121 protein-coding genes, 2 pseudogenes and 1 riboswitch (1 of these 124 cut by a window edge) are annotated in these 109,161 nt (G+C 64.5%); of the genes and pseudogenes, 61 read left to right on the forward strand and 62 right to left on the reverse strand.

What is annotated here, in order from left to right:
• Positions 1 to 81: 81 nt before the first annotated feature.
• The gene (locus RX329_RS05800; RefSeq protein ID WP_007596925.1) at positions 82 to 417 is read left to right on the forward strand and encodes a GYD domain-containing protein; all 336 of its coding nucleotides are present in this window, start codon (positions 82 to 84) and stop codon (positions 415 to 417) included.
• A gap of 327 nt (positions 418 to 744) precedes the next feature.
• On the opposite strand, the gene RX329_RS05805 is transcribed toward RX329_RS05800, so the two are convergent.
• Positions 745 to 939, reverse strand: a complete 195-nt coding sequence (locus RX329_RS05805) for a hypothetical protein (RefSeq protein ID WP_083926320.1) — start codon at positions 937 to 939, stop codon at positions 745 to 747.
• A 492-nt stretch (positions 940 to 1,431) separates the two neighbouring features.
• Here RX329_RS05805 and RX329_RS05810 point away from each other — a divergent pair, with 492 nt between their 5' ends.
• Positions 1,432 to 1,737 carry a hypothetical protein gene (locus tag RX329_RS05810; RefSeq protein WP_085361280.1) on the forward strand — a complete coding sequence of 102 codons (306 nt, stop codon included), beginning with the start codon at positions 1,432 to 1,434 and terminating at the stop codon, positions 1,735 to 1,737.
• A gap of 16 nt (positions 1,738 to 1,753) precedes the next feature.
• Here RX329_RS05810 and RX329_RS05815 read toward each other — a convergent pair whose 3' ends face one another.
• Positions 1,754 to 1,981 carry a DUF2093 domain-containing protein gene (locus RX329_RS05815; RefSeq protein WP_007596922.1) on the reverse strand — a complete coding sequence of 76 codons (228 nt, stop codon included), beginning with the start codon at positions 1,979 to 1,981 and terminating at the stop codon, positions 1,754 to 1,756.
• A gap of 175 nt (positions 1,982 to 2,156) precedes the next feature.
• Here RX329_RS05815 and RX329_RS05820 point away from each other — a divergent pair, with 175 nt between their 5' ends.
• Both RX329_RS05820 and RX329_RS05825 read left to right on the forward strand, forming a co-directional pair.
• A complete protein-coding gene (locus RX329_RS05820) occupies positions 2,157 to 2,981 on the forward strand; it encodes a dienelactone hydrolase family protein (protein ID WP_085385430.1) in 825 nt (274 codons plus the stop codon).
• Between the two features lie 244 nt (positions 2,982 to 3,225).
• Positions 3,226 to 3,375, forward strand: a complete 150-nt coding sequence (locus RX329_RS05825; protein ID WP_143273908.1) for a hypothetical protein — start codon at positions 3,226 to 3,228, stop codon at positions 3,373 to 3,375.
• A 264-nt stretch (positions 3,376 to 3,639) separates the two neighbouring features.
• On the opposite strand, the gene xseA is transcribed toward RX329_RS05825, so the two are convergent.
• Positions 3,640 to 5,280, reverse strand: a complete 1,641-nt coding sequence (gene xseA / locus RX329_RS05830; RefSeq protein WP_085361282.1) for an exodeoxyribonuclease VII large subunit — start codon at positions 5,278 to 5,280, stop codon at positions 3,640 to 3,642.
• Positions 5,281 to 5,399: 119 nt separating this feature from the next.
• Here xseA and RX329_RS05835 point away from each other — a divergent pair, with 119 nt between their 5' ends.
• From RX329_RS05835 to RX329_RS05865, 7 genes are all read left to right on the forward strand, one after another.
• Positions 5,400 to 6,410, forward strand: coding sequence for an alpha/beta hydrolase (locus RX329_RS05835; RefSeq protein WP_085385429.1), 1,011 nt, complete (start codon positions 5,400 to 5,402; stop codon positions 6,408 to 6,410).
• A complete protein-coding gene (locus RX329_RS05840) occupies positions 6,407 to 6,961 on the forward strand; it encodes a hypothetical protein (protein ID WP_085361283.1) in 555 nt (184 codons plus the stop codon). The genes RX329_RS05835 and RX329_RS05840 overlap by 4 nt, the downstream gene beginning before the upstream one ends.
• Positions 6,961 to 7,260 carry a transcriptional regulator gene (locus tag RX329_RS05845; protein ID WP_085361284.1) on the forward strand — a complete coding sequence of 100 codons (300 nt, stop codon included), beginning with the start codon at positions 6,961 to 6,963 and terminating at the stop codon, positions 7,258 to 7,260. Before RX329_RS05840 ends, RX329_RS05845 begins: the two co-directional genes overlap by 1 nt.
• A gap of 323 nt (positions 7,261 to 7,583) precedes the next feature.
• Positions 7,584 to 7,763, forward strand: coding sequence for a hypothetical protein (locus tag RX329_RS05850; RefSeq protein ID WP_085357155.1), 180 nt, complete (start codon positions 7,584 to 7,586; stop codon positions 7,761 to 7,763).
• A 207-nt stretch (positions 7,764 to 7,970) separates the two neighbouring features.
• Positions 7,971 to 8,102: a hypothetical protein gene (locus RX329_RS05855; protein ID WP_274535499.1), complete on the forward strand. Its 132-nt coding sequence runs from the start codon at positions 7,971 to 7,973 to the stop codon at positions 8,100 to 8,102.
• 534 nt (positions 8,103 to 8,636) lie between these two features.
• Positions 8,637 to 10,817 (forward strand): PAS domain S-box protein, encoded by a 2,181-nt coding sequence (locus RX329_RS05860; RefSeq protein ID WP_317245540.1) that lies wholly within the window; start codon positions 8,637 to 8,639, stop codon positions 10,815 to 10,817.
• Positions 10,810 to 11,175 carry a response regulator gene (locus tag RX329_RS05865; RefSeq protein WP_018453464.1) on the forward strand — a complete coding sequence of 122 codons (366 nt, stop codon included), beginning with the start codon at positions 10,810 to 10,812 and terminating at the stop codon, positions 11,173 to 11,175. Before RX329_RS05860 ends, RX329_RS05865 begins: the two co-directional genes overlap by 8 nt.
• 168 nt (positions 11,176 to 11,343) lie before the next feature.
• On the opposite strand, the pseudogene RX329_RS05870 reads toward RX329_RS05865, so the two are convergent.
• Both RX329_RS05870 and RX329_RS05875 read right to left on the reverse strand, forming a co-directional pair.
• A pseudogene (locus tag RX329_RS05870) lies at positions 11,344 to 11,879 on the reverse strand (REP-associated tyrosine transposase).
• Positions 11,880 to 11,945: 66 nt separating this feature from the next.
• Entirely contained in the window at positions 11,946 to 12,575 is a 630-nt protein-coding gene (locus RX329_RS05875; protein WP_018453465.1) for a hypothetical protein, read from the reverse strand.
• Positions 12,576 to 12,727: 152 nt separating this feature from the next.
• Here RX329_RS05875 and purD point away from each other — a divergent pair, with 152 nt between their 5' ends.
• Both purD and RX329_RS05885 read left to right on the forward strand, forming a co-directional pair.
• The gene (gene purD, locus RX329_RS05880) at positions 12,728 to 14,011 is read left to right on the forward strand and encodes a phosphoribosylamine--glycine ligase (protein WP_018453466.1); all 1,284 of its coding nucleotides are present in this window, start codon (positions 12,728 to 12,730) and stop codon (positions 14,009 to 14,011) included.
• 171 nt (positions 14,012 to 14,182) lie between these two features.
• Positions 14,183 to 15,088 carry an alpha/beta fold hydrolase gene (locus RX329_RS05885; protein ID WP_085358106.1) on the forward strand — a complete coding sequence of 302 codons (906 nt, stop codon included), beginning with the start codon at positions 14,183 to 14,185 and terminating at the stop codon, positions 15,086 to 15,088.
• On the opposite strand, the gene RX329_RS05890 is transcribed toward RX329_RS05885, so the two are convergent.
• Positions 15,085 to 15,543, reverse strand: coding sequence for a nucleoside deaminase (locus tag RX329_RS05890; protein ID WP_039798664.1), 459 nt, complete (start codon positions 15,541 to 15,543; stop codon positions 15,085 to 15,087). The two genes, RX329_RS05885 and RX329_RS05890, sit on opposite strands and share 4 nt — an antisense overlap.
• Before the next feature lie 120 nt (positions 15,544 to 15,663).
• Here RX329_RS05890 and RX329_RS05895 point away from each other — a divergent pair, with 120 nt between their 5' ends.
• Together RX329_RS05895 and rsmD are read left to right on the forward strand one after the other, a co-directional pair.
• Complete coding sequence (locus tag RX329_RS05895; protein WP_085383814.1) at positions 15,664 to 17,763, forward strand: pseudouridine synthase; 2,100 nt, start codon at positions 15,664 to 15,666, stop codon at positions 17,761 to 17,763.
• A gap of 2 nt (positions 17,764 to 17,765) precedes the next feature.
• The gene (gene rsmD / locus RX329_RS05900) at positions 17,766 to 18,320 is read left to right on the forward strand and encodes a 16S rRNA (guanine(966)-N(2))-methyltransferase RsmD (RefSeq protein WP_018453470.1); all 555 of its coding nucleotides are present in this window, start codon (positions 17,766 to 17,768) and stop codon (positions 18,318 to 18,320) included.
• A gap of 9 nt (positions 18,321 to 18,329) precedes the next feature.
• Here rsmD and mutL read toward each other — a convergent pair whose 3' ends face one another.
• Positions 18,330 to 20,141: a DNA mismatch repair endonuclease MutL gene (gene mutL, locus RX329_RS05905; protein WP_085358063.1), complete on the reverse strand. Its 1,812-nt coding sequence runs from the start codon at positions 20,139 to 20,141 to the stop codon at positions 18,330 to 18,332.
• A 264-nt stretch (positions 20,142 to 20,405) separates the two neighbouring features.
• Here mutL and RX329_RS05910 point away from each other — a divergent pair, with 264 nt between their 5' ends.
• Positions 20,406 to 20,723 (forward strand): ribbon-helix-helix domain-containing protein, encoded by a 318-nt coding sequence (locus tag RX329_RS05910; protein ID WP_018453472.1) that lies wholly within the window; start codon positions 20,406 to 20,408, stop codon positions 20,721 to 20,723.
• A 147-nt stretch (positions 20,724 to 20,870) separates the two neighbouring features.
• Here RX329_RS05910 and RX329_RS05915 read toward each other — a convergent pair whose 3' ends face one another.
• From RX329_RS05915 to RX329_RS05930, 4 genes are read right to left on the reverse strand one after another with little or no spacing between them, the layout of a single operon-like run.
• Positions 20,871 to 22,439, reverse strand: coding sequence for a GMC family oxidoreductase (locus tag RX329_RS05915; protein WP_085350087.1), 1,569 nt, complete (start codon positions 22,437 to 22,439; stop codon positions 20,871 to 20,873).
• 29 nt (positions 22,440 to 22,468) lie between these two features.
• Positions 22,469 to 23,017: a Twin-arginine translocation pathway signal gene (locus RX329_RS05920; protein WP_085383813.1), complete on the reverse strand. Its 549-nt coding sequence runs from the start codon at positions 23,015 to 23,017 to the stop codon at positions 22,469 to 22,471.
• 38 nt (positions 23,018 to 23,055) lie between these two features.
• The gene (locus RX329_RS05925; protein WP_018453475.1) at positions 23,056 to 23,451 is read right to left on the reverse strand and encodes a VOC family protein; all 396 of its coding nucleotides are present in this window, start codon (positions 23,449 to 23,451) and stop codon (positions 23,056 to 23,058) included.
• Positions 23,452 to 23,838, reverse strand: a complete 387-nt coding sequence (locus tag RX329_RS05930; protein ID WP_085358067.1) for a c-type cytochrome — start codon at positions 23,836 to 23,838, stop codon at positions 23,452 to 23,454. It lies immediately after the preceding gene.
• A gap of 305 nt (positions 23,839 to 24,143) precedes the next feature.
• Between RX329_RS05930 and RX329_RS05935 the strand changes: the two genes are divergently transcribed.
• Positions 24,144 to 24,452 carry a hypothetical protein gene (locus RX329_RS05935; protein ID WP_085358069.1) on the forward strand — a complete coding sequence of 103 codons (309 nt, stop codon included), beginning with the start codon at positions 24,144 to 24,146 and terminating at the stop codon, positions 24,450 to 24,452.
• A 62-nt stretch (positions 24,453 to 24,514) separates the two neighbouring features.
• Here RX329_RS05935 and arfB read toward each other — a convergent pair whose 3' ends face one another.
• The 7 genes from arfB to RX329_RS05970 all read right to left on the reverse strand — a co-directional run bounded on the left by arfB (position 24,515) and on the right by RX329_RS05970 (position 33,658).
• Positions 24,515 to 24,931 carry an alternative ribosome rescue aminoacyl-tRNA hydrolase ArfB gene (arfB, locus tag RX329_RS05940; RefSeq protein WP_018453479.1) on the reverse strand — a complete coding sequence of 139 codons (417 nt, stop codon included), beginning with the start codon at positions 24,929 to 24,931 and terminating at the stop codon, positions 24,515 to 24,517.
• A gap of 113 nt (positions 24,932 to 25,044) precedes the next feature.
• Positions 25,045 to 26,412: a M16 family metallopeptidase gene (locus tag RX329_RS05945; protein WP_085383812.1), complete on the reverse strand. Its 1,368-nt coding sequence runs from the start codon at positions 26,410 to 26,412 to the stop codon at positions 25,045 to 25,047.
• Entirely contained in the window at positions 26,409 to 27,803 is a 1,395-nt protein-coding gene (locus RX329_RS05950; protein ID WP_198957602.1) for a M16 family metallopeptidase, read from the reverse strand. The genes RX329_RS05945 and RX329_RS05950 overlap by 4 nt, the downstream gene beginning before the upstream one ends.
• Positions 27,804 to 28,001: 198 nt before the next feature.
• Positions 28,002 to 28,727 (reverse strand): hypothetical protein, encoded by a 726-nt coding sequence (locus RX329_RS05955; protein ID WP_085383811.1) that lies wholly within the window; start codon positions 28,725 to 28,727, stop codon positions 28,002 to 28,004.
• Positions 28,728 to 28,824: 97 nt separating this feature from the next.
• Complete coding sequence (gene lspA, locus RX329_RS05960) at positions 28,825 to 29,319, reverse strand: signal peptidase II (protein ID WP_085383810.1); 495 nt, start codon at positions 29,317 to 29,319, stop codon at positions 28,825 to 28,827.
• A 156-nt stretch (positions 29,320 to 29,475) separates the two neighbouring features.
• Complete coding sequence (gene ileS, locus RX329_RS05965) at positions 29,476 to 32,484, reverse strand: isoleucine--tRNA ligase (RefSeq protein WP_085358075.1); 3,009 nt, start codon at positions 32,482 to 32,484, stop codon at positions 29,476 to 29,478.
• Between the two features lie 202 nt (positions 32,485 to 32,686).
• The gene (locus RX329_RS05970; RefSeq protein WP_085358077.1) at positions 32,687 to 33,658 is read right to left on the reverse strand and encodes a bifunctional riboflavin kinase/FAD synthetase; all 972 of its coding nucleotides are present in this window, start codon (positions 33,656 to 33,658) and stop codon (positions 32,687 to 32,689) included.
• A gap of 228 nt (positions 33,659 to 33,886) precedes the next feature.
• Here RX329_RS05970 and RX329_RS05975 point away from each other — a divergent pair, with 228 nt between their 5' ends.
• Complete coding sequence (locus RX329_RS05975; RefSeq protein ID WP_007596883.1) at positions 33,887 to 34,282, forward strand: response regulator; 396 nt, start codon at positions 33,887 to 33,889, stop codon at positions 34,280 to 34,282.
• Positions 34,283 to 34,402: 120 nt separating this feature from the next.
• Here RX329_RS05975 and RX329_RS05980 read toward each other — a convergent pair whose 3' ends face one another.
• The 9 genes from RX329_RS05980 to uvrC form a co-directional block, all read right to left on the reverse strand.
• Positions 34,403 to 35,257 (reverse strand): TIGR01459 family HAD-type hydrolase, encoded by an 855-nt coding sequence (locus tag RX329_RS05980; protein ID WP_085358079.1) that lies wholly within the window; start codon positions 35,255 to 35,257, stop codon positions 34,403 to 34,405.
• A gap of 15 nt (positions 35,258 to 35,272) precedes the next feature.
• On the reverse strand, positions 35,273 to 36,745 hold the full coding sequence (locus RX329_RS05985) for an EAL domain-containing protein (protein WP_085358081.1): 1,473 nt from the start codon (positions 36,743 to 36,745) through the stop codon (positions 35,273 to 35,275).
• Between the two features lie 144 nt (positions 36,746 to 36,889).
• Positions 36,890 to 38,020 carry a YihY/virulence factor BrkB family protein gene (locus tag RX329_RS05990; RefSeq protein WP_026232540.1) on the reverse strand — a complete coding sequence of 377 codons (1,131 nt, stop codon included), beginning with the start codon at positions 38,018 to 38,020 and terminating at the stop codon, positions 36,890 to 36,892.
• Positions 38,021 to 38,022: 2 nt separating this feature from the next.
• Positions 38,023 to 38,622: a hypothetical protein gene (locus RX329_RS05995; protein ID WP_085358082.1), complete on the reverse strand. Its 600-nt coding sequence runs from the start codon at positions 38,620 to 38,622 to the stop codon at positions 38,023 to 38,025.
• 90 nt (positions 38,623 to 38,712) lie between these two features.
• On the reverse strand, positions 38,713 to 39,672 hold the full coding sequence (gene prmB / locus RX329_RS06000) for a 50S ribosomal protein L3 N(5)-glutamine methyltransferase (RefSeq protein WP_085358084.1): 960 nt from the start codon (positions 39,670 to 39,672) through the stop codon (positions 38,713 to 38,715).
• The gene (locus RX329_RS06005) at positions 39,672 to 40,148 is read right to left on the reverse strand and encodes a molybdenum cofactor biosynthesis protein MoaE (RefSeq protein ID WP_085350078.1); all 477 of its coding nucleotides are present in this window, start codon (positions 40,146 to 40,148) and stop codon (positions 39,672 to 39,674) included. Before RX329_RS06005 ends, prmB begins: the two co-directional genes overlap by 1 nt.
• A 3-nt stretch (positions 40,149 to 40,151) precedes the next feature.
• Positions 40,152 to 40,403, reverse strand: coding sequence for a molybdopterin converting factor subunit 1 (gene moaD / locus RX329_RS06010; protein WP_018453492.1), 252 nt, complete (start codon positions 40,401 to 40,403; stop codon positions 40,152 to 40,154).
• Positions 40,400 to 41,017 (reverse strand): CDP-diacylglycerol--glycerol-3-phosphate 3-phosphatidyltransferase, encoded by a 618-nt coding sequence (pgsA, locus tag RX329_RS06015; protein ID WP_007596859.1) that lies wholly within the window; start codon positions 41,015 to 41,017, stop codon positions 40,400 to 40,402. The genes moaD and pgsA overlap by 4 nt, the downstream gene beginning before the upstream one ends.
• Before the next feature lie 99 nt (positions 41,018 to 41,116).
• A complete protein-coding gene (gene uvrC / locus RX329_RS06020) occupies positions 41,117 to 43,186 on the reverse strand; it encodes an excinuclease ABC subunit UvrC (protein WP_018453494.1) in 2,070 nt (689 codons plus the stop codon).
• Positions 43,187 to 43,435: 249 nt separating this feature from the next.
• Between uvrC and RX329_RS06025 the strand changes: the two genes are divergently transcribed.
• Positions 43,436 to 44,059 (forward strand): outer membrane protein, encoded by a 624-nt coding sequence (locus tag RX329_RS06025; protein WP_085383808.1) that lies wholly within the window; start codon positions 43,436 to 43,438, stop codon positions 44,057 to 44,059.
• Positions 44,060 to 44,130: 71 nt separating this feature from the next.
• On the opposite strand, the gene RX329_RS06030 is transcribed toward RX329_RS06025, so the two are convergent.
• The 4 genes from RX329_RS06030 to RX329_RS06045 form a co-directional block, all read right to left on the reverse strand.
• Complete coding sequence (locus RX329_RS06030; RefSeq protein ID WP_007614865.1) at positions 44,131 to 44,346, reverse strand: cold-shock protein; 216 nt, start codon at positions 44,344 to 44,346, stop codon at positions 44,131 to 44,133.
• 250 nt (positions 44,347 to 44,596) lie between these two features.
• The gene (locus RX329_RS06035) at positions 44,597 to 45,457 is read right to left on the reverse strand and encodes a 23S rRNA (adenine(2030)-N(6))-methyltransferase RlmJ (RefSeq protein WP_085358086.1); all 861 of its coding nucleotides are present in this window, start codon (positions 45,455 to 45,457) and stop codon (positions 44,597 to 44,599) included.
• 52 nt (positions 45,458 to 45,509) lie between these two features.
• Positions 45,510 to 46,202 carry a ribonuclease T2 family protein gene (locus RX329_RS06040; RefSeq protein ID WP_085358088.1) on the reverse strand — a complete coding sequence of 231 codons (693 nt, stop codon included), beginning with the start codon at positions 46,200 to 46,202 and terminating at the stop codon, positions 45,510 to 45,512.
• A gap of 119 nt (positions 46,203 to 46,321) precedes the next feature.
• Complete coding sequence (locus tag RX329_RS06045) at positions 46,322 to 46,786, reverse strand: hypothetical protein (protein WP_027565385.1); 465 nt, start codon at positions 46,784 to 46,786, stop codon at positions 46,322 to 46,324.
• Between the two features lie 182 nt (positions 46,787 to 46,968).
• Here RX329_RS06045 and RX329_RS06050 point away from each other — a divergent pair, with 182 nt between their 5' ends.
• Positions 46,969 to 47,262: a hypothetical protein gene (locus RX329_RS06050; RefSeq protein WP_085358090.1), complete on the forward strand. Its 294-nt coding sequence runs from the start codon at positions 46,969 to 46,971 to the stop codon at positions 47,260 to 47,262.
• Between the two features lie 45 nt (positions 47,263 to 47,307).
• Positions 47,308 to 47,838 (forward strand): DUF3617 domain-containing protein, encoded by a 531-nt coding sequence (locus RX329_RS06055; protein WP_085358092.1) that lies wholly within the window; start codon positions 47,308 to 47,310, stop codon positions 47,836 to 47,838.
• A 169-nt stretch (positions 47,839 to 48,007) separates the two neighbouring features.
• Here the strand turns inward: RX329_RS06055 and RX329_RS06060 are convergent, their stop codons facing one another.
• The 3 genes from RX329_RS06060 to RX329_RS06070 are packed head-to-tail and all read right to left on the reverse strand — an operon-like array spanning position 48,008 to position 50,681.
• Entirely contained in the window at positions 48,008 to 49,396 is a 1,389-nt protein-coding gene (locus RX329_RS06060; RefSeq protein WP_027520375.1) for an ATP-binding protein, read from the reverse strand.
• Positions 49,397 to 49,413: 17 nt separating this feature from the next.
• Entirely contained in the window at positions 49,414 to 50,145 is a 732-nt protein-coding gene (locus RX329_RS06065) for a response regulator (protein ID WP_018453502.1), read from the reverse strand.
• Positions 50,142 to 50,681, reverse strand: coding sequence for a MarR family winged helix-turn-helix transcriptional regulator (locus RX329_RS06070; protein ID WP_007596846.1), 540 nt, complete (start codon positions 50,679 to 50,681; stop codon positions 50,142 to 50,144). Before RX329_RS06070 ends, RX329_RS06065 begins: the two co-directional genes overlap by 4 nt.
• A 339-nt stretch (positions 50,682 to 51,020) precedes the next feature.
• On the opposite strand from RX329_RS06070, the gene RX329_RS06075 reads away from it, so the two are divergent.
• The 5 genes from RX329_RS06075 (at position 51,021) to RX329_RS06095 (ending at position 55,359) form a co-directional block, all read left to right on the forward strand.
• Positions 51,021 to 52,103 carry a branched-chain amino acid aminotransferase gene (locus RX329_RS06075; protein WP_026232543.1) on the forward strand — a complete coding sequence of 361 codons (1,083 nt, stop codon included), beginning with the start codon at positions 51,021 to 51,023 and terminating at the stop codon, positions 52,101 to 52,103.
• A 268-nt stretch (positions 52,104 to 52,371) separates the two neighbouring features.
• A complete protein-coding gene (locus RX329_RS06080) occupies positions 52,372 to 52,896 on the forward strand; it encodes a YegJ family protein (protein ID WP_018453504.1) in 525 nt (174 codons plus the stop codon).
• 50 nt (positions 52,897 to 52,946) lie between these two features.
• Entirely contained in the window at positions 52,947 to 54,467 is a 1,521-nt protein-coding gene (gene hisS, locus RX329_RS06085; RefSeq protein WP_085358094.1) for a histidine--tRNA ligase, read from the forward strand.
• 100 nt (positions 54,468 to 54,567) lie between these two features.
• On the forward strand, positions 54,568 to 54,771 hold the full coding sequence (locus RX329_RS06090) for a tautomerase family protein (protein ID WP_008144861.1): 204 nt from the start codon (positions 54,568 to 54,570) through the stop codon (positions 54,769 to 54,771).
• 183 nt (positions 54,772 to 54,954) lie between these two features.
• A complete protein-coding gene (locus RX329_RS06095; RefSeq protein ID WP_018453507.1) occupies positions 54,955 to 55,359 on the forward strand; it encodes a thioesterase family protein in 405 nt (134 codons plus the stop codon).
• Positions 55,360 to 55,458: 99 nt separating this feature from the next.
• Here RX329_RS06095 and proC read toward each other — a convergent pair whose 3' ends face one another.
• Together proC and RX329_RS06105 are read right to left on the reverse strand one after the other, a co-directional pair.
• Positions 55,459 to 56,283 (reverse strand): pyrroline-5-carboxylate reductase, encoded by an 825-nt coding sequence (gene proC, locus RX329_RS06100; protein WP_085358096.1) that lies wholly within the window; start codon positions 56,281 to 56,283, stop codon positions 55,459 to 55,461.
• A gap of 183 nt (positions 56,284 to 56,466) precedes the next feature.
• Positions 56,467 to 56,967: a YbjN domain-containing protein gene (locus RX329_RS06105; RefSeq protein WP_018453509.1), complete on the reverse strand. Its 501-nt coding sequence runs from the start codon at positions 56,965 to 56,967 to the stop codon at positions 56,467 to 56,469.
• 411 nt (positions 56,968 to 57,378) lie between these two features.
• A riboswitch (FMN riboswitch) is annotated at positions 57,379 to 57,536 on the forward strand.
• A gap of 76 nt (positions 57,537 to 57,612) precedes the next feature.
• Between RX329_RS06105 and RX329_RS06110 the strand changes: the two genes are divergently transcribed.
• On the forward strand, positions 57,613 to 58,176 hold the full coding sequence (locus tag RX329_RS06110; protein WP_026232546.1) for a 6,7-dimethyl-8-ribityllumazine synthase: 564 nt from the start codon (positions 57,613 to 57,615) through the stop codon (positions 58,174 to 58,176).
• 75 nt (positions 58,177 to 58,251) lie between these two features.
• On the opposite strand, the gene RX329_RS06115 is transcribed toward RX329_RS06110, so the two are convergent.
• The 8 genes from RX329_RS06115 to RX329_RS06150 form a co-directional block, all read right to left on the reverse strand.
• On the reverse strand, positions 58,252 to 59,286 hold the full coding sequence (locus tag RX329_RS06115; protein WP_085383806.1) for an ATP-grasp domain-containing protein: 1,035 nt from the start codon (positions 59,284 to 59,286) through the stop codon (positions 58,252 to 58,254).
• On the reverse strand, positions 59,283 to 60,311 hold the full coding sequence (locus RX329_RS06120; protein ID WP_085350066.1) for a putative zinc-binding metallopeptidase: 1,029 nt from the start codon (positions 60,309 to 60,311) through the stop codon (positions 59,283 to 59,285). The genes RX329_RS06115 and RX329_RS06120 overlap by 4 nt, the downstream gene beginning before the upstream one ends.
• Positions 60,312 to 60,551: 240 nt before the next feature.
• Positions 60,552 to 61,505, reverse strand: coding sequence for a ribose-phosphate pyrophosphokinase (locus RX329_RS06125; protein ID WP_007596822.1), 954 nt, complete (start codon positions 61,503 to 61,505; stop codon positions 60,552 to 60,554).
• A gap of 193 nt (positions 61,506 to 61,698) precedes the next feature.
• Entirely contained in the window at positions 61,699 to 62,313 is a 615-nt protein-coding gene (locus tag RX329_RS06130; protein WP_085358098.1) for a hypothetical protein, read from the reverse strand.
• A 113-nt stretch (positions 62,314 to 62,426) separates the two neighbouring features.
• Positions 62,427 to 63,194 (reverse strand): peptidoglycan editing factor PgeF, encoded by a 768-nt coding sequence (gene pgeF, locus RX329_RS06135; RefSeq protein ID WP_018453516.1) that lies wholly within the window; start codon positions 63,192 to 63,194, stop codon positions 62,427 to 62,429.
• A complete protein-coding gene (locus RX329_RS06140; RefSeq protein ID WP_018453517.1) occupies positions 63,191 to 64,309 on the reverse strand; it encodes a class I SAM-dependent methyltransferase in 1,119 nt (372 codons plus the stop codon). Before RX329_RS06140 ends, pgeF begins: the two co-directional genes overlap by 4 nt.
• Before the next feature lie 21 nt (positions 64,310 to 64,330).
• Complete coding sequence (lgt, locus tag RX329_RS06145; protein WP_085358100.1) at positions 64,331 to 65,176, reverse strand: prolipoprotein diacylglyceryl transferase; 846 nt, start codon at positions 65,174 to 65,176, stop codon at positions 64,331 to 64,333.
• An 8-nt stretch (positions 65,177 to 65,184) separates the two neighbouring features.
• Positions 65,185 to 65,922, reverse strand: a complete 738-nt coding sequence (locus RX329_RS06150) for a dienelactone hydrolase family protein (RefSeq protein WP_085350060.1) — start codon at positions 65,920 to 65,922, stop codon at positions 65,185 to 65,187.
• 169 nt (positions 65,923 to 66,091) lie between these two features.
• Between RX329_RS06150 and RX329_RS06155 the strand changes: the two genes are divergently transcribed.
• The 4 genes from RX329_RS06155 to ychF all read left to right on the forward strand — a co-directional run bounded on the left by RX329_RS06155 (position 66,092) and on the right by ychF (position 69,013).
• Positions 66,092 to 66,343, forward strand: coding sequence for an accessory factor UbiK family protein (locus RX329_RS06155; RefSeq protein WP_007596812.1), 252 nt, complete (start codon positions 66,092 to 66,094; stop codon positions 66,341 to 66,343).
• A gap of 183 nt (positions 66,344 to 66,526) precedes the next feature.
• Positions 66,527 to 67,246, forward strand: coding sequence for a 50S ribosomal protein L25/general stress protein Ctc (locus tag RX329_RS06160; RefSeq protein WP_085358102.1), 720 nt, complete (start codon positions 66,527 to 66,529; stop codon positions 67,244 to 67,246).
• Positions 67,247 to 67,304: 58 nt separating this feature from the next.
• On the forward strand, positions 67,305 to 67,910 hold the full coding sequence (gene pth, locus RX329_RS06165; RefSeq protein WP_085358104.1) for an aminoacyl-tRNA hydrolase: 606 nt from the start codon (positions 67,305 to 67,307) through the stop codon (positions 67,908 to 67,910).
• Positions 67,911 to 67,915: 5 nt separating this feature from the next.
• Entirely contained in the window at positions 67,916 to 69,013 is a 1,098-nt protein-coding gene (gene ychF / locus RX329_RS06170) for a redox-regulated ATPase YchF (protein ID WP_026232547.1), read from the forward strand.
• A gap of 29 nt (positions 69,014 to 69,042) precedes the next feature.
• Here the strand turns inward: ychF and RX329_RS06175 are convergent, their stop codons facing one another.
• The gene (locus RX329_RS06175; RefSeq protein ID WP_018453524.1) at positions 69,043 to 69,339 is read right to left on the reverse strand and encodes a DUF4282 domain-containing protein; all 297 of its coding nucleotides are present in this window, start codon (positions 69,337 to 69,339) and stop codon (positions 69,043 to 69,045) included.
• 178 nt (positions 69,340 to 69,517) lie between these two features.
• On the opposite strand from RX329_RS06175, the gene RX329_RS06180 reads away from it, so the two are divergent.
• The 3 genes from RX329_RS06180 to RX329_RS06190 all read left to right on the forward strand — a co-directional run bounded on the left by RX329_RS06180 (position 69,518) and on the right by RX329_RS06190 (position 70,797).
• Complete coding sequence (locus RX329_RS06180) at positions 69,518 to 69,970, forward strand: MaoC family dehydratase (protein WP_018453525.1); 453 nt, start codon at positions 69,518 to 69,520, stop codon at positions 69,968 to 69,970.
• Positions 69,970 to 70,452 (forward strand): MaoC family dehydratase, encoded by a 483-nt coding sequence (locus tag RX329_RS06185; protein ID WP_018453526.1) that lies wholly within the window; start codon positions 69,970 to 69,972, stop codon positions 70,450 to 70,452. Before RX329_RS06180 ends, RX329_RS06185 begins: the two co-directional genes overlap by 1 nt.
• 198 nt (positions 70,453 to 70,650) lie before the next feature.
• The gene (locus RX329_RS06190; protein ID WP_007596790.1) at positions 70,651 to 70,797 is read left to right on the forward strand and encodes a hypothetical protein; all 147 of its coding nucleotides are present in this window, start codon (positions 70,651 to 70,653) and stop codon (positions 70,795 to 70,797) included.
• 28 nt (positions 70,798 to 70,825) lie between these two features.
• Here the strand turns inward: RX329_RS06190 and RX329_RS06195 are convergent, their stop codons facing one another.
• The 5 genes from RX329_RS06195 to RX329_RS06215 form a co-directional block, all read right to left on the reverse strand.
• On the reverse strand, positions 70,826 to 70,963 hold the full coding sequence (locus tag RX329_RS06195; RefSeq protein WP_018453527.1) for a hypothetical protein: 138 nt from the start codon (positions 70,961 to 70,963) through the stop codon (positions 70,826 to 70,828).
• A gap of 280 nt (positions 70,964 to 71,243) precedes the next feature.
• Positions 71,244 to 71,666, reverse strand: coding sequence for a hypothetical protein (locus RX329_RS06200; RefSeq protein ID WP_018453528.1), 423 nt, complete (start codon positions 71,664 to 71,666; stop codon positions 71,244 to 71,246).
• A gap of 240 nt (positions 71,667 to 71,906) precedes the next feature.
• Positions 71,907 to 72,824: a hypothetical protein gene (locus RX329_RS06205; protein WP_198957603.1), complete on the reverse strand. Its 918-nt coding sequence runs from the start codon at positions 72,822 to 72,824 to the stop codon at positions 71,907 to 71,909.
• Positions 72,825 to 73,037: 213 nt separating this feature from the next.
• Positions 73,038 to 73,478: a nuclear transport factor 2 family protein gene (locus tag RX329_RS06210; protein ID WP_018453530.1), complete on the reverse strand. Its 441-nt coding sequence runs from the start codon at positions 73,476 to 73,478 to the stop codon at positions 73,038 to 73,040.
• Between the two features lie 216 nt (positions 73,479 to 73,694).
• Entirely contained in the window at positions 73,695 to 74,147 is a 453-nt protein-coding gene (locus RX329_RS06215) for a nuclear transport factor 2 family protein (RefSeq protein ID WP_085350057.1), read from the reverse strand.
• A 275-nt stretch (positions 74,148 to 74,422) separates the two neighbouring features.
• On the opposite strand from RX329_RS06215, the gene RX329_RS06220 reads away from it, so the two are divergent.
• From RX329_RS06220 to RX329_RS06230, 3 genes are all read left to right on the forward strand, one after another.
• The gene (locus RX329_RS06220; protein WP_018453532.1) at positions 74,423 to 74,662 is read left to right on the forward strand and encodes a hypothetical protein; all 240 of its coding nucleotides are present in this window, start codon (positions 74,423 to 74,425) and stop codon (positions 74,660 to 74,662) included.
• A 120-nt stretch (positions 74,663 to 74,782) separates the two neighbouring features.
• Positions 74,783 to 74,986, forward strand: coding sequence for a hypothetical protein (locus RX329_RS06225; protein WP_231190249.1), 204 nt, complete (start codon positions 74,783 to 74,785; stop codon positions 74,984 to 74,986).
• Complete coding sequence (locus RX329_RS06230) at positions 74,983 to 75,168, forward strand: hypothetical protein (RefSeq protein ID WP_240543162.1); 186 nt, start codon at positions 74,983 to 74,985, stop codon at positions 75,166 to 75,168. Before RX329_RS06225 ends, RX329_RS06230 begins: the two co-directional genes overlap by 4 nt.
• Positions 75,169 to 75,237: 69 nt before the next feature.
• Here the strand turns inward: RX329_RS06230 and uvrB are convergent, their stop codons facing one another.
• The 4 genes from uvrB to RX329_RS06250 all read right to left on the reverse strand — a co-directional run bounded on the left by uvrB (position 75,238) and on the right by RX329_RS06250 (position 79,872).
• On the reverse strand, positions 75,238 to 78,213 hold the full coding sequence (gene uvrB / locus RX329_RS06235; RefSeq protein ID WP_317245542.1) for an excinuclease ABC subunit UvrB: 2,976 nt from the start codon (positions 78,211 to 78,213) through the stop codon (positions 75,238 to 75,240).
• 101 nt (positions 78,214 to 78,314) lie between these two features.
• Positions 78,315 to 78,545, reverse strand: coding sequence for a hypothetical protein (locus tag RX329_RS06240; protein WP_018453534.1), 231 nt, complete (start codon positions 78,543 to 78,545; stop codon positions 78,315 to 78,317).
• Positions 78,546 to 78,603: 58 nt separating this feature from the next.
• A complete protein-coding gene (locus RX329_RS06245) occupies positions 78,604 to 78,831 on the reverse strand; it encodes a hypothetical protein (protein WP_007596778.1) in 228 nt (75 codons plus the stop codon).
• Between the two features lie 123 nt (positions 78,832 to 78,954).
• On the reverse strand, positions 78,955 to 79,872 hold the full coding sequence (locus RX329_RS06250) for a LysR substrate-binding domain-containing protein (RefSeq protein ID WP_018453535.1): 918 nt from the start codon (positions 79,870 to 79,872) through the stop codon (positions 78,955 to 78,957).
• 122 nt (positions 79,873 to 79,994) lie between these two features.
• Here RX329_RS06250 and RX329_RS06255 point away from each other — a divergent pair, with 122 nt between their 5' ends.
• From RX329_RS06255 to RX329_RS06265, 3 genes are all read left to right on the forward strand, one after another.
• A complete protein-coding gene (locus RX329_RS06255) occupies positions 79,995 to 80,774 on the forward strand; it encodes a sulfite exporter TauE/SafE family protein (RefSeq protein WP_085360580.1) in 780 nt (259 codons plus the stop codon).
• Positions 80,771 to 81,001 carry a hypothetical protein gene (locus RX329_RS06260; RefSeq protein ID WP_018453537.1) on the forward strand — a complete coding sequence of 77 codons (231 nt, stop codon included), beginning with the start codon at positions 80,771 to 80,773 and terminating at the stop codon, positions 80,999 to 81,001. The genes RX329_RS06255 and RX329_RS06260 overlap by 4 nt, the downstream gene beginning before the upstream one ends.
• 113 nt (positions 81,002 to 81,114) lie before the next feature.
• Positions 81,115 to 81,813 (forward strand): glutathione S-transferase family protein, encoded by a 699-nt coding sequence (locus RX329_RS06265; protein WP_085360578.1) that lies wholly within the window; start codon positions 81,115 to 81,117, stop codon positions 81,811 to 81,813.
• Between the two features lie 69 nt (positions 81,814 to 81,882).
• Here RX329_RS06265 and RX329_RS06270 read toward each other — a convergent pair whose 3' ends face one another.
• Entirely contained in the window at positions 81,883 to 82,074 is a 192-nt protein-coding gene (locus RX329_RS06270; RefSeq protein WP_083926324.1) for a cysteine-rich CWC family protein, read from the reverse strand.
• Positions 82,075 to 82,188: 114 nt separating this feature from the next.
• Between RX329_RS06270 and RX329_RS06275 the strand changes: the two genes are divergently transcribed.
• The 3 genes and pseudogenes from RX329_RS06275 to RX329_RS06285 all read left to right on the forward strand — a co-directional run bounded on the left by RX329_RS06275 (position 82,189) and on the right by RX329_RS06285 (position 85,416).
• Complete coding sequence (locus RX329_RS06275) at positions 82,189 to 83,793, forward strand: DUF1800 family protein (RefSeq protein ID WP_317245543.1); 1,605 nt, start codon at positions 82,189 to 82,191, stop codon at positions 83,791 to 83,793.
• A 2-nt stretch (positions 83,794 to 83,795) separates the two neighbouring features.
• Positions 83,796 to 85,012: pseudogene (locus RX329_RS06280) on the forward strand (DUF1501 domain-containing protein).
• An 80-nt stretch (positions 85,013 to 85,092) separates the two neighbouring features.
• Entirely contained in the window at positions 85,093 to 85,416 is a 324-nt protein-coding gene (locus RX329_RS06285; RefSeq protein WP_007596764.1) for an antibiotic biosynthesis monooxygenase family protein, read from the forward strand.
• A gap of 18 nt (positions 85,417 to 85,434) precedes the next feature.
• Here the strand turns inward: RX329_RS06285 and RX329_RS06290 are convergent, their stop codons facing one another.
• The 6 genes from RX329_RS06290 to RX329_RS06315 all read right to left on the reverse strand — a co-directional run bounded on the left by RX329_RS06290 (position 85,435) and on the right by RX329_RS06315 (position 89,329).
• The gene (locus tag RX329_RS06290) at positions 85,435 to 86,376 is read right to left on the reverse strand and encodes an aldo/keto reductase (protein WP_018453541.1); all 942 of its coding nucleotides are present in this window, start codon (positions 86,374 to 86,376) and stop codon (positions 85,435 to 85,437) included.
• A 274-nt stretch (positions 86,377 to 86,650) separates the two neighbouring features.
• Complete coding sequence (locus RX329_RS06295) at positions 86,651 to 87,106, reverse strand: GNAT family N-acetyltransferase (RefSeq protein WP_085348803.1); 456 nt, start codon at positions 87,104 to 87,106, stop codon at positions 86,651 to 86,653.
• 66 nt (positions 87,107 to 87,172) lie between these two features.
• Positions 87,173 to 87,985, reverse strand: a complete 813-nt coding sequence (locus tag RX329_RS06300) for a PAS-domain containing protein (RefSeq protein WP_085360574.1) — start codon at positions 87,983 to 87,985, stop codon at positions 87,173 to 87,175.
• A 129-nt stretch (positions 87,986 to 88,114) separates the two neighbouring features.
• Entirely contained in the window at positions 88,115 to 88,309 is a 195-nt protein-coding gene (locus tag RX329_RS06305; protein ID WP_018453544.1) for a hypothetical protein, read from the reverse strand.
• A 37-nt stretch (positions 88,310 to 88,346) separates the two neighbouring features.
• A complete protein-coding gene (locus RX329_RS06310; RefSeq protein WP_007614766.1) occupies positions 88,347 to 88,523 on the reverse strand; it encodes a hypothetical protein in 177 nt (58 codons plus the stop codon).
• A 155-nt stretch (positions 88,524 to 88,678) separates the two neighbouring features.
• Positions 88,679 to 89,329, reverse strand: coding sequence for a glutathione S-transferase family protein (locus tag RX329_RS06315; protein WP_018453545.1), 651 nt, complete (start codon positions 89,327 to 89,329; stop codon positions 88,679 to 88,681).
• Between the two features lie 634 nt (positions 89,330 to 89,963).
• Between RX329_RS06315 and RX329_RS06320 the strand changes: the two genes are divergently transcribed.
• From RX329_RS06320 to RX329_RS06355, 8 genes are all read left to right on the forward strand, one after another.
• Positions 89,964 to 91,166, forward strand: a complete 1,203-nt coding sequence (locus tag RX329_RS06320) for a pyridoxal phosphate-dependent aminotransferase (protein ID WP_007596745.1) — start codon at positions 89,964 to 89,966, stop codon at positions 91,164 to 91,166.
• 160 nt (positions 91,167 to 91,326) lie between these two features.
• Entirely contained in the window at positions 91,327 to 91,806 is a 480-nt protein-coding gene (locus RX329_RS06325) for a DUF992 domain-containing protein (protein ID WP_085360572.1), read from the forward strand.
• 168 nt (positions 91,807 to 91,974) lie between these two features.
• Positions 91,975 to 94,023, forward strand: a complete 2,049-nt coding sequence (locus RX329_RS06330; RefSeq protein ID WP_085360570.1) for an elongation factor G — start codon at positions 91,975 to 91,977, stop codon at positions 94,021 to 94,023.
• A 358-nt stretch (positions 94,024 to 94,381) separates the two neighbouring features.
• Entirely contained in the window at positions 94,382 to 94,654 is a 273-nt protein-coding gene (locus RX329_RS06335) for a helix-turn-helix domain-containing protein (protein WP_007614761.1), read from the forward strand.
• Positions 94,655 to 94,763: 109 nt separating this feature from the next.
• On the forward strand, positions 94,764 to 96,518 hold the full coding sequence (locus RX329_RS06340) for a SulP family inorganic anion transporter (protein WP_085360568.1): 1,755 nt from the start codon (positions 94,764 to 94,766) through the stop codon (positions 96,516 to 96,518).
• Positions 96,519 to 96,612: 94 nt separating this feature from the next.
• Positions 96,613 to 97,446: a shikimate dehydrogenase gene (locus RX329_RS06345; RefSeq protein WP_085383817.1), complete on the forward strand. Its 834-nt coding sequence runs from the start codon at positions 96,613 to 96,615 to the stop codon at positions 97,444 to 97,446.
• A 66-nt stretch (positions 97,447 to 97,512) separates the two neighbouring features.
• Positions 97,513 to 98,139, forward strand: a complete 627-nt coding sequence (locus RX329_RS06350) for a hypothetical protein (RefSeq protein WP_085360564.1) — start codon at positions 97,513 to 97,515, stop codon at positions 98,137 to 98,139.
• Positions 98,140 to 98,154: 15 nt separating this feature from the next.
• Positions 98,155 to 98,778, forward strand: a complete 624-nt coding sequence (locus tag RX329_RS06355; protein WP_026232553.1) for a hypothetical protein — start codon at positions 98,155 to 98,157, stop codon at positions 98,776 to 98,778.
• A 116-nt stretch (positions 98,779 to 98,894) separates the two neighbouring features.
• Here the strand turns inward: RX329_RS06355 and RX329_RS06360 are convergent, their stop codons facing one another.
• Positions 98,895 to 100,031, reverse strand: a complete 1,137-nt coding sequence (locus RX329_RS06360) for an alpha-hydroxy acid oxidase (protein WP_018453552.1) — start codon at positions 100,029 to 100,031, stop codon at positions 98,895 to 98,897.
• A gap of 134 nt (positions 100,032 to 100,165) precedes the next feature.
• Here RX329_RS06360 and RX329_RS06365 point away from each other — a divergent pair, with 134 nt between their 5' ends.
• The 10 genes from RX329_RS06365 to serA form a co-directional block, all read left to right on the forward strand.
• Positions 100,166 to 100,333 (forward strand): hypothetical protein, encoded by a 168-nt coding sequence (locus RX329_RS06365; protein WP_162847257.1) that lies wholly within the window; start codon positions 100,166 to 100,168, stop codon positions 100,331 to 100,333.
• Positions 100,334 to 100,553: 220 nt separating this feature from the next.
• Positions 100,554 to 101,897 carry a phosphoglucosamine mutase gene (gene glmM / locus RX329_RS06370; protein WP_085348797.1) on the forward strand — a complete coding sequence of 448 codons (1,344 nt, stop codon included), beginning with the start codon at positions 100,554 to 100,556 and terminating at the stop codon, positions 101,895 to 101,897.
• 251 nt (positions 101,898 to 102,148) lie between these two features.
• Entirely contained in the window at positions 102,149 to 103,399 is a 1,251-nt protein-coding gene (locus RX329_RS06375; RefSeq protein WP_085383819.1) for an MFS transporter, read from the forward strand.
• A 235-nt stretch (positions 103,400 to 103,634) separates the two neighbouring features.
• Positions 103,635 to 104,480: an outer membrane protein gene (locus RX329_RS06380; RefSeq protein WP_240543166.1), complete on the forward strand. Its 846-nt coding sequence runs from the start codon at positions 103,635 to 103,637 to the stop codon at positions 104,478 to 104,480.
• A gap of 128 nt (positions 104,481 to 104,608) precedes the next feature.
• Positions 104,609 to 105,526 (forward strand): outer membrane protein, encoded by a 918-nt coding sequence (locus tag RX329_RS06385; RefSeq protein WP_085348794.1) that lies wholly within the window; start codon positions 104,609 to 104,611, stop codon positions 105,524 to 105,526.
• Positions 105,527 to 105,594: 68 nt separating this feature from the next.
• Positions 105,595 to 106,185, forward strand: coding sequence for a glutathione S-transferase family protein (locus tag RX329_RS06390; RefSeq protein ID WP_018453558.1), 591 nt, complete (start codon positions 105,595 to 105,597; stop codon positions 106,183 to 106,185).
• Positions 106,186 to 106,210: 25 nt separating this feature from the next.
• Positions 106,211 to 106,675: a GNAT family N-acetyltransferase gene (locus RX329_RS06395; RefSeq protein WP_018453559.1), complete on the forward strand. Its 465-nt coding sequence runs from the start codon at positions 106,211 to 106,213 to the stop codon at positions 106,673 to 106,675.
• Positions 106,676 to 106,846: 171 nt separating this feature from the next.
• Positions 106,847 to 107,038 (forward strand): hypothetical protein, encoded by a 192-nt coding sequence (locus tag RX329_RS06400; protein WP_240543165.1) that lies wholly within the window; start codon positions 106,847 to 106,849, stop codon positions 107,036 to 107,038.
• Positions 107,039 to 107,117: 79 nt separating this feature from the next.
• Positions 107,118 to 108,290: a phosphoserine transaminase gene (locus RX329_RS06405; protein ID WP_085360559.1), complete on the forward strand. Its 1,173-nt coding sequence runs from the start codon at positions 107,118 to 107,120 to the stop codon at positions 108,288 to 108,290.
• A 229-nt stretch (positions 108,291 to 108,519) separates the two neighbouring features.
• Positions 108,520 to 109,161, forward strand: partial view of a phosphoglycerate dehydrogenase gene (serA, locus tag RX329_RS06410; protein WP_018453562.1) — the beginning only. Its footprint extends 948 nt past the window's final position; 642 of the gene's 1,590 nt are visible here — the first part of the coding sequence; the start codon lies at positions 108,520 to 108,522; its stop codon lies beyond the right edge, outside the window.

The following is a 109,161-nucleotide window of genomic DNA, read 5'->3' on the forward strand; positions in this document are numbered from 1 at the left end:
TCATTTCAGATGCAGCGGCCGTAACGACGAGTTCGGAACGGCAGGGAAAGTCATTGCCAAAAACCCAGAGGAGAACATGCCATGCATTTTTGCCTCACCGGACAATACACACCCCGCGCTCTCAATGCCATTTTGGAGAACCCCAAGACCGATCGTCAGGAGGCGGCAAGAAAACTCATCGAAGCGGCCGGCGGAAAGCTGATTTCGATGTTCAGCGTTGCGGCCGACGGCCCAGGCGTGTTGGTGATTTTCGATGTGCCTGATCCGGGTGCGGCTCCGGCCATCTCCGGCCTGACCGTCACGGCGGGCACCCTGCAGAACGTGAAACTGACGCGGCTGTTCACGCAGGACGAGATCAAGCAGGTTCGCCAGAACGCGGCGAAGCTGCGTTCTTCGTATACTCCGCCCGGAAGCTGACATCCGGATCTAAAGCGAAGCCGCCGCAGTCGAAGGAAGCGGCGGCAACGCTCACCTCACAGCAAGAATCACGTCTGCAACCGAGGCAAGGCGAAGGCCTTCCAGCCTGCGTTGACGAACCATGCTGTCCGGTGCGTGCTGCGTCCGCGGCGTTCAGCAGTCAATCATGCTCACCACGCCCCAACGGCCATCAATCCGATAATGGTCAGGCATGAGACGCAGGCCACCATGGCGGTATAGTACTCGGGTGTATTCATTGCTGCCTCCCAAACTGTTGCCAACTGCTTGGTCACTGGTACGGGGAGAGATCGCCGGTCTCGGGCCGCTTCAATTCGGCGCGCGGCGACCGGTCTTGCGTTGTGCGTCCGTCCTCTCATCGTCACCCTGATCCGGATGATGATGCGCGTCGAGAGCTTCAAAGCGTTCAGCTGCGATCAGAAGCTGTTTCCGCATTTCAGCGAGGCGGGCGCGGCAATATTCACGATAGAGCAGGTCTAATATGGTGGGCATGATCACCCCCATCGTTGATTTTCGATTACAGATATTCCACCGCAAATTTTCGAGGTGATCGTAGCCCGACAGATGGCTCTTCGATATGAGCCCGTTCACAGACTGCGCCAATTCCAGAGCTCAGTGGCCGCTTGGCTGACTTGATTGTCTGTGCGATAAAAAGAGCAGGGCCAGTTACCTAAGATGAAGCATAGCGGCGCTTTGTTTCACCAAGACTTCGTCAAACAACCTAAGAGCGCCAATCGCAACAAAGAATCCAACCACAACGCGAAATAACTAACCATGGAGTGCAAGCACTCTTCGATGCAACGCGGATTGGCATAACGGAAATCATCTCGGCTGTGAGAGCAGCATTTCCGATGCGTCCGAACATGCCTCGTGAAAAAGCTGCACCGCTCGTGCTATGCCGGCAGGGCAGCTGCGCTTTGCCCATCGACAGCAGCCTGCCATTCAGGCGCCATTCATCGCAAGCTCCTATCGTTTTCAGACGCTCAGGAGAATGCGATGAAGTTGCCGTCCGCCGCCGTTGCCGCCAGTCTTGTGGGTCTGATCGTGGCGCCGGTGTTTGCACAGACGGCACCGCCGGCGGCGTCCACCGCCACAGTGCCGGTCCCCGCGACCAAGCGCGCGACGTGTCTTTCCGCGACGGCGAGCCTGAAGGGACAGGACAAGCGCGACCAGATGCAGCTCTGCATGGCGCAGGCGCGGCTCGATTGCCTGAAGCAGGCGATCGATCAGAAGATCGTCGGCGAGACCAGGAAGAGTTTCATCAAGACCTGCGTGGGCGCGGATGGCGCGGAGCAGCGATAGACGCGCGGCTGCGGCCTCACGCCTGCGGCTTGGGCGCGCCCGGGTAATGCCGCTCGAGCACGGCGGCGGGCGTGGCGTAGGCTTCCTGCAGGTCCACGCTCCAGTATTTCAACTCGTCGAGCGGGATGCGCGTATCGGTGATCGCGCAACGCACGAAGGTCCCCGGCGAGATCACGCGGAAATCGCCGTCGAGATATTGCACCTGCGCTTCGCCATGGCCCGAGGGGCCGAACTTGTTCAGCACGGTCGAAAGTCTCCGTGGAAGGCCGCTCCGGGATCACCTGGGAGGGCACGATGTGTTGGACGGGATGTAGCATAGATAGGGTGGCTTGTCCGCCCGGTAAACCCACCGGTTTGTGATGTTTTGGCGCCGTTTCCGCGTGATAGTGCTTGAGCGAAGGATCCAACGGCAAAGTTCGATGCGCCTTCCGTTCACCGCCCTGTTCCTGACCTTCCTGATCTCGGCCGCGCACGGCTCGCCGGCGCCGCAGCCGGTCGAGATTCCGCTGGCGTCCGGCGTGCTGCATGCGCAGCTCTACAAGCCCGAGGGCACCGGGCCGTTTCCGACCGTGATCGCGCTCCACGGCTGCGGCGGCCTCGGTGGCCATTCCGATTCCGTCCTGCCGCGCTACCGCGACTGGGCCGAGCGGCTGCTCAAATCCGGCAACGCCGTGCTGCTCCCTGACAGCTACGGCTCGCGCGAGCTCGGGCCGCAATGCCGCGTCAAGGAGATCCACGTCAAGGCGCGGCGCGAACGCGTCACCGATATCGCGGCGTCGCGCGCCTGGTTGATGAAACAGAGTTGGGTTGCGCGCGACCGTGTCAGCCTGATGGGCTGGGCCAACGGCGCCAGCGCGCTGCTCTGGGCCGTGCGTCCGCAAAACCTTGCGCGCGAGACGGGCCCGGATTTCCGCGCCGCGATCGCGTTCTATCCGGACTGCAGGATTTCCGCCGGCCTCGGGTGGAGCACACGGGTGCCGACGCTGGTGCTGATCGGTGGCAATGACGACGTCTCGTCGCCGCCGGCCTGCCGCCAGATGGTCGATGGTGCGCATGGCCGCAGCGCGCTCGCGCGCATCGTGGTCTATCCCGGCGCCTATCACGATTTCGACCGCGCCAACACCCCGCTGCATGCAGCGAGCGGCAGCACCGACGCCGCCGCGCCCGAGCACGGCCATCTCGGCACCGATGCGGCAGCGCGCGCGGAGTCGCAGAAGGAAGTCGTGGAGTGGCTGGCGCGATGATGGCAGTGCCGTAGCCCGGATGAGCGTAGCGATATCCGGGTAGGCCTGTCCCGCATGTCGCTGCGCTCATGCGGGCTACATGTGGCGAGCGGGGCCGCCCAAGGGAACAACAGCGGACAGCCCCACATCGACCACCGCCCTGCACGGATCATGGCCGACCGTGACTCTCCGGATCGCGCGCCGTGATGGTTTCATTTCGTAACGACGCCATCATTCGACCACGATGTCGATTAAACGCAATCCCATGCGCAACCGCTTCGTCCTGTTCTCCTCCGCCCTGATCGTCTTCACCGTCGCGGTCTTCCTGTTTGAAGCCCATGCCGGCGCGCCAATGCGTGCGCCGGAACATTGCGGCTTCTGGACCACGATCGACGCGGGCTTGTCCTGCCGCTGAGACGCGCAGTCTTGTAGCCCGGATGAGCGTAGCGATATCCGGGGCCGCCGGTCCCGCATGTCGCTACGCTCATGTGGGCTACGACAGCGAGTTCGTGACACGCGTCCCACACACTCGCTGTCATCGCCCGGCTTGACCGGGCGATCCAGTAGGCCGAGGCGGCTGTGATGGATCGAGACGCCGCGGCGTACTGGATTCCCCGCTCCTGTGCGCAATTGCGCACAAGGCGGGGAATGACACCGAGGGTGGAACGCCGCCCTCCGCCTAAAACAAATTCCCCTGATCCACCGGCTTGCCCACGCGCTTCGGCGCAGGCTTGGCGTCCTGCGCGGCTGGCTTCGCTTGCGCCGGCGCGCGCTTCGCTGCAGCCGCGGGCCGATCCGCATCCGCGGTCGCACCGACACGGCCATCCGCAAACTCGATCTCGACCCGTGCGCCGGGACCGATCTCATTCGCCGAATGCAGCGGATGGCCGGCCTCGTCCCGCACCAGGGCAAAGCCGCGCGCGAGCACGCCGCGATAGGACAAGGCGGAGAGCAGCTTGCCGCTGTTCTCGACGCGGGCATCGAGCCGCTGGAGCAGCGTCACCAGCGCACGGCCTGCGCGCTCGGCCAGGCGATGCGTGCGCTCGCGCTGGCGGTGAATCGCGTTGCGCTGCGCCTGCGCATTGGAGAGTTTCGAGGCGCGCAAGCGCACCTCGAGCCCGGCAAAGTGGTCGCGCCGCCGCCGCAGCAGCGAGCGTGCGGATAGGCCGAGCCGCTCGCCGCACACGGTGAGGCGATGATCAGCCTGCGCGATCTGGCCGTGCAGCACCCGCAATGTCAGCTTGGCGCCTGCGGCGGTGAACCTGCGGAAATGTGCATGCGTGTTGGCCTTGAGGCAGCGGGGCAGGGACGCGCCCGCCGAATCCAGCCGCTGCCGCGGGATCGCCAGCAGATCGCCAGCGGCCGGCAGCGCGCGCGCGGCGGCACGCAGCTCGCTGCGGCGGCTCTCATGGCCGCGTTGCCAGCAGGACCGGGTGCGTCGCCCGAGATCGCCGACCTCGACGAAGAGATCGCTGCGCACCGGCACCGCCATCTCGGCCGCCGCCGTCGGCGTCGGTGCGCGCTTGTCGGCGACGAAATCGATCAGCGTGATGTCGGTCTCATGCCCCACCGCCGAGATCAGCGGGATCATGCTCTCGGCCGCGGCGCGGACCACGATCTCCTCGTTGAACGACCACAGGTCCTCCAGCGAGCCGCCGCCGCGCGCGACGATCAGCACGTCGGGGCGCGGAATCTTGCCGCCCTCCGGCAGCGCATTGAAGCCGCGGATCGCGGCCGCGACCTGCTCGGCCGAGCCTTCGCCCTGCACCTTGACCGGCCATACCAGCACGTGGCGAGGAAAGCGGTCCTCCAGGCGATGCAGGATGTCGCGGATCACGGCGCCGGTCGGCGAGGTCACCACGCCGATCACCTCCGGCAGCCACGGCAAAAGCTGCTTGCGCGCCTCGTCGAACAGGCCTTCGGCGGCGAGCTTCCTCTTGCGCTCCTCCATCAGCGCCATCAGCGCGCCGATGCCGGCCGGCTCCAGCGCCTCGATCACGATCTGGTATTTCGAGGACCCCGGATAGGTCGTGAGCTTGCCGGTGGCGATGACCTCGAGCCCCTCCTGGGGCTTGAAGCGCATGCGGCCGTGCACGCCCTTCCAGATCACCGCCTCGATCTTGGCGCTCTCGTCCTTGAGCGCGAAATAGCAATGGCCCGACGAATGCGCGCCGCGGAAGCCGGAGATCTCGCCGCGGACCCGGACATGGCCATAGGTGTCCTCGACCGTCCGTTTCAGGGACTGGGAGAGCTCCGAGACGGTGAATTCGGGAGTGTTGAGCAGGGGTTCCGCTGACGGCATCGGCAAACGATTCGGCATGTGGGGATCAGACCCGACGTTAAGGATTTTTGCAGCGCCGCGCCAATCCGCGTATTGACCAAAAGAGTACTCTGCAGTATAGAGTCCTCTATAGTTGATCGGTTTAAGGGGAGTGGATCATGGCAATTCGAGTGCTGCGCGGCGTTTTGAACGGACTGAAATGGGCTCTGTGTGCGGTCGGCGGTGTGGCGCTGATCCTGGCCGTGATGATCGCAACGCCGCTGGAGCGGCCGCCGGAGATGCGATCGGTCTCCGACTCCGCCAAGGGCATCGATTGGTCCACACTGCCTCCGCTCGAGCGTTTCCAGGCCCGCGACGGCACCTGGATCGGCTTCCGCCACTACGCTGCCAATGGTCTTGCAACGGGCCGCGGCGCGATCTTTATCCACGGCTCGTCCGGCTCCAGCGGCACCGTCAATCATGCCCTGACCCATGCCATCGCCGCGCGCGGGGTGGAGACCTGGGCGCTCGACATCCGCGGCCATGGCGGCTCCGGCACGCGCGGCGACATCGGCTATGTCGGCCAGCTCGAGGACGACCTCGTCGACTTCGTCGCTCAAATCCGCAAGACCGCGCCGGAGCTGCCGCTCACCTTGATCGGCCATTCCGCCGGCGCCGGCTTCTCGCTGCGCGTCGCCGCGACGCCGATCATGCAGGACATGTTCGTGCGCACCGTGCTGCTCGCACCCTATCTCGGCTATGACGCGCCGACCAACAAGCCGCATGCCGGCGGCTGGGCCAATGTCGACCTGCCGCGCTTCTTCGCGCTGGCCACGCTGCGCAAGATCGGCATCGACTGCTGTTCGCAGCTTCCGGTGCTCGCTCTCGCCGTGCCGGCGAGTTCGGCAAAATATCTCGTCTCGACCTATTCGGACCGCCTGACGCGCAATTTCGCAACGCGCGGCTATCGCACCGATTTTCCGGCGACGACCCGCCCGATCACGATCTTCGGCGGCGCCGAGGACGAGATGATGATCTCGGACAAGTACGCGGAGACCGTGCAGGCGGTGAAGCCGTCGGTCGACGTCAAGATCATCGACGGCATCAACCATATGGGCATCGTCACCAACCCGAAGGCGATCTCGGTCATCGCCGACGATGTGGCGACGCGCGGGACAGGGCAGTCATGATCGACAGCAAGGAAGCCTCGGCGGCGCTGGCCGATATCGACGACATCGTCCAGCGCGTGAAGCAATCGCAGCTCTACGAGCTGGCGAGCTTTGCTGCCGTCTGGTGGGGCGCATTGGTGTTCGCGGGCAATCTCGTGACCTGGCTTTGGCCGGTCTATGCGGGCTACGCCTGGGTTGCCGTGGACGTTTTGGGCGCCGGCGGTCTGGTGGCGCTGCGCATTCTCAATCCGCCACATTATTCCCATGGCGTCGCCTTCAACATCAGACTGCTTCTGGTGTTCGCGCTCTTCTTCGCCTTCGGTTATCTCTGCACCAGCGTGATCGGTCATTTCGGTCCGCGCCAGCTCGGCACGTTCTGGCCGCTCTACTTCATGCTGTTCTATTCGCTGGCGGGTCTCTGGTTCGGCTATGCCTTCATGGCGATCGGTCTCGGTATCTCCGCGCTGACGCTGATCGGCTATTTCTACATCGGCGAGGCGTTCCCGCTCTGGATGGCCTTCGTCAATGGCGGAGGCCTGATCCTCGGCGGCCTCTGGATGCGGCGGATCTGATGGCCGAGCTCGACGACATCATCCACCAGCCGTTGCGGCTCAAGATCATGGCGGCACTGAACGCGCTGCCGGCCACCGCAGGATTGGAATTTTCCCGGCTGAAAAAGCTCACCGGCGCCACCGACGGCAATCTCGGCGCGCATATCGAGACGCTGGCGAAAGCAGGCTACGTGTCGGTGGAGAAGGCGTTCGTCGGCAAGAAGCCGCAGACCACGGTGACTGCCACAGCCGCCGGCCGCGCCGCGTTTGCGCGGCATGTCGCGACGTTGCAGGAGATTATTGCGGGGAAGCAGGGGTAGGACGTACTCATAAATGTCGGCTTACCAACGCAAAGCGGAAGTCTCCCACCTCGGGCATGATCGATGGCTTGTGACCCGAAGCTGACCTGCGAGGCTCGCCCGTACAACGATAGTCCATATCAATTTGGGGATTGCCGGCATTGCGATGCCCGATTGCTGCGGGTCCAAAGCTATCTCGATACACGCTTCTTCAAAACCGTCCGCATCTTCAAGTGCCAGGAGCTCATTGCGACGATTGAGGCACCCACGACATCGATTAATCTATGTTAAAGCCGCGCCCCGTAACTGGGAGGTAAAACGTTCCCAACGGGGAAACGCGTGCGATGGACTACCGCGCTTATATCATGGGCGAGGACGGGCGGATCAGCGGCGTTCATGAGATGGATTGCGCCGACGACGAGGAGGCCACAGCCAAAGCGAGACAGCTGCTCGACGGCCACGATTTAGAAGTGTGGCACAGAGATCGGCGCGTCACTGTTCTCAAGCACCACACAAGACAGTAAGGCCGCTCAGTGGCGGTCGCGGCCATGCAATGTCCCCGGTCAGGCGGCCCTTAGCGGACATGCTCATCAGCTTGTCCTGACGCCGATAACCGCCACAGGACTAAACCGCTCGCGCGGTAGAACGCCGCGGCTGGCGACACGGCAAAGCAATAGGCGACAGCTCATCGTGACGAGCGGGGCAATTGGTGCGTAGCTGGCGACGATCCGATGATCGAGGACGTGCTGATCTGGAAGTTCGTGGCGGAGCACCAACCATTGCACAAGAGCCAACTCGAATCCTCGATCGCGATTGTGTTCAACGTCGCGCTAGTTGGACCCCGTCCAGGCATCTCGACGTAAGCAGACTTACAAATGCGGTGATGCTCTTGACGAGCAGCTCGAAACAGTTTCGGCTCTGATAGCTCCGGGGGCTTTCCAGCCGCCAGAGATCAGTTTGCCTCATGGCCTTCAAATATCGAGGAGCTCACGTTTAGATTGTGTGGTGTGGTATTTTTGCTATAGCCAAGCCATTGAAAGTATAGGTGCCGCCAAACATTAAATCCCCATAGGCGATCGTCCTGATCGTCTGAAGGTTGTTTGACGCGACTAGCTCGATCACGCGGCATCGTCCTACGTCCCCCCAGCGCGGTTTCCTCCTTTGGAGGCTTTCGGACGCCGGCCCCCGTGTGCGCGGCAACACCGTCATGGGGCCGGCATCCGAAACCCTTCACATTAGCGGACCCTCGCGAACCCGTACCTACGGGGGGAACCAAGGGGCCCGTGATGCGTTAAGAGCAGTTCGGCGGGCCGGAGGGGCGTCCGCCCATGTTTATTGCACGAACGACGCTCGTATCGGGTCGTCGTTCCTCTCGCCCCCGAGAGCCGGGCACCCGCATGTCGAACGTAGAAGAATTCCCACTCTCCGCCCGGCACCGCCCCACGGAGTTCGAGGCCCTGGTTGCGGCCGGCGCTGCCGCGCTCGATGCCATTCCGGGCGCAGTCTATCTCTGTGACGCGGAGGGGCTGCTGGTCGCCTATAACGCGGAGGCTGTGGTGCTGTGGGGGCGCACACCTGATGTTGGGAGGGAGCGCTTCTGCGGTTCACACCAGCTCTACCTGCTGGATGGAACTCCCCTCGCGCATGCCGACTGCCCCATGGCCACCGCCGTTCGCGCGGGAACGCCGACGCGCAATGCCGAAGTGATAATGGCGCGGCCGGATGGCTCTCGCTTCACGGCCATGGTCAACATCCGGGCGTTGCGCGACTTTTCTGGTCGCATCCAGGGCGCCATCAATTGCTTCCAGGACATCACCGGACGCAAGCAGGTCGAGGAGGAAGTCCGCCGCACGACGCAGGATCTGCAGGACTTTTTCGACAACGGCGCGGTGGGCCTTCACATCGTCAGTGGCGAGGGAATTATCATTCGCGCCAATAAGGCCGAATTGGATCTGCTTGGGTACCGGCCCGAGGAGTATATCGGGCGTCATGTCGCCGAGTTCCACGCCGACGCTCCCGTGATTGGCGATATTCTCCAGCGTCTTTCGTGCGGTGAGCCGCTGCAGCGCTACCCTGCCCGGCTGCGCGCCCGCGACGGCACGATCAAGCATGTCCTGATTACCTCGAACAGCCGCATTGTGGACGGCAAGTTTGTCAACACGCGCTGCTTCACGACCGACGTCACCGAACTGCATGCTGCCGAAGAGGCACGGCAAGCAAGTGAGGCGCGGCTTGCGGCGACTTATGAGGCCGCCAGCGTCGGCATTTCGGAGACCGACGAGAACGGTCGCTTCTTGCGGGTGAATGATTCCCTCTGCCGCATCACCGCGCGCAAACGCGACGAACTGTTGGGGATGACCTTCCTCGACTACACCGATTCCAACGATCAGACCGAAGATGCCGAATTGTACGCGCGGCAAGTCCGCGGCGACATCGAGAACTACACGGTTCGCAAGCGTGTACTACGGCCTGACGGGTCCGTTCGCCATCTGGATATCTTCAGTTCGTCGGTGCGGGATTCGGAAGGCTGCTTCCTTTATGGCGTGCGGGTCGCTCAGGATGTCACCACCACCAAGCAACTGGAGGATCGCTTGCGTGAAGGCGAGCAGCGCATGCGCGATCTCCTCGAGGCGTTGCCAGCAGCCATCTACACGACGGACGCCAAGGGGCGCATTAATTTCTTCAATCGGGCTGCCGTCGAGATGGCGGGCAGAACGCCGCAGCCAGGCGACGAATGGTGTGTGACCTGGAAGCTCTATTGGCCCGACGGCTCGCCGCTGCCGCACAATGAATGCCCGATGGCTGTTGCGCTGCGCGAAAACCGGCCGGTTCGCGGTGCCGAAGCGGTGGCCGAACGTCCAGACGGCAGACGCGTGCCGTTTATTCCTTTTCCAACGCCGCTGCGCGACGCGGACGGCAATCTTGTCGGCGCCATCAACATGCTCGTCGAGATTAGCGAGCGGAAGAACGCCGAGAACGCTCAAAAGGCTCTCATCGACGAACTAAACCACCGTGTGAAAAACACCCTGGCCACGGTGCAATCTCTGGCGAACCAGACCGCCCGTCACGCCGCCGATCTGCAGGAATTTCTGCCGACCTTCACGGGACGGCTGCTTGCGCTCGCCCGCGGACATGACCTGCTGACGAAGCGAAACTGGCAGGATACGCCTTTCGAAAAGCTCGTCCACGATATCGTCGCTCCGATGTCGGGCGGACGGGTGCTGACTAGCGGGCCGCACGTTGAACTAGACGCCCGCATGGCACTTAGCATCACCATGGTGCTCAACGAGCTTCTGACCAATGCGGCGAAGTACGGCGCACTCTCAGTGCCGAATGGATCAGTTTCGCTCACTTGGCGGATCAGCGCCGGCGAGCGCTCGCAAGCCGTGCTGGATTGCGAATGGCACGAACGTGGCGGACCACCTGTTACGCCTCCAAAGCGGCGCGGCTTCGGCACGCGGTTGATGGAACGTTGCGTCGAGCATGATCTCGCAGGTGAGTTCGATCTGGTATTCGAGCCGGAGGGCACTCGCTGCCGCATGGTGTTTCCCATTATGCCTGCAGCGTCCAATGGTTGAGCTGTCCGGCGCCAAGGTTCTCCTGGTCGAAGATGAGGGCCTTGTGGCCCTCATGCTCGAAGATATGCTTGAGGAACTGGGCTTGAAGGTCGTTGCCTCAGCAGCCCACGTACAAAAGGCGTGCGAACTCGCGACGACGGCATCGTTCGATTTGGCGCTCCTTGATGTGAACCTGGCTGGCGAACTTGTTTTTCCGGTAGCTCGCATCTTGCGGGAGCGAAGGATTCCCTTCCTGTTCAGCACGGGTTACGGCGGACCTCCGCTCGAGGAGGAGTTCAACAGTTCGCCCGCGATAGGCAAGCCGTTTTCTATCGATCAGTTGAACGAGAAATTGCGGGCGATTCTGGCGCTCCCATAGCAGGACGGCTTCGCGCGTTTCCTTGCGTCGGATGCCGATCCGGGCGCCGTGTGCAGGTGCCGAAAGCGAGTACGATTCTCCGGGGTCCGAGGCATCAAGGGGCCAACGCTGCTTTACTGGTACAAAGCTCGTAGGATGGGTTGAGCCCTTGCGAAACCCATCGCTTCTCTATCCCCGTTCTCCGAAATCGCGGCCGTCATCCGACTGATCGCCGGCCCAATCGGCCGGGTAATTGCCGAACTTTATGTGGCGATGAAACGAGGAGGGCGCCCAGTCACGGACTCTGTCGACGAGCCCGTGCTTGACCGGATTGATATGAACATAGTCTACATGCCGCGCGAAATCAGCTTCGTCGCGAATGGTATGCTCCCAATATCTGCTTGCCAGATGCCCCGTTCACCTTTGGCCGCGCGGCTTGGGGATATCCTCTCGTTGCGCGCCAAGCCGCGCGAAAAGGTGGATTTGATCAACTGCCAGCGCATTGCAAAATCGGCACCACCTTCTGGCAACGTCCACACCGTGTGAAGGTGATCAGGCAGCACCACGATGGCATCGATCGTGAATGGATGGCGTCGGTGCGTTTCACGAAACGCCGTGCGCAACAACCCGATATGATCCGTCAGCAACGCTAGCTTCCGCTCCGCCAGGTTGACCGTGAAGAAGAAGCACCCACCCGGAAGAAAGTTGCGGCGGTACGCGGTCATGACGGGACGTTACCACGAAACAAGTGCGATGGGTTTCGCAAGGGCTCAACCCATCCTACGGGCTGCTTACGGTACAAGGTGAGCGTAAAATGGGTCCGTTAGAGCGACTGCGTGGATGGTTTTCAACTGGGTTACTGCCACCGGCGCAATGCCCGCGTTCCGAAGGAGCGAGAGGAGCATCAAAAACTTTGCGTGCGAAATGCGATTTGGAAGTGAAGTGTTGTGAGCAACGATGAACTTTCTGATGGCTGTGAAGCCAGCAACGGTATTAGCAAGCTCGCGGTGAAGCTGCGTTACACTTGAGGTAGCAAAGCCCCCTGCCTTGCGAAGTATTGCCTCAAACTTTGATTGAAGCGGAGAGCCAACAAATCTGGAAAACATTCCTGCGACTAATCGAGTGAGATGCTCGTTGCTTCCCCACATGGAGGCCTTCGTGTCAATTATTGCCATGAGTTCATCGTTCGATGAGTACTTCGAAGCAAGCCAGATTTGGGCATACAAGCTCCATATAGACGAAGAACCGAGACCACTTAGCGTTTGTTTGATGTGTCCACGTACCCAACTATTGTCCGGCAAACGTGCCGCCACAATGGCACTGGCGATTTCGACAAGGGACGCGTCATCTACGAGATGGCCATCTTGAAGGATTTGGGTAAGCAAGTTGAGCTTGAGAGCAGGAGAGCCGGTCAATCCCATCGCTGGTCGTCTGCGTATGGTCCCGATGAATTCGGGCTCGCGCCTCAGCGGCGAGCGCTGGAATGACGGGGAGTTCGGGCGCCGCCCCCTTGAGCCCGGCCCCGATTCGTGCGACCTCCGCCCCCAGCAAATCCCTCATTTCTGAGCCCTCGATGCACATTCTCCTGCTTGGTTCCGGCGGTCGCGAACATGCCCTGGCGTGGAAGATCGCGGCCTCTCCCCTGGTGACCAAATTCTGGTGCGCGCCGGGCAATGCCGGGATCGCGCGCGAGGCGGAATGCGTGGCGCTCGATGTCGCCGACCATGCCGCCGTGATCGACTTCTGCAAGACGAATGCGGTCGAGCTCGTGGTGGTCGGCCCGGAGACGCCGCTGGCGGCCGGTATCGTCGATGACCTCACCGCCGCCGGCATCAAGGCGTTCGGGCCGGACAGGATCCCCGCCCAGCTCGAAAGCTCGAAGGGCTTCACCAAGGCGCTGTGCACCGAGTTCGGCATTCCGACCGGCGCCTACAAGCGATTCACCAACGCCGCCGATGCGCGTGCCTACGTCCAGAGCCAGGGCGCGCCGATCGTGGTCAAGGCCGACGGTCTTGCCGCCGGCAAGGGCGTCGTCGTCGCCAAGTCGGTGCGCGAGGCGGAGGACGCCATCGCCATGATGTTCGACGGCACCTTTGGCGAGGCCGGCGCCGAGGTCGTGATCGAGGAGTTCTTGCCGGGCCGCGAGATCAGCTTCTTCGCGCTGTGCGACGGCGAGACCGCCATTCCGCTGGCCTCCGCGCAGGACCACAAGCGCGTGTTCGACCATGACGTCGGCCCGAACACCGGCGGCATGGGCGCCTATTCGCCGACGCCGCTGGTCACGCCGGCGATCCATGACGCGATCATGGCCAAGATCATTCTGCCGACGGTATCAGGCATGAAGCAGCGCGGCACGCCGTTTCGCGGCATTCTCTACGCCGGGATCATGCTGACGACGCAAGGGCCAAAACTGTTCGAGTTCAACGTCCGCTTCGGCGATCCCGAGTGCCAGGTGCTGATGCTCAGGATGATGTCGGACATCGTGCCGGCCTTCCTCGCCGCCTGCGACGGGCAGCTGAAGAACTTTGACCTGCGCTGGCATCCGGAGGCCGCGCTCACGGTGGTGATGGCGGCAAAGGGATATCCCGGCGATTACCAGAAAGGCACGCGGATCGAGGGGCTCGATGACGCCGCCAAGGTCGAGACCGCCGAGATCTTCCACGCCGGCACGGTCGAGAAGGACGGCGCCATCCTCGCCAATGGCGGCCGCGTCCTCAATGTCTGCGCGCTCGGCAAGACCGTGACGGAAGCGCAGGTGCGCGCCTACCAGGCCGTCGACCGCATCAATTGGCCGGAAGGCTTCTGCCGCCGCGACATCGGCTGGCAGGCCGTGGACGCCGAGAAGTCCAAGGGCTGACACGCTTTTTTCGCACGCGCGCGCAATTTCCGCCGTGCCCGTCGGCACTCCGAATTTGTGTAGGCGGCTGTTGGACTTAGCTACTGTGCATGGGGTTGTTTTTCGACTTTTTTGTTTTGGGGCATTCTCAAGACCGAGCAGATCCCACGCTGACAGATAAGGATGCAGAAGATGTCCGATCTCGCCGACCTCTATCCCGGCTTCGCCTCCGAATGGATCAACACCTCCTTCGGCCGCATCTTCGCCCGCGTCGGCGGCAAGGGACCGCCGCTGTTGCTGCTGCACGGCTTCTCCGAGACCAACGTGATGTGGCACCGCGTGGCGCCGCAGCTGGCCGACCGGTTCACGCTGATCATCGCCGATCTGCCCGGCTATGGCTGGTCCGACATGCCCGAGAGCGACGCGCTGCACATGCCCTACAGCAAGCGCGCGATGGCCAAGGCCATGGTCGCGGCGATGGAGCGCCTCGGCCACGTGCACTTCGCGCTCGCCGGCCATGATCGCGGCGGCCGCGTCTCGTATCGGCTGGCGCTCGATCATCCCGGCCGGCTGTCGAAGCTTGCGGTGCTCGATATCCTGCCGACCTACAATTACTGGGAGCGGATGAACCGCGCCTATGCGCTGAAGATCTATCACTGGACTTTTCTGGCGCAGCCCTATCCGCTGCCGGAGACGCTGGTCGCGAGCAATGGCGAGTTCTTCCTGCGCTTCAAGATGGCGAGCCAGACCAAATCGAAGACGCTCGATGCGATCGACAAGCGTGCGCTCGAACACTACATCGCCCCGTTCCGCGATCCCGCCCGCGTCCACGCGATGTGCGAGGATTATCGCGCCGGCGCCTATTTCGACTACGATCTCGACAAGGCCGATTTCGAGGCCGGCAAGAAGATCACCATTCCGATGCTGGCGCTGTGGGGCAATGCCGGCGTGGCGCAAGCCGCCGCCACCCCGCTCGACATCTGGAAGCAATGGGCGACGAACGTGGACGGCATGCCGGTGGATTCCGGCCACTTCCTCACCGAGGAAAATCCCGGCGTCACCGCGAAGGCGCTGCGCGAGTTCTTTGCCGCGCCTTAGCGCCGCTCGCGAAAGAAGTCCTTCAGCATCCGCGCCGACTCGCTTTCGCCGACCCCGGAATAGACATCCGGGACGTGATGGCAGGTCGGCGAGGTGAAGAACCGCACACCTGATTCAACCGCGCCGCCCTTGGGGTCGGCGGCGCCGTAATACAGGCGCCTCACCCTTGCAAACGAGATCGCGCCCGCACACATGGTGCACGGCTCCAGCGTCACGTAGAGGTCGCAGTCGACCAGACGCTCGCTGCCGATCTTTTTGGCCGCCTCGCGCAGCGCAACGATCTCGGCATGGGCCGTGGGGTCGTAGTCGGTCAGCGTCCGGTTCGCCGCGGTGGCGATGACCTCGTAATTGCGGACCACGACGCATCCGATCGGAACTTCGCCCGCCTTTCCGGCGTTTTCGGCCGTTTTGAGCGCCAAATCCATGAAAGAGGGGGCTTTCAAGCCTCGTATCATCGCGAGAAACCTGCTAGTAGCTGCGCCTTCAGCAGAAGTGCTTGACCGAATTTGCCTGAGCATGCGGCTCGAGACGAGCGCGCACAATGCTTTCTGGCCATCCCCTGAGTGAGATTATTCATGCCTCGCGACAGCGACAAAGACAACGATTCCCGCGGCCGGCGTGATCGCGGCCCGGCCAAGGGCGGCCCCGCCAAGGGCCGCTCCGGCAAGCCACGCGGACCCGACAAGAAGTTCGCCAAGCGCGGCCCTCCCGGGGACAAAGGCGACGCCCGCCCGCCCCGCGGCGACCGCGACAGCCGTCCATCATTCCGCCGCCGCGAGGAGGGCGATGCCCCGCGCCGCGACTTCAGCGACCGCCCGAAATTCAATCGCCAAGACCGGCCACGTGAAGACCGGCCGCGCGGCGAGGATCGTGGCGAGCGCAGCTTCAAGCCGCGCGGCGATCGTCCCTTCAAGCCGCGTGAAGACCGTCCGTTTTCCGATCGTCCGTCGCGCGACGGCGAGAAGCGCCCGTTCAAGCCCCGTGGTGACCGCCCATTTTCTGATCGCCCCTCGCGCGATGGCGACAAGCGGCCGTTCAAGCCGCGCGGTGATCGCCCGTCCTATGGGCGTGATGACCGTCCGCCGCGCAGGGATCGCGACGATTCCCGTCCGGCCGGCCGAACCGGTGACGCGAAGTTTGGCGACAAGCGACCTTATGCGCCGCGTGGCGACCGTCCGGAACGCAAGTTCGACGGCGAGCGGAAGTTTTCGCGCGGCGCACCGGACCGCAATCGCAGCGAGCGCAGCGATTCGAAACCCTGGCAGAAGCGCGATGCGGCGCCTCGCGGCGACCGGCCGCCGCGCAAGGACTTCAGCAAGGGTCCGCGCAAGGATTTTGGCGGCAGCGACCGCGGTGGGGACAAGCCCTGGCAGAAGCGCGACGATCGGCATGGCGGTGGCGAAGACCGTCCGCGCTTTTCCCGTTCGCGCGACGATCGTCCTCGCGATGATCGTCCGAGGTTCGATCGCGGCGGCGATCGCCCGAAATTCGATCGTCCGCGCGAGCGTTCCGAGGGCCGTTCCGACTGGCACGAGCATCCCCGCAGCGAAGCGCGTTCCGGCGATCGTCCACGCCGCGAAAACGAGGACGAGAGCAGGATCTTCGAGAAGCGTCCGGCCTTCGGCGGTCGCGGCGCCTATCGCGAGCGCGATCGTGATTCCGAGCGGCGGCCGCGCCGCGAGGAAGAGACCAAGCCGAAGAAGGCCGGCGAGCGTATCGCCAAGGTGCTGTCGCGCGCGGGCCTCGCCTCGCGCCGCGATGCCGAGGAGATGGTCACGCAGGGCCGCGTCAGCGTCAACGGCCGTGTCATCAATTCGCCGGCGCTCGACATCACCTCGAACGATGTCGTCACTGTCGACGGCAAGCCGTTGCCGGAGCGCGAGCGCACGCGGCTGTTCCTCTATCACAAGCCCCGCGGCCTCATGACGACGCATGACGATCCCGAGGGCCGTCCGACCGTGTTCGACAATCTGCCCGAAGGTCTGCCGCGGCTGATCAGCGTCGGCCGGCTCGACTTCAACACCGAGGGCCTGCTGCTGCTCACCAATGATGGCGGGCTCGCGCGCACGCTCGAGCTGCCGGACACCGGCTGGCTGCGCCGCTACCGTGTCCGCGCCCATGGCGACGTCACGCAGGCGCAGCTCGACGAGCTGAAGAACGGCATCGAGATCGAGGGCATCAAATACGGTCCGATCGACGCCACGCTGGAGCGTGACCAGGGCGCGAATGTCTGGCTGGTTTTCGCGATCCGCGAGGGCAAGAACCGCGAAGTGCGCAACGTCTGCGCTCATCTCGGGCTCGAGGTGAACCGGCTGATCCGGGTCTCCTACGGCCCGTTCCAGCTCGGCGAGGTCCCCGAGGGCCAGGTCGACGAGATCAAGTCCCGCGTGCTGCGCGACCAGCTCGGCGAAAAGATCATCGAGAAATCGGGTGCGCAGTTCGACGTGCCGCAGAAATCTGCCTCGCATGAGGGCGACGACGTGCCGCGCGAGAAGAAGCCGGCGACCAAGCGCGGCGTGATCAACGACCGCAAGGGCCGCCGCGTGCTGGTGCAACGCACCGGCAGCGAGGAAGCGCGCGAGCGCAACGAGGCTGAGGCGAGCGGCTACGGCCCGCCGCGCCGTCCCAAGCGCGGCTATCACGGCAAGCGCGATCTGGCGCCGAAGGAGGACTGACGTTGCGCGTCGTCGGCGGTCGATTGAAGGGGCGCAATCTGGCCTCACCGTCCTCGCGCGACATCCGCCCCACGGCGGACCGCCTGCGTGAGTCCGTGTTCAACATCCTCGTGCACGCCTATGACGATCCGATTGCGGATGCGCGCGTGCTCGATCTCTTCGCCGGCACCGGTGCGCTGGGAATCGAAGCGTCTTCACGCGGCGCGAAGTTCACGCTGTTCGTCGACAACGGCGCGGAAGCGCGCGCCCTGCTGCGGAATAATGTCGAGACGCTGGGCCTGGGTGGCGTGACAAAAGTCTATCGCCGTGATGCCACCGATCTCGGGCCTGCGCATCCGGTCGAGCCGTTCTCGCTGGTGTTCCTCGATCCGCCCTATGGCAAAGGGTTTGCGGAGAAGGCGCTTGCGAGCTTGCGCGACGGGGGCTGGCTCACGCCGGGCGCGCTGCTCGTGGTGGAAGAGGCGAAGGCTGCGCAGTTCGTCACGCCGGAAGGCTTCGAGGAATTGGAGCGGCGCGCTTATGACGACACGGAGTTCGTGTTTTTGAAGCGGCCGTAATTTCGAACGTTACCGTCGCCCGAACAGCTTCTCGACATCCGACAGCTTCAGCTCGACATAGGTCGGCCGGCCGTGATTGCACTGGCCGGAGTTCGGGGTGTCCTCCATCTCGCGGAGCAGGGCATTCATCTCCTCCGGTCGCAGCCTGCGGCCGGCGCGCACCGAGCCGTGGCAGGCCATGGTGGCGGCGACGTGCATCAGGCGGCGCTCCAGAGGCAGCGCCTCGTCCCACTCGGCCATGTGCTCGGAAAGATCGCGCAACAGGCCGCCGGCGTTGGTCTTGCCGAGCAGCGACGGCGTCTCGCGCACCGCAACCGCGCCGGGGCCGAAGGATTCGATCGCAAGGCCGAACGACGCCAGCTCCTCGCTGCGCTCGAGCAGGCGCTCCACCGTGGCCTCGTCCATCTCGACGATCTCGGGGATCAGCAGGATCTGCCGCTGCACGCCGTTGGCCGCCAGCGAGGCCTTCAGCCGTTCATAGACGATGCGTTCATGCGCGGCGTGCTGGTCGACGATGATCAGGCCGTCGCGGGTCTGCGAGACGATATAGGTCTCGTGGATCTGGGTGCGCGCCGCCCCGAGCGGGCGGTCGACGAGATCGCCGACGGGCTGGCTCTCGATCCGCACGTCTGCACTGGGCGCGCCGACATCGAACGCAGCCTGCGCGCGCTCGGCGAAGGCGGGCGCGGCCGCACCGTCGAATGACGGCATCGGCGCGACCGGGGCGGATGGCGACTGGCGCCAGTCCCAGCTTGCCGGGCGCGGCGTGAATGCGGGGCGGAACGAAGACAGCGCGCTTTCGCCGCTGTTGGCGGCCGTACGCCGGCCCTCCCGTGCAAGCCCGTCCTTCAATCCGTGCACGATCAGCGCGCGGACGAGGCCGGCGTTGCGAAACCGCACCTCGGTCTTGGCCGGATGCACGTTGGCGTCGACCTCGCGCGGATCGAGCGTGACGAACAGCGCCAGCACCGGATGACGGTCGCGCGGCAGATAGTCGGCATAGGCCCCGCGTACCGCCCCTAGGATCAGCTTGTCGCGCACCGGGCGGCCGTTGACGAACAGATATTGCCCGAGGGCGTTGGCCTTGGTCAGCGCGGGCGCTGCGGCATAGCCGGCGACGACCACGCCCTCGCGCTCGGCATGGACCTCGATGGCATGGCTGCGGAACTCCGCCCCCAGGATGTCGCCGAGGCGCGTCAGGCGACCGGCGACGCCGGGCAGCGCCGCAGCCCAGGTCACCGGGGCGCGCTCTTCGCCCGCCAGTGTGAAGGCGATTTCGGGCCGCGCCATCGCGAGGCGCCGCACCACCTCACGGATCGCTTCCGCCTCGGTCCGGTCGGTCTTCAAGAACTTCAGCCGCGCCGGCGTCGCGTAGAAGAGGTCGTTGACCTCGACCCGCGTGCCATGCGCGAGCGCGGCCGGCATGATCTCGGATTTCTCGCCGCCCTCGACATTGAGCGCCCAGGCGTGCGGCTCGCTGGCATGCCGCGTGGTGATGGCAAGCCGCGCCACGGAGCCGATCGAGGGCAGCGCCTCGCCGCGGAATCCGAGCGTGCGGATCTGCAGCAAGTCCTCGTCGTCGAGCTTGGAGGTGGCGTGACGCTCGACCGCCAGCGACAGGTCCCTGGCGGTCATGCCGCCGCCGTCGTCGGTGATGCCGATCCGCCGGCGTCCGCCGCCATCGGTAAAGACGTCGATCCGGCTCGCGCCGGCGTCGATGGCGTTCTCGACCAGTTCCTTGACCACGCTCGCGGGACGCTCGACCACTTCGCCGGCGGCGATGCGGTTGACGACCTGTTCGGGTAATTGGCGGACGGGCATGAAACTCGATTTTCGGCTTTGATCTTGGGCTTCGATCTGGATTCGCGGAGAACGCCATTCTAGGCCGTGTTGCGTCAAAAGCATGTGTTGGGCAACAGGAACGTGGCGGGCTGGGGAAAAGGGCTATCTATCGCATTGATGGGATTGGACGTTCGAGAAAATCGCGCAACCGGGATGGATCGATCTCCGGCTGCCGTCCCGATTGTGGGGTACCGGGCTGCGGTGTAGCATCGCGAAAAAATGGCAACAGGACGGGAGGACGCCATGTGCCATCTCTTCGCGCATCAGCCCCAAGGCGACTACGAATCCCAGACCCGCTCGTTGCGGATCGGTGGGCATTGCACCTCGATCCGGCTGGAAATGGCATTCTGGGACACGCTGGAGGAGATCGCGGCCAAGGAGAACATGAGCGTCGGCAAGTTCCTGACGACGCTCTACACCGAGGTGCTCGACCATCACGGCGAGGTCAACAATTTCGCTTCGTTGCTGCGCTGCTCCTGCCTGATCTACCGCTCCAAGACGGCAGCGCCGGTGCAGGCGTTCAAGACGACGGTTGCGCCCATCCTCGATGCAGCGGAATAGCCCTGATGTCGTCCTGGCGAAGGCCAGGACCCATACCGCGGAATCCATCAGCGATGGGCGGTATGAGTCCCGAACAACAAGCCTTCGCCGAACTCCTTCCCGGGGCAATGGGTCCTGGCTTTCGCCAGGACGACGAACGAGATTGGATCAAATTTCCTTCTTCTGCATCGCACCCGCAATGTAATCCGCCTGCCGGATCGCCAGCGAGACGATGGTCAGCGTCGGATTGCAGGCTGCGCCGCTGGTGAACTGGCTGCCGTCGGAGACGAACAGGTTCTTGACGTCGTGGCTTTGCCCGAACTTGTTGACCACACCATCCCTGGGCTTCTCGCTCATCCGGTTGGTGCCGAGATTGTGCGTGCTCGGATAGGGCGGTGTCGGATAGCTCACGGTGGCGCCGACGGCGTCGTAGACCGCAGCGCCCTGCTTGTAGGCGTGCGCGCGCATCGCGAGATCGTTGGGATGATCGTCGAAGTGCACGCTTGCGACCGGCTGGCCGAACTTGTCCTTCACGACAGGATCGAGCGTGATGCGGTTGGTTTCCTGCGCCATGTCCTCGCCGACCAGCCACATCCCGGCCATCCTGGGATAACCGTCGAGCGCGGCGGTGAACGGACGTCCCCAGGCGCCGGGGTTGAGGAACGCCGCCATGAAGGGCAGTCCGAGCGACAGCGTCTCCATCTCGTAGCCGCCGACGAAGCCGCGCTTCGGATTGTTGGCGGCCTCGTCGCGGATGATGCCGGCCATGGTGGTGCCGCGATACATGTGCACCGACTTCTCGAACACGGCATAGACGCTACCGGTCATGTGGCGCATGTAATTGCGGCCGACCTGACCGCTTGAGTTGCCGAGGCCGTCGGGGAACATCGTGGATGCGCTGTTCAACAGCAGCCGTGGGCTTTCAATCGAATTGCCGGCGACCGCAACGATGCGTGCCTTCTGGCGCTGCATTGCACCGCTCTCGTCGGCGTAAACCACGCCGGTGACTTTGCCGGCGGCATCGTGCTCGATCTTGACCGCCATGCTGGCGGGGCGAACCTCGAGATTGCCGGTCGCCTCGCCCTTGGGTATCTCGGTGTAGAGCGTCGACCATTTCGCGCCGGACTTGCAGCCCTGGAAGCAGAAGCCGATCTGCTGACAGGCGCCGCGTCCGTCGCGCGGCTGGCTGTTGATCGCCATGTTGCCGGTGTGCACCGTCTTGTAGCCGAGCTTCTTTGCGCCGGCCTCCATCACTCTGAAGTTATTGTTGCCGGGAAGTCCGGGAATGCCGTTGGTGCGGGTCACGCCCATCTTGTTCTCGGCCTTGGCGTACCACGGCTCCATCTCCGCGAGCGTGACCGGCCAGTCCAGCAGGTTGGCGCCGGGAATGTTGCCGTAGGTGCTCTTCACCTTGAACTCGTGCTCGTCGAACCGCAGCGACGCGCCAGCCCAGTGTGTGGTCGAGCCGCCGACCGCCTTGACGATCCAGGCGGGAAGACCCGAGAAGTCTTTTGCGACGCGCCATGATCCCGATGTGGTGCGCGCATCGGTCCAGGCGAGCTGCGAGAAACTCTCCCACTCGTCATTGACGAAGTCCTGATTCTCGATGCGGGGACCTGCTTCGAGAATCACGACCTTGACGCCCTTCTGTGCGAGCTCGTTGCCCAGCGTGCCGCCGCCGGCACCGGAGCCGACGATCACCACAACGCTGGAGTCGTTCAGATCGAATTTTGCCATATGCGTTCTCCTGAACCGTTGGGTGAGCCTTAAGCCTTCGGCAGCCAGTCGATGTCGGCGAAGCCGCGGTTGATGTAGCCGCCGTGTTCGGCGGAGGAGCCCTCGTAGCCGAACCGCGGCCAGACCTCTTTCTGGTTGTAGAGAGAGACGACGAGGTCGCCGCGCACCTTCTGGAAGAAGTCGCTCTGCTCGATCTCCTTCAAAAGCACCACGCGGTCGGCTTCCCAGGGCACTTCGACATAGGGCGCCTTGTGGCGATCACGCGCGTTCTGATCGAGCCTGGTGATGCCGTCGCTGATTAGCGCCTTGACGGCGGGGTCCTTGGCGGCCTTTCCGTCCCACGGCTTGATCGCGGTGATGTAGTAGCTGTCGCCGAGGACGTCGTGTGGATAGATATCGCGCGCGACTTTCAGCAGCGTCTTCATCGTCGCGGGCGAAAGCGCGCTTGCCTCGTCGGCCCAGGCGCCCTCGATGCTGACGGCGATGCTGGTCGCGACTGCCGCGACCGGCACGGCGGCCGCGGCGCCCTTGAGAAAGATGCGGCGGCTGTGCCTGCTTCGACGATCGACTTCTCTCATGGCATTCCTCCTTTTATGATTTTGATTTTGTGGTTCGATCAGTTGAAACGTCCGCCGCGCTGGATCACCTCGATCTTGTAGCCGTCGGGATCGCTGACGAAGAAGAAGCGCGCCAGCGTTTTGCCGTCGTGCTTGAAGTCGCGCAGCGGACCCGGTGCGAGCTTCTCACGCTCGAAGCGGGCATGTTCGGCATCGAGATCCTCGACCACCACGGCGAGATGTCCGTAGCCGTCGCCGAGCGCATACGACTCCTTGCGATCGAAATTGACCGTCAGCTCCAACTCGAAGGGTGAGGAGGGGTGACGCAGATAGATCAGGGCAAAGTCTGCGAACTTCAGACGGTCGGTGACTTCCAGGCCAAAGGCCCGTCTGTAGAAGTCGAGCGAGCGCGCCTCGTCGAGTGCGCGGATCATGGAATGGACCGGCTTTGCCACTCAGTTCTGCTCCTTAAGAAAGGCGATGATGGCGGCGCGCGTCTCCGGATTCGCCTGCCGGTAGACCATGACCACGCCGGGAATCACGGCTTGCGGATTGGTCAGCCATGCGTCGAGCTTCGTCTCGTCCCAGGCGAAGGCTGCTTTTGCGAGGGGCTCTGAATAGTGAAAGCCTTCGACCTTGCCGGCGGGCCGCCCGACGATCCCGACCAGCGGCGGACCCTGCCGCACCGGTTCTGACAGGTTCGTGGTGTGGCACACCGCGCATTGCTGCTTGAACAGTGTTGCGCCATCCGGCGGCTTTGCAGCCGGCAAGGGCATCTGCGCCTCGGCCACCCGCACCACCAGCACCACCGCGGTGCACAATCCCAGCACGATCGCGCGCATCGTCAAAAGTCCGCCCGTCGACGTCAATTCAGCGTGCGCAAACTCTAGGCGCGGCAAAACATGCGGTGGTAGTAGCGGGCTGTTTCGCTGCGTGCGGAGGTGCACGCGGGTGCGTTGTTCCGCGCTGCCGTATATGCGGAGGACAATTCCGCGAAACCGCCGTCAAATCCCTAAACGATCACCACACGAGACAGGTTGCATTGCGGTCGCGCCGTTCGAGCTCGTAACGCGATGGACTGGTTCGGCTCAGACGGACGGCGCATCAAGCCGCCGAACCGATCATCGCGAAAATCCAGGAGAAATGGATGAAGTTGGTGAAGACCTCCGCAATCGCATGCGCCGTCTCGGCTCTCATTGTGACACCGGTTCTCGCGCAAGGTACGTCGTCTGGCGCGAGGCCTAGCGGCACCGTGCAAAGCAAACCGATGCAAGGCAGCACAATGGGCAGCGGCGACGAGGAGATGAGCGCCCAGCCGGGCGCGGCGGGCGAGTCGACGGGCATGAAGCCGACGAAGGGCACCAGGGGCACGGTTGGCACCACGGGCAGTGCTGCACACAAAGGGACCGCCGACGATTCCGCGACGGGCGGTGCAGCCACGGGCAAGCGCTACTAGCCAATGGAGTGAGACGGCAGAACTCCGGTCGCCCTGCGGCCGGAGTTCTTTTGCAGTCTCTGCTAGTCGTCGAAACCGCGCCCGCGCTTCGACTTGATGTCGCTGCGGTGTTTCTTGCCCTCGAGCCGGCGCTGCTTGGAGCCAAAGGTCGGCTTTGTCGCGCGCCGCGGCTTCGGCCGGATCATGGCTTCGCCGAGCATCTCCGTAAGGCGGTCGATGGCGTCCTGGCGGTTGCGCTCCTGGGTGCGGAAGCGTTGGGCCTGGATCACGATGACGCCGTCCTTGGTCATGCGCTGCCCTGCGAGCCGGGCGAGGCGCAACGCGGCATCCTCCGGAAGCGTCAGCTTCCGGGTGTCGAAGCGCAATTGCGCCGAGGTCGCGACCTTGTTGACGTTCTGCCCGCCCGGGCCGGAGGCGCGGACAAAGCCGATCTCGATGTCGTCCTCGTCGATGACAAGATCGCGGGATATCCGCAGCATGGTGGCACCATTCGTGATGCCCGGACATATCCCGGACGCCCAAGTTCGGCAATGGCGCCCCCAAATGCAAATGGCCGGGCGAGCCCGGCCATTTCAGAAGGGTATGGAAGACGTCAGTTCGACTTCGTCGCCGGTGCGGCTGCCGGTTGCGCCGCGGCCTGCGGAGCGCGGCCGACGACGACGGTCAGGAGGCCCTGGCCCCAGAGGCGCTTTGCGGCCGCCTTGGCGTCGTCCATGGTGACCGCATCCACGACGGCGTTGCGCTTCTCGATATAGTCGATCGGCAGCTTGTCCTGTTGATATTGCAGCAGCGCCTGCGCGAGCTTCGAGGAGGTGTCGAGCGCCAGCATCTGCGAGCCCTTGAGGTAGGACTTGGCCTCGTCGAGCTCCTTCTGCGTCGGGCCTTCCTCGGCGATCCGGCGCACTTCCTTGTCGATGGCGTCGATGGTGTCGCCGGCACGGTCGGCGCGGGTGCCGGTATTGCCGATGAAGACCGCCGAATGCTCCATCCAGAGCAGCGATTCGAACACCGAATAGGCCAGCCCGCGCTTCTCGCGCACCTCGCGATAGAGCCGCGAGGACAACCCGCCGCCGCCGAGGATGTGGTTGACAACATAGGCAGCCATGAAGTTCGGATCGCTGCGCTTCACTCCGGGGCCGCCGAAGGTGATCACGGTCTGGGGCACATCGAGCGTCACGAACGCGCGTTGCGGCGGCTTGGCGGCCTCGACGTCGGGGACGGGCGCGAGATTGGCCTTGGCGGGCAGGCCACCAAAAGTGTGATCGAGCAGCTTGCCGAGCGTGGCTGGATCGACATCGCCAACCACTGCGATCTTGAGCGTATCCTTGGCGAGCACGCGGCCGACATAATCCTTCATGTCGGCAACCGTGATGGTCGGAACGCTGTCGAGGTTGCCGTTGGACTGCCGGCCGTAGGGATGATCGCCGAAGGCGACCTCCAGGAATTTGCGGCTCGCCAGCGAGGTCGGGTTGGTGGTCTCGCGGCGCAGGCCCGAGATCACCTGCGAGCGGATGCGCTCGACATCGGCCGTTTCGAAATGCGGCGAGGTCAGCGCGCTCCGCAGCAGGTCGAAGGCCTCGTCCTTGTTGTCGCGCAGCATGCGCAGGCTGCCGCGGAAGGTGTCGCGGGTGGCGCTGAAGGAGAGCTCGATGGCGCGGCGGTCGAGCCGCTCATGGAAGGTCTTGGAATCGAGATCGCCGGAGCCTTCGTCGAGGAGATCGCCGACCAGATTGGCGACGCCCGACTTGTCCTTGGGATCCTGTGCCGAGCCGCCGGCAAAGGAATATTCCATGGCGATCAGCGGCACGGTCGCATCCTGCACAAACCAGGCCTCGATGCCGCCCGGCGAGGTCAAATGCTGGATCTTTGCTGCCGCCTGCGACGGCGAAACGGTCGCGAGCGCGAGTGCCGCGCCGGTGACCAGGGAGAATGTGACACGTCGAAGGAAGGGATAGGTCACGAACGCTTCTCCTCGCGCTTGGCGGCGCCGGTGTCCTTGATCAGATAGCCCGTCACCGAGCGCTTCTTCTCGAGCCATTTCTGCGCGACGGTGCGGACCTGCTCGGCGGTGACCGCGCGGATGCGATCGGGCCAGCTCCGGATGTCCTCGATCGACAGGCCCGTGGTCAATGCCCCGCCATACCAGCGCGCCAGCACCGCCTGATTGTCCTGGGCGTAGATAGCCTCGGCGATGAGCTGGGTCTTGACCCGCTCGAGATCCTCGGCGCGGATCGGATTCTGCGCGATATCGGCGATGACGCCATCGACCACCTGCTCGACCTCGGCGAAGCTGACGCCGGATTTGGGCGAAGCCGAGATCGCGAACTGGGTCGGGTCGAGCGAGATGCTCGAATAGCTGGCGCTGGCGGAGACCGCGAGCGGCTTGTCGACCACGAGCGCACGGTAGAGATAGGAATTGCTGCCGCTGCCCATCAGCTGCGCCAGCACGTCGAGGGCCGCGCTTTCGCCGGCCGCAGCCGTGGTCGCCGAGGGCACCAGGTAATAGCGTCGCAGGCCGGGTTGCTCGACGCGCGGATCGGCGAGGGTCACGGTGCGCGGCGCCGCGGGCTCCGGCTCCTGCGGGCGGACGCGCCGCGCCGGGATTGCGGGCTGGGCCGGGATGGACCCGAAATTGCGCTCGACCAGCGGGCGGATGTCGGCGGGCTCGACGTCGCCGGCGATCACGAGGGTCGCGTTGTTCGGCGCATAGAAGCGGCGGTAGAAGGCGAGCGCATCCTCGCGATCGAGTTTCTCGATCTCCTGGTGCCAGCCGATCACCGGCCGGCCGTAGGGATGGTTGAGATAGAGCGCGGCCATGATCTGCTCGTTCAGCCGCGCGTCCGGATTGTTGGCGACGCGCATGTTGTACTCTTCGAGCACGACGTCACGCTCCGGCAGCACGTTCTCGTCCTTGAGGATCAGGCCGGTCATGCGGTCGGCCTCGAACTCCATCATCTTCGGCAGCTGCTCTTTCGGCACCCGCTGGTAATAATTGGTGTAGTCCACCGAGGTCGAGGCGTTCTCGTTGCCGCCGACGCGGAGCACGGTCTGGGAGAATTCGCCGACCGGATGCTTCGATGTGCCCTTGAACATCAGGTGCTCGAGGAAGTGCGCGAGCCCGGACTTGCCCGGCGTCTCGTCCGCCGAGCCGACCTTGTACCAGATCATTTCAGTGACGACGGGCGTGCGATGGTCCGGAATCACCACGACCTGCATGCCGTTTCCGAGCGTGAAGCTGGCGGGCGGAGCCGATGTCACCGTGGTCTGCGCAAGGGATGCGCCGGCCGTGAGGACACTCGTCGAAAGCAGCGCGGCAAGGAGGCGGGCAGCCGATCGGTAAGAGGACATCATGATCCTTATGAAAGGCCGAGCCCGGATGTCCGGCTCGGAGGCACGGCATGGTACACCGTGCGGCAAACGCTTCGCGTCACGAAGCAGAGAACTCAACTCGGGCGCAAGTTACTGATAAGCAATTAAAGACCGCGTCCGGCGCGCACGAGCCGCCGGCGCGGGACCGCGTCTGTCGGGATGTCGCAAAGGGACAGGAGGCTATTGTTCCTTGTCCTTGCCGGACATGATGTCGAAATAGGTCCGCCGTGTCTTGTCCTCTCCGGCGCCATAGGCGTAGCTCGGAGACGGCGTCTGGTAGCCGGGCGGCGGCTCGACCAGTGACTGGCGCGGCGGCTCGGTCGTGAATTGCTTGGCCTCGCCTTTGTTGTTCGACATCATGCCCCACAGACCGCCGGTGAAACCGAGTTGGGCCGGGCTGAGCGACGGATTGCCGTTGGTGCCCGGCTGAATAGGATCATTGCTCGTGCGCTCGGGTGCGGCTGTCCTGCCGACCTCCATCTCGGCGGGCGACAACGCCCGGCCTGCCTGCCAGCTCTCCGTGGCCTTGACGGCCTTCTTCCGCTGCGCGATGGCCTCCTTGCGGCGTCTCTCGTCAGGGTCCTTCGGCCAGTTCGGCGCGTTCTTGGCTTCAACGCCGGCGGGCGGCGGCAGGTCGAGCTTGGGCGGCACCACCAGCGGCGACCGCTCGCGGTATTCGATACCCTTCTTCTCCATGCTCTTGGCGCCGATGCCCGACATCAGATTGTCGATGAGCTTCTCTTCGAAGGTCATGTCGTCGTCGTCCTCGCCGTCGTCACCGGCGCGGGCGGCGCCAGCCGACATGACGAGACCGATGCCGAGCGCGACAGCGGACAATTTCAACGCCCGCCAGAGCCCCTGCCGGGGGTCTTCAACCATCGAACCGCTGGTCTTCGAGCTGCGCATCACTGTACCTGTTCCAAAATGTGGCAGTTTGCCGCTCTCGCGCGGCATAATCCCTCGCAAAAGCAAGGTTCCGCCTGCCGGTCCGTATCGGCCGGGATCAGGGCGCTTTTGCGGCGGGTACCCCCAGGAAGGAATCATACAATAGCGCCGCCACGCCAGCAACGATGGCCACGTCCGCGAGGTTGAACACGTACCAATTATAGGTATTTCCGCCGATCTCGACGTGAAACAGGGCGAAATCGACCACCGCGCCATAGGCCAGGCGGTCGATGCCGTTGCCGATGGCGCCGCCAATGATCAGGCCGAGCGCGATGGTTGCCAGCAGGGTGTGGGAGCGGGCCATCCAGATCGCCAGCGCAACCACCGCGAGGACTTTGACGGCCATCAGCGCCATTTGCGCCGCCTGACCGTCATTCTGGAGCCAGCCGAAGCTGATGCCGATGTTCCAGGCAAGCACCAAGTCGAAGAACGGGGTCACCTCGACCGCGCCGCGACGGGCGAGGTCGAACACGTTCAGCAGCCAGAGCTTTGAAGCCTGGTCGGCCACGAGCGTGAGCAGGGCCGCGAGGATGCCGGCGCGGAGCGGGGTCATGGGCAGTCGGCCACAACACGCTCCGTCGTCGTCCTGGCGAAAGCCAGGACCCATAGTCCGAGGCGGTCGTTGTTTGAAAGACTTGCGGTCATCAGCCTTCGTCGCAATTGGCGGCCGTGGAATGGGTCCTGGCTTTCGCCAGGACGACGGTGAGACCTAGATGCTGACCCCCAGCGCCTTCCATTCGCGCAGCGCCTTGGCGTCGCGCGGGGTGACGTCGGGATATTCGGGGTCTTCACCCACCGTCGGCGAAATCTTCCAGGAACGGGCGCATTTGGTGCCGACCGCCTTCTCCACCACGACAGCGACGCCTGGAACGGCATCGAGACGGAATGCGGAAGCCGGCACCTCGCCCTCGCGCACCTCGTAGTTCGAGGTGATGCAGATCTCGGCGAGATCGGTGTCGAACAGCGTCGCAAGCATGTCGCGGTCGGCGACATAGATGACCGGTGATGCCTCCAGCGACGAGCCGATGTTCTTGGCGGCGCGTTCGAGCTCCAGCGCACCGGTGACGACGCGGCGGACATTGCGGATCGCTTCCCACTTCGCGGCGAGCTTGTCGTCGCGCAGGCTTTCGAGGTCGTCGGGAAACTGCGTCAGGTGCACCGAGGGCTCGGCGTCGGGCCTGTACATCCGCCAGGCCTCCTCCGCGGTGAAGCTGAGGATAGGCGCCAGCCATTTCAGGATCGAGCTGCACAACAGGTCGATCGTGGTCAGCGCCGCCTTGCGCGTCGGCGAGGACGGCGGATCGCAATACAGCGTGTCCTTGCGGATGTCGAAATAGAACGCGGAGAGCTCACTGTTCAGGAAGGCGGACAGGGTCGCGACCACGGTCTTGTAGTCGAACTCCTGATAGGCCTTTCGGACGACGGCAGCGCGGACCGCGAGCTCGTGCAGCATCAGCCGTTCGAGCTCAGGCATGTCGGCGGGCGCGACTGCGTCGGCCGGCCTGTAGTGATCCAGCGTTCCCAGCATCCAGCGCACGGTGTTGCGCAGCTTGCGATAGGTCTCGATGGTGTTCTTCAGGATCTCCGGGCCGATGCGCTGGTCGTCGGCATAGTCGGTGGCGCAGACCCAGAGGCGCAGGATATCCGCGCCCGAATCCTTGATCACCTTCTGAGGCTCGACGGTGTTGCCGATCGACTTCGACATCTTGCGGCCGTTCTCGTCGAGCGTGAAGCCGTGGGTGAGCACGATGTCATAGGGCGCGCGGCCGCGCGTGCCCGCGCTTTCCAGCAGCGACGAATGAAACCAGCCGCGATGCTGATCGCTGCCTTCGAGATACATCACGGTGTCGTCGCCGCCGTCGACCTTGCGGACGATGTTGCCGAGCTGCGGGAAGTTCTGGCGATCCTCGAGCACGAAGGCGTGTGTGGAGCCGGAATCGAACCAGACGTCGCAGATGTCGTCGATTTTCTTCCAATCTTCCTTCGCGCGGCATCCAAGGAAGCGCTCGCGGGCGCCTTCCATGTACCAGGCGTCGGCGCCTTCCTCCATGAAGGCCTCGGTGATGCGCTGATTGACGATCTCGTCCTGCAGGATCTCGGCCGAACCGTCGCTCTTCTCGCGCACGAACACGGCGATCGGCACGCCCCAGGCGCGCTGGCGCGAGATCACCCAGTCCGGACGGTTGGCGATCATGCCGTTGATGCGGTTCTCACCCGACGGCGGCACCCATTGCGTGACCGAGATCGCATGCAGCGCGCGAGCCCGCAGCGTATCGCCCTTCCTGGGGTGGCCATCTTTGCTGATGTCCTTGTCCATCGCGATGAACCATTGCGGCGTGTTGCGGAAGATCACCGGCTTCTTCGAGCGCCAGGAATGCGGGTATTGGTGCTTGAGGCGGCCGCGCGCGAGCAGCTTGCCGGCCTCGACCAACGCCTTGATCACGGCTTCATTGGCATCGCCCTTCTCGCCCTTGTCGTTGAGCACGCGCTTGCCGGTGAAGCCGGGGGCCTGCGCGGTATAGGCGCCGTTCTCGTCGACAGTGTAGGGGATCGCGGTCGAGATGCCGCGCTCATCGAGCTCGCGGGTATTGGCCATCCAGACGTCGAAATCCTCGCGGCCGTGGCTCGGCGCGGTGTGCACGAAACCGGTGCCGGTATCGTCGGTGACATGCTCGCCGGCGAGCAGCGGCACGATAAACGCGTAACCGCCATCGAGGCCGCGCAAGGGATGGGCGCACTCCACGGCGTCCAGCGTATCGCCGGGAATGTCACGCAGCTTCTCATAGGCCGTGACGCGCGCCTGCTTGAACACCTCTGCTGCAAGCGCATCGGCCAGGATCAGGAGATCGCCGGTCTTCGCCCAATTGTCCGCGGCCGCATCCGTCACCTTGTAGAGGCCGTAGGCGATCTTCGGTGAGAACGAGATCGCGCGATTGCCGGGCAGCGTCCAGGGCGTGGTGGTCCAGATCACGACCGATGCATTGGCGAGCGCACCATGTGCCGGGGACGTGACGGGAAACTTCACCCACACCATGTCGGAGGTGTAGTCCTCGTACTCGACCTCGGCCTCGGCGAGTGCGGTCTTCTCGACCACGCTCCACATCACCGGCTTGGAGCCGCGATACAGGGTGCCGTTGGCGGCGAACTTCATCAGCTCGCGGGCGATCTGCGCCTCGGCGGGATAGCTCATCGTCTGATAGGGATGATCCCAGTCGCCGATGATGCCGAGGCGCTTGAATTCCTCGCGCTGCACGTTGATCCAGTGCGTCGCATAGGCGCGGCATTCCTTGCGGAACGCCACCATCGCGGCGGAGTCGCGGAAGTCGGGCTTCTGCTTGCCCTTGGAGCGGTAATTCTCCTCCTCGATCTTCCATTCGATCGGCAGGCCGTGGCAGTCCCAACCGGGCACGTAGTTGGAGTCGAAGCCGAGCATCTGCTGGCTCTTGGTCACGACGTCCTTGAGGATCTTGTTCAGCGCGTGCCCGATATGGATGTTGCCATTGGCGTAGGGCGGGCCGTCATGCAGCACGAATTTGGCGCGCCCCTGGGCTTCCTGGCGCAGCCTGTCGTAAAGGCCGATGTCGTTCCAGTATTTCAGCAGCTCCGGCTCGCGCTGCGGCAGGCCGGCGCGCATCGGGAATTCGGTCTGCGGCAGGAACAGGGTTTTCGAATAGTCTTTGGCTTCGGATTTTTGGGACTTTTGTGGCTTGTCGGACATGAGGCTGACTGGCTCGGAAGGGCGCGGGAACGGATGGCGATGCGGAATCGCGGGTGAAACGACAACATCCCGGTCTTGCGCCGAGCCGAAGGCTCAGGCGGAAGCCGGGCCGCTAATCCCTATGATGCGCCGCGCAAACATGGGCTTTCCATAGCAGGGGGGCGGGGGAAGCGCAAAAGGTTCGGCGGGCCGGTTTCCGGCCTCAATCGAAGACGCCAAGCCGCGGAAACGCGTCCGGGGCGGCGGCGAGCATGGCCCGGGCGTGGGCGGAATCGTCGTCCATCTGGCGGATCAGGGCATCCAGGCCGTCGAATTTCAGCTCCTCGCGGATGAAGCCGATAAAGGCGCAGTCGAGCGTCTGTCCGTAAAGGTCGCCCTTGAAGTCGAACAGAAAGATTTCCAGCAGCGGCGCACCATTGTCGAACGTCGGGCGGCGGCCGAAGCTTGCCACCCCGTCCAGCCGCTCCACGCCGCGGCCGACCCGCACCGCATAGATGCCGTGCTTGAGGCCGCAATTGGCATCAAGGCGGATATTGGCGGTGGGATAACCGAGGTCGCGGCCGCGCTTCTCGCCGTGGATGACCTCGCCGGTGATGAACCAGGGCGCGCCGAGCATGGCCGTGGCCTCGTCGAGTTGGCCTTCGGCGAGCGCGATCCGGATCGCGCTGGAGGAGACCGGCCGCTCGTCGATATCGACATGCGGCTGCACGTCGACCTCGATGCCGAGCCGGGGCGCCTCGTTGACGAGGAGGCTCGGCGAGCCGACCCGACCCTTGCCGAAGTGGAAGTCGTAGCCGACGGCGATTCCGCCGATGCCCAGGCGCCCGATCAGGTCGTGGTGAATGAAGTCTTGCGCGCTGGTCCCGGCGCGGGACTTGTCGAAGGTCATGACCACGGCGCCGTCAAGTCCGGTGCCGGCCAGAAGCCGCAGCTTGGCACGCTCGTCCGTCAGGCGGAATTGCGGGGTGTTGGGGCTGAAAAACCGGCGCGGATGCGGCTCGAAGGTCAATGCCAGCGCAGGGCGGCCATGTAGCCGGCCCATTTCCAGGGCCGCAGCGATTACGGCGCGATGGCCGAGATGAACGCCGTCGAAATTGCCCATGGCGACCACGGCACCCCTTGCAATGGCGGAGTCCGGCGTGGTGTCGCGGATAACGGTAAAATGCGGGGCCATCAGGGGAATCTCGAACCGGCGGGACCGGCCGGGACCGTGGCGCGACGGGCCGGATGAAGTCAAGCGGGAGGGGGCGGCCGCATCGAGTGCGATTTCAGTCCACCGGGGGCGTTCCCAGTTAACGCGCTGTTTAACGCCTTGGTGCTAGTCCTTGGGCGTGGAACCGCGGGGCTCCGGCCCGGCAGGTCCGATCGTAATATTTCCTGGGTTTGCGTTGGGGGAGTCGAGATGGCGGTTGATTTGTCGATGTCGGTTCTGGTGGTTGACGACTACAGCACCATGATCCGTATCATCAGGAACCTCCTGAAGCAGCTTGGCTTCGAGAATATCGATGATGCAAGCGACGGTTCGGCAGCGCTGAACAAGATGCGTGGCAAGAAGTACGGGCTCGTGATTTCCGACTGGAACATGGAGCCGATGACGGGTTACGACCTGCTGCGCGAAGTGCGCGCGGATCCGAACCTCGCCACCACGCCCTTCATCATGATCACGGCCGAATCAAAGACCGAGAACGTGATCGCGGCCAAGAAGGCCGGCGTGAACAACTACATCGTCAAGCCGTTCAACGCGGCGACGCTGAAGACCAAGATCGAGGCGGTCTTCCCGGACATGGCGAGCGCGTAAGGCGCGATCGAAGCCATCAGTTGAATTCGGAAAGCCCGGGCGATTGTCCCGGGCTTTCTGCGTCGGGTTCGTCGTTCCGGAATCGACGCCCCACATCAACCGGGAATGACGATCAACTCGCTACCACTTCAGTTCGCGCATCAGCGCCTTCGGGGGATGGCCGAACAATTCCAGCACCGACGCCGGGTCGAGCTGGTCGAGACCCTCGAACTCCTCGGCATGGATGCCGCGGGTCACGAACAGGCAATCGATGCCGAACTCGCGCGCGCCGGTGAGGTCGGTCCGGACGGAATCGCCGATCGCGAGCACCTTTTTGCGGTCGATCTGGTGGCCCTGGCGTTCGCCGGCGAGCGCCATCGCGCGCTCGTAGATCGGCCGGTGCGGCTTGCCGTAGAAGATCACCTCGCCGCCGAGCTCGCGATAGAGCTCCGCGATCGCGCCGGCGCAATAGATCAGGCGGTCGCCGCGTTCCACCACGATGTCGGGGTTGGCACAAACCAGCGTCAGCTTGCGCTCGCGCGCCTTCAGCATCATGCCGCGATAGTCTTCCGCCGTCTCGGTCTCGTCGTCATAGAGGCCGGTGCAGACGATGTAATCCGCCTCTTCCAGCGGTGCGGTCACCGCATCGAGGCCGCGATAGATCGAGTTGTCGCGCTCGGGGCCGAGCCAGAACATCTTGCGGCCGGGATGGTCGGCGACATAGAGCCGCGTCAGGTCGCCTGAAGACACGATCGCGTCATAGGTCTCGTCGGCGACGCCGAGCTTGCGCAATTGCCGCTGCACGGAGTCGGCCGGGCGCGGCGCGTTGGTGATCAGGATGACCGTACCGCCGCGGCTGCGGTAGGTGTGCAGCGCCTCGCAGGCTTCGGGGAAGGATTCGAGACCGTTATGGACCACGCCCCAGATGTCGCTGAGCACGACGTCCACGCCCGTCACGAGTTCACGCAGGCTTTCGGCGAAATGCAGTGTGGTCATGATGCGTGCGGCCGATCAGATACGTCGCGCGAGCGCGGCGTTGCCGGTGACGCGCTGTGGCGCAGACGCAGCCGACGTCGCGCCTGAGCTGGATATGCCGGAGCCATTGGATCCCTGAATGTCCTGTGCCTGGTTCGGCGCGGCGGTAGCAGATGACCCCTCCGGCCGCAATGGCCGGGGCGGCGCGAACAGGAACCCCTGGCCGAACCGCACGTCATAATCGAGCAGGTCGATCACGGCGCGCTCGCCCTCGATTCGCTCGGCGATCAGATCGATGCCGAAGCGGCCGAGCAGGTCGGAGAGATCGGACGGGTGGATGTCCGAGGCCGAAGCCTGCCTGGGGTCGAGCAGGAGCGAGGCCGGCACCTTGATGAAGCGCACGCCGCGATCGGCGAGCTCGCGCGGTTCGATGCGCAAATCGGTGACATGGTCGATCGAGAAACGGAAGCCGCGCTGGGCGAGCGCCGCGAGATTCTCGGTTTCGGCCGGGCCGAGATTGCGGAAGGTGGATTGCTTGAATTCCAGCACCAGCGAGGGCGCCAGCGCCCGATTGGCTTCGAGGAAATCGAGGTATTGCGCGAAGGTCGTGGAATTGCCGAGCGTGGAAGCCGCGACGTTGCAGAACACGCCGACTTCCTTGTTGCGTACCATCAGGCGCCGCAGCACCTGCACGCAGCGCAGCATGACCATGTTGTCGATGCGCCCGATCAACCCGGAGGCCTCCGCGATGCTGATGAACTCCTCGGCCGCGACCAGCTGGTCACGCTCGTCGCGCAGGCGCGTCACGGCCTCGTAGAACCGGACCTTGCGCTGCGGCAGCGACACCATCGGCTGGAGGAAGATGTCGATGCGGTTCTCGTCGATCGCGTTGCGGAGCGTCGCCAGCAATTGGGTCTGGTTGCGGCCGTTGGCGGTCTGAACCGGATTGGCGGTCTGGGTCTGGATCGCCGGTGCTGCCGGCCGCATTGGCGGCGGCGCGGGCGCCGGGGCAGCCGGCCGTTCCTCCTCGAACGTGGCCATCAGGTCGAGCGGCGCGTCCGGCTCCTGCCTTGCGACCGGCGCGGGGGCCGACACTGGCGCGTTGCCGGCCATCAGATCCTCATGGGCCGACACGGTGGTGGCGAGTTGCCTGACCAGTCCGCCGAGTTCGTTGATCTCGCCGACCACCGACTGGATGCGGTCGGAGTTGGCCGAATTGGAAGAGGCGATGCGTGCTTCGATCGTGGCGAGCCGGCGGCCGAATTCGGCGACCTGACGGGCGAGGTCGGCGGTGCCGCGCGAAAGATCGGCGATCTGGCCGCCGACGTCGCTGCGGTCGCGCAGTCGCATCGACACTGCATTGTAGAGGATCAGGAAGGTCAGCGCCGTCAGCGCCACGATCGCGGATTCGGTTCCGCTGATGCCGGCGACCGCGTAGAGCACGAGCCCGAGCGAGGCGGCGACCAGAACCATGCAGATCGCGATGAAGATCGTCGAAATACGAATCATGCCGCGCGTTACGCCTTCAAGAGCTGACTGCCTGACCGGGAAAACACGGGTGGCGTTTCGAACCCCGTCACGCCGCATGCTCCCCCAAGCGGCATGAGCTTAACATCATTGTTGATTCGAGGGGATAGCGGCCCGATCGCAGAGTCAGGATGGCGCCGCAGCGCCGACCGTGTCGGCCGAGACGGCCTCGCGGGTGCCAAGCGGCTTGGGCGGCCCGGTGGTCGTGTCGCGCAAGGTCTGCCGTTCGATCTCCGAATTCAGCTCAGCCCCGAACATGATGACGATGGCCGACATCCACATCCACATCATCAAGCCGATCGCAGCGCCGAGCGAGCCGTAGGTCGCGTTGTAATTTGCGAATTCGGACAGATACCAGGACAGCAGCGCCGAGCCGGCGATCCAGAGGATCGCGGCCGTCACAGCGCCGGGGCTCAGCCATTGCCAGCGCGGGGCGTCGCGGCTGGGCGCGAAGCGGTAGAGGACGGCGAGCGCCGCAAGGAGAATGACGAACAGCACCGGCCATCGCGCCAGCGCCACGATCAGCTTGCTTTCGGGCGCCATGCCGAGGTGGTTGAGCGCGAGCGGGAAGGCGACGACGGCGCCCACCATCAGCAGCAGGGCAACGATGCCACCGACCGTGAAAGCCAGCGAGACCGTGTTCAGCCGGATGAAGCTGCGCTTTTCACGCTCCTCATAGGCGACGTTGAGGGCGTCGAAGATGGCTTTGACGCCGGCATTGGCGCTCCAGATCGCGAGCACGAGTCCAAACAGGAAAGTGAAACCAAGCGTCGCGCCGCCGTTCGACACGACGCGCGCCACCTGGTCCTCGACGATCTGGAACGCGCCCTCGGGCAGCATCATCGCGAGCGATTGCAGGTTGGAACTGATCGTCGAGGGATCGGCGAACAGGCCATAGAATGAAACCAGCGCCGTGATGGCGGGAAAGATCGCGAGCAGTCCGAAAAAGACGACGCCGCCGGCGGTCGCGAGCAGGCGATCCTCGTCGATGCGCTGATAGGTGCGCCAGAGGATGTCCTTCCAGCCTGCCCACGGGATCGCGAACGGGCTTTTCGCGCGGCGGCCGCGGCCGGGCTGCGAGGCTGCGCCCGTCGGGCTCGTTTCCGGCGAATTCGCCTCGCCGTTGCGGTGGTCTTGCGGAGGTCCCGGCCGGATCAGGCCAGAATCCTGGAAATACCGTTCCGCGGTGAGCACGAACACGGTCGTGGCTGCGACTAACAGCCAGCTGTCGAATTGCTCGGCGCGCCGCATACGCATTTTCAGGTATCCGCTCCGTGGCCGTGACGCCGCCTGCGCGCGGCCGTGATCCCGACCAGCCCAACGGCCGCGAGCATCAGCCCGAGTTGCACGGGCCGGTTGGACCGAGCCGGCCACGTGCTGCCGCCATGTCCTGACTCATGTCCTCGTTCGCCCGGCGCGAGCGGCGCCAGGGGAATTGTCGTCGCGACCTCTTTCACCGCCTCCCTCACCGTTCCGCGCGGGATGCGCGGGGTGGCGATAGCCACCCGCAGGCGGCTGGCGAGCGGCACGATCGGCTTGGTCTTGCGCTTCATCTGGGCCATGGCCACGCCGGCGCAGGCGGCGGCCAGGACCAGGAGCACAGCGCCGACGGCGCCGAACCCCCAGAATTGCCCGTAATGGATTGCAATCCAGCGGTACAGGGCGATCAGGCCGACGAAGAAGGCTGCGACGACGAACAAGCCCGCAACCGCGAGCAGTCCGGCCGCAGCCGCGTACGACGTCATGCGCCCTGTGGCCTGGTTGCTCCGGTCGCGGGCATAGGACTGGGCGGCGCGCTTGAGATGGTTGAGCTTGAGCGCGACGCCGGCGCGCAGCAATTCGCCCGATGGCGCAAGCATGCGGTTATCCTCCGAGTGCGAGAAAATTCGTCGGGGGATGAACGTGGCGGTATTTGACTTGTTCCGACGAGGTCTGCCCGCCGTGATGGATCAGCCGAGATCGGTTGCCGCGATCCAGAACACTTCGCCCTCGGAGTCCTCGGTGTCGAGCCAGAGCAGCGGCAATTCAGGAAAGGCCTCGTCAACCAATTCGCGGCCGCGGCCGATCTCGCAGATCAGCCCGCCATGCGGCGTCAAATGGCCGGGCGCATCGCGCAGGATCCGGCGCACCACATCGAGACCGTCGGCGCCGCCGTCGAAGGCGAGCTTCGGCTCGGCCCGGCACTCGGGCGGCAGCGCCGCCATGCCTTCGGCGTCGACATAAGGCGGGTTGGTGATGATCAGGTCGTATTTGGTGTTACCGAGTGGGGCGAACAGGTCGCCGCGATGCAGGCTGATCCGGCCATCGAGCCCGTATTCGCCGACATTTCGTCTGGCGACGTCGATCGCGCCCTTCGAGATATCGACGGCATCGATCGTGGCGTTCGGGAAATGATGCGCGGCGAGGATCGCGAGGCATCCCGATCCCGTGCAGAGATCGAGCACGCGCTCGACGGCGCTGGAATCGTCGATCAGCGAGCCGGCTTCGCCGTCGCCGCCGAAATGCGACTCCAAGAGTTCACCGATGAAGGAGCGCGGAACGATGACGCGCTCGTCGACATAAAACGGCAGGCCGCGCATGTAGATCTTGTTGACGAGATACGCGGCCGGTTTGCGCGTGGTGACGCGCTGATGAACGAGATCGATGATGGTCCTGCCCTCGGCGGTCGTGACGCGCGCGTTGGCAAAAATCTCGAACTGCTCGGGATGCAGATGCAGGGCTTCACAGACCAGGAAAGCCGCTTCCGCGACCGGATCGGGCGTGCCATGGGCAAAGGCGAGCTTGGCCTCATTGAAGCGGCTCACCGCATAGCGGACGAAATCGATCAGCGTGAGAAGCTCGCCGCGGCCCAGTTTCGCGAGCTTTGGCGCGGCGCGGCCGCGCACGGCCTTTTTGGATGTTGTTGCCATCAGGATCGGGTCCAGCGTGCGGCGGCTTCGTCGTCGCGGGCCTGGGCCTCGACCCAGCCGGTGCCGGTGGCGCTCTCTTCCTTCTTCCAGAACGGCGCGTTGGTCTTGAGATAATCCATCAGGAACTCGGCTGCCTGGAACGCTGCCTGGCGGTGCTGCGAGGCGGTCAGCACCAGCACGATGTTCTGGCCGGGCATGAAACGGCCGACGCGATGGATCACCGTGACGCCGCTGAGAGGCCAGCGCGAGATGGCCTCGTCGGCATGGCGCCTGATCTCTTCCTCGGCCATGCCGGGATAATGCTCCAGCGAGAGCGCGGCGATCTTCGCGCTGTCTTCGTCGCTGCGGCAGATGCCGGAAAAACTCACGACCGCACCGATGTCGGTGCGGTTCCCGGTCAGCACCGCGATCTCGCGTGCGATGTCGAAATCGTCTTGCTGGATACGGATGGTGACGGGGCAGGTGGCGACGGACATGGCCTAGCCGCCGGTCATCGGCGGGAAGAACGCGATCTCGCGAGCGCCCGCGATCGCGGCGTCCGACTTGACGTGGGCATGGTCGATCGCGGTGCGGATCACCTTCGGCTTCTCGAACGCATAGGCGTAGGCTTCGCCTTGGCCGGACAGCCAGGCGATCAGCTCTTCCACGGTGCGCACGGTCGCAGGCGGCTCGATCGTCTCCTCGGCCTTGCCGATGCGCTCGCGCACCCAGGCGAAGTACTTCACCTTCATCCCTCATCCTCCTTGATGAGGTGATGGATGCCGGCGCCGAAATAGTCGTAGCCGGTGTACATGGTGAGGATCGCCGAGGCCCAGAGCAGCGCCAGCCCGATCATCGAGACCATGGGCACGACCTCATCGCCGGCCGGACCAGCCAGCAGGAAGCCGATGGCGATGAGCTGAACCGTCGTCTTCCATTTCGCAAGCTTGGTCACGGGCACGCTGACACGCAGCGCGGCAAGATATTCGCGCAGGCCCGAGACCAGGATCTCGCGGCACAGGATCACGATGGCGGCCCACAGCGACCAGCCGTGAATGATGCCGTCGGCGGCCAGCATCAGCAGGCACGAGGCGACCAGAAGCTTGTCGGCGATCGGATCGAGCATGCGGCCGAACGCCGATTGCTGATTCCAGATCCGTGCGTAATAGCCGTCGAGGTAATCGGTGACCGCAGCCGCGATAAAAATGGCGACGGCGACCCAGCGCAGCCACAGCGGGCCGTCCATGATCGACTGTGCGTAGATGCACCCGACCACGACCGGGATCGCGGCGATCCGGCCGTAGGTCAGGATGTTCGGGAGGGACATCGCGCGGCTGGTCGTCCCTCGTGTCGTGGCGATGTTCATCCGTCCTACCAATACCGCTGCAGCCTGAAGGTCAACCGTTCCGCTCCCCAAATGGGGTGCGGGATGCGACGACCATATGACCGCGGCCCCCCTTTTATTTCACCCCGGCTGGGGATGGAAATACTCGAAAATCCTGCGGGCGCTCTCGGCGCTCACCCCCGGAACCTTACCGAGATCGGTGATCGAGGCCCGTTCGATCTCCTTCAGGGTTCCGAAATGATGCAGCAAGGCACGTTTGCGTGACGGACCGATGCCAGGAATCTCCTGCAAGCCGGCCTCGCGGATGTCCTTCTTGCGCAGCTTGCGGTGCGAGCCGATGACGAAACGGTGCGCCTCGTCCCGCAGCCGCTGGATGAAATAGAGCACGGGGTCGCGCGGCTCCAGCTTGATCGCCTCGCGCTCCGGCATGAACAGGGTCTCGCGGCCGGCATCCCGGTCCGGCCCCTTGGCCACCGACATCAGCGCCACCTGGGTCAGGCCGAGATTTGCAAAGATGTCCCGGACCGCGTTGAGCTGGCCGCGGCCGCCATCGATGATCACGAGATCGGGCCATTGCGGGAAGTCGTCGTCCTTGGCTTTGGCCGCGTTGTCCTCGGGTGGATTGATCAAGCGCTTGAAACGGCGTTCGAGCACCTCGCGCATCATCCCGTAATCGTCGCCGGGCGTCAGGCCCTCCGACTTGATGTTGAACTTGCGATACTGGTTTTTCACAAAACCGTCCGGGCCGGCGACGATCATGGCGCCGACTGCGTTGGTGCCCTGGATGTGGCTGTTGTCGTAGACCTCGATCCGCTTCGGCGCATGCGTCAGGCTCAGGGTCGTGGCCATGGCGTCCAACAGGCGGCTCTGCGTCGCGGTGTCCGCGAGCTTGCGGCCCAGGGCCTCGCGCGCGTTGGTGAGCGCGTGGGTGACGAGCTCCTTCTTCTCGCCGCGCTTCGGCATGGACACTTCGACCTTGCGGCCCGCCTTGATCGACAGCGCGTTGGCAAGCAGCTCGCTCTCCTCGATCTCGTGCGAGAGCAGGATATTCCTCGGCGGCGGCTTGTCGTCATAGAACTGGGCGAGGAAGGAGCCGAGCACCTCTTCCGGCGTATATGTCTTCTCCGCGCGCGGGAAATAGGCGCGGTTGCCCCAGTTCTGCCCGGTGCGGAAGAAGAACACCTCGACGCAGGAGAAGCCGCCCTCCTGGTGGATGGCGAACACGTCGGCTTCTTCCACCGTGCGCGGATTGATGCCCTGCTGCGACTGGATCGCGGACAGCGCAGCGAGGCGGTCGCGGTAGAGCGCGGCGCTCTCGAATTCGAGCTCGCCGGAGGCCTTCTCCATCTCCGCGGCAAGCTCCTGCTTCACCGCATGGCTCCTGCCGGACAGGAAGTCGCTCGCCTCGCGCACCAGGGTCGTGTAGCCGGGGAAGTCGATCTCGCGGGTGCAGGGGCCGGCGCAACGGCGGATCTGGTAGAGCAGGCAGGGCCGCGAGCGACTCTCGAAGAAGGAATCCGTGCAGGAGCGGATCAGGAACGCGCGCTGAAGTGCGGTGATGGTGCGGTTGACGGCGCCGGCGGAGGCGAACGGGCCGAAATAGCGACCCGGCCGCGTCTGCGCGCCGCGATGCTTCAGGATCTGCGGCGCCCAATGGTCGCCCGTGATCAGGATATAGGGAAACGACTTGTCGTCGCGCAGCTGCACGTTGAAGCGCGGCCGAAGCTGCTTGATGAGGTTGGCCTCCAGCAGCAGGGCTTCGGTCTCGGTGTGGGTCGAGATGATTTCCACGGTCACCGTGGCGGCGATCATGCGCAGGATGCGCGCCGGCTGCGGCGCACTCTGGCGCGCATAGTTCGACAGGCGCTTTTTGACGTTCTTGGCCTTGCCGACATAGAGCACGTCGGCATTCGCATTGAGCATGCGGTAGACGCCGGGCGAGGTGGGGGCGAGGCGCACCGCGCGTTCGATCGCCTCGTGGCCGGTCGCCAGCGGCTCTTCGCCGACGGTGCCGCTCTCTTCCAGGATGTCCGGCAGCCGCGCATCGTCCTCGTCGTCGCCATTCGCAGTGGCGGGATCGAGGTCCGGCGGCGCGGCTTCCGTTTCCTGGGGCGGGACGTCGGGTGCGTTGCCGCGCACGGGTTTGCGTACGCGTGCGTCGTCCGGATTGTCGGGGGAATCGTGAACCATGGTGCGAATTTAAGCGCTGCGGGTGTCGATTTGAAGTTCCGGCCGAGCGGCACGCACAGGATGGCGGCGCAGTTCCCGGTAACGCTTGCTTAAGCCTGTTAACAGCGCGGTAACCCGGCTTAACAGGCCTTTAACTTAAAACTCTCGATAAATCTTACGCGAAAAAGGGTGGTTCCGTAACCATGCGGTTTTGCCTCGCGCGGCGGCGCGGGCATCGCAGCGGTGACGGGAGTTGCGTTGGAGTGTGTGATGAAGAGGCTCGTTGTGGGCGCAGCCGCGTTGGCTGCGGTCGGCTGGACGGCTTCGGCAGAGGCCGCCGATCTCAATTACGGGCAGCGTGCGCCCTACACGGTCAATCAGCCGCTCAATGCCTATAGCTGGGCCGGTCCGTATCTCGGTGGCAATCTCGGCTACGAATGGGGTTCGGTGAGCAACAATCCCGCAAAACCGTCGGGCTTCGTCGGCGGCGTTCAGGCCGGCTACAATTTCCAGAACGGCCCATGGGTGTTCGGCGTCGAGGGCGACATCCAGGCCGCCGGTGCCGACGACACCTTCGCGCCGTGGAAGTTCTCCAATCCGTGGTTCGGCACCTTGCGCGGCCGCGCCGGCTACGCCTTCAGCAACGTGCTGTTCTACGGCACGGCGGGCCTCGCCTTCGGCGAGCTGCGCGCGCAGACGTTCGGCTGGACCGAGTCGCACACCAGCGCCGGCTGGACCATCGGTGCCGGCGCGGAAGTTATGTTCGCGCCGAACTGGAGCGCCAAGCTCGAATATCTCTATATCGATCTCTCGACGAGTCAGTTCGCGATTACGGGCGTGTCAAACGGCTATAGCGCCAGCGTTGTGCGCGCAGGCGTGAACTATCACTTCTGATAGCTAAAGAAGAAAATACCGGACCAACCTCCCGGCCGCTTGCGGCCGGGATTTTTTTGACGCTTGGCTCGCTAGGGAAGGATGACCAAATCGACCGCCTTCGGCCCCTTGCCCTTCTTGTCCGGTTCGACTTCGAAAGTAATACGCTGTCCTTCGGCAAGGTCCTTCAGTCCGGCCCGCTCCACAGCAGTAATATGTACGAAGACGTCGCGGCCCCCGTCGTCCGGTTTGATGAATCCGTAGCCGCGCTCACCGTTGAAAAACTTGACCGTTCCCGTCATGGCCATCGGGAAACTCCCCCTCATTGCTCCTCCGTCGTGACGCAGACGCGCGTCACGACATGACCGGGCCTTACGAAGCCCGGGAGCTGGCCATCCTTCGGCAGACCATTCGGTCCGACTGGATCTTTCTTAGGCCTTCACTCCGCCGCAACCATTCGCGGAAGCGGAACGTAAAGCCAGTCACCGCAACAGCATAATACGGTTCTCTGCAGATTGACTACCGCTCCTGCATATTTTTCCCAAGAATGCCGGAGTGTTACGGTCTCGGCACCTCCAATCGGAATCTGGCAGCGCCACCCTGGCCGAGCGGCATCTCCAGCTCCGGCAGGATCGTCTTGAGTTCGCCGTGCAGCGTGTAAGGCGGATTGACGATCAAGAGCCCGCTGGAGGTGAGGGCTGCGCCGTCGGCTTGCGGCGCCACGCTGAATTCGAGGCGCAGGCATTTTCCCGGCGGCTTTGCTGCGGCTGCGAGCCGCGCCACTGATTGCACCAGCGTGTCGGTGGCGCGTCGGCTCTTGGCGGGATACCAGATTACATAGATACCGGTCGGCCATTTCGCGAAAGCCGCCGAGAAGGCCTCTGCGAGCTTTTCGAACTCGTCCTTTGCCTCGAAGGGCGGGTCGATCAGAACGAGCCCACGCCGTTCCTTCGGCGGCACGAAAGCCGGCAGCGCCATCCAGCCGTCGAGGTCGACCACGCGGGCCTGTTCGTCGCGGCGCAGTACGCCGATCAGCGCCTTGCGCGCCTTCGGCTCGAGCTCGCAGAGCAAGAGGCGGTCCTGCGGCCTCAGCAGGCCGCGTGCGATCAGCGGCGAGCCCGGATAGGCCTTGAGCTCGCCCTTCGGATTGAAGGCGCGGACGATGTCGAGATAGGGCTTGGTCAGCGCCATGGCGTCGTTCGACAACCGCGCCTGCATCAGCCGCGCAATGCCCGTCAGCCACTCGCCGCCCCGGCGCGCTTCGTCGCTTTCGAGATCGTAGAGGCCAGCGCCGGCATGGGTGTCGATGACGCGGAACGCACCCGGCTTGTCCTGGAGATAGGTGATGATGCGCGTCAGCACGATGTGCTTGATGATATCGGCGAAGTTGCCGGCATGGAAGGCGTGGCGGTAATTCATGCAAGAGCACTACGCCACGTGACGGCCCGAGCAAAGAGGCACGACGCCTGGGCTAGCCACCCCGGATCGGCGGCATCGTCACCTGGTCGCGGCGGCAGGCGCGGCGGTCGATCTCCTCGCAGGCGCGGAATTGCAGGTCCTTGCTGAGGCAGATGCGGACTTCCGATAGCCGCGTCCGGTTGCAGGTGATCGAGACGGCGGCATTGCTGAGGCCCGGATTGGCCTTGATGAAGGCTTCCTCCACCTCCGCCGGCGCCACGGTCTTGGCCTGCGATAGATCGAGATATTCGGCTGGAATCTTGATCGCGGCGCGCGCCTTGCGGATCGTCTCGAAATAGCTGCGGTCAGCGAGCCCCGAGCAGGTGCCGTGCTTGTCCCACTCATTGAAGATCAGCCCCGGCGCCGGCATCAGATCGAGCATGGAGGAGACGATACTGCGGTTCAGCCGCGGCGAGGGCCGCTGGCAATATTCCGGAAATCCGTTCTCATATTGTGGCCACAGACCATGCACCACGAAAGCGTAGGGCCGTCCGCTGCACTGGGTCTGCGAGCGGCCGCCGCGCTCCGCCGCCTCCTCGCAGAAAGAGGGCGACCAAGACAGTGACAGCACATAAAAATCGAATTCGCCGGGCGTGTTCTGCCGCTTGTCCTGGGCCTTTGCGCCATCGGCCAGCGCAGCCAGCCCGGCCGCAAGCGTCAGCGAGATCATCAGGCGGGAGAACGAATGCAATCGGGAATGAAACATGGCGACGCCCCTCAACTAGACTGTGCAGGCAAGCCTAGCAGGCGATAAGAACATTTCAAGAACAAAATGCGGGCGACCGTCGTTCGGCCGCCTGATCGGTCCGGATCAGAACGTTTCAATTACTGTTTGGCGGCGCGGCAGGCCGGGTTGTAGGCCCAGTTGCGGTCGAGCCCGACCACGCACCATTCGACGCCTTGGCCGTAGCCGGCGAAGCCGCCATCCTCCACGATCGAGAAATGCACCTTGCGCATCTTGCCGTCCGTGAGCATGGCCTCGCCGGTGCAATAGCGGCGCGGGATGTTGTCGGATGCCCAAGGCCGGAACGCGGTCTCGTGAACGGCGGCGAAGCCGGTGATCTTCAACGAGGAATTCCAGAACGAGCTTTCTTTCTCCCAGAACTGGCTGGCGATCGTCGGCAGCGCCCTGTCGCATTCGGAGACGTTGCCGTCATAGCGCGGCCCGCTCAGCCAGAAATTCAGCTCCAGCGGATTGGCGGCCCTGGCCTCGCCGAGCGACAGCGCCCCGAACAGGAGGCCGAGCACGGCGGCAAAGCGGAGCGATTTCAGGAAGGTCGAGGCGCGCATGGATGATCCAGACAGCATGATCTGCAAGGGTCGGACGGTGCCGTGAAGGCCGGGGGAGGTCAAGTGCAGCGCGGCAACACTTGCCGACGAGTTGACCGCAATGCTGCGTTGGACCGGCCATCCGTTCTTTCCACCGCCCCGCCGGCACCGTAAACTGTCGGCAACCAATCGGAGTGACGGGAATGCGAATCATTGCGGCCGCGGGTCTACTTGCCCTGGGTATGATGGCGAGCCAGTCGGCGCGCGCCGATCTGCTTCCGGTGCCTCCGTTCAAGGGCAACGACACTGGCGGCATCATCGCCTATTCGATGGCAACCCAGGTCGATGCGCGGCAGGTCGCGGTCGATCACTGCGCGCGCTACGGCAAGGTCGCCAAATTCCTGGCGGTGCAGGCCTATGAGGGCGGCTACATCTCGTTCTCCTGCCGCTGGGTGCCCTATGGCGCCGCCGACCTGCCGATCCGCACGCTCTACTGAGGCGCTTTCGTTAGCGCCGCTATCTCGCAGCGGGGAGCCTCCCACATGACGCGCAAGCTCGCTTTGCTCGGCTCCGCCTTTTGCCTTGTCGTATCGGCAAGCAGCGCTCGCGCTGACGACCTGCCGGTGCGCAAGGCGGGGCTGTGGGAATTGAAGATGGTCAGGACCGGCACGCCGGTGCCCGAGATGACCATGCAGCACTGCACCGACGAGACCGTCGACAAGGAGATGAACAACAACATCTCCCCGATGGCCAAGCAGATCTGCGCCAGGCAGGACATCAAGAAGACCGCGACCGGCTATGTCAGCGATTCCGAGTGCAATGTCGCCGGCATCAGCACGACCTCGCATGCCGAGATATCCGGCGATTTCAATTCGGCCTATACCGTGAAGACGTCGTCGCACGCGCAAGGCGGCGCCGCCGGCGCAGCAGGCCGCGACACGACCATGCAGCTCGAAGCGAAATGGCTGGGGGCCTGCAAGCCGGACCAGAAGCCCGGCGACATCGTGATGCCCGGCGGCTTCAAGATGAACGTGCGCGACATGGACAAGCTGAAGGCGCTGCTGCCGAAGTAAGGCTCTTCCCCTCTCCCCTTGTGGGAGAGGGTGGCTCGCCGCGCAGCGGCGAGACGGGTGAGGGGTTTGTCTCCGCGTGTGACTCTTTTCGCTTTGAATTCGCGGAGAGAGACCCCTCATCCGGCGCTTCGCGCCACCTTCTCCCACAGGGGGAGAAGGGAAGAGGCAGCTACACCGGTATCCGCACGCTCGCCCTTAATCCGCCCATCGGACTGTCGCCAAGCGTGATGTCGCCGCCGTGCGAGCGGGCGATGTCGCGGGCGATCGCGAGGCCAAGACCTGTGCCGCCTTCATCCTGGTTGCGGGCGTTGTCCAGCCGCAGGAACGGCTTGAACACCTCTTCGCGCAGATGGGCGGGAATGCCCGGCCCGTCATCGTCCACCGTCACGGTCAAATAACGGTGATCGCGCTGGCCGGTGATGGCGATGCTCTTGCCGTAGCGGGCGGCGTTGGTGACGAGGTTGGCGAGGCAGCGCTTGAATGAGGCCGGCTTCACCGTGACCACGGGCAGCCCGTTGAACGCAACGGTCGCCGTGTGGCCGTGGCGCTCGGCGTCGCTGCGCAGCTCCTCGAGCGCCTGGGCCATGTCGGTCGGCTGCGACTGCTCGCCGGAATCGCCGCGGGCAAACGCGAGGTAGTCCTCGAGCATCATCGACATCTCGTCGACGTCCTTGCGCATGCCCTCCATTTCGGGGCTGTCGCCGATCAACGCCAGCTCGAGCTTGAACCGCGTCAGGATCGTGCGCAGATCATGGCTGACGCCGGCGAGCATCGCGGTGCGTTGCTCCATCGTTCGCTCGATGCGCGACTTCATTTCGAGGAAGGCGACCGACGCGCGCCGCACCTCGCGCGCGCCACGCGGGCGGAAATTCGGCGCCTCGCGGCCCTTGCCAAAACTTTCGGCGGCGTCGGCAAGTCGCAGGATCGGCTTGATCTGGTTGCGCAGGAATAGCACCGCGACGATCAGCAGGATCGAGGACGTGCCGACCATCCAGAACAGGAAGATCTCCGAGTTCGAGGCATAGGCGGCGCTGCGCTGCGCGAACACGCGCATCACGGCATCGTCGAGCTGGATCCGGATCTCGACGAGGTTGGAGCGGCCGACCGTGTCGATCCAGAAGGAGCGCCCGATCTGGCGGCCGAGCTGCACCGACAGCGTCTGGTCGAGCAGCGAGAAGAACGGCTTTGGTCCCGGCGGCGGCATGTCGCCGGCCGGGAGGAAATCGACGACGAGGCCGAGGCGCTGCTGCGCGATGCGGCGGATCTGGTCGCGATCCTTGTCTTGCGGGTAGCCCTTGTAGACGTCGATCAGCGCGGCGATGTCCTGCACCACCGCGGCCGACAGGCGGCGTGTCACCGTGTTCCAGTGCCGCTCCATGAACACGAAGGCGACCACCGATTGCAGGATCACCATCGGCACGATCATGATCAGCAGCGCACGCGCGTAGAGGCCGGTCGGCATCCAGCCCTTGAACGCATTGCCCATCCAGCCATTGGCGGCGGAGACGCGGCCGGCGGCGCTCTTCAAAAGCGTCAGGCCGCTATCGATCGTGCTCATCGGTGGCGCTTCACTCTTTATGGCGAGGCTACCAGCCGGTAGCCGATGCCGCGCACGGCCTGGAGGAACAGCGGATTGGCGGGATCGGTCTCGATCTTGCGCCGCAGGCGGTTGATCTGCACGTCGACGGCGCGCTCGTTGACGCTGCCATTGCCGGTCAGCGCGCTGCGCGGCACGGTCTCGCCCGGTGTCTCCGACAGGATCCGCAGCATCTCGCGCTCGCGGTCGGTGAGGTGAATGACGTCTTCGCCCTGGCGCAGTTCGCCGCGGTCGAGGTGGTAGATGTACGGGCCAAACGCGATCTTCTCCACCGCAGCGGCCTGCGGCGGCGGCGCGGCGCGCTTGAGGATGTTGTTGATGCGCAGCGCAAGCTCGCGCGGCTCGAACGGCTTTGCGACGTAGTCGTCGGCGCCGATCTGCAGGCCCTCGATGCGCGCTTCGGCTTCGTGCCGCGCCGTCAGCATCACGATCGGCACTGATGACGAGGTCCGGATGAAACGCGCGAGATCGAAGCCGGTCTCGCCGGGCATCATGACATCCAGGATCAAGAGATCGAAGTGCAGGCCCAAAAGCTTGGAACGGGCGTCGCTGGCGCTGGCGGCGGTCGAGACGCGATAGCCTTCGCCGGCAAGGAAGCGCGACAGCAGGTCGCGGATGCGGCGGTCGTCGTCGACCAGCAGGAGATGCGGAGCATCGTCGGCGGGGCGTGCCGGCGGGCGTGCGAGCGTGGCAGCGAGCGGCACGGTCACTCCTTGTCCTGATTGACGGTGGCAAAGATCGTCTCGAGCACCTTGTCGGGATCGTCGCGGTCGATCATCGCGCGCAGGAAGCGCTTGACGGTTTCGGCATCCTGCGGCGCCATCTCGGCGAGCGCCTTGGTGATGCGCGTGGTCTGGAGACCGGCGAGCTTTTGCACCAGCGCCTCGCCCTTCGGTGTCGCAAACAGCAGGCGTTGGCGGCGATCATTGTCGCCGGTCTTCTGCACGATATAGCCCTCGTCCAGGAGCTGCTTGAGCACCCGGCCGAGCGATTGCTTGGTGATGCGCAGGACGTCGAGGAGGTCGGCGACCTTGAGGCCGGGATAACGATAAACAAAGTGCATGACGCGGTGATGGGCCCGGCCGAAGCCGAACGCCTCCAGCTCCTGGTCGGGATCGCCGACAAAATCGCGATAGGCGAAGAACAGCAGTTCGATGATATCCCAGCGCAAATTGCCTCCGTCGTCTGCGGCCGGCCGCGGCCCGGCTGCGTCTTGAGAAGGAGTCGCGAAATTTATGTCAGGCATATTGACGTATCTTGGTCTCAATGTTACAAAACGATCAGCCCGCACGAAATTTTAGATCGTTTCGCGTCGGGTGGGCATCGAAGCAAGGCGGCCGCAGTGGGCCGGACAGGCGGAGACGGCCGGAGCAGATCTACCGTGCGATTGTCGAACGGCATTTCGGCAAAACATACTGGACTTCCGTCTTCCGCAAAAGCATGTCCTCGGTGACATGCTGGCCACGGAAACCGGCCGTAACAAGGCTGGCGGCGGTCCGGCCAGAAACCAATCGAGCCAGCCGGGCCCAAATCGGGGCAGGCGGGTGCCACAACGGCGCCGCTACCGGCAGCGGGAGGCAAGGACATGAGCATGAAATTCGACATCCAGCCCGCATCCAATCCGACCTCCGAGAAGGATCGGGTCGCCAAGCTGGTCGACCCCGGTTTCGGGCGGGTCTTCACCGACCACATGGCAGTGGTCCGCTACAACCAGGCCAAGGGCGGCTGGTACGAGGCGCGTGTCGAGGCCCGCGCCAATTTCCAGCTCGATCCGGCCGGCGCCGTCCTGCACTACGCCCAGGAAATTTTTGAAGGCCTCAAGGCCTACAAGCGCGACGACGGCGGCGTGAACCTGTTTCGCCCCGATGCCAATGCCCGGCGCTTCAAGGACTCGGCGGACCGCATGGCGATGGCGCAGCTCCCTGAAGACGTCTTCATCGAGGCGGTCGAGCAAATCGTGCGCATCGATCGCGCCTGGATGCCGGGCGGCGAGGGTAGCCTTTACCTGCGCCCCTTCATGATCGCGAGCGAGACCTTCCTCGGCGTCAAGCCGTCGTCCGAATACATTTTCGCGGTGATCGCCTCGCCGGTCGGCTCCTACTTCAAGGGCGGCCCCGCGCCGGTCTCGATCTGGGTGTCGGAGAATTACACGCGCGCTGCCGTCGGCGGCACCGGCGCCGTCAAATGCGGCGGCAACTATGCCGCAAGCCTGCGTGCGCAGGCCGAGGCGATCCAGCACGGCTGCGACCAGGTCGTCTTTCTCGATGCAATCGAGCGCCGCTACATCGAAGAGCTCGGCGGCATGAATGTGTTCTTCGTGTTCGACGACGGGTCGCTCTCGACGCCGCCGCTGGGCACCATCCTGCCCGGCATCACCCGCGACTCCATCATTGCGCTGGCCAAAGACGCCGGCAAGACCGTGCGTGAGGAGCCGTACTCGCTCGACCAGTGGCGCAAGGATGCGGCCAGCGGCAAGCTGAAGGAAGCGTTTGCCTGCGGCACCGCCGCCGTGATCTCGCCGATCGGCACGGTGCGCTCGGTGAGCGGCGATTTCGAGATCAGCGGCGGTGCCGCGGGCCCCGTCGCCATGGGCCTGCGCAAGCAGCTCGTCGACATCCAGTACGGCCGCACCAACGATCCGCACAACTGGATCCGGAAGGTGGATTGAGGCCCTTCTTCCTTCTCCCCTTGTGGGAGAAGGTGGCGCGAAGCGCCGGATGAGGGGTTCTATCCGCGAGTTCAAGGGTCAGTTGGACTCGCGGATAGAACCCCTCACCCGTCTCGCCGCTACGCGGCGAGCCACCCTCTCCCACAAGGGGAGAGGGGAAAAGGGCATCGCTGGTTGGCTTTTCTCGCCATGAACGCGACACCATGATCGTGCGACAAAGTCCAAGACCTCGCATACCCAGACATCGAGTCATCCGGACATCGCGATCATGACATCCACTCTTCCCCAGTCCCTGAAATGGGTCGTTCTTGCCGCGGTCACCGGCATCACCGTATTCGGCATTCTGACCATCGGCCCCAAGCCGGACGTCTCCGCTGAGGGCCGTTCGCCCGTCGTCGACGTGCGCACCACCGATCCGGAGATGAACACCGCGATCGCGCGCGCCCGCGGCACGCTGCCGACCTTTTGGGCCTCCTACGAGGCGCCGAAGCCGTCGGAGACAGGGCATGCCCTGAAGGTGCACTTTTCGACCCGCAAAGGCGGTGAGCACATCTGGATGGCCGAGGTGAAGAAGCTACCCAATGGGGCCTATTCCGGCCTCTTCGCCAACGAGCCACGCGATCTGGCCGGCAAGCGGGCAGGCGATAAGGTCGAATTCACTGAAGCCGACATCTCGGACTGGATGTTCATGCGCAACGGCAAGATCGTCGGCGGCGAAACCATCAAGCCAACGCTGAAGTCGCTGCCGAAAGCGGATGCCGACGCGCTCCGGGCCCGGATGGAGCAGCCGTAAGCGATTACCCGGCAGTTGCCGCATCACGCGTCGGCTGGTAAATGCCGCGCATGGCCGAAAAACCCAAAAAATCCCAGAAGCTGAAGGCGCGGCTGCCGCGCGGGCTCGAGGATCGCGATCCCGCCGCGATCCGGGCGACGCGCGAGATGGTGGAGAAGATCCGCGCCGTCTACGAGCTCTACGGCTTCGAGCCCGTGGAAACGCCGGCGATGGAATACACCGATGCGCTCGGCAAGTTCCTGCCCGACCAGGATCGTCCGAACGAGGGCGTGTTCTCGTTCCAGGACGACGACGAGCAGTGGATCAGCTTACGCTACGATCTGACCGCGCCGCTCGCGCGCTATGTCGGCGAGCGCTACGGGACCGACGGTCTTGTGTTGCCCTATCGCAGCTATCGCGTGGGCTACGTCTTCCGCAACGAGAAGCCTGGCCCCGGCCGATTCCGCCAGTTCATGCAGTTCGATGCGGACACGGTCGGCTCGGCCACGCCCGCGGCGGACGCTGAGATCTGCATGATGGCCGCGGACACGATGGAAGCGCTTGGTGTTCAGCGCGGCCAGTACGTCGTGAAGGTGAACAACCGCAAAGTGCTCGACGGCGTTCTGGAAGCTATCGGGCTCGGCGGCGACGAGAACGCAGCACGCAGATTGACCGTGCTGCGCGCGATCGACAAGCTCGACAAATTTCCCGCCGAGGAAGTTCGCAAACTGCTCGGTCCCGGTAGATGGGATGGCGGCGAAGAAGGCAAGGGCGACTTCACGAAGGGCGCCAATCTAAGCGCGTCGGAAGCTGACGTCGTTCTCGCCATCACCAAACCGCGCGACGATTGGAAAGAGGCCATCGCCGCGGCGGAAACCTATCTCGCCAAGAGCGAAGTCGGTCAGGCCGGCGTGAGCGAGCTGGAAGAGATCGCGAAACTGGTGACGGCGTCGGGGTACGGCGCGGACCGCATCAAGATCGATCCCTCCGTGGTGCGCGGTCTCGAATATTACACGGGCCCCGTCTACGAGGTCGAATTGCTGCTCGAGACCAAGGATGACAAGGGCCGCCCGGTCCGCTTCGGCTCGGTCGGCGGTGGTGGCCGCTATGATGGTCTCGTCTCGCGCTTTCGCGGCGAGCCGGTGCCGGCGACCGGATTCTCGATCGGCGTGTCGCGGCTTCAGGCCGCGCTGACTCTGCTTGGCAAGCTCGACACGAAGCCCGGGTTCGGCCCCATCGTCGTCACCGTGTTCGACCGCGACCGCGTCGCCGACTATCAGAAGATGGTCGCATCGTTGCGAACCGCCGGCATTCGCGCCGAGCTCTATCTCGGCAATCCAAAGAACATGGGCAACCAGCTCAAATATGCCGATCGCCGCAATGCGCCCTGCGTCATCATCCAGGGCTCGGATGAAAAAGCGCGTGGCGAGGTGCAGATCAAGGATCTGATCGAGGGCGCGAAGGCGGCGGCCGCGATCGCTTCCAACCAGGAATGGCGCGAGAGCCGCCCGGCGCAGTTCTCGTGCAGCGAGGCCGACCTCGTCGCCAAAGTGCGCGAGGTGTTGGCGCGCCATGACGTGAGCTGGGGCTAGCCATTCGCTGACGTCGCCATGCCCGGGCTTGTCCCGGACATCTACCTCCTGTTTGATGGCGCCCGTCAATGGCCGGTGTCCGGCCCCAAGGGAGAGAAAAATGCCTGAGATCACTGTCAGCATGGCCGAAGGCCGCACCGACGAACAAAAGGCCGGCATGATGCGCGACATCACCCAGGCACTGGTGAAGAATCTCGGCGTCGATGCCGACGCCGTCGTCATCCAGATCAATGAAGCCCCGCTCCGCCACAAGATGAAGGGCGGCAAGACGTTCGTGGAGCGCGCGGCGGCTGCGAAGAAGTAGCCGGCGTTGGTTCGGCAACCACAAAGGTCGTCCTGGCGAAAGCCAAGGACCCATTACCCCAAGCGGCAGTTGTCGCAGCAGGTCGTGGTTTAGACCGCGCATGACAATGTTGAGTCGGGGTAATGGGTCCTGGATCGGCGCTCCGCTTCGCTGCGCTTGTCCAGGACGACGGGGGGAGGCCCCATGGACGCACGCGACTTCATCAAGGTCGGCATGAGCGCCGAGCGCACGCTGGTGGTGCCGGTGGAGCGCACGGTCGGGCATTTCGTGCCCGGCATGCCGATGGTCTATGCGACGCCGATGATGATCCTGGAAATGGAGATGACGTCGGGCGATGCGATTCGTGCGGCGCTTCAGCCGGGCTGGGTCACCGTCGGCACCGAGGTCGATATCCGCCATCTTGCAGCAGCCCTCGTCGGTGCGACGGTGCGGACCACTGCGAAGGTTTTCGCGGTCGAGCGCCGCGTCATCCGCTTCGAGGTCGAGGCCTTCGAAGGCCCGCGAAAACTCGGCGAAGGGCGCCACGCGCGCGGGCTCGTCAATGTCGAGATGTTCAACAAGCGGCTAGCCGCAGGCTCGAAATCGTAGGGTGGGCAAAGGCGCGCAGCGCCGTGCCCACCATCTTTCCGCGATTGCATTCGAATGAGTGGGGCACGCTTCGCTTTGCCCACCCTACGGCACACTTTCTTACTTCGCCAATTCCTTCGACCGCTTCGTCGCCGCCGCGATGGCGCGGATCATCAGATCGCGCAGGCCGGGCTCGCCCATCAGCACGCCGAGTGCCGCGGCCGTGGTGCCGCCGGGCGAGGTGACGTTCTGGCGCAGCGTGCCGGAGGCAAGCTCCGACTGGTGGAGAAGTTCACCCGAGCCGGCGACGGATTCGCGCGCGAGTTTTGTCGCGAGCGCCTCGGGCAATCCCGCCTCGACACCGGCGCGCGCGAGTTCCTCGGCCAGCAAAAACACATAGGCCGGACCCGAGCCGGACACCGCAGTGACCGCGTCCATCAGGCTCTCATCGTCGACCCATTCGACCGAGCCGGTGGCGCGTAGCAGCGCATCGGCCACCGCGCGTTGCTGTGCGCTGACATTGTTCGCGGCGACAGCCACCGTGATGCCGCGACCGATCGCGGCCGGCGTGTTCGGCATCGCGCGCACCACCGCGCCGCCGCAGACCTCCTCGAGCGAGGCGATCGTGGTTCCCGCCATGATCGACACCACCGCGGTCTTGTCGGAGACGAATGGCTTCAGCTTGGCGCCGGCCTCGCGGAACATTTGCGGCTTCACCGCGACGACGAGCGTCTCGACCTGGCCTGCCGTCGTCACATCAGGATTGAGCGCAATCCCCTTGGCGGCAAGTGCGGTGATCTCGGCCGAGATGTGCGGATCGATCACCGCGACGCGGCGCGGATCGAGCCCGCCCGAAAGCCATCCGGTCAGCATCGCGCCGCCCATCTTGCCGGCACCGGCGAGCAGGATGGTGCCGGTGATGTTCTCGAGAGTGCTGTTCGCCATCGCTGTCGCCACCGCCGTCGTCCTGGCGAAGGCCAGGACCCATTACCACGGCTGGTTCTAGTGGAAGGATGGCAGAGCAACAAGCATCGCGAGCTACACAAAGACCTCGCGGTATGGGTCCTGGCTTTCGCCAGGACGACGATGGAGAAAGCCGGGCTCGCTCGCCGCCTCGGGAGAGTGCGCTTACGCCTCGCCCACCGTGTCGAACATGGCCGCGTCCATGGCTTCCGTCGTGGACTTGCCCGCCCACACCACGAACTGGAAAGCCGGGAAATAGCGTTCGCAGGCGTGGATGGCGCCTGCGAGCATGGCTTCGCACTGGCCGGTGGAGGCGATGAGCCCGCCCGGCAGCACCAGGGCCTGCCGGTGCATGATCATGCCGGTGGTGGTCCACAGGTCGAAGTGCCCGACCCACAACTGCTCGTTGACCGCGGCCACGAGCCGCTGGACCTCCGGCCGCCGCGCAACCGGGATCTTCATGTCGAACGCGCAGGCCAGATGCAGCGCCTCGATCTCGCCCATCCAGGTGAAGGAGATCTGGTAGTCGGTCCATTGTCCCTTGGAGACAATCGTGAGTTCGTCTTCGCCGGAGCGTTCGAACGGCCAGTTGTTGCTGGCAGCGATATCCTCGACCACCGCGAGCGGATGGTTTTTGGAATCGATGGTGCCTTCGAGCAGGGACATGCCGTCTCGACCTCTTGCCTTTTTGTTGTCTTTGATACGCACGCGGTTGGTCCGGCGCGCGCTCCCTTAAATCTTGCTAAGGCGATCCGTTCGGATCAGCGCGGGCTTGTCGCGGATCAACTGATGTGATTTGCGGAATCTGCGCAACTGGCTGCCGAGTCCGTCCACAAGTCAGGACTCGTTCGTCCACAGCTCATCTCCGCCACAATTATTAACGCCGGTGAGGCCGAACCGGATGGAGAAGAACAAACCGGAATCGGATTCGCCAAAGGCCTGCCAATCGCTAATTCCGTCGCGTGCCCCCTGGACCGCCATGGCGGCATGGGACCATGCGGTTTTCCCATGCGGAACCCGCTTGCCGCGGCCCCGAACCGGCGTCATATTCCGGTCAGGCCGTTCATCCCGGGCGGCCGATGTTCTCAGGGCGGGGTGAAAGTCCCCACCGGCGGTAAGGGCCGTAAGGCCTAAGCCCGCGAGCGCCTTCCTCAAAGCCTTGCTGAGGGGAAGGGTCAGCAGATTCGGTGCAACTCCGAAGCCGACGGTTAAAGTCCGGATGAAAGAGAACGGTCGGTGGCAGACGCATCGCAGGATGCGGCTGTTTGTCGTTCCGTGTGCCCTGATTCTGGTCCTTAACTGAGGAAAGCCATGAATCAGATGTTGCAAGATCCCCAAGCCGAAACGTCCCAACCAACTCAAACGCCACCGCCGGTTCCGCAAGATCCGGTGCCCGACCATCCGCGCTTCGCGAAACCGCAGCGGGTGGCCTTCGTGCAGGCCTGCTGGCACCGCGACGTGGTCGAGGAGGCCCGCATCGCCTTCGCGAAGGAGGCAGAAGCGCGCCACCTCAATCATGTCGACGTGTTCGAGGTGCCGGGCTCGTTCGAGATCCCGCTGCATGCGCAGATCCTGGCCAAGACACGACGCTACACCGCGATCGTCGCGGCCGGCCTCGTCGTCGACGGCGGCATCTACCGCCATGAGTTCGTCGCCGATACCGTGATCAAGGCGTTGATGGACGTGCAGCTGCGCACCGAGGTGCCCGTGTTCTCCGCGGTGCTGACGCCGCAGCAATTCCACGAGACCGAGGTGCACTACGATTTCTTCCGCAAGCATTTTGCCATCAAGGGCGTCGAAGTGGCAGCCGCCTGCGCGGAGACATTGCTCGGGCTCGAACGCCTGCGCGGCCAGGTCGCCGCGGGAATCGTGTAACGCAGCGCAACGACGATCCCTCATCCCGAGGGGCGCGAAACGCGTCTCGAAGGATGAGGGCGATCGCCGCCGTCATCACCCCAGTGACACCCCCGCTTTGGCGCGGCTGATCCCAAGCGTCAGGATGCGCTGCAGGAGAGCCGGATATTTCAGTCCGTCATGTAGAGCGGCCGTGGCGAACTCCTGGCTCTTGGCGATCTCGGGATTGGGATTGGCTTCGATGAAATATGGCGTGCCGTCGGCAGTGAGACGAAAATCGATGCGCGCGTAGCCGTCGAGGCCGAGCACCCGGTAGATGCGTTTCGCGGCCCGCTGGATCCTGGCGGTCACTTCCGGCGCCAGATCCTTCGCAGGTCCGTCGACGATGCCGACCTTCTCCTGATAGTCGGTGTCGTGCTTGGCCTTCTCCGTGGCGATATGCCGTGACGAGCGGCCGCCCATGCTGCCGAATTTCAGCTCCCAGACCGGCAGAACGCGCAAGCGGTTGTTGCCGAGCACGCCGACGTAAAGCTCTCGCCCCTCAATGAACTGCTCGGCAATGGCGGCGGATTCGACCCGCTCGTGGATGAAGGCAACCCGCTCCGCCAGCTTCTCGTCGGTGTCGACGATCGATGCTTGCGAGATGCCGAACGAGCCATCCATGTTCAGGCTCTTGACGATCAGCGGCAGCGCAAGGCGTGTCGGGCGTTTCACCTTGCGGCGCATCGGGAAGACCGCAAAGGCCGGCGCGGCGATCCGGCGGTGATGCACCAGCGTCTTGGACAAATCCTTGCCGCGGGCGAGGGTCAGGCCGCGCGGATTGCACCCGGTATAAGGGACCTTCATCAGCTCGAGATAGCTCGCGATGTGCTGGTCGAAGGCGACGTTGTTGTGGAATTCCTCCAGCAGCGTGAACACCACGTGCGGCTTGAATTCCTCGATAGCTTCGCGCACCGGCTTGATTTCCTCCTGCGCGCCGAGTGGGCGAACCTCATGGCCCGCCGCGCGCAAGGTACTCACCACGTCGTATTCCGTTTTCCACGCGTTGATTTCCTGCGCGGTGTGCCCGTCGCTGGAGTCCGGCGGCACGAAGTCCGGATGCATGAGCACCAGAATGCGTAGACGTCTCATAGCGCGATCCATTTTCGTCGAGACGGGCCAAACATCGTGTGCATCGTCTTGGCGGTCACGAGGACGATGAAGTCGAGAACAAGCTTCTGTTCAGGGCCGACGGCACGCAGATCGAGCTCGCGACAACGAGAGATCATCTCGTCAAGCACGGCATCGAGCGTAAGCTGATTCTCGCCGGTCCATCGCGAGACCAATTGCCTGATCTGGGAGCGGTGGCGCCTGATCAGGGCTGAAGCCGGCTTTGAGCGGTGGTGCCTTGGATCGGCTGAAAACAGCCGGGAGAGATCGCGGTCGTAGGTCTTGGGGGGCGTGAAGGCGTAGAACGCCTGCTTCTTCTTGTAGTGCTCTTCGAGCGTCTGGCTGAGCCGACCCAGCGTATCGACACGCTCCCGCGTCGTGATCGGCGGCCGCTTTCCCGCGATCTCGCCCATCAGCTCGTCGACATATTCAAGCTTCTTCAGTGCCGGCCAGCCCGCATATCGCGTTCGCCAGTTCGAGCGCGGCCGCAGCCACACCGCAAAGGTCTCGGCGAAATCCTCGTCCGGATGGCTCTGCGCGTACCACAGCCGCAGATGCTGGACGTAACGCCGGCTGGCCGGATTGGGCCGGTAATAGCGCGGATAATGTTTCGACGACGGGCCGAACAGTTGCTGCCAGCGCCGGCGGCGCTGCAACTGATAGCCGTGCTGGATCGCATGGCCCGCTTCGTGACGAAGGATGGCCATGCATTCGCGCCAGGTTCCGCCCTCGACGTCGAACATCATCTTCTTCTCGAGCTTCATCAGGCGGGGATGAGCGAGATAGAACGGAATGGCGATGCCGGGAACGCCGCCCGGACTGAACCATTCGCTCGACATCCAGGTGTGCGGCCGCAGCCGGATGCCGCGCTCCTCGAGTTCCTCGTAGAGCGTTCTGACGCAGTCCTCGAGCCAGGTGCCTTCGACCGTAACCCTCAGGCTGGAGAGGCGTTGCTTGAGCAACTCATCATCCGACAGCTTCTCCCAGGCAAATTTCCGGCGTGGCATCGGGCATCCAGAGGGCAGAGATGACTCGGGATTCGGATGATGTCATGGGCGCTCGTTGGCAACAACCCGGGGGGCGGCGGCGCGTGAGGCCGTAGGGGGCAAAGCGACTTGTCCGCCGGAGCTCGACGAGCGAAGGCGGAAGCATGCTCACCGTCTTCATGTCCACAAAAAAGGTGGGCACGGCGCGTTGCGCCTTTGCCCACCCTGCGATTTCTCCGCAAGCGGCCAGAGGCGGAAAACTCAGTCGAACAGGCTCGACACCGACTCTTCCGCCGCGGTGCGCGCGATCGCGTCCGAGATCAGGCTGGCGATCGGCAGCGTGCGGATGTTCGGTGCCTTGCTCACCGCCTCCGTCGGCAGGATCGAATCGGTGATCACCAGCTCCTTCAGCCTGGAGTTCGTGATACGGGCCGCCGCGCCGCCGGAGAGCACGCCGTGGGTGATGTAGGCGTAGACGTCCTTGGCGCCCTTGGCGATCAGCGCGTCGGCGGCGTTCACCAGCGTGCCGCCGGAATCCACGATGTCGTCGATCAGGATGCAGGTGTAGCCGGCGACGTCGCCGATCACGTTCATGACCTCGGATTCACCCGCCCTCTCGCGGCGCTTGTCGACGATCGCGAGCGGGGTGTTGATGCGCTTGGCGAGGCCGCGTGCGCGCGCCACGCCGCCGACGTCGGGCGAGATCACCATTGTCCTGGAGAGGTCGAACTTGTCCTTGATGTCGCGCACCATCAGCGGCGCTGCGTAGAGATTGTCGGTCGGGATGTCGAAGAAGCCCTGGATCTGGCCGGCATGCAGGTCGAGCGTCATGACGCGGTCGACGCCGGCCTGGGTGATCAGATTGGCGACGAGTTTTGCCGAGATCGGCGTGCGCGAACCCGACTTGCGGTCCTGCCGGGCGTAGCCGAAATAGGGCAACACCGCGGTGATGCGGCGCGCCGAGGAGCGGCGCAGTGCGTCGGTGATGATCAGCAATTCCATCAGATGGTCGTTCGCCGGAAACGAGGTCGACTGGATGACGAAGGCATCCGAGCCCCGCACGTTCTCCTGGATCTCGACGAAGATCTCCATGTCGGCGAAGCGCCGTACCACCGCCTTGGTCAGCGGCAGGTCGAGACCTTGCGCGATGGCCTGAGCGAGAGCCGGATTGGAGTTGCCGGCGACGAGCTTGATGGAGCCGTTCTTGGCCGACATGGACGCTTCCTCCCGCGCTTTGCTGGACACGATGTTCAACATCAAACAATACCCACTGGAAGCACGGTTACGACGGGCGAGGAAATATCAGGCCGGGGGCTGCAATGGCAACCCGGGGCACTACGTTTTCCCTGCGAAATCCCGAGTCCGGCCAACGGTTTGGCCGGAAAACGGGGCCGTGGTTTCGCGGGGGTTAGCGCTCGGCATAGCCCAGCGCCGAGGCCGGCATGTCGGCCAATGGAGCCTCCGGGATCACGCTCGCCACGGCCGGCCCGCGCAAGCCGGGCGCCGAGTTCGGCGCATCCGGTGTACCGTTGATCATGTTGGAAAGTCCGCTGAATCCGGCCTGGGCGATCTTCCGCAGCACGAGGTCGTCGGCAGCGCCCCAAGGATCCCGGCCGCCCTTGGCCGCGGTCGGTTCCTCGCCGGAAAGGCGCAGCGCCCGCTGCTGGTTGGCGTCGTAGACGTCCCAGACCCAGGCGATCACGGTCTTGCCACGAACGATCTGGGCGGAGAGGTAGCTGCGCACGCGGTAGGCAGCCGTCCCCTCGCGGGAGACCACGGACAGGCTGCGCAGCTTGGATTCGCTGTCGAGCACGCCGACCATGCGGTCGAACACTTGCGGCGGCGGCCCGTCGATCGATTCGAACGCGACTGTCGCCCCCGAGCCGGCGCTCGGCGCCATCGCATAGGAGTTCGCGGCGCCACCGCCACCGGCACAGCCGCCAAGCGCGGCCGCCGCCGTCAGCAGCATGACCGCGAGCACGCGCGAACCCGCGCGGCGCAAGATGAATGACGCGTCCCTCATTATGGAGGGCAGCGATATCGTTAAAACGCATTAACGTCTAGGGCGGGGGCGCCACAGGCCACTATCATCGCGCGCAGGCATCGCCCCGGAATGACACGGGGTTGCCTTTGTGTTCACGCTTCGAGCGCGATCGCGTGAACGTGGCGGCCGTAATCCGGCTCTTTGCGATGTACCGAGCGGCGGTAGCTGAAGAAGCGTTCGTCGGCGTAGGTGTCCAGACCGAGATCGTCGATCATCAGGATGCCCGCGGCTTCCAGACGCTTGCGGATGAAGCCGGCGAGGTCGAACATCGCGTGTCCCTCGCGCACCGACGGGATGAAGAACATGGCGTTGTCTCCATCCGCCTCGATGAAGCGCGCCACGAACTCGTTGCCGACTTCATAACTGTCCTGGCGGATCAGCGGGCCGATCGCGGCGATGATGCGGCTCCGCGAGGCGCCGAGTTTTTCCATCGCCGAAATGGTCTGCTCCAGCACGCCGGTGAGCGCACCCTTCCAGCCGGCATGCGCGCCGCCGATCACGCCCGCATTGGGATCGACGAACAGCACCGGTCCGCAATCGGCGGTGGAGACGCCGAGCGCGATGCCGGGCACCTTCGTCACCAGCGCATCGCCCTTCGGCCGCGGCCCGCTCGGCCACCGAGCTTCGGCCACGAGCACGTCGGGCGAATGGATCTGGTGCAGGCTGAGAAAGCGTTCGGGTGCGACGCCGACATGCTCGGCCATGCGGCGGCGGTTCTCCGCAACAAGGGCCTGGTCGTCATTGGAGCCGAGCCCGCCGTTCAGCGCGGAATAGATGCCGCCCGAGACGCCGCCCTCGCGGGTGAAGAAGGCGTGGCGCAGGCCGGGCACCGCGGACAGCAGCGAGGAGGCAAGCGTCATGAATCGTCTCCGGCGCGTTCGAGATCGCTGAGTCCCGCAAGGCCCGTCAGCCGCGGCTCGGAGATGCCGAGCACCTTGAACATCGAACCCATGCCGCTGCGCCCGGTTTCGGTCAGGCGCTTGAGCGCGATCGAAATGTCGGTGGCGACGTCAGGCGCCGCCTTCTGCATCAAGGCGGCTGCACGGGTCTCGATGCCGACGCGTTTGAGGAAATCGCCCTGCGTCACCGGCCCGTGCACGCGGGCGCCGACGTCCTCCGCCCCGCGCGCGAGCGCCTGGAAGTCGACATGGGCTGTGACGTCGGCCTGGCCCGGCGCCTTCAGGGGATCGGTGAAGGTGTGGCGCGCGATCGCCTGGAAGGTGTCGCCGGCATCGCTGCGCAGATGACCGTAATCGATGATCAGCGCCGCGCCGTCCTGGTCGCGCACGCGGCTGGCGAGCTTCATGATCTCGGCATCGGGCCGCCATTCGAACACGGCCCCGACGGGCGCGGCGCGCACCAGAGGCGGCAGCAACACCTCGAAGCGCGGCGTCGGCTCGGCCGCCGCGCCGAATTGAAGTTTTCCGTTGGCGTCGACCTCGATCACGCGCTCGTGCCAGCCGTTCTCGTGTCGGACCATCTGGTGGATCGGCAGCACGTCGAAATATTCGTTGGCGAGGATGATGCTCGGTCCCTCGGGCACGTCGTCGATGCTGTCGTGCCAGGCGATGTTGCGCACGCCCGACAGCGTCGCACTCTGCCGCTCGCGCAGGACGGGATTGACCTCGACCATGTGGATGTGGAGCGCCTGGTAGAGCGGCGGCAGCACGCGGAGCGCGCGCAGGGCGTCGGCCATCATGGTGCCGCGGCCGGGGCCGAGCTCGATCAGCCGCAGGAATTGCGGCGAGCCCATCTGCTTCCACACCGAGGCGGTCCACAGGCCCAAGAGCTCGCCGAACATCTGGCTGACCTCCGGCGCAGTGGTGAAGTCGCCTTCTCGTCCCAACGGATCGCGCGAGACGTAGTAGCCATAGCGCGGATGCATCAGGCACAGTTCCATGTACCGCCAGACCGGCATGGGGCCCGAGGATTTGATCAGCGCCTTGATCTCGTCGAGTAACGGCTGGTCGGTCACGGCCTATCTTCTCAAAAGGAATTAACGAATAGCCCCTACGGGCTCGGGCGCACCGCGCCTCACCGCCAATACAATAAGTATGCCGCCCACAATAAGCATCGGGATCGACAACAGCATGCCCATGGTTAATCCGCCCCAGAGGAAGCCGAGCTGGACGTCCGGTTCGCGGAAATGCTCGCCGGCGATCCGGCTCAAACCATAGATCAGGATGAAGGCGCCGAGGATCATGCCCGGCCGCTTCAGGGCACCGAAGCGGATCATGACCGCGAGCACTGTGAACAGCAAAATGCCCTCCATGCCGGCCTCGTAGAGCTGGCTCGGATGGCGCGGCAGCTGGGCGGGATCGTTGGGGAAGATCATCGCCCAGGGCAGCTCCGGGTCGGCGGCGCGGCCCCACAATTCGCCATTGATGAAATTGGCGATGCGGCCGAGCAGCAGCCCGACCGGGGCGACGGCGGTGGTGATGTCGCCGAGCGACAGGATCGAGATGCGGTTGCGATAGGCGAACCACATCACCGCGACGACGCAGCCGAGGAAGCCGCCGTGGAAGGACATGCCGCCTTCCCACAGCCTGAAAATCGCGGCGGGATGGTCGATGAAGAAGGGCAGGTTGTAGAACAGCACATAACCGGTGCGGCCGCCGAGGATGATGCCGAGCGTGACCCACAGAATGAAGTCGTCGATCTGCACCAGCGACATCGGCGCCGGGCCGCCCCACAGCCGCTCCCTTTTCAGGAGCGAGCGCGCATAGAGCCAGCCGAACACGATGCCGCAGATATAGGCCAGGGCATACCAGCGGATCGCGAACGGGCCGATCTCGATCGCGATCGGCTTGAAGGCGGGAAAGTCGATGAGAAGAAGTTGCATCGCGCCTTCTATGTCTGGACGAGATTGCGGCGATAGAGCGCCAGCAGACGCTCCCAATGCCGCTCGGCGGCGTCGCGGTGATAGACCGGACGCTTGGGGAAGGCGAAGCCGTGATGGGTGCCGGGATAGATCTCGACTTCGGCTTTGGCGCCGCTCATGCCCTGCTTCACCTTCTCGATGATCTCGGCGGGCGCGTAGATGTCGGTCTCGGCGCAGGCGAAGTAGAGTTCGGCCTTGGTCTTGGCTGCCGCCAGATGCGGGCTGTCGTCCTGGTCGGTTGCGAGCTGCGTGCCGTAGACCGAAGCGGCGGCCTTGACGCGATCGGGGAAATGCGTGGCGGCGTTGACGGCGTAGCGGCCGCTCATGCAGTAGCCGACTGTACCGATCAGCTTGGTGTTCGCGGCCGCCTGGCCCTCGGCATAGGTGAGCAACGCCCGGGTGTCGTCCATGATCATGGGGATCGTGAGCGATCCCATCAGCGCGAACATGCGCTTGCGCTCCGGCGCGTTCGGATCGGCCGGCAGCGCGCCGAGCTCCATCACGCCGGAGCGGTAATAGAGGTTCGGCAGCATCACGTAATAGCCCGACGTCGCGAGCCGGCGCGCCATGTCGCGCAGCTCTTCGCGGATCGCCGGCGCGTCCATGTAGAACAGGATGACCGGAAACGGCCCGCCGCGTTCGGGATGGCTGATGAAGGTTGCGGTGTGACCGTCCTTGGTGGGGATCGCGATCTGCTGGTCGATCATCTCGAGCGCCTTTTGTGATTCTTCTTATGCAGGGACGTTGAATACGATTGCAAGGAAACCGGGGCATGACAAGGATACCGCCGATCGGCCCTTGAACCGGCCCAAACGGATTGCCATTGTCTTCCCGCGCGTTCGCGCAGAGTTCATCGAAAGCCGCCAGGAGACCGACATGACCCAGACCAACAACCGGTTTTTCGACGAGATCGGCCGCCTGATGAACGATGCCGCCGGCGCCGCGCAGGGCGTCAAGCGCGAGTTCGACACGGTGATGCGCACCCAGGCCGAAAAATTCCTGCGCGATATGGACCTGGTCAAGCGCGAGGAGTTCGAGGCGGTCAAGGATATGGCGCGCTTGGCGCGCGAGGAGAACGAGGCCCTGAAGGCGCGCATCGCGGCGCTGGAGGCCAAGCTCGGCGGGTAACTCCGCCGGCTCCGTCCGGGCGATCCGGTTCCTTCCGGCCGCCCATTCTCCTTGTTATTTCCGCGTCTTCCGGGTAAAAGCCCGCCACGTCCGCAGCCCCCGCACCCCTGGAGGCTTGCTGCGGCGTATGCCATGGGCCGCGTTGCGGCCCATTAACTTTTGCAAAAACAAGGACTTAACGTTATGGCGACCGTCAAGGAATTGAAGGCGACCGCACGTCCGAAGAGCGGCAAGGGGGCCGCCCGGGCTGAGCGTCGCGCCGGGAGAGTGCCCGGAGTGATCTACGGCAACAACCAGCCCCCGCTGACCATCTCGGTTGACGATCGCGAACTGCGCTCGCGCATCCTCGCCGGCCGGTTCCTGACCACGCTGGTCGACATCGACCTCGAAGGCAACAAGCACCGCGTGATTCCGCGCGACTACCACCTCGATCCGGTCAAGGATTTCCCGATCCACGTCGACTTCATGCGGCTCGGCGAAGGCGCCACCATCCGCATCAGCGTTCCCTTGCACGTGGTGAAGGCTGAAGGTTCGCCCGGCGTGAAGCGCGGCGGCGCCGTGAACATCGTTGCGCACGCGATCGAGCTCGAGTGCGGCGTGGAGAACATCCCGCAGTTCATCGAGGCTGACGTCGGTTCGCTCGAAATCGGCCACTCGCTGCATCTCTCTGACATCAAGCTGCCGGCAGGCGTAAAGGCGCTGACCGCCGAGGACGCGACCCTCGTCACCATCGTGCCGCCGTCCGGCTACGCCGAAGAGCTGAAGGCCGCGGCTGCTGCTCCGGCTGCAGGTGCTGCTGCTCCGGCGGCTGGTACTGCCGCTCCTGCTGCGGGTGCTGCTCCGGCAGCGGCTGCCAAGGCCCCGGCTGCCAAGGCTCCCGCCGGCGGCGACAAGAAGAAGTAATCTCTCAAAGCTGGCGCGCGGTCCCTGATCGCGCGCCGAGCGAGGGGCGCGCCGCGTCATGCGACTGTTTGTTGGGCTCGGCAATCCCGGCCCGAAATTCGCACGTAACCGGCACAATGTCGGCTTCATGGCCGTCGACGAGATCGCGCGGCGTCATGGTTTCGCACCCTGGCGCCGCAGGTTTCAGGGCGAGACCTCGGAAGGCACGCTCGGCACCGAGCGCGTGATCCTGCTCAAGCCGATGACCTACATGAATGATTCCGGCCGCAGCGTTCAGGAAGCGGCAAGCTTCTTCAAGATCGCGCCGGGCGACGTCACCGTATTCCATGACGAACTCGAACTGCCGCCGGGCAAGGTGCGGGTGAAGATCGGCGGCGGCATCGCCGGCCACAACGGCCTGCGCTCGATCTCCGCCCATATCGGCAACGAGTACCGCCGGGTGCGGCTCGGCATCGGTCATCCCGGCGTCAAGGAATTGGTGCACGGCCATGTGCTGTCGGACTTCGCCAAAGCGGACAACGACTGGGTGGCGACGCTCTGCGACGCGGTGGCCGAGCACGTGGCATTGGTTGCCAAAGGCACGGACGCGACCTTCGCCAACAGGGTGCACCTCGCCATGCAGGCGAAGGGATTTTTGACCAAGGACGACAACGGCAAGGAATAACGCTCGTGGGATTTAAATGCGGGATCGTCGGGTTGCCCAATGTCGGCAAGTCGACCTTGTTCAACGCGCTGACCGAGACGGCCGCGGCGCAGGCGGCGAACTATCCGTTCTGCACGATCGAGCCGAATGTCGGCGAGGTCGCGGTGCCGGATCCGCGGCTCGATAAGCTCGCAGCGATCGCCAAGTCGGGCCAGATCATCCCGACCCGGCTGACCTTCGTTGACATCGCCGGCCTCGTGCGCGGCGCGTCCAAGGGTGAAGGCCTCGGCAACCAGTTCCTCGCCAACATCCGTGAGGTCGACGCCATCGCGCATGTCGTGCGCTGCTTCGAGGACTCCGACATTACCCATGTCGAAGGCAAGATCGCCCCGCTCGCCGATATCGAGACCATCGAGACCGAGCTGATGCTCGCCGATCTCGACAGCCTCGAGAAGCGCGTCGACAATTTGTCCAAGAAGGCCAAGGGCAACGACAAGGACGCCAAGGAGCAGCTCGACCTCGTCAATCGCACGCTGGTGCTGCTGCGCGAAGGCAAGCCCGCGCGCCTCGTCGAGCGCAAGGCGGAGGAGGAGCGCGCCTTCGGGATGCTCGGCCTGCTGTCGTCCAAGCCCGTGCTCTACGTCTGCAACGTCGAGGAAGGCTCGGCCGCATCAGGCAATTCGTTCTCGAAGGCGGTGCAGGACCAGGCTGCCAAGGAAGGCGCCATTGCGGTCGTCATCTCGGCAAAAATCGAATCCGAGATCGCCACCATTTCGCGCGACGAACGCGCCGACTTCCTGGAGACGCTGGGTCTCGAAGAGGCCGGCCTCGATCGCCTGATCCGCGCCGGCTACACGCTGCTCGACCTCATCACCTATTTCACGGTGGGCCCGAAGGAAGCGCGCGCCTGGACCATCTATCGCGGCACCAAGGCGCCGGGCGCGGCCGGCGTGATCCACACCGACTTCGAGAAGGGTTTTATCCGCGCCGAGACCATCGCGTATGAGGACTACGTCGCGCTGAACGGCGAAGCCGGCGCCCGCGATGCCGGCAAGCTCCGCCTCGAAGGCAAGGAATACGTCGTCGCCGACGGCGACGTGATGCATTTCAGGTTCAACACGTAAGACGCTGGAGTTCGTGCCCCGGAAGCGCCCTACCGCACCCCGCCGCCTTGATCCCTGATCGCGCCAAGATGCTCGTTGATGCGGAAGATGATCAGGATCAGCTCGGCGAGAATGCGCGAGAACACGATTCCGACGACGACGCTCGCGATCGACGACAGCAGCATCAGGAAGCCGCCGAACGGGCTGATCGCCATCATTGCGAGGCCGGAGAAGATGCCGGAGAGGCCGAACAGGCAGATCAGCGCGATCACCAGCCAGTAGAAGGTCTTGATGATCGTCGGCGTGATAAAGCGGTCCCATTGAAACAGGTCGCTGAATGAAAACATTGCTCTCCCCAGGGCAATTCAGGTGTTGTCGGGCCTTGCAAATGGATCGTGGCCCCTGCTCGATCCGACTCAAGACCGACGCCGGCGCGCCGAATGTAGCACGAGCCATGCGGGCCGGCGGGTTGAGATTGCCGCAAAGTGCGGCCACAATCTGTCGTTCCCTCAAACCTTTCCCAAGATGACCCTGACCTTCGAAGATTTCCCGCCCGGCCGGTTCGGAACATTCGGCCCGCGCCATGTCACGCGCGACGAGATCGTGGCCTTTGCCGCCGAGTTCGATCCGCAGCCGATGCACCTCGACGAGGACGCCGCCAGCAAAAGCATGCTGCGCGGCCTGTCCGGCTCGGGCTGGCATCTCTGTTCGCTGATGATGCGGATGATGGCCGACGGTTTCATCACCCGCGCCGCTTCGCTGGGATCTCCCGGCGTCGACGAAGTGCGGTGGCTGTCGCCGCTCAGACCCGGCGACGATCTCATGCTCGAAGTCGACGTCGTGGAGGCCCGCACCTCGAAGAGCCGCCCGGAGCTCGGCATCGTCAAATTCAAATGCACCGTGCGCAACGCCGGGGGTGATGCGCTGTGCGAGATGACGTCGCCGATCCTGATCAAGCGGCGCGAAGGGGCGGTCTGATGCCGTTTTTCGAGGAGATCGAGATTGGGCATCGCCGTGAGATCGGCGCCTATACGTTCACGGCCGAGTCGATCAAGACATTCGCCGCAAAGTTCGATCCGCAGCGTTTTCACCTCGACGAGGAGGAGGGCAAGAACTCCTTGTTTGGCGGGCTCGCGGCCTCGGGCTGGCACGTCGGGTCGGCCTGCATGAGCCTGCTTGTCGCCGACGGCCAGCGCCTGGCGCGGGAAGCCGCTTCGCGCGGCGAGGAGGTCGCGGTGTGGGGCCCGTCGCCGGGCTTTCGCGACCTGCGCTGGATCAGGCCGGTGCTCGCCGGCGACATCGTCACCTACGTCAACGTCGTCATCGACAAGCGCAGCTCCGCCTCGCGACCCGGTTGGGGCATCCTGACCGCGCGCACCACCGGCACCAACCAGCGCGGCGAGGACGTCTACGCCATCACCGCAACCGCCTTCGTGCCGATGCGTGTGAACGGCGGTTAGATTCGTTCCAGGATGAACGGCGAAAACAGCGCGCGAGTGTTGCCCCCGCGCTATGGACGCGATTCCGGGTGGCTGCCATAAGCCTGCGCAACATGGTTTTCCCGCGAAGCAATGCGCGGAACCATCGAGTTGCTAACCAATTATGAACCTGTCGCTGTCTATTTGAACGAACTGGGCAGAGTACAGGGGACGAGGACCATGGCAGACCGCGGCGCACTCAAGCTGGTCGGATTCATCTTTGCTACCGCGACGCTGGCCGTGATGCTGGTGGCCGGCATGGTGGTGAAGGGCTATGCCGACGGCGCCTACACCCTGGAAGCTTCGACCGTGGAAGCCGCCCGGTAAGATTTCGTTAACTCCGCGGCCTCCGCCCTCAGCGGCTATAGACGAACGCCAATGTCGCGATCGCAACCGCCAGCAAACCGACAAAACGCAGCATGATCGTGCCGAACTGGTTCGGCGCGGGCCGCAGCGGTATCGGGTCGGTGGTGTCGGGCCGAATGCTTTCCATGAAAAGTCCCCAGGCCCGGCCGCGATGGCAAGAGCGCTTGGCGTTAGTCGCCGGATGGATGCGGGAAGTTCAAACCCCTCCGCTGTTATGCCCCGCCAAAGCGGGGCATCCGGTACGCCGCGCGTCACAGTTCTAGCCTCGCTGCCTCTGGAATACTGGATCACCCGCTTTCGCGTGATGACACTTTTCGTGGGGCGCGTGCGCACCGTCACACACCCCACGAATCAAAACCGCCGCGCCCCTTTCGGAACGCGGCGGCTGGTGATGCGGGATGCAGCGATCAACTGTTGCGCAGGCCGTCGGCGGCGCGCTTCCACTGCGAGACGTTGTCGGCGATCATGCGGGTCGACTTCATCGCGGCCTGGCTGAGCTGGGCGTAGCCGGAGATCTCGCGCTGGACGCGCTGGCCTTCGGCGTGGAGCAGGTCGCGCAGGCTCTCGAGCTCGGAGATCAAATTCTCGATCTCGGCGAGGGAGGTGCCGGCGACGCGCTGGATCAGCGAGTTGACGTTGGTGACGGTGGCCTCCGCGCTCGGATCGAGCGGCGGCGCGTCCGCGGCGGTCGCTGCCGGACGGCGCAGATAGGCGATGTCGTTGCGGACGAAGTCACGGATGCCGGCTTCGACTTCCGTCACTGCGGCAAGGTTGGTGTCGATGGTCTCGGTCTCGGTGGCTTCGGTCTTTTCCGGACGCATGGCGTTCATCGTTATTCCCCTGTTCGCGTTGAGCGCAGCGCGAGTGTCCCCCGCACGACGACGTCGGTCTGGGACTAGGGCGCCGGATTTTGGCCGCAACTTGGCCGAGGTGCGGCAAGGGCGGTCCATTCGGGGGCTTTGCCGTGGCGTATGGTTACCGGAGTCTGAACGCGGCCGCCGCGCCGAAGTGAATGCGCGGCCGGTCGGTGCTCGACTCCCTCGCCCCGCAGGGGGGAGAGGCGAAAACAGCTACCAGCTCTTCTTGAAACCCGCCGTCAGGCTCTTGTTGATCGCCCCTTGCGAGGTTTCGCCGACGGAACCGGAGACGGTGACGTTGTCGAACAGCTTCTGTTCCGCGCCGACCTTGCGCAGCCATTTGTCGTCCGTGGTCGACAGCGACTGGCCCGCGGTGATGCTGGTGCCGGTATCGGTGAGAGTGACCTTGGCCGACTGCTCGGTCTCGTAATTGCGCGTGACGTGACCGCCGACGCCGGGGAGCGCCGTGGTGCCCTGCTGGTTGACGCTGTAGCCGTTCTGCAGCGTCAGCGACGTGTCGCCCGACAGCGGCACCGACTTGATCAGCGAGGCCCCGAGCTTGCTCTGCTCCGCGCCGGGATCGACGCGAGCCTCCACCGCGGTCTTGTCCCAGATCGCGCCGGCGCCCGGCGCGGTCGCGGCCGCCCAGGCGCTGCCGGACGATTGAGGCACGCTGCCGCCATTGCTGGCCTTCTGTGCCAGCAGCTCGGACATCGTCCGCGGCTCGCTCGTCACCGTCATGTCGGCGCCGATGCGGGCGTCCCAGAATGAGGATACCGACTGCTTCACCGTCACCGCCGAGGAGCCGTTGGCGTTGGCGTTCGTCGCCCAGTTCAGCCCGTCCTTGGCGGCGGCCTGCGCGCGCTTCTTGGCGGCGATGATGTCGTTGAGCGTGCCGGCGTCGATCGCGAGCTGGCCCCAGTCGAGCTTGTCAACGTCGATGCCGCTCAGCACGTCGGGGTCGTTGACGTCGGGGGCCTCCGCCGCTTCGGCGTCGTCGTCGGGCGCTGCGGCCGGGCCGGGGGAGAAGGGCGGAATGATCTGCGCCGCAACCGTCAGCACCGATCCCAAGATCAAAGCGGCCGCCAGCATCGGCAGCCTGGTCCAGCCAAACCCTGTCGCGAATTCCATCGTCCTGCCCGTCAGCCCAGTTCCCGCCGAGGATGCGGAACCATCATTGCGAAATTGTGGCGGTTCCATCAGACGCGAACCAACGGGCCGCGCGAAAGGCGCGCGCCCGATGACGAGCTTCTCCACGATTGCATCCGGCGGGGCTGGAGGCCAGGACGCGTCGTGGGGTGCTCAGCCATCGGTCCCGAAGTGCGGGGCCCGTTGGTGTTCCGTTCAGCCGACGCTGGTCATCTTCGGCAGATGAATGGCGCGGCCAAGTGCCTGCTCGACCAGATCAAACGTGTCGATCAGCACGCGCATGCTGGTGAGCTTGCCCGCCCTGAACTGGGCAAACTGCGCCACCCGCAAGCTGATCGGCTTGCTGGAATCCAGTGCGGTCAGCGAATAGCGCAGCATCGAGGCGGCGGAATCGACACCGAGCATGATGCTCTCGCGGTCGAAGCGGCGGACCTGGAAATTGTCGGCGAATTGGCGGATGACGTCGAGCACGGCGTCCTTGCCCTGGCGCGCGCCGAGGAACGGAAACATGTCGATCGGCCCATAGAGCGCCCACTCGACGTCCTCGTCGATCAGGGCCTCGATGTCCTCGAAATGCCGGTCGTTGATCGCGCGGTGCAACGCACGCGAGAAACGCCAGAGGCTGTGCTCTGTCATCTTGGGCAGTCCTGAAGCTGGCTTGCGAAAGCGAAAAACAACCCCAAGCGCACAGGAAAGGTGCCGCGGGGTCGCTCAACTCATTTGTATGCGAACAAAATACGTCAATTCGGCCAAAACGCAATTCACGTTTTCGCAATGCACAATTGATCCCGGCGTGTGAGATTTACAATAAAACCCCGCATTTTTCCCGGTCCGGGCCGGTTTGGGAGAGAGCTAACCCCCGTCCACCCGCTCGCCCACGATCAGGGGGCCGATCTCACGTTCCAGCACCTGCTGCACCAGATCGTAGGAATCGATGATCTCCCGGATCTGCGCCACCTGGCCGTGGCGAAAAGTGTAGAACACGGCCATGTCGACCTGAATGATGCGGTCGTTGCTGCGCTTCCTGAAGAACACGCGCAGATAGGCCGCGACCGTGTCCCCCTCGGCGACGATCTGCGGCACCTCGTAGCGGATCTCGGCGTATCGCTCCTGCACGGTGCGCCAGAATTCGCCGAGCTCCTGCTTGCCGTGGCACGGGCCCATGTGCGGCAGCACGTCGATCGGCGCGTGGGTGAGGAAGTCGACGTCCTCGGTGCAGCACGACAGCGCGGCCGCGAGATCGCTGCGCGAGATGGCGTCGAGCAGATGCAGCACGCGCTGGCGATTGAGCTTCTCGACCGTCATTCCGCCCGCCCTCATTGGCCGTGTGGAGTTCGCGCAAGGCTAACGCGCTGCCTCGGACACCGGCAATCCGCAAACTACAGGGAATATTGCTGACGTATGACACGCCAGCGCAATGCCAGGTTCATGGCTACAATTTATGATTGAGCGAGCGCGAGCCTTCACGAATTCGTGCAGGCGTTCGGCTGCATGGTCTAGCGAAGCATCGCGTGCGCGCGGGAACCGGGACGGGCCCGTGCCTGTTGAGAGTGCGACACCGCATCCGGAGACATCGATCCATGAAATCCCTCGCCGCCATCGCCGTACTTCTCATCTGTGGCGCGACGTCCGCCGCCAACGCCAAGGGCTGCATCAAGGGCGCCGTCGTCGGCGGCGTCGCCGGCCACTATGCCGGCCATCACGGCGTCCTCGGCGCCGCCGCCGGCTGCCTCTACGGCCGCCACCATGCCAAGGAACAGCAAGAGCAGGAGAGACAGCGGCAACAGCAGAGCCAGGTGAACGGGCAGGGCAAGCTGTAACCCCTGGTCATTCGGGGCGCGCGCGCCTTGTTCCCGCAGAGGAAATGGGCGTGACGCATCTCACATCAGGTCCCCCTGATGACGGCTAGATTCATCTGCATGTCCTCAGGGAGACGTGCCATGGCCGCCGTGGCCAGAGTCAGAAAGTCCAGCATGCACAACGCGCTCGAAGGCCTCGCACTGACCGCGACGCTGCAGAGCTTCCCGACCTTCGCCGCCGCCGCCTTCCTGCTCAAGCTGGTCGGCATCACGACCTGGTCGGCGATCCCGGCGTCGCCATCTTCGTCGTCATCGTCTCGCTCGCCCATGCGCTGCTTGCAGTGAGCTTCGGGCCGAGCTTCCCGCATTTGTTCAAGAACCGTCTACGAACCGAAGTCTTCGAGGCCCATCTGTCGCTCGCCGACAAGATCACGGCATGGCGCACCCAGCCGGTCGCCTCGCTGCAACTGATGACAACCGTGCTGCTGCTGTCGGTGATGGCGGTGGTGACGGCGAGCCTGGGGTGAGTTCGCGTTCTCATGATTCTCCGACGCCGCCATGAACAACCATGGGCGGCGCCGGCGCTCCGCGCCCCCTTACCTCTTCTTCCACCCACCCCTATGCCCCGGCGCCCCACCGCTCGACCTCGGCGATGGCCCGAACTCCGGCCCTGACTGCCTTGAATCCGTCGGCTGGATGATGCGGCTCTCGCCACCGAACGGCTTCGACGGCAGCGCGCGGTCGCCCCGATATGGCAACGATTCCGGGCCGTGCATCTCGTCGAGATGCGGCTTGTGGATTCGCGAGCCCTTGCTGCCGCTGGCCTTGAGCGCTGTGGCTGCGCTCTTGTTCTTCAGCGCGCTGACCGGCAAATTGGCGGCGTCGCCGTATTTCTTCGCGCCCGCATAGGCTCCGGCCTTGCCCTGCACCGTGCGCTGCTTGACGGTGGGATCGTCGACCACCGCGAGCTCGGTGGCGCGCAGGCGCTTGACCTCGTCGCGCAGGCGCGCGGCTTCCTCGAAGTTCAGATCGGCGGCGGCCTCGCGCATCCTCGTCTCGAGATCGCCGAGCACGGCTTCAAAATTGTGGCCGATCGAGATGACGTCGTCGGTCATGTCGTGGCCGCCGATCTCGACCAGCACGTGATCGCGCTCGTAGACGCTGTTCATGATGTCGCCGATCGACTTCTTGATGCTCTCCGGCGTGATGCCATGCGCCGTGTTGTACTCGACCTGCTTCTCGCGGCGGCGGTCGGTTTCGGCGATGGCGCGCTCCATCGATCCCGTCATCTGGTCGGCATAGAGGATCACCTTGCCGTCGACGTTGCGCGCGGCGCGGCCGATGGTCTGGATCAGCGAGGTTTCGCTGCGCAGGAAGCCTTCCTTGTCGGCGTCGAGGATCGCGACCAGCGCGCATTCGGGAATGTCGAGGCCTTCGCGCAGCAAATTGATGCCGACCAGCGCGTCGAACGCGCCGAGCCGCAGATCGCGAATGATCTCGATGCGTTCGATGGTGTCGATATCGCTGTGCATGTAGCGAACGCGAATGCCCTGCTCATGCAGATATTCGGTGAGATCCTCCGCCATGCGCTTTGTCAGCACCGTAATCAGCGAGCGATAGCCGGCCTGCGCCGTGGCCCGGACCTCGCCGACGAGATCGTCGACTTGGGTGCGGGCCGGGCGGATGTGGACCGGCGGATCAATCAGACCGGTCGGGCGAATCACCTGCTCGACGAACACGCCACCGCTCTCGTTGATCTCCCAGGCGCTGGGCGTCGCGGAGACCGCGATGGTCTGCGGCCGCATCATGTCCCATTCCTCGAAGCGCAGCGGGCGGTTGTCCATGCAAGAGGGCAGCCGGAAGCCATATTCGGCGAGCGTCGCCTTGCGGCGGAAGTCGCCGCGGAACATGCCGCCGATCTGGGGAACGGTGACGTGGCTCTCGTCGGCGAACACCAGCGCGTTGTCGGGCACATATTCGAACAGCGTCGGCGGCGGCTCGCCGGGCAGGCGCCCGGTGAGATAGCGCGAATAGTTCTCGATACCGGCGCAGCTTCCGGTCGCCTCCATCATCTCGAGGTCGAAGGTGGTGCGCTGCTCCAGCCGCTGGGCTTCGAGCAGGCGGCCCTGATCGTGGAGCTGGTCGAGCCGCATCTTCAATTCGGCTTTGATCGACTTGATTGCCTGCACCAGCGTCGGGCGCGGCGTCACATAGTGCGAGTTGGCGTAGATCTTGATGAATTCGAGCTCGTCCTGCTTGTGGCCGGTGAGCGGGTCGAACTCCTCGATGGTCTCGACGGTGTCGCCGAACAGGTTCACGCGCCAGGCACGGTCTTCATAGTGCGCCGGGAAGATGTCGATGACATCGCCGCGCACGCGAAATGTGCCGCGGGTAAAATCGGCCTGGGTGCGCTTGTACTGCAGCGCGACGAGGTCGGCGATCAGCTGGCGCTGGTCGATGCGCTCGCCCTTCTTCAGGGCAAAGGTCATCGCGGTGTAGGTTTCGACCGAGCCGATACCGTAGATGCAGGACACCGAGGCAACGATGATGACGTCGTCGCGTTCGAGCAGCGCGCGCGTCGCCGAGTGGCGCATGCGGTCGATCTGCTCGTTGATCGAGGAGTCCTTTTCTATGTAGGTGTCGGTGCGAGGGACATACGCTTCCGGCTGGTAATAGTCGTAATAGCTGACGAAATACTCGACCGCGTTGTCGGGGAAGAAGCTCTTGAACTCGCCATAGAGCTGGGCGGCGAGCGTCTTGTTCGGTGCCAGGATGATGGCGGGCCGCTGCGTCGCCTCGATCACCTTGGCCATGGTGTAGGTCTTGCCGGAGCCGGTCACGCCGAGCAGCACCTGCGAGCGGTCGTTGCGGTTGATGCCCTCGACCAGCTCGGCGATCGCGGTTGGCTGGTCGCCGCGCGGCTCATAATGCGACTTGATCTCGAAGCGCACGCCGCCTTCGGACTTTTCCGGGCGCGGCGGCCGATGCGGGGTCCACACCCTGGTGGAGCCGTCGTCCTTGCGGAACTCCGGCCGGCCCTCGCGGATCAGCGATTCCAGCGCGTCGGCGGTGGCCTTGACGCCGAGCGCCTCCATCTTGCTGCGCGGCGGACGAGCCAGGGCTTCGGCATCGTCCTCTTCCGTCGGGAGGCCGAGCTGACGCGCCAGTTCCGGATCGAGCGTCGGTATCGTGGCCGCGGTTCCGTAATGGGCCTGCGGCGCCTCGTCGAAGCCCGCGTCGCGGGCGCCGGGCGGCTGCGGATTGGGCCGCAGCGGCATTGGCCTCGTATTGTCCTGCGGAAACTCTTTCGGCGTCGAGGCCCGCGCGCGATGCGCGGCGGCCTCGCCTCCGGAGCGGCGGTCGCGCGAATTGTCCGGCGGCGGCTGCAGTCCGGTGCCCGATCCGAGCCCGGCATCGCCGCGATTGATCGCGGGATTGAGCAACTCGGCCAACGCCGGCCCGATCGGCTGCACGTCGGGGCGAGACGCCTTGGAATTCGGCGCCTTCGCGTTCGGAGCCTTGGCCTTGGGGGATTTGCCGGATTTTTCGGAGGATGCAGGTTTCTTCGCCATGCTCCGAATATGGGGCGAGTCCGCCTCGCAATAAAGAGCGAATGCCCGGCAATGCTCAGACTGCTGACAGCAGGTTGGCAGCAGGCCTTGGGATCTTGCGATCAGGCCGCCGGCAGCGGTCCCTCATCGTCCCCGGCTGCCTGACGCGGCTCGAGGATGTCGAGATGGATGCCGCCGCAATCGGTGCAGCGCATGGTCCAATACTCGCATCCGGCACGGCCGCCGATCACGCGGAGCACCGTGAGATCGCCCTCGCATTCCGGGCAGCTGGACAACACATTGCGGGTGTAAATCCTCGGCCGCGGCGTGTCTTCGAATTCGATGACTGACATGACCGATTTCCCCCTTTGACCCTGCGCCGTTCCTTGGTTCGCCTGCAGTCCCGCTCGCTTATTCGTCGTCGCTGTCGTCGGCCCGCCGGCGGAAGCGATCGATGTGGTGCTTGGCATGGGCAATCGCGGCATCGGGATCAGGCCAGGCGAAGCCGACTTCCATGGCCGGAAACAGCACGCCGTCGATGGCAACCGGGCTGAAATCGGCACGCCGGATCCGGGCGTGCCACAGCCCCTGGCCAGCTTCGAAGGATTCGATGTCAAAGCCGTCGTAAAGGGTCGTCATTGCAGTCCCCAAAATGTTTTATTCGAGCGCCTTGTTGGAGGGTCAGGGGACCACGTTTGCGGATTTCAGGATGTGAAGCCGTTCACAAGCGGCGGGCTTTTTTGCCAAAGTCCGATAGCAGCGTCAGTTCCGCGCGCTGGTGCGGCCGGGCCGCCGGACGGGACGGGCGGCGGGTTCCGACGCCGCGCGCATGATCCACCGGCGGAACGCGGCAAAGTCGCGCTGCTCGGTCTGGAAGCTGCGATAGAGCAGGTACCAGCGCATGCCCTTGGGCACCGAGAGCTCGAATGGCGCCACCAGCCGGCCGGCGGCGAGGTCGTCGTCGATATAGGGTCGGATGCCCATGGCGATTCCGAGCCCGTCGGCGGCAGCCTGAAGCGCCTGGCCGTAGAACTGGAACTCCGGTCCCCGCGCGTTGACGCGCGCGAGGTTTGCGGCCTTGAGCCAGATCGGCCAGTCCTCGGGCGAATGCGCGACGCGGATCAGGCTCGGTGCCTTGAGATCGGCCGGGCGCTTCAGCGAGGAGGCGAGGCGGGGCACGCAGACCGGCGTGAGGTCGCCGGCGAACAGCGGTTCGGCCACCAGCCCCGGCCAGTCGCCGGTGCCGAGCTGGATGCCGCAGCTCCAGTCCTCGCCGAACGGCACCGACGCGCCGCCGGTGGTGAAGCGCACCTCGATGTCGGGCTCTTCGCTGCGAAACTCCGACAGGCGCGGGATCAGCCAGCGCATCGCAAAGGTGTGGCCGATGCCGATGGTGAGCACGCGGACGCTCGAGGGCGCCGTCACCTGCGCGGTGAGGCTTGCGAGCGCATCGAAGATCGGCGTCAGCCCGCTCTGATAGGCGCGGCCCGCCTGCGTCAGCAGCAGCTTGTTGGCCTTGCGCTCGAACAGCGCGACGCCGAGCCGTTCTTCCAGGATGTGCACCATGCGGCTCACGGCGGCTGCCGATACGCTCAGCTCGAGGCCGGCCGCGGCAAAGCTGCCGGCCCGCGCCGCGGCCTCGAATGCCTTGATGCCGTTGAGAAACAGCAAGCGCCGCAAATGACCGACCCTCAGGAAAGCTGATGCCAGGCCAAGATAACTCAGTTTGCGTAGACGGGGCAAGCGGGGCACGTTTCCTTCGCTTCGCGCCGCGAGCGGGGAGAAGGTCGGGAGATTTTTACGTGACGCCCATCATGATCGCTGCCCTTGGATTGCTGATGGTCGGCACCGCGTTCCTGTCGGGGCTGTTCGGCATGGCGGGCGGGCTGATCCTGATCGGCGTGCTGCTGGCGTTAATGCCGCTGCCGACCGCGATGGTGCTGCATGCGATCACGCAGATGGCCTCCAACGGCTGGCGCGCCTTTCTCTGGCGGACGCATATCCGCTGGCGCCCGGTCGCGAACTATATGGTCGGCGCGGCCGTCGCGCTCGCGGCGTGGTCGCTCACGCGCTACGTACCGGACAAGCCGGTCGCGCTGCTGCTGCTCGGGATCACGCCGTTCATGGCGCGGCTGCTGCCCGCCAACATCAAGCCGGATCCCGACCGTCTCTGGCAGGGCACCGTCTATGGCACGATCTGCATGGACCTCATGCTGATGACCGGCGTGTCGGGGCCGCTGCTCGACACCTTCTTCCTCGGCGGCGATTTCGGCCGGCGCGAGAAGGTGGCGACCAAGGCGATGTGCCAGCTCGTCAGCCATTTCAGCAAGCTGATCTATTTCGGCGGCGTGATCGACCAGGCGGCGACGCTCGATCCCGTGCTCGCGGCCGTCGCGATCGCAGCATCCATGCTCGGCACCACGCTGGCGCGGCGCATCCTCGAAGCCATGACCGACCAGCAATTCGTGGCCTGGTCGATGAAGCTGATCACCACCATCGCCTGCTACTATATCGCCTATGGCAGCTGGCTGCTGGTCCGCACGCCGGTGCTGGCAGCCTTCGACAAGGGAGGTTTGCAATGAGCGAGACTGCCGACCCGCTGGTGCTGGACTTCGTCGAGTGGGTTGCGCGCGAGCCCCGCGCCTATGCCGAGGTGATCGCGACCTGGAAGACGTCGTGCCCGCGCCTCACCATCTGGGAAGACGCCGCCGACCGCGGCTATGTCGCGCGCGAGACGCTGCCCGGAATGGGGCTGGTGATCGCGGTGACGGAGGACGGCGAGAGGCTGCTGCGCACGAACGGGCGCTAGCTCTCCACATCCGTCGTTGCGAGCGCAAGCGAAGCAATCCAGAATGCTTCCGCGGCGGCAGTCCTGGATTGCTTCGCTTCGCGTGCAATGACGGAATACCGGGAGACCCTTTCATGTCGCTCAAACTCTTCGAACTCGTCGGCACAGACGCCTCGCGACCGTTCAGCCCGTTCTGCTGGCGCACGCGAATGGCGCTGGCGCACAAGGGCCTTTCGGCGGAAACGTTGCCCTGGCGCTTCACCGAGAAGAGCGCGATCGCGCCACATGGCTCGGAGAAGGTTCCGGTGCTGGTGCATCACGACCAGCCGGTGGTCGATTCCTGGACGATCGCGATCTATCTCGAAGACAAGTTTCCGGATCGTCCGTCGCTGTTTGGCGGCGAGGGCGGGCGCGCCATGGCACGCATGCTCAATGTCTGGGGCGACATCGCCATCGTCGGCGGCATCTTTCCATTGATCATCGCCGACATTCCCAACAATCTGGATGAGGTCGACGCCGCCTATTTCCGCCAGTCGCGCGAGGCCCGTTTCGGCGGCAAGAGGCTGGAAGAGATCATGGCCAGCCGCGATGCCGGCGTGGTCGCCTTCCGCAAATCGCTCGAGGTGATGCGGCAGACCCTCAAGAAGCAGCCCTTCATCGGCGGCGCCGCACCGAACTATGCCGACTACATCGTGTTCGGCGGTTTTCAGTGGGCGCGCGCGACGAGCCCGTTCAAGCTGCTGGAAGCGGACGACCCGGTTTACGCCTGGCGCGAAAAGCTGCTGGATGCGTTCGACGGCATGGCACGGAAGTCCCCGGGGCATCCAGTGTAGTTGTCGCGAGCCGTCTCTCCTCAACGTCGTCCTGGCGAAAGCTAGGACCCATACCGCGGACGCGGAGGGTTATGTTGCCTCCGCCGCCGCACGCAAGCACGCCCGGCACAAGCAATCCTCGCCCTTGACCGGCATCGGCAGCCGCGCCGTTTCTTCCGCGCACCAGCAGGTGCCGGAGAGGTCGCAGCCGAACTCGGCGCCGCAACGAGAGCAGGCGAGGCGGCGGGGTTGCTGCGCCGGAATGTCTTGCCGATTTGTCATGATTTGCGCAAAAGCCGGGCTGTCGTTTTCATGCCGGGTTCATCTCCCGCTGCGGTATATTAGGCCTCGCGCACGTATCGGGAAAGCGGTTGGCAGCGCGCGAAGGACATATCGATGGCCCGCGATTCGCAAGCCGCGCTCGTCGCGCTCAACCGTTTCGGCTTCGGCGCCCGCGGCGGCGCATCCGGCGATCTCATCAACGCGGCCTCCGATCCTCGCGGCTTTGTGAAGGCGGAACTCACTCGTCCCAACGGTGTGCTGCTGGAGGCGCCAGGCCTGCAATCCGCGCAGCAGCTCGGGCAGGCCGTGTTCGCCTATCAGGATCAGGTCAAGCAGGCGCGCGAGGCCGCCGCGAAGGCCGGCGCGCCGACTGAAGCGCCGTTGCAAGCGCCGGCCGATCAGAGGCCCGGACCGCGCCGCAATCTCTCGCTGAACGCCGTGGCAACCGAGATCGCCGGCCAGATGGCCGAGGCCAAGCCCGGTAACAATAAGCCGGCTGACAACAAGCCGGCTGACAACAAGCCGGCGGACAATATGGCCAAGCCGGACACTATGCAGCCCAACGCGGCCGCGCCGCCTGCCGCAAAACCCGCCCCGCAGCCGCTCAACGTCATCCAAAAAACCTTTCGCGCCGAGGCACTGGCGCGGTTGCAGCGCGCGACGCTGGTCGAGTGCGGCTTCACCGAACGGCTGGTCGTGTTCTGGTCCAACCATTTCTGCATCTCCGCCAGCAAGGGCGAGCTGGCGCGGATCTGGGCCGGTGCGTTCGAGCGCGAGGCGATCAGGCCGCATGTGCTCGGACGTTTCGCCGACATGCTGAAAGCGGTGGAGCAGCATCCGGCGATGCTGTTCTTCCTCGACAACCAGCAATCGCTCGGACCGGACTCGCGCGCGGGCCAGAACCGCAAGCGCGGGCTGAACGAAAATCTCGCGCGCGAGATCATGGAGCTGCATACGCTCGGCGTCGGCGGCGGCTATACGCAGGACGACGTCACCTCGCTCGCGCGCATCATCACCGGCTGGACCTTTGCTGGCCGGCAGGGACAGCTGGGAGCGCCCGGTTCGTTCGTGTTCAACGTCAATGCGCACCAGCCCGGGCCGCAAATGCTGCTCGGCAAGAACAACGAGCCGACCGGCCTTGCGCAAGGCGAAGCCGCCCTCGCGGACATCGCACGCCATCCCTCGACCGCGAGCTTCATCGCCACCAAATTCGTCCGCCACTTCGTCGCCGACGATCCGCCGCCGGCGCTGGTGGCGCGACTGCGCGATGTCTTCATCAAGACCGACGGGGATCTCAAAGCGCTGGCAACCGCACTGGTCGATTCCGACGAGGCGTGGAAGGCGCCACTGACGAAGATGCGCAGCCCTTATGATTTCCTGGTCGCGAGCGGCCGGCTGCTCGCGCGCGTGCCGGAGGATCCCGGCGCCTATCTCAACAACCTCAATCTGCTGGGCCAGCCGCTGTGGTCGCCGGCCGGCCCGAATGGTTTCGCCGACACCAATGCCGCCTGGGCTGCGCCGGAAGGCATCAAGCTCCGGCTCGACATTGCCGCGCAAATGGGCGCGCGGCTTGGGCCCAACATCGACCCGCTCGATTTTTTGGAATTTGCCGCCGCGGATGCGGCCTCGATCGAAACGCGGCGGACCATCGAGCGCGCGGAGTCGCGGCAGCAGGCGCTGGCGCTGCTGTTGATGTCGCCCGAAATGCAGAGGAGATGATGATGATCGACTGCGTCGAGAACCGGCTCCTCACCTCGCGGCGCGGCCTCCTGCTTGGCGGCGCCTCGTTCGCGGCCTGGGCTTACTTGCCGAAATTCGCGCGCGCCGCGGATGGCCGCGATCCTCGCCTGATCGTGGTGATCCTGCGCGGCGCGCTTGATGGGCTTTCGACCGTCGCGCCCGTCGGCGATCCCGATTATGCCGGCCTGCACGGGGCGATCGCGCTCACGGCGGACGGTGCGCATCCCGCGATCATGCTCGATACTTTCTTTGCGCTGCATCCGGCGATGCCTGAGTTCGCACGCATGTATCGCGACAGGCACGCCGCGGTGATCCACGCGGTCGCGACGCCCTATCGCGACCGCTCGCATTTCGACGGCCAGGACGTGCTCGAAAGCGGCTATGCCGGCCCGGGGCGCGTGCAATCCGGTTGGCTCAACCGCGCGCTGGAAGCGCTGCCGCGCGGCGAGCGGGTGTCGAGTGCTCTTGCCGTCGGCCCGACCACGCCGCTGGTGCTGCGCGGCAATGCGCCGACCGTCGGCTGGGCGCCGGTGGCGCTGCCGCAAGCCGATGACGACACCGCAATGCGTCTGGTCGAGCTCTATCGTCACCGCGATCCCGCGCTGGCGGCTGTGCTGTCGCAGGGCCTTGCGCTGGAAAAGGCCGCGAGCGGCGACGACATGAAGCCGAAGCCGGGCAACGCGGTCGCGCAGATGCGGCAGGTCGCGCGCGGCGCCGCAAAACTGATGGCGTCCGACGACGGCCCGCGCATCGCGGCGCTCGCGTTCGATGGCTGGACACGCACGCCAATGAAGGCGGCCCTGTCGGTCGCCTCGCATTCCTGCTCGGCGGGCTCGACGGTGCGCTCGCCGAGTTCGAAAGCGGCTTAGGGGAACGCTGGCGCGACACCGTCGTCGTGGTCGCCACCGAATTCGGCCGCACCGCGCGCATCAACGGCACAGACGGCACCGATCACGGCACGGGAACGATCGCGCTGCTCGCCGGCGGCGCGGTGAAGGGCGGCCGCGTCATCGCCGACTGGCCCGGCCTCAAGCCCGCCAACCTTTTCGAGGCCCGCGACCTCAAGCCCACCACCGATCTGCGCTCCGTGATCAAGGGCGTGCTGCAGGGCCAGTTCGGCCTGTCGGATCGCGTGCTGGCCGAGACGGTGTTTCCAGATAGCGCAAGCGCACGTCCGATGAAGGGGTTGGTTGCTTAACCTACGATTCCGGGGCCCGCACCTTGCGGCGCGTCCCGGAATGACGACATGATCGGCCGAACGTCAGGAGACCATCACCCATGTACATCGCCATGAACCGCTTCCGCGTCGCCAAGGGCTCCGAGGCTGCTTTCGAACAGGTCTGGCTTTCGCGCGATACTCATTTGGACAAGGTGCCGGGCTTCGTCGAGTTTCATCTGCTGCGTGGCCCCGAGCTCGAGGATCACACGCTGTACGCCTCGCACACGGTGTGGGCGAACCATGCGGCGTTCGAGGCCTGGACCAAATCGGATGCCTTTCGTGCCGCGCACGCGCGGGCCGGCGACACCAAGCCGACCTATCTCGGCCATCCCCAGTTCGAGGGCTTCGAGGTGATGCAGACGGTGGGGCGCGGCGCCAAGTAGCGCGCGCCGCCGCAAAGATCAGCCCAGCGTGATCTTGTCGATCTCCGCCATCTCCTCCGCACCGAGTTTCCACGCAATCGCCTTCACGTTCTCCTCGACCTGCGCGACGCGGGTGGCGCCGGCAATCACGCTCGACACTTGCGGGCGCGCGGCGAGCCAGGAGAAGGCGAGCTCGAGCATGCTGTGCCCGCGCGCTTTCGCAAATGCCGTGAGCTTCTCGACGATGTCCTCGTTGCGCGGCGTGACATAGCGGTCGCGTAGTGCCGGTACCTTGCCGAAGCGCGTATCGGTCGGGGCGGCCGCACCGCGCTGGTACTTGCCGGTGAGCAGCCCGCTTGCGAGCGGGAAGAACGGCAGCAGGCCGAGCTTGTACTCTTGTGCGGCCGGCAGCAGGTCTTTTTCGATGTCGCGCACCAGCAGGCTGTATTCGTCCTGGCAGGAGACGAAGCGGCTGACATTCATCGCGCGCGCGGTGAACTCGGCCTCCGCCAGGCGCCAGGCCGGAAAATTGGAATTGCCGATGTAGCGCACCTTGCCTTGACGGACGAGATCGTCGAGCGCGCGCAGCGTCTCCTCCATCGGAGTCAGCGGGTCGTAATCGTGCTGCTGATAGAGATCGATGTAGTCGGTCTTGAGCCGCGTCAGGCTCGCCTCGACTGCGTTCATGATGTAGCGGCGCGAAGCGCCCTGCTTGGTTCCGTCGGCCGCCATCGGCTTGGAGAATTTGGTGGCGAGCACGATCTCCTTGCGGCGGTCGCCGAGCACGGTGCCGAGCACCGTTTCCGAACCGCCCATGCCGGCATAGATGTCGGCGGTGTCGAACAGCGTGATGCCGAGATCGAGCGCGCCGTGGATCACCTTGCGCGAGGTCTCCAGGTCCGTGCGCTGGCCGAAATTGTTGCAGCCAAGCCCGACCGCAGACACGCGCAGGCCGGAGGCGCCGAGATTGCGAATTTCCATGGGAGATCCCCGTCGGAGATGGGCAGGGGCGCATTGTGACCGCGGTGCCCCGCCGCAGCAAGCCGTGCGCCGCGTTGCTGCCATGCTGACAAGGCTGCCGACAAGGACTGCCGACAAAAAAATGCGGCCCCTGTCAGACGCGGCGACTGACGGGGACCGCTTTGGGGCGCTTGATCGGTGACGGGGGGCTGACCAGACGCAGCTGCAGCCTAGTCCCGCTATGTTACGCGCAGGTGACAGACAGAGTTATCCACAGGCGGCGCGATCGCGAGGATCAGAAGATCTTGCGATAGACGATGAACCCGGAACGCTCGGCGACCTTGTCGTACAGGCGCTGCGCCGTCACGTTGGTCTCGTGCGTCTGCCAGTACACGCGCGGCGATCCCACGAGCTTTGCGCGCTCGTAGACGCCGTGGATCAGCGCCGAGCCGACGCCCTTGCCGCGCGCGGCCTCGGTCGTGAACAGGTCCTGCAGATAGCAGGACGGCTCGATCGCGGTGGTGCTGCGGTGAAACAGGTAATTCGTCATCCCGAGCAGGCGGCCGTCACTCTCGGCGACCAATCCGTGCACCGGCTCATAGGCATCGAAAAAGCGCTGCCATGTCACGCGCGTGATTTCGGGCGAGAGCGCGGTCGGACCGGAGCGGCCGTAGAAGGCGTTGTAGCCGTCCCACAGCGGCAGCCATTGATCGTAGTCCTGCCTGGTGACGGGGCGAATGGTGAGCGACATATGAAATTCCCGCGATCGATGAGGCGTCATTCATACGTGATGATGGACGTGCTGATCAATCGCGCATCACTCCGCGACGCGCAGATACCGGATCAGCTTGCGCCCTGCGGGATCGCGCAGCGAGCGGTAGTAGTCGGCGCGGGACGGCGCATCGGTGTGGCGCACGAGGTCGGTCACCGGCGTGTAGCTCAGCATGCGGCCGCCGTCGGGCAGCGCGGCACAGACGAAGCGCAACACCTCGCCATTGCGCAAGGCGATGTTGATCGGCGTGGCATCGCCGATCCGGACCATCTCCATGCGCTGAGCGATGAAGGTGCCGAGTTCGTCCTCGGGCAATTCGAACGCGCCGGTGTCGCGGCCGTGATACATCAGCGCGACGAACGGCGGCTTGCCGTCGGCGATGTCGTCCGGCACCGCAAAATAATCGCGGAACGCGCGGTTGATGAATTCGGCGCGCGTCTCGGCGTCGAGCAGCACGATGCCGATGTCGACCTGGTCGAGCGCGGCCGACAGCCGCGCGGCGATGGCGTGACTCCGACGCTCGGCGGCAAACGTGCCGAGCAGCCGCTGGCGCATCAGGCCGGTGATGCCTGCGGTGCCCGCGGCCGTCGCGGCCAGGAGGCCGAGCTGGATCATATCCGCCGTGGTAAGGCCTGCAACGCCGTGCCGGCTCAGGAGCAGCAGTGCCGCGCCGATGACGGCGATGGCTGCGCTGGCGACGGCGGAAGCGGGACCCGAGAGCGCGCCGGCGAGCGCCACGATGCAGACGAGCAGCGGCGCGGGGGAGGAAGCGGGGACGAAGCGATCGAAAAACATTGTCAGCAGCAAAGTCGCTGCCGTCAGCGCCGGACCGGAGATCGCACGCCATCCCAACCGCATGGGCCTGTCTCGCTCCTTCGTGAACGAGGTAAGGCGGCAACACTGACCGAAGATTGCGCCATTGCGATGCGGTTTCGCGCGGTGTGCTTAAGGTGCGCTTTGGGTCTCGCGCAAAGCTTTCGGATGATTTTAGACCAAGTGCGCGTGCTTGAGACGTTGTTGCAGCGCGGGCGCATTCAGCTTCGACGTCCCCTGGCCCTTGCGCGTGCCGACGAAGATCAACAGCGATGCCGCGACCAGGATGGCCGCGGTCAGGGTGATTGCAACGATGACCACAGGTGATTTCATCGACGTCCTGTCGCGATGCCGGTCGGCGCGGGCCATGCGGCGCCTTGAAGGCGGGTCCAGGATGAAGCGGGAATCAGACCGGCAGACCCATCGCCATGGTCGCCTTGGTCGACAGCACCGTCAGGGTGACGATCAGGCACAGCGAGAGCGCGGCGACGGCGAGCGAGGCCGCGACCGCGTTGGTCAGCCGGGAAGACGAAACGGTAGCGGGTGGGCCCTGAAAGCCTGCCGTGCCGGACGCCCGAATCATGGTCTAAATCCTTCAACGCGCGAGCGAATCACCCGCGACATCGAACAATTTCACTGTTGCAATCGGCAATATTGCGGCGGCCAATCGAGCGAAAATGGCGAGATTGCGGCAATGGTGACCTTTATGCCCGCTATTTGCCAGAGCGTGATCGCCCCTCAGGCACCAGCAGCGATGCTGGCGGGGTCCTCGATGTCGGCCGGCCGCCAGTCCATTGCGACGTAGCCGGGGGCCGCTTCCACGCGCTTCAGCCAGTCCCGGATCGCCGGGAAGGTCGAGAGGTCGAAGTCGCAGCGGTCGGCGAGGTGGGTATAGCCGTACAGCGCGATGTCGGCGACCGTGAGCTGGCGGGCGGCGAAATAGGCGTTGGTCCTGAGATGATTCTCCATCACCTGGAGCGCGCCATAGCCGCGCTCCATCCAGTCCTCCAGCGAATGAGTCTGGAGGTCGCGGCCGCCCCTCACCAGCGACAGCCAGAAATAGGCCGCGCCGATGTTCGGCTCCAGCGCGTGCTGCTCGAAGAACATCCATTGCAGCGCGTCGGCGCGATCGATGCGGTTCTCCGGCGCGAGCGGCGTGCCGACGGCGACGTACCAGAGAATGGCGTTGGACTCGGCGAGATAGCGATCGTCGCCGACCTCGAGCAGCGGCACCTGGCCGGATGGGTTCTTGGCCAGGAAGTCCGGGGTGCGGCTCTCGCCGCGCAGAATGTCCACCTCGACCGCTTCGTAAGGCAAGTTCAGCAGCGCCAGCGCAAGGCGGACCTTGTAGCTGTTGCCCGAGCGCTGCATCGAATAGAGCTTGTACATTCTGGGGATGATTCCGGACGACGGGGAGCGCGGCGCTTGTTGCCCCGCAACGCGGCTAAACAATGATGCCGATGCGAATCCGCCGCAAGACCCGGCCAATAGAAAAACTCGAAAACCCTACCGCATTGCAATGCGGCGGAAGATCATTTCCGTGCGACCATCCAACTCAGTTCACGCTTGCGTCAACGCGCAAGTGCGTTGCTCGACGCGATCGTGTGCGAGCACCGCGGTCGCGTCTTGGGCACTGAAGCTTCCGCATCGTCATGGCCCGGCTTGTCCCGGCCATCTACGCGCTGCACACGGCACGAAGAACGTGGATGCCCCGGGCCTTCGCCTCGCCGAAGCGGCTTCGGCCGCGCAGGCGAGACAGGCCCGGGCATGACGACGTTCTCGTTTCATAGCCCGCGAAGGCCGCAAAATTGCTCCGAGGACACGCGTTGTCGGATATGAGGGGTTTGCGCGGCAAAGTTACGGAATATTGCGGGAAATCGCGGCTCGAAACGCCAGACACGTAAACTTTTGCGGGATCGGACCGAAGTTTCTTGCGGTGCAACGGCACTCGTTTTAGGGTGGTTCATTCCCACAATCGGAGTCGTGAAGCCAAAGGGTTCACGACGCTTGTCAGGAGATGACGATGTCCTTCCTTGCCGCTGCGCTCGACCGTGTGAAGCCGTCCGCGACCATCGCGGTCACGGATAAAGCACGTGCGCTGAAAGCGGCGGGCCGCAACGTCATCGGTCTCGGCGCCGGCGAGCCCGACTTCGACACGCCCGCGAACATCAAGCTGGCCGCGATCCACGCCATCGAAGCCGGTAAGACCAAGTACACCGCGGTCGACGGCATTCCCGAGTTGAAGGAAGCCATTATCGCCAAGTTTCAGCGCGAGAACGGCGTCGTCTACAAGGCGAACCAGATCATCGTCGGCACCGGCGGCAAGCAGGTGCTCTACAACGCGCTGATGGCAACCATCAATCCGGGCGACGAGGTGATCATCCCCGCGCCGTACTGGGTCAGCTATCCCGAGATGGTGGCGCTCGCCGGCGGCGAGCCGGTGCCGGTGGTCTGCACCGCCGCGACCGGCTTCAAGCTCCAGGCCGAGGCACTCGAGCGCGCGATCACGCCGAAGACCAAATGGGTGATCCTGTGCTCGCCGTCGAACCCGACGGGAGCTGCCTACACCAGGACCGAGCTGAAGGCGCTCACCGACGTGCTGGTCAAGCATCCGCATGTGTGGGTGATGACCGACGACATGTACGAGCACCTCGTCTATGACGACTTCCAGTTCACCACGGTCGCGCAGGTCGAGCCGAAACTCTACGACCGCACGCTCACCGTGAACGGCGTGTCGAAGGCCTATTGCATGACCGGCTGGCGCATCGGCTATGCCGGCGGTCCGGCGCAGCTCATCAAGGCGATGTCGACGATCCAGTCGCAGTCGACCTCGAACCCGTCGTCGATCGCGCAATGGGCCGCGGTTGAGGCGCTGAACGGTCCGCAGGACTTCATCCCCGCCAACAACAAGGTCTTCAAGGAGCGCCGCGATCTCGTCGTCTCCATGCTGAACCAGGCCAAGGGCATCGAGTGCCCGCGGCCCGAGGGCGCCTTCTACGTCTATCCGTCCTGCGCCGGCACCATCGGCAAGACCGCGCCGTCGGGCAAGGTGATCGACAATGACGAGACGTTCGTCACTGAACTGCTGGAGACCGAAGGCGTCGCCGTGGTGCAGGGTTCGGCCTTCGGCCTCGGCCCCGCGTTCCGCATCTCCTACGCGACCAAGACCTCGGACCTCGAAGACGCCTGCAAGCGCATCCAGCGCTTCTGCGGCAATCTGCGCTGAACTCACAGACATGAAGTGACATCAAAGGGCCCGCGCAATGCGGGCCCTTTTTCTTTCAAGTCTGCACGATCTGGCGCCACCGGAACTGTTGTGGCATAGACCATCGCGCGGCGTGTGCCGCGCCTCCATGCTCGCATCACATTCATCGCCGGAGATATTCATGAGCCGTTCACTCCTCCTCGCCGGGCTTGCCGTTGCGAGCCTCGTCGCCTCCGTTGCGGGCGCCAGCGCGCAATCGCGGATGGTGCAGGTGGGCGTGCTCGAATGCCGCGGCGGCGCCAGCGTGGGCTTCATCGTGGGATCGGTGACCCATCTCGGTTGCGTGCTGCGCGTCGATGGTTTGCCGGACGACCGTTACGTTGCGACGATCCGCAAGGTCGGTCTGGATATCGGCATCACACAGGAGACGGCTTTGGCGTGGGGCGTGTTCGCGCCGGTGAACCGGCTCGGCCCGGGCGACCTCGCCGGCAACTACGCCGGTGCGCAGGGCAGCGCCTCGGTCGGTGTCGGCCTCGGCGGCAACGTGCTGGTCGGCGGCTCCAACAATTCGATCGCGCTCCAGCCGCTCAGCGTGCAGGGCCAGGTCGGCCTCAACGTCGCCGCCGGTCTCGAGAGCCTGGAACTCCGCCCGGGACGTTGAGACTCGGCGCCAGCCGAAGCGCTCCTCCTCAACCTCTCTCCGGGAGAGGAGGAAATACCGACGACGCACCGCAGCGATTTTTGATGCTTGCCAAATCTCGGGGACGGGCAGAGCATCAGCGTTTGCCGACCCAATCATGGGCCGAGCTCCACACCAAGGAGGCGGCGAATGGGACAAGACGTCAGAAGTCCCCGAGGTCCACGGTGCATCGCGCTGGTGGGCCCTTTCCAAAGCGGTAAAACCACACTTCTCGAAGCCATCCTGGCGCGAACGGGCGCAATCCCGCGCGCCGGCAGCGTCGATGCCGGAACCTCCGTCGGCGACGCCACGCCAGAGGCCCGTCATCACAAGATGACCGTCGGGCTGACTGCCGTCACCACGAGTTTCATGGGCGACAGCTACACCTTCCTCGATTGTCCCGGTTCCGTCGAATTTGCCCACGACATGCGCGCCGCGCTGCCCGCGGTCGATGCCGCAATCGTGGTCTGCGAAGCCGACGAGAAGAAGCTGCCGCAGCTTCAGATCATCCTGCGCGAGCTGGAGGAGCTGAAGATCCCGCGTTTTCTGTTCCTCAACAAGATCGACCGCGCCAACAAGCGCATCCGCGAGACGCTCGAGATGCTCCAGCCCGCCTCGCGCGTACCGCTGGTGCTGCGCCAGATCCCGATCTGGAAGGACGAGTTGATCGAGGGCTTCGTCGATCTCGCGCTGGAGCGTGCGTTCATTTACCGCGAGCACAAGGCCTCCGAAGTGGTCGCGCTCCAAGGCGGCGATCTCGATCGCGAGAAGGAGGCCCGCTTTTCGATGCTGGAGAAGCTCGCCGATCACGACGATGCGCTGATGGAGCAGCTGCTCGAGGACATCCAGCCGCCGCGCGATGCCGTGTTTGACGATCTCGCCCGCGAATTGCGCGACGGGCTGATCTGCCCCGTGCTGCTGGGCGCCGCCGCACGCGAAAACGGCGTGCTGCGTTTGATGAAAGCGTTGCGCCACGAGGCGCCCGGTATCGCGGAAACGGCAAAACGTCTCGGCGTTCCCGAAACGAGGGACGCCCTCGGCTTCGTCTTCAAGACGTTGCATTCGCAGCACGGCGGCAAGCTGTCGCTGACGCGCATGCTCGCCGGCCATCTCGACGACGGTGCCACGCTGCAATCCTCCTCCGGAGGGGCCAGCCGCATCTCCGGCATCCTCGCCGTCACGGGGGCCTACGACACCAAGCGTACCGCGGCGGAAGCCGGCGATACGGTGGCGCTCGCCAAGCTCGACCCGATCAAGACCGGCGACACGGTCTCGAGCGGCAAGATCCAGCCGGCAGCGCTCACCGCCGTAGAACCCACTCCGCCGGTGCTCGCGATCTCGGTTGCGGCCACCGACCGCAAGGACGACGTCAAGCTCGGCCAGGCACTGATGCGGCTGCACGAGGAGGACCCCTCGCTCGTCTTCGTGATGAACGCGCAGACCCACGACACTGTGCTGTGGGGTCAGGGCGAGATGCACTTGCGCGTCGCGAGCGAGCGGCTGCGCGATCGTTTCGGCGTCAAGGTCGCTTCGCATCCCCCCGCGATCGGCTATCAGGAAACCATCCGCAAGCCGATCGTCCAGCGCGGCCGCCACAAGAAACAGTCCGGCGGGCATGGCCAGTTCGGCGATGTCGTGCTCGACATTAGGCCGCTGCCGCGCGGCGAGGGCTTCAAGTTCGCCGAGAAGGTGGTCGGCGGCGCGGTGCCGCGCAACTACATCGGCGCGGTGGAAGAGGGGGTCATCGACGGGCTCGCCCGCGGCCCGCTCGGTTTCCCGGTCACCGATTTGCAGGTGACGCTGACCGACGGCTCCTATCATAGCGTCGATTCCTCCGACCTCGCCTTCCGCACGGCGGCGCGGGTCGGGCTCACCGAGGGCCTGCCGCAATGCCAGTCGGTGCTGCTGGAGCCGATCCATGTGGTCGAGATCGTCTGCCCGACCGACGCCACCGCCAAGATCAATGCGATTCTGTCGGCACGGCGCGGCCAGATCCTCGGCTTTGACACCCGCGACGGCTGGAGCGGATGGGACTGCGTCCGCGCCATGATGCCGGAAGCCGAGATCGGCGAATTGATCGTTGAGTTGCGCTCGGCCACGGCAGGCGCCGGCAGCTTCACCCGCCAGTTCGACCACATGGCCGAAGTCACGGGGCGCGCCGCCGACCAGATCATCGCAGCGCATCAGCACGCGGCGTGATCGGTCTGCCGAAGTAAGGGACGCATCACTGTCTCACTCCCTCTCGCCGTTCTTACGGGGAGAGGGGTGGGGTGACGGGCTTCACAATGGGCGTGGCGAAGGTTGGACTCACGCTGCTCCTCCCAACCGTCATTGTGAGCGCAGCGACTTGTCCGCCGAAGCTTTAGCGAAGGCGGAAGCAATCCAGTCTTTCCGCGGAGGAATTCTGGATTGCTTCGTCGCTTCGCTCCTCGCAACGACGGTGGAGACGGATGGCTCGCATGGCGAGCTTCCCCTTGCGTTCGGTCGTTTATGATGTATTTTACATCATTGTGCATGCTCCAGACATCATTTATAATCTTTCATAGGTGAGGCCAAGGTGATCACGTCGTTCCAGATGCGGGCAGCGCGTGCGCTGCTCGGCATTGACCAGAGGGCCTTGGCGGAGCTCGCAGGCGTTTCGCTGCCGACCATTCAGCGGATGGAGGCGAGCACCGGCAATGTCCGCGGCGTGGTCGAGACCTTGATGAAAGTGGTCGAAGCCTTTGATCGCGCCGGCGTCGAGCTGATCGGCGAACAGGCGCGCAGCGAAGGCGGCGGACGTGGCGTTCGGCTCAAGGAGCCGGGGCCGCCGCGTCGGGTGGGAGCATGATCCCGCAATGATCATGCTCGGGAGCAGTCTTAACTAACGCACCGTCGCGCCCCGATACGCGGCCGCACGATGCATCGGAGCGTTGTGGGCAGCGGAGCATTTTGCTGAAATGAGCATCACAGGCGAACACGCAGGCAAGCTGCACCAGCCTCGTCGGCCGACCTTTACCGAACTCTATCTGCCAAAGCTCGTCACCGTATGGCGCGAGGGCTATGGCTTATCGGATTTCCGTGCCGATGTGTTCGCGGGCCTCACGGTCGCGATCGTCGCGCTGCCGTTGTCGATGGCGATCGCGATCGCCTCGGGCGTGACGCCGGACCGCGGACTCTACACCGCTGTTGTCGGCGGCTTCATTGCGTCACTGCTCGGCGGCAGCCGATTCCAGATCGGCGGTCCGGCCGGCGCCTTCATTGTGCTGGTTGCGGCGACCGCCGACCGTCACGGGGTTGACGGCGTGGTCCTGGCCACGCTGATGGCGGGCCTGTTCCTGATCGCTGCGGGCTTCCTGCGGATCGGCACCTATATCAAGTTCATTCCATATCCTGTGACGGTTGGCTTCACGGCCGGCATCGCCGTCATCATCTTCGCCAGCCAGCTGCGCGATCTCGGCGGGATCACGCTCCTCGCGAAGGAGCCCAGCGAATTCGTCCCGAAACTCGTCGCGCTTGCCGGGGGCCTGCACACCGTCAATCCGTCGGCCGTCGCGGCTGCGATCGTCAGCATTGCCATCATCGCCGGCCTGCGACGCTGGCTGCCGTCCTGGCCCGGTATCCTGATCGCGGTCGTGCTCGCGGCGGTCGCATGTGCCGTGCTGTCGCTGCCGGTCGAGACCGTCGGATCGCGCTTCGGCGGCATTCCGCGGGAACTGCCCTCGCCAGCCTTGCCTGCATTCTCGCTCGCGAAGGCGACCGCCGTGCTGCCCGATGCGATCTCCTTCGCACTGCTCGCCGCCATCGAATCGCTGCTGTCGGCGGTGGTGGCCGACGGCATGACCGGACGCCGTCACCGCTCCAATTGCGAGCTGGTGGCGCAAGGTGCCGCCAATGTCGGCGCGGCGGTGTTCGGCGGCATCTGTGTCACGGGGCTGATCGCGCGCACGGCGACCAACATCCGCGCCGGCGCGCGGGGGCCGCTCGCGGGCATGCTGCATTCGGTTTTCCTGCTGCTGTTCATGCTGATCGCAGCGCCGCTCGCGAGCTACATCCCGCTGGCCGCGCTCGCCGCCGTGCTCGTCGTGGTGGCCTGGACCATGGCGGAGAAGCACGAATTCGCGACGCTCCTTCGCTCGTCATGGGGCGATGCCGTCGTGCTGCTCGCAACCTTCCTGCTCACCATCTTCCGCGATCTGACCGAGGGCATTCTGGTTGGCTTCGCGCTTGGCGCGGTCCTGTTCATCCATCGCATGGCGGAAATGACGGGCATCGAGGAACGATCGCCACTGGTGGCCGCCGATCGTCCCGATGATGATAATGGCGGGCGCGTGCCTTACGACCCCGCACTCGCGGTCGATCGCGACGTGCTGGTCTATCGCATCACCGGCGCGTTCTTCTTCGGCGCGGCCTCGGCGATCGGCAGCGTGCTCGACGGCATCGCCGACAAGCGCAAGGGTTTTGTGGTCGATTTCGCCGACGTGCCGTTCCTGGATTCGACCGCGGCCAACGTGCTCGGCCGCGTCGCCGCCAAGGCCCACCGCCAGGGCATCCGGCTGTTCATCACAGGGGCGTCGCCTGCGGTCCGCCGTGCGCTGCTCACCCATGGCGTCACGCCGCCACGCGCGCGCTATCGCGAGACCATCGCGCGTGCGGTCGCCGACATCAAGGGCGGCGCGGCGCTGCCCGCGGGTGGTGAGGCGGGCACGACCTGACGTCGAGCCTCTCCCGAGACGGCCCCGCGCGCTTGACAGCGCCTGCGGGACGCGAAATGGATCGCCTCCGAAACCACCCCAGGGGAGGACGACCGTGACCAAGGCTCCCGCAGCCTGTCTGATCGGATGGCCGGCCGCGCATTCGCGCTCGCCGCTGATCCATCGATACTGGCTGCGCACGCTCGGGATCGAGGGCGGCTATGTCATCGAGGCGGTTCCACCCGATAATTTGCGTGACTTCGTCCTGCGGCTGTCGCTGCGCGGCTTCGTCGGCGCCAACGTCACCATCCCGCACAAGGAAGGCGTGCTCGAGCTGTCGACGCCCGATGCCCGCGCGCGAGCGGTCGGTGCGGCCAACACGCTGTGGTTTGCGGACGGCGAGCTGCGCTCGACCAACACCGACGTCGAGGGCTTTATCGGCAATCTCGATGCCAGCGCGCCCGGCTGGGACGCAGCCAGCGAGGCGCTGGTGCTCGGCGCCGGCGGCTCCTCGCGCGCCATCGTGTTCGGGTTGCTTGAACGCGGCATCAAGCGCGTCCATCTCGCCAATCGCACCGTCGGCCGGGCCGAGATGCTTGCAAGGCAGTTCGGGCCGAAGGTGCATCCTGTTGCGTGGGATGGCATCGACCACATTCTGCCGCGTGCAAAACTTCTCGTGAACACGACCTCGCTCGGCATGCACGGTCAGCCTTCACTCGACCTTAAAGTGGCGCGCCTGCCGGATGGCGCCGTGATCGCCGATCTCGTCTATGTCCCGCTGGTGACGCCGCTGCTGGCGGCCGCACAGGCGCGCGGGTTGAAGACCGCCGACGGGCTCGGCATGCTGCTGCATCAGGCGGTCCGCGGCTTCGAGCTGTGGTTCGGCCAGCGGCCGCAGGTCACGGCCGAGCTGCGTGCGCTGGTCGAGGCCGATCTCACAAAGACTTGAGAGAATAGCGCGTAATCTCCGGAGTTCTATGTCCGTAGGGACAATAGGGCGCAATCGGAGACCATCATGTCTGTTCAACGTGCAACTTTCACACGTCCGCTCATCGCCGTCGCGATGGTGGCCGTCTCGACCCTCTCGGCCCTTGCGCAAAGGGCGCCGGTGCCGACGCGCGTGCGAGGCACGATCGAAAGCGTCAATGGCGACACGATTCAGGTCAAGGCGCGCAGCGGCGAGGATGTCAAGCTGCACATCGCCTCCGACGTGAACGTGTCGGGCATTACCAGGATTTCACTTGCCGACATCAAGCCCGGCTCCTTCGTCGGCGCCACCACCGTGCCGGGACCGGACGGAGGCGCGAACGCGGTCGAGGTGCACGTGTTTCCGGAGAGCATGCGCGGCACCGGCGAGGGCTCGCGACCCTATGACCTCAAGCCCAATTCCAGCATGACCAATGCGACCGTGTCGGAGAGCGTGGTCGGCAATGACGGCCATACGCTGCTGGTCAAGTACAAGGACGGCGAGAAGAAGGTGTTCGTCGCCGACAATACGCCGGTGGTGACCTTTGTCCCCGGCGACAGATCCGATCTGAAGGCCGGCGCCAAGGTGATCGCCTTCATGAAGCAGCTGCCGGACGGCTCATTCGAAACCAACCGCGTCAGCGTCGGCCGCGACGGCCTGACGCCGCCGATGTAAATGGAGAATAACAACATGTCGAAGAGAACCTGGATATCACGCCTCGGCGTGGCCGCGTTCGCCGCCTGCATCGTCACGTCATCCGCCCTGGCGCAGCAGACGCCGACGGTCCGCATCCGCGGCACCATCGAGAGCGTCGACGGCAACACGCTCGGCATCAAGACCCGCGAAGGAACCGACGTGAAGGTGCGCATGACCGACAACGTCGCCGTCTTCGCGGTGGTGAAGACGTCGTTGTCGGAGATCAAGGACGGCTCCTATATCGGCGTCACCGGCCTGCCCGAGCCCGACGGCACCCAGAAGGCGATCGCGGTGCACATCTTCCCCGAAAACCAGCGCGGCGCGGCCGAAGGTTTTCGTCCCTGGGACGCGCGCGCCAACTCGACCATGACCAACGCCACCGTGGCGCAGACGGTGAAGGGCACCGACGGCCAGAACATCACGGTCAAGTACAAGGACGGCGAGAAGAAAGTCGTGGTGCCGCCGGACACGCCGATCGTCACCTTCGTCGCCAGCGACAAATCCGAGCTCAAGCCCGGCGCCAAGCTGATCATTTTCGGCGCGGTGAAGAAGGACGATGGTTCGCTTGAGGCCAACCGGGTGAATGTCGGCCGCGACGGGGTGACGCCGCCGATGTGAGGGCGAACGCTGAAATCTTAGGGTGGGCAAAGGCGCGAAGCGCCGTGCCCACCCTACGATTTGCGAATTGGTGGGCACGCTTCGCTTTGCCCGCCCTACGGCACTGCCGCTGCGGTTCACATCGCGATGATATGTTCGTCGATTTCGTCAATCCGGTTGACGCCGCACAGGCCCATGGTGGTGAGCAGCTCCTTCTGGATGATGTCGATCGCCTTGGCGACGCCGGCCTGGCCGCCGGCGCCAAGGCCATAGGCGTAGGCGCGGCCGATCATGCAGGACTTCGCGCCGAGCGCGAGCGCGCGCATCACGTCCTGGCCGGAGCGGATGCCGCCGTCGAACATGATCTCCATCCTGTCACCGACCGCCTCGGCGATCTCGGGCAGCACCTCGATCGATGACGGCGCGCCGTCGAGCTGACGGCCGCCATGGTTCGAGACGACGAGAGCCTGCGCGCCGGTCTTGGCGGCTTCCTCGGCGTCCTCGACGTCCAGAATGCCCTTGATGATCAGCTTGCCCGGCCAGATGCTGCGGACCCACTCGACGTCCTTCCAGTTCAACGACGTGTCGAACTGCGAGGCGGTCCATTCGGCGAGGCGATTGAGGTCCTCGGTGTTCTTCACGTGGCCGGCGATGTTGCCGAAGGTACGGCGCTTGCCCCGCAGCACGCCGGAGACCCACGCGGGCTTTGTGGCGAAATCCAGAAATTTAGACATCGTCCACTCGGGGGGGATCGTCATGCCGTTCTTGATGTCCTGGTGGCGCTGGCCGATGACCTGGAGATCGACGGTCAGCACCAGCGCGGAGCATTTCGCCGCGATCGCGCGCTGGATCAACTCCTTGATGAAGCCGCGGTCCTTCATCACGTAGAGCTGGAACCAGAACGGCTTCTCGACATTGGCCGCGATGTCCTCGATCGAGCAGATCGACATCGTCGACTGCGTGAACGGGATACCGGCCGCTTGCGCGGCACGGCAGGCATGGATCTCGCCATCGCCATGCTGCATGCCGAGCAGGCCCACCGGCGCGAGGATCAGCGGCATGGTCGAGGGCTCGCCGAGGATCGTGGTCGCGGTGTCGCGTTTGGAGACGTCGACCAGAATGCGCTGGCGGAACTTGATCGCCTGCATGTCTTCGCGGTTGGCGCGCAGCGTTTCCTCGGCGTAGGAGCCGCGGTCGCAATAATCGAAGAACGCCTTCGGCACGCGGCGCTGATGCAGTGTGCGAAGATCGTCGATACAGGTGATGTGCTTCATGAACGTTTCCCGGCCCGTCTTGTCGGAAGAGTCTTGTATGGGAAGACTCTTGCATCGGAAGATCGAGGGGTCATCTAGCATGGTTGGATGCACAGCCAAATCGTTTGCAAATCCTTTGTGGAGAGGAGGGCGCCATGACCAGGCCGCACACCGGACCGACGCCGGAGGAGATCAAGGAGAAGCATGATCTCGAGGAAGCGCTGGAGGAGGGTCTGGAAGAGACCTTTCCGGGCTCCGATCCCGTCAGTGTCACCCAGCCGGCGCCGGGCCGCGCGGACGGCCATGTGAAGCGCTCGGACTAGGTGCCGGTTCCGCCCTGTTCCAGTATCTTCAACGGAAATATAATGTTAACAAGACGTTATTGGGGCCGGGAGCCGCCCGGTTCCGTAATGATTCATCATATTTTTTGAAGCCAAGTTAGCCGTGATGGCTCTATAAGACCTCAGCAAATCAGGGATGCGGGTCCCGCTTGGGCACCCGGAGGTTGCGCTGGGGATCCCTGGTTGTTGCGTGGGGGACGATATGAGCCGCAAATATTTCGGGACGGACGGGATCCGGGGCCGCGCCAACGGACTGATCACGCCGGAGCTCGCGCTCAAGGTCGGCCAGGCCGCAGGCCTGGCGTTTCAGCGCGGTGACCACCGCCACAGGGTCGTGATCGGCAAGGACACCCGCCTGTCCGGCTACATGATCGAATACGCGATGGTCGCGGGCTTCACTTCGGTCGGCATGGACGTGCTGCTGGTCGGCCCGATGCCGACGCCGGCGGTCGCGATGCTGACCAAGTCGATGCGCGCCGATCTCGGCGTGATGATCTCCGCCTCGCATAATCTGTTCGAGGACAACGGCATCAAGCTGTTCGGGCCGCAGGGCTTCAAGCTCTCCGACGACGTCGAGAAGCAGATCGAGCAGCTGCTCGATGAGCCCATCGACAAGCGTCTCGCCCAGAGCGCCAGTCTCGGCCGCGCCCGCCGCATCGACGGCGTGCATGACCGCTACATCGAATTCGCCAAGCGCACGCTGCCGCGCGATCTGTCGCTCGACGGCTTGCGCGTCGTGGTCGATTGCGCCAATGGCGCCGCCTACAAGGTGGTGCCGGAAGCGCTGTGGGAGCTGGGTGCCGACGTGATTCCGATCGGGGTCGAGCCCGACGGCTTCAACATCAACAAGGAATGCGGCTCCACCTCGCCCGAAGCGCTGTCGAAGAAGGTGCGCGAGATGCGCGCCGACATCGGTATCGCGCTCGACGGTGACGCCGATCGCGTCATCCTGGTCGACGAGCGCGGCCACATCGTCGACGGCGACCAGCTGCTCGCGGTGATCGCGCAGAGCTGGAAGGAAGACGGTCGGCTGTCGCGATCGGGCATCGTCGCCACCGTGATGTCGAACCTCGGGCTCGAGCGATTCCTCAATGCGCAGGGGCTCGATCTCGTGCGCACGCCGGTCGGCGATCGCTACGTGCTCGAGCAGATGCTGAACGGCGGCTACAATCTCGGTGGCGAGCAGTCCGGCCACATCATCCTGTCCGACTACGCCACCACCGGGGACGGCTTCGTGGCCGCATTGCAGGTGCTTGCCGTGGTGCAGAAGCTGCGCCGGCCGGTGTCGGAAGTCTGCCACCGCTTCGATCCGCTGCCGCAGATCCTGAAGAACGTCCGTTATAAAGGCGGCAAGCCGCTCGACAATTCCGACGTCAAGTCGGCGATCTCCGACGGCGAGCAGCGGCTCAACGGCCACGGCCGCCTGCTGATCCGCTCCTCCGGCACCGAGCCGGTGATCCGCGTCATGGGCGAGGGCGAGGATCGCATCCTGGTCGAGGACGTCGTCGATACCATCGTCTCGGCGCTCGGGAACGCCGCGGCCTGAACTCGCAGCCATCCTTCGAGATGCCCGCTTTCGCGGGCTCCTCAGGATGAGGTTTTGCTTCCAGGCGAAGACGTAGACCCTCATGGTGAGGAGCCCGCCACAGGCGGGCGTCTCGAACCATGCAGGCCGCAGTTTGGCCGCGAAATCTGGCGAAGCGCATTCCAGCCATGGGTGTTTGGCGGTGGATCGGTCGCCGCGCGCATCGTAACTAGCTTGTCGCGGCAATCTGCCGCGCCCGCCGGGATGCTCCAGTGAACAAGCCTGTCGTCGTCTCAGAGGAAACACTGACGGAGCCCGTCCTCGTCAGCGACGTCGAGCCCGGCGCCAAAGGTGCCGCGGGGCCGGCCTATGTCGTGCTGGCCGGCATCAGCTTCTCGCACTTCCTCAACGACACCATGCAGTCGCTGATCGCCTCGGTGTATCCGATCCTGAAGGACACCTATGCGCTCGACTTCGCGCAGATCGGCATGATCACGCTGGCCTTCCAGTTCACGGCCTCGCTGCTCCAGCCGGTGGTCGGCCACTACACCGACAAGAAGGCGCAGCCCTATTCGCTGTCGATCGGCATGGCCTCGACCTTCTTCGGTCTGTTGCTGCTCAGCGCCGCCCACCAATATCTCGTCATCCTCGTCGCAGCCGCTCTGGTCGGCCTCGGCTCGGCGGTGTTTCACCCGGAGTCGGCGCGCATCGCGCGGCTCGCCTCCGGCGGCCGCTACGGTTTTGCGCAATCGGTGTTCCAGCTCGGCGGCAGTTTTGGCACCTCGATGGGACCGGTGCTCGCCGCGCTCATCGTCGTGCCGTTCGGGCAGGGCAGCATCGCCTGGTTCTCCTCGATCGCCTTCCTTGCGATCCTCATCCTCTGGCGCATCGGCCGCTGGTACGAACCGCAGATCAAGGCGAAGAAGACGGCGGTGGATCAAGCCCATCCCGACGCGCCGAATTCGCGTCGCGTCGTCGTTGCGCTCCTCGTGCTGGTCGCGCTGCTGTTCTCGAAGCAGCTCTACGTCTCGAGCCTGTCGAGCTACTACATCTTCTATCTGATCGACCGCTTCGGCGTGTCGACGCAAGCCGCGCAGATGTATCTCTTCATTTTCCTCGCAGCGAACGCGGTCGGCGCTTTTCTCGGTGGTCCCCTGGGCGATCGCTTCGGCCGCAAGATCGTGATCTGGATCTCGATCCTGGGGGCGCTGCCGTTCACGCTGGCGCTGCCCTATGCCGGGCTCTATGCGAGCGCGGTGCTGTCCGTGATCATCGGCCTGATCATCTCCTCGACGACGTCGTCGATCATCGTGTTCGCGCAGGAGCTGGTCCCGCACCGCTTCGGCATGATCTCCGGCGTGTTCTTCGGTGTCGCCTTCGGCATCGGCGGCCTGGGCGCCGCCGTGCTCGGCAAGCTCGCGGACCACACCTCGATCGCGTTCGTCTACCAGGTTTGCGCCTATCTGCCGGCGATCGGCCTGCTTGCGGTGTTCCTGCCCAAGCTGCCGCGGCACGCGCGTTAACATATCCTGACTTGCTGCAACGCGGCTTCATACATCGTTAGGAAATGCGGCGACGGCGTCGCATTTGGCGCTGCATTTTTGCAACGCTCGCGCCGCCCGCGCGTCCGAGTTGAGAAAAAATCAACCTTAAAAATTAGGGTTAAGTGGCGCTTAAACATTTGCTGGCATCGTCCGGGCCGTGAGTTTCCAGAACGTGAGGCGCCGTATTGCCTCACCGGCCAAAAGGACGAAGCCAATGCGTAGCGTTAAGTCTCTCCTTGCCGCGGGTGCGGCAACCCTGATCTCCTCGATGGCGTTCGCCGCCGACATGCCGATCGCGGCGCCCCCTCCGATGTACGCGCCCCCGGCTCCGCCCGCCGACTTCGGTGGCTGGTACCTGCGCGGCGACGTCGGCTTCAGCAATCAGAAGACGAGCGATCTCCACTACGGTCGCGAGTCCGCCTATTCGCAGCTCACCTCGTTCAATCAGCAGTCGTCGTTCGACACCGCCGGCATCTTTGGCCTCGGCGCGGGTTACCGGTTCAACAATTGGTTCCGCGCGGACGTGACCGGGCAGTATCGCGGCAATTCGAATTTCAAGGGAACGGATCGTTTCACCGGAACCGCGGGCGGCGTGCCCTACAGCGGGATCGATAATTACAGCGCATCCAAGTCCGAATGGCTGGTCTTGGCGAACGCGTATGTCGACCTGGGCACCTGGTGGTGCATCACGCCGTTCATCGGTGCCGGCGTTGGCGGCGCACGCGTCTCCATCTCGAACTTTACCGATACCGGCATCAACGATCTTGCGTTCTCGACGGCGAGCTTCTCGAGCGCACCAGCCGGTTCGAAGTGGAACCTGGCGTGGGCTGCCCATGCGGGTCTCGCGTACAAGGTCAATCCCAACCTCGTTCTCGAACTGGCCTACAGCTATGTCGATATGGGTGAGGGGCAAACCGGTGTCTTGTCGACCTACACCGGGGCAACCACCGGCAACGTTTTCAAGTTCAAGGACATTACCTCGCACGACCTGAAGCTCGGTGTGCGCTGGAATCTCGACAGCCCGCCGGCCTACATGCCGCCGCTCGTCACCAAGGGCTGATCGTCAGCCTCATCGCTTAATCTCTCTTAACGGCGCGGGATCATCCCGCGCCGTTTTGCTTTGCGTATTTTTCATGGCGGGCGGCGACGAAAGCCTCCGGCGCAACCATTGGTTAAGGTTAACGGGCCATGATCACGAGCGAAAGTTCGAGTTCGATGGAGCGTTCGATGCGTAGGCTTTTGTTGGCGGTGGCGATGTTGGGGACGGTCTCTGCGGCGCACGCGGCCGATCTCTCCGATCTTCCCATCCTCCGAGGCAGCTTCACCGACGGGCTGTCAAAGACGTCCCACAACTGGGACGGTTTTTATGTTGGCGGCCAGTTCGGGTTTGCCACGACCGATGTTGATTTCAGTCATGCTCCGAAGACGATGACCGACTTCATGCTTCGCAACAGCATCCTTGAGGCGCCAGTCGGCGGCTGGTCGCTGCTGCCGAGTAACCACGTGCAGTCGACCGGGTTTGGCGCCTATGTCGGCCGCAATTGGCAGCTCTACGATGCAGTGTTCGGCGTCGAGGCCAATTACAGCTACATGAAGAATATATCGAGCTCGGCAAGTGATTCCATGACACGCATTCTCGACGGTGAGACGGCGCCAACGGGCCATACCTATACCTACGTCACTTCACTCGGTGGTGGTGCTGCGCTAAAGCTGAAGGATTACGCCACCTTCCGCGGTCGGGTCGGTTGGGACGGCGGCGACTTCATGCCCTATGCCTTCGCCGGTCTGGCGATTGGGCGCGCTGAAGTTTCGCGATTCGCGACGGTGTCCTACATCAAGCATGACGACTATGACGAGTCGATTGTCCTGGGCGGTGTTACGGCGACGATCCATCGACAGGACACGATTGACACGGGTACGTTTAACAAGACTGAGCTGCGCACCAACAGCTTCATGTACGGATGGACGGCCGGTATCGGTGTCGAGTACGCGATCTGCAACAACATCCTGGTTCGCGGCGAATGGGAGCATGTCGGCTTCTCGGACGTGAAGGACATCACTGTCGGCCTGAATAACTTCCGCGTCGGCATTGGCTACCAGTTCTGAGTCGCCCGCTTCCTGTTGACAGATTCCTTCCGTCCTGATGCTCTGTCGCCGAATGCGCGGGGGCACCGATGCGGATCTACGGCGATAGCAATTCCGGCAATTGTCTGAAGGTGAAGTGGGTCTGCGACAAGCTCGCGGTGCTCTACGAGTGGATCGAGATCGACACCCGCAAGGGCGAGACCCGTACGCCGCAATTCCTCCAGATGAACGGTGCCGGCCAGGTGCCCACCGTCGCTTTCGACGACGGTCGCACGCTGGCGCAGTCCAATGCCATCATCCGCTATCTCGCGCGCGACAGTGCGCTCATTCCGGGCGACGCCTTCACTGCCGCCAAGATGGACGAATGGCTGTTCTGGGAACAATACAGCCACGAGCCCTATATCGCGGTGTGCCGCTTCCAGCTCGTCTATCTCGGCAAGGACGCCTCCGAGCTCGATCCTGAAAAGGTCAAGCGCGGCTACGCGGCGCTCGATCGCATGGAGCAGCATCTGGCGGCAAACCGCTTCTTCGCCGGTGATGACGTTTCGCTTGCCGACGTCTCGCTGCTTGCCTATACGCGCGTCGCGCATGAAGGCGGCTTCGATCTCGGTCGCTATGCCGCCATCCGCCGCTGGATCGGCGAAGCCGAGACCTTTCTCGGGCTACCCAAGGTGCGTTAGGCGCGCTTGAGGCAGGAGTAACTTTATGAACGCCGAATCTGTCTCCATTCGTCCCGCGCGCCGCGAAGATGTTGCTGCGATCGTGACGATGCTCGCCGACGATCATCTCGGGAGCGCACGCGAGCGCGTGGAAGACCCGTTGCATGCGTCCTATTACGAGGCATTCGCGCGGGTCGAGCGCGATCAAAATATCCAGCTTGTGGTTGTCGAGAGTGAGGGCAGGGTGGTCGGCTGCCTGCAGCTCGCGATCCTGCCGGGTCTCAGCTCGCAAGGCGGCTTGCGCGGTCTGCTCGAAGACGTCCGCGTCGCTTCCGATTGCCGCAGCCGCGGCATCGGCGAGCAATTGGTGCAATGGGCGGTGACGGAAGCGAAAGCGCGCGGTTGCAATCTCGTCGAACTGCTGACGCATCAGACGCGAACAGATGCGCAGCGCTTCTACAAGCGGCTTGGGTTCACGGCGAGTCACGTCGGCATGACTGTCCGCTTTTGACGCAGCACGCTATGAGCCTTGCGCGATCAGCGAAATCGGATCGCGCGTACGTTCATATTAAGAGCTGATAAACCACCGTCACGGCGTTCACGTTGGTGAAGGAACGAACGGTGCTACGGGACGTCGAAACCGGGCTCGATCGGTTCGGGGATTTCGATGACAAGCTATTCGATGATCAAGGTCGGCAACGACTACGTCGTGCAGGCCAATGACAAATGCATTTTGAAAGTCGGCAGCCGCCGCCGCGCCGCGCAATTGATCAGCGATGCCACGGGCTTGCTGAACGCGCTGGCGGTGGTCGATTCCCCCAAGATCGCACCGGAGGCGCCATCACCCGCGCGTGAGGCGCCGGAACTTCCTTGACTGGTCTTCCCGATTCCCGTATCAGCCGCGGCGGGACACCTCCCCCCAACGGGAGGCTTACTATCTGGAAGGGTAGACGATGACTGTAGCGAAGCCCGCTTCGCGGCCGAACGTGCCGCATTTTTCCTCCGGCCCCTGCGCCAAGCGCCCCGGATGGAATGCCCAAAATCTCAAGGACGCAGCGCTCGGCCGTTCGCATCGCGCGAAGGTCGGCAAGACCAAGCTCAAGCTCGCGATCGATTTGACGCGCGAAGTGCTCGAAGTGCCCGCTGATTATCGCATCGGCATCGTGCCGGCCTCCGATACCGGCGCGGTCGAGATGGCGCTGTGGTCGATGCTGGGTGCGCGGCCCGTCACCACGCTCGCCTGGGAATCCTTTGGCGAGGGCTGGGTCAGCGACATCGTCAAGGAATTGAAGCTCAAGGACGTCACCAACCTCAACGCGGCTTACGGTGAGATCCCCGACCTCTCCAAGGTCGATCCGAAGTCCGACGTCGTCTTCACCTGGAACGGCACCACCTCGGGCGTGCGCGTGCCGAACGCCGACTGGATCAGCGCGACCCGCGAAGGCCTGACCATCTGCGACGCCACCTCGGCCGCGTTCGCGCAACCCCTCGACTGGGCCAAGCTCGACGTCGTCACCTTCTCCTGGCAGAAGGCGCTCGGCGGCGAAGCCGCGCATGGCATGCTGATCCTGTCGCCCCGCGCGGTGGAGCGGCTCGAAACCTACAAGCCGGCCTGGCCGCTGCCGAAGATTTTCCGCATGACCAAGGGCGGCAAGATCAACGAAGGCATTTTCGTCGGCGAGACCATCAACACGCCGTCGATGCTCTGCGTCGAGGATTATCTCGACGCACTGAACTGGGCCAAGTCGATCGGCGGCCTGAAGGCGTTGATCGCGCGCGCCGACGCCAACACCAAGGTGCTCGCCGACTGGAAGGCTAAGACGCCTTGGATCGACTTCCTCGCCAAGGACGCCGCAATCCGCTCCAACACTTCGGTGTGCCTGAAGTTCACCGATCCCGCGATCACCTCACTCTCCGAGGACGTGCAGGCCGAGTTCAGCAAGAAGCTGGTGGCGCTGGTCGAGAAAGAGGGCGCGGGCTACGACTTCGCCTACTATCGCGATGCGCCCGCCGGCCTGCGTATCTGGTGCGGCGCCACCGTCGAGGCCAGTGATGTCGCGCTGCTGACCCAGTGGATCGACTGGGCCTTCGCCGAGACCAAGGCCACGCTCGCCAAGGCGGCGTAGTTTTTTACCTCTCCCCGTTCTTACGGGGAGAGGTCGGGTCGCCCCCGGCGATGCGAAGCATCGTCCGGTGCGATCCGGGTGAGGGGCCTCTCTCGGCTTGCTCCTCGCTTGTGGCTGCCCCTCACCCCGACCCTCTCCCCGTAAGAACCGGGAGAGGGAGAAGTGCTCCGAGACATTCACCCAATCCGGTCTAAGGCCCTTCCCTTAGGAAGGCAGAGGACACATTCCCATGACCAAACCCAAAGTTCTCATTTCCGACGCGCTCTCTCCCGCCGCCGTACAGATCTTCAAGGACCGCGGTGTCGAGGTCGACTTCCAGCCCAACCTCGGCAAGGACAAGGACAAGCTCGCCGAGATCATCGGCAATTACGACGGCCTCGCGATCCGCTCGGCGACCAAGGCGACCGCGAAGATCCTCGAGAAGGCGACCAATCTCAAGGTGATCGGCCGCGCCGGCATCGGCGTCGACAACGTCGAGATTCCCGCCGCCACGGCCAAGGGCATCATCGTGATGAACACGCCGTTCGGCAATTCGATCACGACCGCCGAGCACGCCATCACCCTGATGCTGGCGCTGGCGCGCGAGATTCCGCAGGCGGACGCTTCGACCCAGGCCGGCAAGTGGGAGAAGAACCGCTTCATGGGCGTCGAGATCACCGGCAAGGTGCTCGGCGTCGTCGGCTGCGGCAACATCGGCTCGATCGTCGCCGACCGTGCGCTCGGCCTGCGCATGAAGGTGATCGCGTTCGATCCGTTCCTGTCGCCGGAGCGCGCCAGGGACATCGGTGTCGAGAAGGTCGAGCTCGACGACCTGCTCAAGCGCGCCGACTTCATCACCCTGCATACGCCGCTCACCGAGAAGACCAGGAAC

The organism is Bradyrhizobium sp. BWC-3-1, assembly GCF_032917965.1.
Classification (GTDB): domain Bacteria; phylum Pseudomonadota; class Alphaproteobacteria; order Rhizobiales; family Xanthobacteraceae; genus Bradyrhizobium; species Bradyrhizobium canariense_D.

Coding starts and splice junctions, on each gene's coding strand:
- RX329_RS05800 (WP_007596925.1), top strand. CDS start 82: ATGCATTTTTGCCTCACCGGACAATACACACCCCGCGCTCTCAATGCC.
- RX329_RS05805 (WP_083926320.1), bottom strand. CDS start 939: ATGGGGGTGATCATGCCCACCATATTAGACCTGCTCTATCGTGAATAT.
- RX329_RS05810 (WP_085361280.1), top strand. CDS start 1,432: ATGAAGTTGCCGTCCGCCGCCGTTGCCGCCAGTCTTGTGGGTCTGATC.
- RX329_RS05820 (WP_085385430.1), top strand. CDS start 2,157: ATGCGCCTTCCGTTCACCGCCCTGTTCCTGACCTTCCTGATCTCGGCC.
- RX329_RS05825 (WP_143273908.1), top strand. CDS start 3,226: ATGCGCAACCGCTTCGTCCTGTTCTCCTCCGCCCTGATCGTCTTCACC.
- xseA (WP_085361282.1), bottom strand. CDS start 5,280: ATGCCGAATCGTTTGCCGATGCCGTCAGCGGAACCCCTGCTCAACACT.
- RX329_RS05835 (WP_085385429.1), top strand. CDS start 5,400: ATGGCAATTCGAGTGCTGCGCGGCGTTTTGAACGGACTGAAATGGGCT.
- RX329_RS05840 (WP_085361283.1), top strand. CDS start 6,407: ATGATCGACAGCAAGGAAGCCTCGGCGGCGCTGGCCGATATCGACGAC.
- RX329_RS05845 (WP_085361284.1), top strand. CDS start 6,961: ATGGCCGAGCTCGACGACATCATCCACCAGCCGTTGCGGCTCAAGATC.
- RX329_RS05850 (WP_085357155.1), top strand. CDS start 7,584: ATGGACTACCGCGCTTATATCATGGGCGAGGACGGGCGGATCAGCGGC.
- RX329_RS05855 (WP_274535499.1), top strand. CDS start 7,971: ATGATCGAGGACGTGCTGATCTGGAAGTTCGTGGCGGAGCACCAACCA.
- RX329_RS05860 (WP_317245540.1), top strand. CDS start 8,637: ATGTCGAACGTAGAAGAATTCCCACTCTCCGCCCGGCACCGCCCCACG.
- RX329_RS05865 (WP_018453464.1), top strand. CDS start 10,810: ATGGTTGAGCTGTCCGGCGCCAAGGTTCTCCTGGTCGAAGATGAGGGC.
- RX329_RS05875 (WP_018453465.1), bottom strand. CDS start 12,575: ATGGGATTGACCGGCTCTCCTGCTCTCAAGCTCAACTTGCTTACCCAA.
- purD (WP_018453466.1), top strand. CDS start 12,728: ATGCACATTCTCCTGCTTGGTTCCGGCGGTCGCGAACATGCCCTGGCG.
- RX329_RS05885 (WP_085358106.1), top strand. CDS start 14,183: ATGTCCGATCTCGCCGACCTCTATCCCGGCTTCGCCTCCGAATGGATC.
- RX329_RS05890 (WP_039798664.1), bottom strand. CDS start 15,543: ATGATACGAGGCTTGAAAGCCCCCTCTTTCATGGATTTGGCGCTCAAA.
- RX329_RS05895 (WP_085383814.1), top strand. CDS start 15,664: ATGCCTCGCGACAGCGACAAAGACAACGATTCCCGCGGCCGGCGTGAT.
- mutL (WP_085358063.1), bottom strand. CDS start 20,141: ATGCCCGTCCGCCAATTACCCGAACAGGTCGTCAACCGCATCGCCGCC.
- RX329_RS05910 (WP_018453472.1), top strand. CDS start 20,406: ATGTGCCATCTCTTCGCGCATCAGCCCCAAGGCGACTACGAATCCCAG.
- RX329_RS05915 (WP_085350087.1), bottom strand. CDS start 22,439: ATGGCAAAATTCGATCTGAACGACTCCAGCGTTGTGGTGATCGTCGGC.
- RX329_RS05920 (WP_085383813.1), bottom strand. CDS start 23,017: ATGAGAGAAGTCGATCGTCGAAGCAGGCACAGCCGCCGCATCTTTCTC.
- RX329_RS05930 (WP_085358067.1), bottom strand. CDS start 23,838: ATGCGCGCGATCGTGCTGGGATTGTGCACCGCGGTGGTGCTGGTGGTG.
- RX329_RS05935 (WP_085358069.1), top strand. CDS start 24,144: ATGAAGTTGGTGAAGACCTCCGCAATCGCATGCGCCGTCTCGGCTCTC.
- arfB (WP_018453479.1), bottom strand. CDS start 24,931: ATGCTGCGGATATCCCGCGATCTTGTCATCGACGAGGACGACATCGAG.
- RX329_RS05950 (WP_198957602.1), bottom strand. CDS start 27,803: ATGATGTCCTCTTACCGATCGGCTGCCCGCCTCCTTGCCGCGCTGCTT.
- RX329_RS05955 (WP_085383811.1), bottom strand. CDS start 28,727: ATGCGCAGCTCGAAGACCAGCGGTTCGATGGTTGAAGACCCCCGGCAG.
- lspA (WP_085383810.1), bottom strand. CDS start 29,319: ATGACCCCGCTCCGCGCCGGCATCCTCGCGGCCCTGCTCACGCTCGTG.
- ileS (WP_085358075.1), bottom strand. CDS start 32,484: ATGTCCGACAAGCCACAAAAGTCCCAAAAATCCGAAGCCAAAGACTAT.
- RX329_RS05970 (WP_085358077.1), bottom strand. CDS start 33,658: ATGGCCCCGCATTTTACCGTTATCCGCGACACCACGCCGGACTCCGCC.
- RX329_RS05975 (WP_007596883.1), top strand. CDS start 33,887: ATGGCGGTTGATTTGTCGATGTCGGTTCTGGTGGTTGACGACTACAGC.
- RX329_RS05980 (WP_085358079.1), bottom strand. CDS start 35,257: ATGACCACACTGCATTTCGCCGAAAGCCTGCGTGAACTCGTGACGGGC.
- RX329_RS05985 (WP_085358081.1), bottom strand. CDS start 36,745: ATGATTCGTATTTCGACGATCTTCATCGCGATCTGCATGGTTCTGGTC.
- RX329_RS05990 (WP_026232540.1), bottom strand. CDS start 38,020: ATGCGTATGCGGCGCGCCGAGCAATTCGACAGCTGGCTGTTAGTCGCA.
- RX329_RS05995 (WP_085358082.1), bottom strand. CDS start 38,622: ATGCTTGCGCCATCGGGCGAATTGCTGCGCGCCGGCGTCGCGCTCAAG.
- prmB (WP_085358084.1), bottom strand. CDS start 39,672: ATGGCAACAACATCCAAAAAGGCCGTGCGCGGCCGCGCCGCGCCAAAG.
- RX329_RS06005 (WP_085350078.1), bottom strand. CDS start 40,148: ATGTCCGTCGCCACCTGCCCCGTCACCATCCGTATCCAGCAAGACGAT.
- moaD (WP_018453492.1), bottom strand. CDS start 40,403: ATGAAGGTGAAGTACTTCGCCTGGGTGCGCGAGCGCATCGGCAAGGCC.
- pgsA (WP_007596859.1), bottom strand. CDS start 41,017: ATGAACATCGCCACGACACGAGGGACGACCAGCCGCGCGATGTCCCTC.
- uvrC (WP_018453494.1), bottom strand. CDS start 43,186: ATGGTTCACGATTCCCCCGACAATCCGGACGACGCACGCGTACGCAAA.
- RX329_RS06025 (WP_085383808.1), top strand. CDS start 43,436: ATGAAGAGGCTCGTTGTGGGCGCAGCCGCGTTGGCTGCGGTCGGCTGG.
- RX329_RS06030 (WP_007614865.1), bottom strand. CDS start 44,346: ATGGCCATGACGGGAACGGTCAAGTTTTTCAACGGTGAGCGCGGCTAC.
- RX329_RS06035 (WP_085358086.1), bottom strand. CDS start 45,457: ATGAATTACCGCCACGCCTTCCATGCCGGCAACTTCGCCGATATCATC.
- RX329_RS06040 (WP_085358088.1), bottom strand. CDS start 46,202: ATGTTTCATTCCCGATTGCATTCGTTCTCCCGCCTGATGATCTCGCTG.
- RX329_RS06045 (WP_027565385.1), bottom strand. CDS start 46,786: ATGCGCGCCTCGACCTTCCTGAAATCGCTCCGCTTTGCCGCCGTGCTC.
- RX329_RS06050 (WP_085358090.1), top strand. CDS start 46,969: ATGCGAATCATTGCGGCCGCGGGTCTACTTGCCCTGGGTATGATGGCG.
- RX329_RS06055 (WP_085358092.1), top strand. CDS start 47,308: ATGACGCGCAAGCTCGCTTTGCTCGGCTCCGCCTTTTGCCTTGTCGTA.
- RX329_RS06060 (WP_027520375.1), bottom strand. CDS start 49,396: ATGAGCACGATCGATAGCGGCCTGACGCTTTTGAAGAGCGCCGCCGGC.
- RX329_RS06070 (WP_007596846.1), bottom strand. CDS start 50,681: ATGCCTGACATAAATTTCGCGACTCCTTCTCAAGACGCAGCCGGGCCG.
- RX329_RS06075 (WP_026232543.1), top strand. CDS start 51,021: ATGAGCATGAAATTCGACATCCAGCCCGCATCCAATCCGACCTCCGAG.
- RX329_RS06080 (WP_018453504.1), top strand. CDS start 52,372: ATGACATCCACTCTTCCCCAGTCCCTGAAATGGGTCGTTCTTGCCGCG.
- hisS (WP_085358094.1), top strand. CDS start 52,947: ATGGCCGAAAAACCCAAAAAATCCCAGAAGCTGAAGGCGCGGCTGCCG.
- RX329_RS06090 (WP_008144861.1), top strand. CDS start 54,568: ATGCCTGAGATCACTGTCAGCATGGCCGAAGGCCGCACCGACGAACAA.
- RX329_RS06095 (WP_018453507.1), top strand. CDS start 54,955: ATGGACGCACGCGACTTCATCAAGGTCGGCATGAGCGCCGAGCGCACG.
- proC (WP_085358096.1), bottom strand. CDS start 56,283: ATGGCGAACAGCACTCTCGAGAACATCACCGGCACCATCCTGCTCGCC.
- RX329_RS06105 (WP_018453509.1), bottom strand. CDS start 56,967: ATGTCCCTGCTCGAAGGCACCATCGATTCCAAAAACCATCCGCTCGCG.
- RX329_RS06110 (WP_026232546.1), top strand. CDS start 57,613: ATGAATCAGATGTTGCAAGATCCCCAAGCCGAAACGTCCCAACCAACT.
- RX329_RS06115 (WP_085383806.1), bottom strand. CDS start 59,286: ATGAGACGTCTACGCATTCTGGTGCTCATGCATCCGGACTTCGTGCCG.
- RX329_RS06120 (WP_085350066.1), bottom strand. CDS start 60,311: ATGCCACGCCGGAAATTTGCCTGGGAGAAGCTGTCGGATGATGAGTTG.
- RX329_RS06125 (WP_007596822.1), bottom strand. CDS start 61,505: ATGTCGGCCAAGAACGGCTCCATCAAGCTCGTCGCCGGCAACTCCAAT.
- RX329_RS06130 (WP_085358098.1), bottom strand. CDS start 62,313: ATGAGGGACGCGTCATTCATCTTGCGCCGCGCGGGTTCGCGCGTGCTC.
- pgeF (WP_018453516.1), bottom strand. CDS start 63,194: ATGACGCTTGCCTCCTCGCTGCTGTCCGCGGTGCCCGGCCTGCGCCAC.
- lgt (WP_085358100.1), bottom strand. CDS start 65,176: ATGCAACTTCTTCTCATCGACTTTCCCGCCTTCAAGCCGATCGCGATC.
- RX329_RS06150 (WP_085350060.1), bottom strand. CDS start 65,922: ATGATCGACCAGCAGATCGCGATCCCCACCAAGGACGGTCACACCGCA.
- RX329_RS06155 (WP_007596812.1), top strand. CDS start 66,092: ATGACCCAGACCAACAACCGGTTTTTCGACGAGATCGGCCGCCTGATG.
- RX329_RS06160 (WP_085358102.1), top strand. CDS start 66,527: ATGGCGACCGTCAAGGAATTGAAGGCGACCGCACGTCCGAAGAGCGGC.
- pth (WP_085358104.1), top strand. CDS start 67,305: ATGCGACTGTTTGTTGGGCTCGGCAATCCCGGCCCGAAATTCGCACGT.
- RX329_RS06175 (WP_018453524.1), bottom strand. CDS start 69,339: ATGTTTTCATTCAGCGACCTGTTTCAATGGGACCGCTTTATCACGCCG.
- RX329_RS06180 (WP_018453525.1), top strand. CDS start 69,518: ATGACCCTGACCTTCGAAGATTTCCCGCCCGGCCGGTTCGGAACATTC.
- RX329_RS06185 (WP_018453526.1), top strand. CDS start 69,970: ATGCCGTTTTTCGAGGAGATCGAGATTGGGCATCGCCGTGAGATCGGC.
- RX329_RS06190 (WP_007596790.1), top strand. CDS start 70,651: ATGGCAGACCGCGGCGCACTCAAGCTGGTCGGATTCATCTTTGCTACC.
- RX329_RS06195 (WP_018453527.1), bottom strand. CDS start 70,963: ATGGAAAGCATTCGGCCCGACACCACCGACCCGATACCGCTGCGGCCC.
- RX329_RS06200 (WP_018453528.1), bottom strand. CDS start 71,666: ATGAACGCCATGCGTCCGGAAAAGACCGAAGCCACCGAGACCGAGACC.
- RX329_RS06205 (WP_198957603.1), bottom strand. CDS start 72,824: ATGGAATTCGCGACAGGGTTTGGCTGGACCAGGCTGCCGATGCTGGCG.
- RX329_RS06210 (WP_018453530.1), bottom strand. CDS start 73,478: ATGACAGAGCACAGCCTCTGGCGTTTCTCGCGTGCGTTGCACCGCGCG.
- RX329_RS06215 (WP_085350057.1), bottom strand. CDS start 74,147: ATGACGGTCGAGAAGCTCAATCGCCAGCGCGTGCTGCATCTGCTCGAC.
- RX329_RS06220 (WP_018453532.1), top strand. CDS start 74,423: ATGAAATCCCTCGCCGCCATCGCCGTACTTCTCATCTGTGGCGCGACG.
- RX329_RS06225 (WP_231190249.1), top strand. CDS start 74,783: ATGGCCGCCGTGGCCAGAGTCAGAAAGTCCAGCATGCACAACGCGCTC.
- uvrB (WP_317245542.1), bottom strand. CDS start 78,213: ATGGCGAAGAAACCTGCATCCTCCGAAAAATCCGGCAAATCCCCCAAG.
- RX329_RS06240 (WP_018453534.1), bottom strand. CDS start 78,545: ATGTCAGTCATCGAATTCGAAGACACGCCGCGGCCGAGGATTTACACC.
- RX329_RS06245 (WP_007596778.1), bottom strand. CDS start 78,831: ATGACGACCCTTTACGACGGCTTTGACATCGAATCCTTCGAAGCTGGC.
- RX329_RS06260 (WP_018453537.1), top strand. CDS start 80,771: ATGAGCGAGACTGCCGACCCGCTGGTGCTGGACTTCGTCGAGTGGGTT.
- RX329_RS06265 (WP_085360578.1), top strand. CDS start 81,115: ATGTCGCTCAAACTCTTCGAACTCGTCGGCACAGACGCCTCGCGACCG.
- RX329_RS06270 (WP_083926324.1), bottom strand. CDS start 82,074: ATGACAAATCGGCAAGACATTCCGGCGCAGCAACCCCGCCGCCTCGCC.
- RX329_RS06275 (WP_317245543.1), top strand. CDS start 82,189: ATGGCCCGCGATTCGCAAGCCGCGCTCGTCGCGCTCAACCGTTTCGGC.
- RX329_RS06285 (WP_007596764.1), top strand. CDS start 85,093: ATGTACATCGCCATGAACCGCTTCCGCGTCGCCAAGGGCTCCGAGGCT.
- RX329_RS06290 (WP_018453541.1), bottom strand. CDS start 86,376: ATGGAAATTCGCAATCTCGGCGCCTCCGGCCTGCGCGTGTCTGCGGTC.
- RX329_RS06295 (WP_085348803.1), bottom strand. CDS start 87,106: ATGTCGCTCACCATTCGCCCCGTCACCAGGCAGGACTACGATCAATGG.
- RX329_RS06300 (WP_085360574.1), bottom strand. CDS start 87,985: ATGCGGTTGGGATGGCGTGCGATCTCCGGTCCGGCGCTGACGGCAGCG.
- RX329_RS06305 (WP_018453544.1), bottom strand. CDS start 88,309: ATGGCCCGCGCCGACCGGCATCGCGACAGGACGTCGATGAAATCACCT.
- RX329_RS06310 (WP_007614766.1), bottom strand. CDS start 88,523: ATGATTCGGGCGTCCGGCACGGCAGGCTTTCAGGGCCCACCCGCTACC.
- RX329_RS06315 (WP_018453545.1), bottom strand. CDS start 89,329: ATGTACAAGCTCTATTCGATGCAGCGCTCGGGCAACAGCTACAAGGTC.
- RX329_RS06320 (WP_007596745.1), top strand. CDS start 89,964: ATGTCCTTCCTTGCCGCTGCGCTCGACCGTGTGAAGCCGTCCGCGACC.
- RX329_RS06325 (WP_085360572.1), top strand. CDS start 91,327: ATGAGCCGTTCACTCCTCCTCGCCGGGCTTGCCGTTGCGAGCCTCGTC.
- RX329_RS06330 (WP_085360570.1), top strand. CDS start 91,975: ATGGGACAAGACGTCAGAAGTCCCCGAGGTCCACGGTGCATCGCGCTG.
- RX329_RS06340 (WP_085360568.1), top strand. CDS start 94,764: ATGAGCATCACAGGCGAACACGCAGGCAAGCTGCACCAGCCTCGTCGG.
- RX329_RS06350 (WP_085360564.1), top strand. CDS start 97,513: ATGTCTGTTCAACGTGCAACTTTCACACGTCCGCTCATCGCCGTCGCG.
- RX329_RS06355 (WP_026232553.1), top strand. CDS start 98,155: ATGTCGAAGAGAACCTGGATATCACGCCTCGGCGTGGCCGCGTTCGCC.
- RX329_RS06360 (WP_018453552.1), bottom strand. CDS start 100,031: ATGAAGCACATCACCTGTATCGACGATCTTCGCACACTGCATCAGCGC.
- RX329_RS06365 (WP_162847257.1), top strand. CDS start 100,166: ATGACCAGGCCGCACACCGGACCGACGCCGGAGGAGATCAAGGAGAAG.
- glmM (WP_085348797.1), top strand. CDS start 100,554: ATGAGCCGCAAATATTTCGGGACGGACGGGATCCGGGGCCGCGCCAAC.
- RX329_RS06380 (WP_240543166.1), top strand. CDS start 103,635: ATGCGTAGCGTTAAGTCTCTCCTTGCCGCGGGTGCGGCAACCCTGATC.
- RX329_RS06385 (WP_085348794.1), top strand. CDS start 104,609: ATGATCACGAGCGAAAGTTCGAGTTCGATGGAGCGTTCGATGCGTAGG.
- RX329_RS06390 (WP_018453558.1), top strand. CDS start 105,595: ATGCGGATCTACGGCGATAGCAATTCCGGCAATTGTCTGAAGGTGAAG.
- RX329_RS06395 (WP_018453559.1), top strand. CDS start 106,211: ATGAACGCCGAATCTGTCTCCATTCGTCCCGCGCGCCGCGAAGATGTT.
- RX329_RS06400 (WP_240543165.1), top strand. CDS start 106,847: ATGATCAAGGTCGGCAACGACTACGTCGTGCAGGCCAATGACAAATGC.
- RX329_RS06405 (WP_085360559.1), top strand. CDS start 107,118: ATGACTGTAGCGAAGCCCGCTTCGCGGCCGAACGTGCCGCATTTTTCC.